This window comes from Novosphingobium piscinae (genome assembly GCF_014230355.1).
GTDB lineage: Bacteria > Pseudomonadota > Alphaproteobacteria > Sphingomonadales > Sphingomonadaceae > Novosphingobium > Novosphingobium piscinae.
The window spans coordinates 114,037-212,449 of the sequence record NZ_JACLAX010000006.1 but is presented as its reverse complement, the minus strand read 5'-3'; the positions used below and the strand labels follow the sequence as shown (position 1 = coordinate 212,449).

The following is a 98,413-nucleotide window of genomic DNA, read 5'->3' as shown; positions in this document are numbered from 1 at the left end:
GGCCCGGGCGAGGCGCCGCGCCGTGGCCCCAGCCTCGAGGACCTGTTCCGCGGCCGGTCCGGCGCGCCGGGTGGCGGCGGCGGACGCGGCTTCGGCGGCGGCATGCCGCGCCTGCCGCAGCGCCCCGACGGGCGCAGCTGGCTCCCGGCGATCGCCGGCGGCGTCGCGCTGATCTGGCTGGGCCTGACCACGGCCCACATGCTCGGCCCCAAGGAGCAGGGCATCGTCGTGACGCTGGGCAAGTACTCGCGCACCATCGGCCCGGGCGTCTCGCTGACCCTGCCCTGGCCGATCGAGAGCGTGACCGTCCGTGACGTGACCTCGATCCAGCGCAACACGATCCCCGAGGGCGAGGCCGAGAAGCTGATGCTGACCAGCGACCAGAACCTGGTCGACATCAGCTATCTGGTCCGCTGGAACATCAACGACCTCAAGCTCTACACCTTCCAGCTCGCCGATCCCGAGGCGACCGTGAAGGAGGTGGCCGAGGCGGCGATGCGCGCCTCGATCGCCGAGGTCCCCCTGACCGACGCGATGGGCGGCGCCGGCCGCGCGCTGATCGAGCAGAACGTGCGCGCCCGCATGCAGGCCGTGCTCGACACCTACCGCGCCGGCGTGCTGATCCAGGGCGTGGAGATCAAGAAGGCCGATCCGCCGCAGAAGGTGATCGATGCGTTCCAGAAGGTCACCGCCGCGCAGCAGGACGCCCAGCGCGAGATGTCCAACGCCCAAGCCTGGGCCCAGCAGATCACTGCGCGCGCCCAGGGTGATGCCGCCGCCTTCGACAAGGTCTACGAGCAGTACAAGCTGGCCCCCGAGGTGACCCGCCGGCGCATGTACTACGAGACGATGGAACGCGTATTGTCGAACAACGACAAGGTGATCATGGCCGCGCCGGGGGTGAACTCCTACCTGCCGCTGCCGGAGCTGCGCAAGAAGGCCCAGGCGGCCCCCGGTGCGGCCCCGGCCGAGGGAGGGAACTGACCATGGCCTTCGCTGACTTCTGGCGTGACAACAAGCCCGCCGCGATTGGCGCCCTGGTCGTGGCGATCGGCGCGCTGTCGTGCTTCACCATCGTGCCCGAGACCGAACAGGCGGTAGTGGTGCGGCTTGGCGATCCCGATCGCGTGATCAACCGCTTCCGCCCCAATGCCGATTTCGGCCAGACCGGCGCCGGCGTGATCTTCCGCGTGCCGTTCATGGAGCGGCTGGTGCGGATCGACAAGCGGGTGATGTCGGTGGACATGGAGCGCCAGCAGGTGCTCTCGACCGACCAGCAGCGGATCGAGGTGGACGCCTATGCGCGCTACCGCATCATCGATCCGGTGCGGATGGTCCGCTCTGCCGGCACCACCGAACGGGTCGGCGAGCAGCTCCAGCCGATCCTCTCCTCGGTGCTGCGGCAGGAGCTGGGCAAGCGCACCTTCCAGTCGCTGCTCACCGCCGAGCGCGGCCAGGCGATGAAGAACATCCGTGACGGGCTGGATCGCCAGGCACGCGAATACGGCGCCCAGGTGATCGACGTGCGGATCAAGCGCGCCGACCTGCCCGACGGCACCCCGCTCGAATCCGCCTTCGCGCGCATGGCCGCGGCGCGCGAGCAGGAGGCGACCACGATCGTCGCCCAGGGCCAGCGCAACGCCCAGATCATCCGGGCCACGGCCGAGGCCAACGCGGCGAAGATCTATGCCGATGCCTTCAACAAGGACCCGGCATTCTACGACTTCTACCGCGCCATGCAGAGCTACGACACGACCTTCTCCAACACCAAGAACGCCGGGCAGAGCACGATCCTGCTGTCGCCCGACAGCAGCTATCTGCGCCAGTTCAAGGGTGGGGCCCAATAGGGCAGCTCCGGCGTGGGCCGCGGCGGGCCCGGGCCGGACCGCCCCATTCAATCTGCGTTAAGGCCGCGCACGGTGAAACGGGATTGAGCCCTTCGGCCCCCATCGTGCCAGAGCAAAGGAACACAAAGGACGTGAAGCCCGTGCGATACGCTTATGGAGTGACTTCCGCGCTGTTGCTTGGCGGCGCGGCGCTATCGCTGGTCACCGGCCTCCCCGCCGGAGCCCAGGTCGCGCAGAACGATGCGCAGCAGATGCAGCAGGTGGTCCCGCGGGCCGGCGCCCCGACCAGCTTCGCCGACCTGACGGCGCAGTTGCAGCCGGCCGTGGTCAACATCTCGACCCGGCAGCGCGTGCGCGTCCAGCAGCAGGACGGCAACCCCTTTGCCGGCACCCCCTTCGCCGACCTGTTCGGCGGCGGCCAGGGCGGCGCACCGCAGACCCGCGAGGCGCAGTCGCTCGGCTCGGGCTTCCTGATCTCGGCCGACGGCTACGTGGTGACCAACAATCACGTGATCGCTGCCGACGGCCAGAGCGAGGTGGAATCGATCACGGTCAAGCTGACCGACGGCACCGAGTTCCCGGCCAAGCTGGTCGGCCGCGATGCCGCCTCAGACCTGGCCGTGCTGAAGATCACCGGGACCAAGCCCTTCCCCTTCGTGAAGTTCGGCGACAGCCGCAACGTTCGCGTCGGTGACTGGGTGATCGCGATCGGCCAGCCGTTCGGGCTGGGCGGCACGGTCACCGCCGGGATCATCTCGGCGGTCTACCGCGCCACCGGCTCGGGCTCGGCCTATGACCGCTACCTGCAGACCGACGCGGCGATCAACCGGGGCAACTCGGGCGGGCCGATGTTCGACATGCGCGGCAACGTCATCGGCATCAACAACGCGATCTTCTCGCCCACCGGCGGCAGCGTCGGCATCGGCTTCGCCATTCCGGCGGAGACCGCGGCGCCGATCGTCGAGAAGCTCAAGGCCGGCAAGGCGATCGAGCGCGGATACCTGGGCGTGCGCATCCAACCGCTCGGCGAGGATCTGGCGGATTCGGTCGGGATCCCGCACAACCGCGGCGAATTCATCCAGGCGGTCGAGCCCGGTGGGGCAGCGGCCAAGGCCGGGATCCAGGGCGGCGACGTGGTGGTCAAGGTCGATGGCAAGGAGGTCACCCCCGACCAGACCCTGTCCTTCATCGTCGCCAACACCCCCCCGGGCAAGCGCATCCCGATCGAGCTGATCCGCAACGGTCAGCGCCTCACCGTGCAGGCCGACGTCGCCCGCCGCCCGAGCGAGGACGAGCTGGCCCAGGCCCAGAGCTTCGACCAGCAGCCCGGGCAGGACGGCGACCAGTTCAACCGGCCGCCCAAGAAGCAGGGCGAAGGGCTGGTCGAGCAGGCGCTCGGCTTCTCGGCCATCCCGCTCAACCCCTCGATCATCCGCCAGCTCGGCGCGGCCGAGGGCACCCAGGGCGTGGTGATCACCGCGGTCGACAGCTCGTCGGATGCCGGCCAGAAGGGCCTGCAGCGCGGCGACATCGTGCTGACCGCCAACTACACTCCGGTGACCACGGTGGCCCAGCTCGAGACGATCGTCCGCGCCGCCAAGGCGCAGAACCGCAATGCCGTGCTGCTGCGCGTGCAGCGCCGCGGCCAGCCGGCGATCTACATGCCGGTGCGCCTGCGCTGATCCGGCGCCGGCAAGCGAACCCAGCGACAGCAGCGGCCCCGCCTCCAGCCAGGAGGCGGGGCCGTTCGCTGGTACGGCCCGGCGATGGTCCGGGGCGGTGGCATCAAGGGTCCGGGAACGGCCCCCAGGACAACCTGTTCAGGACAGGCCCTGGCGCAACGCCCGACGACGCTGGATGAGCAGCACCAGCGCGCCCAGCACGTTCCACGCCAGGCAGGCCAGCAGCGTCTTGGTCGGCAGGCTGACGAACAGGTAGAGGCAGCCGGCGACCGCGCCGCAGCCGACCGCGATGCCGCCCGGCACGCGGAACGGCCGCACGGCATCGGGCTCGCGCCGGCGCAGGGTGACCAGGCAGACCCCGACCGCCGCGAAGGCGATCAGCGTGCCAGCATTGGCCAGCGCGGCGATGTCCGAGATCGGCAGGACCCCGGCCAGCACGGCGACGATCACTGCGGTCATCCAGGTGACCCGCAGCGGCGTGCCGCGCGGGCTGAGCCGGGCCAGCCCGGCCGGCAGGAAGCCGTCGCGGGCCATGGCGAGGAAGATGCGGCTTTGCCCGTAGAGAAATCCGAGGAGCACGGTCGGCAGCGCGATCACCGCCGCCACCGCGACCACCCGCGCCACTGCGCCCTGGCCCATCTGGCGCAGGATCAGCGCGAGCGGCTCCGGACTGTCGGCAAAATCGGCGAAGGGCCGCGCCCCGATCGCGGCCGCGGCGACGAGCACATAGACCAGCGTGCAGATCGCCAGCGAGCCGAGGATGCCGATCACCAGGTCCCGTCCCGGTTCGCGGGTCTCCTCGGCCGCGGTCGAGATCGCGTCGAAGCCATAGAACGCGAAGAAGATGATCGCCGCGGCCGCCATCACGCCGCGCTCGACCCCGTCGGGGCCCATGTGCTTGCCGAAGCCGAACGGCATGAACGGGGAGAGGTGCGTGGCATCGAACGCCGGCAGCGCGACGATCACGAACAGGCTCAGGGTGAGGATCTTGACCACCACCAGCACGGTGTTGATCCGCGCGCTCTCATGGGTGCCGAAGGCCAGCAGTGCGGCGACCACGGCGATGATGAACACCGCCGGCAGGTTGGCGATCCCGCCCAGCTCGGGTCCGCGCGTCAGCGCCGCGGGCAGCCCGGCCGCTTCCAGCAACGGCGCGGCATAGCCCGACCATCCCACCGCGACGGTCGAGACCACCAGCGAGTACTCGAGGATCAGGCTCCATCCCACGATCCAGCCCAGCGTGGGACCGAGCACGCGATGGCTGTAGCTGTAGGCGCTGCCCGCCGCGGGCATCATCGCCGCCAGCTCGGCATAGGCCAGCGCCGCCAGCGCACAGATCCCACCGGCAATCGCGAAGGACAGCAGGACCGCCGGACCAGCGCGGTCGGCCCCCACCCCGATCAGCGTGAGAATCCCGGTGCCGACGATCGATCCGACCCCGAGCGCGACCAGATGCGGCCACGACAACGTGCGCGACAGGGTGGCGGGCGCGGTATGGCTCGGCGGGGTGGCAGTCATCGGCTGGTCCTCTTTCGACCCGGGGCATCCTTGCCGCTGATCGCCGGTGATGCAACCGCGTCGGCCGCCGAGCCGGGGTCCGGTGGCTACTGTCCGCGCCGCCCTTGTCGCCCGGTCGCCTGGTCAAGGAAATCGTCATTGGCGGCGGCGGGTGGGCCGCCGTCGTCAGGCGGCGGCTGGCCGTTGTCCTCGATCCGTCCGCGTGGACCATCGCCCGGCGCGCCGCCCTGCGAGCGCGCGGGGTCGATCAGGTTGCCCTGCTCGTCGACATAGTAATAGTCCTCGGGGCTGCCGGTCATCGCCTCGTCGTCAGGCTCGAGCTGCCATTCGGGCAGGACCAGCTCGGTGTCGAACTTCTCGAGCGGGCGGCGCGCGGTCGCGACCCGCATGTACTGCGCGAAGGCCCGCGCCGGGGCAGTGCCGCCCATCAGGCCGGGGATCGGCCGGGCATCGTCGCGGCCCATCCACACCCCGGTGGTGATCCCGCTGGAGAAGCCGATGAACCAGCCGTCCTTGTTCGAACTGGTGGTACCGGTCTTGCCCGCCACCGGCCGCCCGATCTGCGCGGCGCGCCCGGTGCCGATGTTGACCGCGGTCTGCAGCAGGTCGGTCATCGCCGCCGCCACGAAGGGCTGGAGCAGCTGTTGCCCGGCCACGGAGCGATGCTCGTAGAGCACGCGTCCGTCGGTCGTGGCGACCTTCGTGATCCCGTAGGGTTCGACCGCGGTGCCCTTGGCCGAGACCGCGCCAAAGGCCCGGGTGATGTCGATCAGCCGCACGTCGGAGGTGCCCAGCACCATCGAGGGCATGGTGTTGATCGGGGTGGTGATCCCAAGCCGCCGCGCCATGCCGGCGACCGTGCCGAAGCCGACCTCGTTGCCGAGCTGCGCGGCGACCGTGTTCTTCGAATAGGCAAAGGCGGTGCGCACGTCGATCCGGCCGGCGAAGGTGCGGCCGTCGTTGTGCGGGCTCCAGCCGGCGATCGTCACCGGCTCGTCGACCACGGCATCGTCGGGCTTGTAGCCCGCCTCGATCGCCGCGAGATAGACGAACAGCTTCCACGCCGAGCCCGGCTGGCGCACCGCGTTGGTCGCCCGGTTGTAGTTCGAGGTGACGTAGTCGGTCCCGCCGACCATCGCCAGCACTGCGCCGTCGCGGTCGAGCGAGACCAGCGCGCCCTGGGCGCCCTTGGGCGCATGGCGCGCGACCGCGTCGGTGGCGGCGCGCTGCATCGCCGGATCGAGCGTGGTCCAGACCTCGATCGGCTCGCTGTTTTCGGGCACCAGCAGGTCGAGCTGCGGCAAGGCCCAGTCGGTGAAGTAGCGCACCGAGTTCTGGCCCTGCTCGGCGGCGAAGCGGACCGTGTCGAAATCGACCCCCTCGGCCTCGCCGGCCGAGATCGCGCCGGCATCGAGCATGGTCTCGACCACCACCCGTGCGCGCTTGACCGCGGCCTCGGCATCGGCGGTGGGCGAATAGCGCGACGGTGCCTTGACCAGTCCGGCGATGATCGCCGCTTCGGGCAGGGTCAGTTCGGTGCCGGGATGGCCGAAGAACTTGCGCGCGGCGGAATCGATGCCGTAGGCGCCGCCCCCGAAATAGACCTTGTTGAGGTAGAGCTCGAGGATCTCGTCCTTGCTGAACTTGCTCTCGAGCGCGATCGCCAGGATCGCCTCGCGCGCCTTGCGGGCGAAGGTGCGGTTGTTGTTGAGGAACACGTTGCGGGCGAGCTGCTGGGTGATGGTCGAGCCGCCCTGCCGCCAGCGCCCGCTCTGCGCGCGGACGAACACCGAGCGGGCGATGCCCACCGGGTCGACCCCGAAGTGGTCATAGTAGCGGCGATCCTCGACCGAAATCATCGCCTGCTTCATTGTCCGCGGGATCTGCCCGACCGGGATCCACTTGCCATAGCTTGGCCCCAGCGAGACCAGCTCCGAACCGTCGCGCGCGCGCACGATGATCATCTGGCCTTCCTGCTGCGACTTGAGCGCGCCGAAGCTGGGCAGCGACGAGGCCGCGACGGCGACCGCCACGCCGAGGGCCAGCACCGCGGCCACGCCCGCGGCGACGGTCCAGGCCAGCACGCGTTTCACGAAACGGCCGAAGCCGCCGCCGCCACCCTTGCCGCCACTTCCGCCATTGCCGCCGCCGGCCGCGGTACGGGGCGGTCTGGGCGGCGTGCCGGAAGGATTACGCCGGACATCGGTTCGGGCCATGCGGTCTTTCTGATCCTCTGCAGCCCACACCCCTGGGCCCACCTCACTGCGCTCCCTGCATAGGCGAAGGCGAACACAGCGTTAACAAAAAAGCGCGGCGCCGGAACGCGCCGGCGCGGGCCGGGTGCCTCAGTCCTTCGGGGTGAACGCCAGCGAGGCGCTGTTGATGCAGTAGCGCAGCCCCTCGGGCCCGGGGCCGTCGGGGAAGACGTGGCCTAGGTGGCCCTCGCAGGTGGCGCAGCGGACCTCGGTGCGGACCATGCCGTGCGACTGGTCGACCAGCTCGTCGACCGCGTCGGCCGCGACCGGGGCGGTGTAGCTGGGCCAGCCCGATCCGGAATTGTACTTCGTCTCTGACGAGAACAGCGGCGTGCCGCAGCCGGCGCAGGCATAGAGACCGGGCGCCTTGTTGCCTTCGTACTTGCCGGTGAAGGCCCGCTCGGTGCCCCCGCGGCGCAGGATCTGGTACTGCTCCGGGGTCAGCCGCTCGCGCCACTCGGCATCGCTGAGGGTCAGTTTCTCGGTCATCAGGGTCTCCTAGCTGCGCGCCAAGATGGGAATCGGGCGGCGCGCCTGCAAGGAGGTTCGCCGCCCCGCCCAACCGGTTACAGCTTGGCGAGGAGCGCCAGCAGGCGCGCCCAGGCCCGTTCGGCCTCGGCCTTGTCGTAGACTGGCGAATCCGGGACGGTCCAGCCGTGGTCGGCGGCATAGACCTCGACCTCGGCGGCGCGACCCGCCGCGGTGGCGGCGACCTTGAACGTGTCCTTGTCGGCCGGGGCGCGGCCATCATCGTTGCGGGCCACGGCGATCAGGTAGGCGGCGCGGGTGCGCGGCAGGAGCAGGTGCGGGCTGTCCGGCTTGTCGGTGACAAGGCCGCCACCGTGGAACGATCCCACGGCGCCGACCCGGGCCGGCGCGGCGAAGGCGGTGCGCACCGCGAAGGGGCCGCCCATGCAGTAGCCAGTGGTGCCGATGCCGCGCCTGGTATCGACCGCGGCCTGCTTGTCGAGCCAGGCGACGAAGGCGCCGCCGTCGCGGATGATCCCTTCGGGGTTGATCTGCGCGATCATCGGCCGCAACCGCTCCTGCCCGGCCGGAGTGCGCCACGAGGCGAAGTCGGCCAGGACCGGAGCCTTGGCGCTGCGATAGTACTGGTTGACCAGCAGCACGGCAAAGCCGGCCTCGGCCAGCCGCCGGGCCATGGCCTTGTTGGCATCACGGATCCCGGCGATGTCGGGCCACATGACCACCGCGGGATGCCTGCCCTTGGCCGGATGGACGAACACGGCATCGGCGGTGCCATCGGGGGTTGGCACAGCCACCACCGTCTCGCGCAGCGCCGGCGCCTTGCCCGCCGCCGCCGCAGGGGTCCAGGCGGCCATCGCCGCGGCGGTCCCAGCCACACCGAAGGTGCGCCGCGACACGCCGGCCGTGACGGCTTGCTGCTCAGCTTCGAAGGTGAAATCGTCGCACATCGCCTGTCACTCCAAACTCCATCCGGAGTGCAGCCTAGCGCAACGGAAGCCCCGCGCAACTGCCCCGAGTCTTGCCCTGCCGGCTCGCCCGTGGCCTAAGCAGCGGGATGGACGATCCACAGGACATTCCCGCCTGGCAGCGGCTCGACGCGGCGATCACCACCTCGGGTGCCCTCACCGCCGACCATGTCGCGCGGCTCGCCGCGCTGGGGGTGCGCAGCGTGATCAACCTGGCCCTGGCCGAGCACCCGCAGGCCCTCGCGGATGAAGCCGCGCTGCTGGCCGCGCAGGGCATCGCCTATACCCATATTCCGGTCCCCTTCGATGCCCCGGACGAGGCCCATTTCGCCGCCTTCCGCGCCGCGCTCGACGCGGGTCCGCGGCCGGTCCACGTCCACTGCATCCTCAACTGGCGGGTTTCGGCGTTCTTCTACCGCTATCACCGCGCGGTGCTGGGGATGCCCGAGCCGGCGGCGCGCGCGCTGATGGCGCGGCAGTGGGACCCGCTGACCCACGATCACCCGGCGGCGCCGATCTGGGCCCGGTTCATCACCCCGGAGGCCTGACCCTGTCCCACCCGGATGGTCCTTTGCCCAGCCACCTGCCCGACCGTCTCGCGGGACGGCTGGCCGGCTACCGCACCGAACCTGTGGAGGCGGGCGAATCCGGCGCGGTGGTGATCCGGCTGACGCCCACCGGCACGGGTTCGCCGCTCTATCTCAAGAGCGCTGCGGGCGCCGCCGCAGCGGCCGAACTCGCCGCAGAGACGATGCGGCTGCGCTGGCTGGCCTCGCGGGTCCCGGCCCCGACCGTGGTCGACTGGGTGACCGAGCCCGACCGCGCCTGGCTGCTGATGACGGCACTCCCCGGCGCCACCGCCGCCGCGCAGCTCGAGCGCGCCGCCCCGGCCGAGCAGGGGGCGATCGTTGCCGCTCTCGCCGCGCTGCTCAACCGCCTGCAGGCCTTACCGATTGCCTCCTGTCCCTTTGACGCCAGCGACAGCAGGCGGCTCGACCAGGCCCGCGCGCGGATCGACGCCGGACAGGTCGACCCTGCCGATTTCGATGCGGAGCGGGCCGGCTGGACACCGGAGCAAGTCTGGGCAGCCCTGAGGAACGCCCGCCCCACCCGGACCGAGCCGGTGGTGAGCCACGGAGACTTCACCCTCGAGAACGTGGTGATCGCACCGGACGGGCGTGCCGGCTGCATCGATGTCGGCCGACTCGGCGTGGCCGACCGCTATCAGGACATCGCGCTGGCCTGGCGCGGCCTGGCCGATCATGGCGCGGCCTTGCAACGCCGCTTCCTGCAGGCGGTGGCCGCTGATCCGGTCGACGCCGAGCGCCTCCGCTTCCACCTGCTCCTCGACGAGCTGTTCTAGGCGCCGTCGGCCGGGTCGGAACCGGACCGGGTCAGCGGCTCAGCGCGGCCTCGCATTCGGTCACCAGCTCGGCGATGATCGCCGCGGCGGGCTCCTCGCGGGTGACCATGCCGACGGACTGGCCCGCCATCAGCGAGCCATTCTCGACATCGCCATCAATCACCGCGCGGCGCAGCGCGCCGGCCCAGAAGTGCTCGATCTGGAGCTGGGCCTCGCCCATCTCGATCGTCCCCGCATCCAGCAGTTGCGCCACCTCGCGCTGCTTGGCGGTGAATTCCTCGGTGCCCTTGTTCTTCAGCGCGCGCACCGGAATCACCGGCAGGCGCGGATCGACCTGCACGCTGGCCACGGCGTCACGGGCATTGGCGCGGAAGAAGGCCTGCTTGAAGGCGGGGTGGGCGATCGACTCGGCCGCGCACGCGAAGCGGGTGCCGAGCTGGACGCCGGCGGCGCCCATCTCGAGATAGGAGGCGATCATCTCGCCCCGGCCGATCCCCCCGGCAACGAACACGATATGCTCCTCGGCCAGGGCCGGCAGGAACTCCTGCGCCAAGACCGAAGTGGCGACCGGGCCGATGTGACCGCCCGCTTCCGAGCCTTCGATCACCAGGGCGTCGGCGCCAGAGCGGAGCAGCTTCTTCGCCAGCGCCAGGGTCGGCGCGAAGACCAGCACCTTGCCGCCGAACGCCTTGATCGCCTCGACCGAGCCCTTGGGCGGAATGCCGCCGGCCAGCACCACGTGGCCCACCGCGTGCTTGGCGCAGACCGCGATCAGCTCGAACAGCTGCGGATGCATGGTGATCAGGTTGACGCCAAAAGGCCGGTGGGCCAGCGCCTTGGTGGCGGCGATCTCGGCATCGAGCAGCGCCGGGGTCATGGCCCCGCAGGCGATCACGCCGAACCCGCCGGCATTGCTGATCGCGGCGACCAGATTGCGCTCGGACACCCAGCTCATCGCGCCGCACAGGATCGCATAGTCGCTGCCGAGAAACTCGGCCCCGCGGGCCATCAGCGCCCTGGTCTTGTCCGTCACGTCGCTCTCCGTCCTGGTCCGCAAACCGCCGCCCTATAGGACCTGCACCGCCTGGCGCAAAGCCATGCTGCAGGGCTTGCGCACAGGCGATTACGGTCATCGCAACAATCGATTTAACTCTACCGATTTAGATGATATTGGCGCGCCCTTCGATTCGCATTTGCAGGTCTGGGCGCGCGAAACCCCTCGGTTCCGCGCGCCAGAGCCCGTCGGCAGGCAAGCCCCTGTGTCTGTCGGAAGGGTCGCAGGCCAGGCCACGGCGCAAAACGTGGCCTGGTCCCAGTCTCCGGTTCGGACGCTTGCCCGGACCGGAGACTGATGGGGTTCAGAACAACCGGGTCAGCGCATAGAACAGCGCACCGACCAGCGCCGATGCGGGAATCGTGATCACCCAGGCGGTGACCACGCTCTGCGCCACACCCCAGCGCACTGCCGAGGCCCGCCGCGCGGTGCCGGCACCGATGATCGCGCCGGTGATCGTGTGCGTGGTCGACACCGGGATGCCCAGGGTCGAGGCGCTGAACACCACGATCGAGCCGGCCAGCGAAGCACTGAACCCCTGGTGCTGCGACAGCTTGGTGATCCGCGAGCCCATCGTCTCGATGATCTTCCACCCGCCCGACAGCGTGCCCAGTCCCATCGCGATGTAGCATGAGATCGCCACCCAGTGCGGCACCTCGAAGTCGCCGTGGAGATAGCCGGTCGAATAGAGCAGCACGGTGATGATGCCCATGGTCTTCTGCGCATCGTTGAGCCCGTGGCTGAGCGAATAGGCCGCCGAAGAAACCAGGTGCAGCACCCGCAGGCTGCGCTCGGCGCGGTTGGCGGTGACCTTGTGGAGGGCCCAGCTGCTGAGCAGCATGACCAGCAGCGCCAGCATCATGCCGATCAGCGGCGAGGCGACGATCGCCACCAGGGTCTTCGACAGTCCGCCCCACTTGACCCCGGTGAACCCGGCATGGGCCACGCCGGAGCCAATGATCCCGCCGACGAGGGCATGGCTCGACGATGACGGGATGCCCTTGAGCCAGGTCACCACGTTCCAGAACATCGCGCCGATCAGGGCCCCGAAGACCACCTGCGGGGTGACCAGATCCTTGTCGATCAGGCCCTTGCCGATCGTATCGGCCACGGCGTGGAGGCTGGGATAGGCCAGTGTCAGGAAATAGGCGGAAAAGTTGAAGAAGGCGGCAAAGGCCACGGCCCGCACCGGCGAGAGCAGCCGCGTGGCGACCACGGTGGCGATGGCGTTCGCGGCATCGTGCAGGCCGTTCAGGAAATCGAACGACAGCGCGATCAGGACCAGCCCGACGAGCAGCGGCAGGGCGAGTTCGTGCACCGGCCGGGCCTCAGGCGTGGTCGATCACGAGGCCGTCGATCTCATCGGCCACGTCCTCGAAGGCATCAACGATCCGCTCGAGATGCTTGTAGATCTCGCGTTCGGTGACGAAGCGCAACGTGTCGGCGGCTCCATGCGCGTGCAGCGACTGCTTGAGCCCATCGGCATGGACTGAATCAGCATGGCCTTCCATCCGGACCAGACGCTCGGTCAGCTCGTGCAGGCGCTTGCCATTGCGCGCCACGTCGCGCAGCAGCGGCATGGCCTCGGCGGTGACCCGCGCCGCATCGAGCGCGATCGCGGCCATGTCGCGCATCTGCGGGGCGAAGTCGGCCACCTCGTAAAGCGCGATCGCCTGGACCGCCGCCTGCATCTCGTCGACCGTGTCGTCGAGCGCCCCGACCAGCGCGGTGATCGCACCGCGGTCGAACGGGGTCAGGAAGGTGCGGCGCACTTCGTGCAGCACCTCGCGGGTGATCTCGTCGGCATCATGCTCACGCTCGATCACCTCGCGGATATGTTCGTGCGCGGCCGGGCCGCCCTCGAGCACCCTGACAACGGCCTCAGCCGCGGCCAACACTGTGGCCGCATGGGCCTCGAACAGCCCGAAGAAATCTCCGGTCTTGGGGAGAAGCCGTTGAAACCATGCAAACATCGAGAACACCCCTGATGAAGTCCGGGCCACCGCACCGCGCCACCCCGTGCGCGCGGCAGCCGATCTGAAATCCGCCGGCGCGAACGACCGGAACAGGTCCGCAAGGTCGGGCTCGACCACCGCCTCGGCGGCCTCGTGCAACGTGAACCAGCGCCGCTCGCGCTCGTGCTGTTCGTCCCACGAAGCGAGCTCGCGCGTGGCAGCGAGCGGGAACACATCCACGTCGGCCATCAACGAGGCGCCGCTGCGCACCCGCTTGCGGAAGCGGTAGGAACCCAGCGGCACCGGGCAGACCGCCCCGAGCACCCCGGCCTCCTCCTCGGCCTCCTTGGCCGCGGCGACGTGCGGCGGATTGCGCGAGCCGACATTGCCCTTGGGCAGCACCCAGCGCCCGGTCCCGCGCGAGGTGACGAGCAGCACCTTGATCGAAGCGTCAGGACCGGAACCCTCGGTCCGGTATGGCAAGGCGGCTACCTGGCGAATGGTCCAATCCCCGAACGGTCACGAGCGGCGAACGACGTACGAACAAATGGCCAGCGCGGCCCGTCGCCCCGCCGCGCGCCTGCCCCATCAGATCGCCGCTTGCGCCGATAAAGGCCAGCCCCGCGACCTGTCTGCCCACAGCTTCGCGTGGAGCTGGCGGCGCTCGGGCTCAGGCGCCGTCGAGTTCGTAGGCGGTGTGCAGCACGCGCACCGCCAGTTCGACCTCGTCGGCATCGATCAACACCGAAACCTTGATCTCGCTGGTCGAGATCGCCTGGATGTTGATCCCGCGATCGGCCAGCGCCTTGAACATGGTCGAGGCAACGCCGGCATGGCTGCGCATGCCCACGCCGACCACCGAGATCTTGGCGACCTTGGCGTCGGTGGTCATCTTCTCGAAGCCGATCGTCGCCTGCTGCGCGTCGAGCAACGCCTTGGTGCGATCAAGATCCGACGCCGGGACGGTGAAGGTCACGTCAGTGTCGGTATGCTCGCGGCCGACATTCTGGATGATCATGTCGACGTTGATGTTCGCCTCGGCGAGCGGGCTGAAGATCGTCGCCACGGCGCCGGGCCGATCGGGTACGCGGGTGAGGATGACCTTCGCCTCGTTCTTGTCGGCGGCGATCCCGGTGATCAGCTGGCGTTCCATATCCAGTCCTTCAAGTTCTTCGTCCGACACGATCATCGTGCCGGGCAGGCTGTCGGCAGGCGGGGCGGACTCGTCGATGAACGAGGAGAGCACCTGGACCCGCACGTTTTCCTTCATCGCGAGGCTGACCGAGCGGGTCTGCAGCACCTTCGAGCCGACCGAGGCCAGTTCGAGCATCTCCTCGTAGGTCACGCTCTTGAGCTTGCGCGCCTTGGCGACGATGCGCGGATCGGTGGTGTAGACGCCATCGACGTCGGTGTAGATGTCGCAGCGGTCGGCCTTGACCGCGGCCGCCACGGCGACGGCCGAGGTGTCCGAACCGCCGCGGCCCAGCGTGGTCACCCGGTTGTCCGCGGTCAGCCCCTGGAAGCCCGGGATCACGGCGATCTCGCCCGCCGCCATGCTGGCCAGCAGGGCCGCCGAATCGATCTCTTCGATGCGGGCCTTGGCATGGGCCTCATCGGTGCGGATCGGCAGTTGCCAGCCGAGCCAGGAGCGCGCCTTGCAGCCGAGCGCCTGGAGATGCAGCGCGAGCAGCCCCGAGGTCACCTGCTCACCGCTGGCGACGACCACGTCGTACTCGGCCGGATCGTAGAGCGGGTTCGCTTCGCGACAGAACGTGACCAGCCGGTCAGTCTCGCCCGACATGGCCGAGACGACCACGGCAACCTCGTGCCCGGCTTCCTGCTGCCGCTTGACGATCCCCGCGACGCGGCGGATGCGCTCGGTCCCGGCCATCGAGGTGCCGCCGAATTTCATCACGATGCGCCCCACGCGAAGGCTCCCTTCCAATCCGCAACACAGTGGCCCTCCGGTCCCATGGACCGCGGGGCGGGGGCGCTTTAGAAAGGGGGCATGGCTATTGCAACACCGATGACTCCGCCCCCGCCCGCCGCCGGCCCCGGCGCGACGATCCGCCCCGAGGAAGCGGCCCATTTCGGCCGTCTTGCGGCCGAATGGTGGGACCCCAAGGGCTCATCGGCCATGCTGCACCAGCTCAACCCGGTGCGGCTCGCCTTCGTGCGCGCCGCGATTGACGGACACTGGCAGGCCGATTCGCGAAGCCTGCGGCCGCTGGCAGGCAAGCGCGCGCTCGATGTCGGGTGCGGCGCGGGGCTGCTGGCCGAACCACTCGCCCGGCTTGGGGCCGAGACCACCGGGGTCGATGCTGCCGCCGAGAACATCGCCGCCGCGCGGGCCCACGCCGCGGGTGCGGGGCTGACGATCGATTACCACGCCGGCGACATCGCCACGCTGGACCTCGGCCAGTTCGATCTCGTCACTTCGATGGAAGTCATCGAGCATGTCGCCGACAAGCCGGCCTTCATCGCCGCGCTGGCGGCACGGCTGGCGCCCGGCGGGCTGATGATCCTGTCCACCCCCAACCGCACGCTGCGCGCCCGCCTGGTGCTGGTCGAGGCGGCCGAGCGGTTCGGCCGGATCCCGCGCGGGACGCATCACTGGGACGATTTCATCACCCCGGACGAGCTGCACGACCTGCTCGCTGGCGCGGGCCTGGCCATGGGCGAACCGCGCGGCATCGCCTGGTCGCCGCTACAGGGGCTGCACCTGTCGGACGACCTGGCGCTCAACTACATCGTGACTGTTTCAAAACAGGAAACAGAATAGGTTCGACCTCGTACAATAAACTTGTCTTGGGGCACAGCACTGCCCAAAGCATTGGGCACGAATCGTTCCGGGAAAAACTGGCCAGGGGGCTACCGGGGTTCGCACGGGGGGTATTCGGGTTTGAGCGCAGGCCGTTTCAGTCGTGAACCGGGGACCGCGGGCCCGCGCGGGTGCGGTGCCCGGCGGCGGGTGTGGTTCGCCCATGGACTGGCCCTTGCCGCTGTCGCGCTGGCCAGCCCGGCGGCAGCGCAGAGTGGCGGGACCGGAGTGGGCAGCCAGTTCGAGCTGGTGTTCTGGCAATCGGTGGCGACCAGCGAGGATGTCGGTCAGTACGAGGCCTACCTCAGCCGCTATCCGGAAGGCACCTTCGCCCCGCTCGCCCGCGCCAAGATCGAACGGCTGCGGCCGCAGTCCGTTGCGCGGGCCAGCCAGCCCGCGCAGAGCCAGCCCGCCCCGCCCCAGCCTGTTCCGACCCAGCCGGTTCCGACCCAGGCTGCGGCGCCGTCACCGGCTAGCCCGTCACCGGCCAGCCCGCCGCCGGCCGCTGCCCCGGCCGTTGCCACCCCGATCATGCCGGCCCCGCCGGCCGTGAGCGTCGCCGCGGCACCGCCGGCGCCTGCCCCGGCGCCCGCGATCGCGGTCGCGCCGGTGGCCCCTGCCCCAACGGTTGCTATGGCCCCGCCATCGGCCCCGGTCGCGGCTGCCACGCCGGCCGCCCTGCCCGCCGCGGCGCCTGCCCCGGCTACAACGCCTCCCCCCGTTCCCGCGCCAGCGACGACCCCAGGCCCCGCCCCCTCACCTGCGCCGGCCGCGCCGCTCACGCTTGCCGCCCAGCTGGCCGCGTTGGCGCAATCACAGGGCCGAACCGAGCCGGCGGCAGGCGCCAGCGGCCCCACCCGGTCCCTGCCGACCGCACCGGTGCTGCGCAGCGCCGAGCCGGTCGCGCTGCCGGCGCGGTTCTGCAGCGCGGTCGAGCGCAACGCCTTCTACGACGAGCGCTTCACCCCGGCCAAGGACGCCGCCGACGAGAACAACCGCAAGGCGATCGCCCACCTCCAGGCCCTGCAGCGGCTCTACGACGACTATGGCCGCCAGGGCGATCCCGACGGGCAGAACGCGGTGGCGGCCGAATCCAAGGCCTACCAAGGCATTGCCGCGACCGCCTATCAGGCTTCGGCCGCCTATGAGCAGCTGTTCCAGGCGATGATGGCCGTCCCGATCGCCGACTGCGCGCCGCCAGCCCCGGCCAAGGGCGACCGCCCCTCATGAGACGTCCGGCCATCCGCCTCGCCGCCGCGCTGGCGCTGCTCGGCCTGGCCGGACCGGCGCTGGCCAGCCCCTGCTGGGCCCCCGCAACGATGGGCGCAGCGCGGATCAGCGAGCTCAACACCCTGCTGATGGCGTCGAACCTGCGCTGCAAGCGCGTGGGGGTGAACTTCGCCGACAGCTACGAGAAGGTGCTGGTCGCCCACGGCGCCGCCTTCCGGGCGGCCGAGGCGCGGCTGCGCGCGCACTTCGGGGTCGACCATTCGGACAGCGCCGACGATTACGACAGCTACGTCGTGTCGATCGCCAACCACTATGGCGGGGGGCGGGCCGATCCGGGAACCTGCGCCCAGCTTGGCACGATCGCCGCCGCGCTCGCCGCGGCGCCCGGGAATGCCGATCTGCTGGCGACCATCGCCATCCAGATGATCCGCGATCCGCACACCGGCCAGCGCTGCTCGCTGGGCGACAAGGCCCGGCCCGCTGCCGGCCGCTAGCCGGCCCGCCGTAGCGGACGCCGCAGCTAGCACGGGTGCGCCAGCGCCCGCTCCACCGCCGCCACCACCTGCCCCTCGCGCGCGGCCCAGTCGCCACTGACCGGGGCCCAGCGCACCCCGGTCTCGACCAGCAGGTCCTGCGCGGTGGCAGCGAAACGGGCGCGGGCGGCAGCCGTGCCGAACAGGCGCGTGCCATCCTCGACCCAGGGCCGGTCGGCCGCGAACAGCAGGTAGAGATCGGCCTTGGGATAGCCCAGCAGGACCTCGGGCACCGTGCCGAACAGCATCCGCGCCCAGGCGGCGGTCATCAGCGGGTCGGTATCGAGCAGCAGCACCGGGGGCTGCGCGCGCAGCGCGGCGGCGCGGGCGTCGTCCTGGCCGCGGGCCATGGCGAGCAGGTCGTCGATGGTGAAGGCGGTCCCGTGCGTCTCGGCATAGCTGCGCCCATACTCGGGCACCCAGGGCCAGCCGCGCGCGGCGGACAGGCGCGCGGCGAGCACCGACTTGCCGGTGCTCTCGGCCCCATGGAAGCAGACCGTGAGGGTCATCGCGCGACCCGCGCCGCGGCGATCCACTCGCGCAGGCCCACGACCGACAGCGCGAGGAACAGGACATAGAGCCCGGCCGTGGGATAGAGCCCCTTGGCGAGGTAGACCGCGATCGAGCCGAGATCGATGGCGATCCACAGCACCCAGTTCTCCACCCGGCGCAGGCCCAGCAGGATCTGCGCAGCGATGCTGGCCCCGGTGATCGCCGAATCCGCATAGGGCAGCGCGGCATCGGTGAAGCGGTGCATCACCCAGCCGAGGTTGAGGCTCAGCGCGGCCGTGGCCACCAGCCACACCGCCCGGCTGAGCGGGGTGAGCCAGCGCACCGGCACCTGGCTTTCGGCCCCGCCGGCGCGCACCCACAGCCACCAGCCCCAGCCCTGCGCGGCGAAGAAGAACACCTGCAGCGCCGCCTCGCCATAGAGCCGCGCCTCGCGGAACACGAAGGCGTAGAGGCCGACCATCGCCATGCCGAAGGCGAAGTTCCACACCGACCGCCGCACCAGCAGCGCGATGTTGACCACGCCCAGCGCGGCGGCGATCCATTCCAGCGTGTTCACCCGGCGCGGCTCAACCCAGCGCGGCGGCCCACTCCGCCTCCTTGAAGCCGACCAGCAGCCCGCCGGGATGCTCGACGATCGGCCGCTTGATCACCGAGGGGTTGGCCGCCAGCACGACCGGCGCCTCGGCCCCGGCCAGCGCGGCCTGGTCCTCGGGGGACAGCTTGCGGAAGGTGGTGCCTGCCTTGTTGACCACCCGCTCACGCCCGGCCGCAGCGATCCACCCGGCGATCCGCGCGGGATCAGCGCCCTGCTTCTTGTAGTCATGGAAGGTATAGGCCAGGCCCCGGGCCTCGAGCCAGGTCCGGGCCTTCTTGACGGTATCGCAGTTGGGGATGCCAAAAATCGTAATCATAACTACTCTCTCTGCGCTCTGGATGAGCCCGAACCTCACCGCTTGCCCCCCGGAGGGTCAGGCGAAGCGTGACCCCCGGACGACCTCGACCTCGCTGACCAACACGATCAGGTGATGGGTGGCAAGCAGCGGCTCGAGGAGATCGGTCAGATGGTCCGCCCGTTCCGTGGTGGTCACCGCCATGAACATCACCTTGCTGGTCGCGCCCGAGATCTGGTCGTCGCGCCACCGGCCTGAACGGCCCTTGCCCCCCAGCAGGGGCAGCAGGGTGAAATGGTCGATCCCGGCCGTTGCCGCGAGCCGTTCGATCGCCTGCATCAGCGGCTCGTCGGCCAGCACCTCGATGCGCCGCCGTGTGATGGTGTCGGTCATGGCAGGACCACCTTGTGCAGATGCTGGGCGACCCAGGCGTAGTAGGGAATGCCCAGCGTGAGGTTGAAGGGGAAGGTCACGGCCAGGCTCATGCCCAGATAGAGCCCGGGGTTGGCCTCGGGCAGGACCAGCCGCATCACCGCCGGAACCGCGATGTAGCTGGCGCTGCCCGCCAGGATGCCGAGCGCGGCGGCGGAACCCGCGTCAAGCCCGCCGAGGATCCCCAGGGAGACCCCGACCGTCCCGTTGGCGATCGGCAGGGCAATGGCGAGGATGACGGTGCGCAGCGTCAACGCCCGTTTGTCGAGCAGGCGCCGCGCCGCGACCAGTCCCATGTCGAGCAGGAACAGGCACAGCATGCCCTTGAACAGATCATCGAACACCGGGGCAATCGGGGCGAAGCCCTTCTCACCGGCGATCATGCCGATGACGAAACTGCCGACCAGCAGCACGACCGAACCGTTGAAGAAGGTTTCGTGCAGCAGCCCCCCGCGTGCCGCCAGAGCATCGCTCCGGCCGCCCTTGGCGAGCAGCAGACCGGTCAGGATCGCCGGTGTCTCCATCAGCGCAAGGACCGCCACCATGAAGCCGGCGGGCGCCATGCCGATGCTGCGCAGCACTTCCGACCCCGCCGCGAAGGTCACCACGCTGACCGAGCCGTAATGCGCCGCGACGGCGGCCGCATTGGTCCTGTCCAGCCTGCCCAGTGCCTGCAGCAGCCAGAAGGCCGGCAGCGGCAGGAGGAACGACAGCAGCAGCCCGCAGCCGGCGGCGATCAGCATCGCCCCGGTCAGCCCGCTGTCAGCGACTTCTCCCCCGCCGCGCAGGCCGATCGACATCATCAGGTACAGGGCGATCGTCTTGGCCACCGCCTCGGGCACGGCCAGGTCGGAGCGCACGAAGGCCGCCAGCAAGCCGAGCAGGAAGAACAGCACCACCGGCTGCAAAAGGGCATCAAGGGCCATTCCGGCATTCCCCTCGATCTGGACGGATCATCCTGGACCTGCTGCGTGTAGTTGACCCTGCAGGCCTGTCCTGCCGGGTCAACTACACGAACTTCGCAAACCTCGCACACAGCGCGCAGGCAAGACTTTTCTGGCGCGCGCCCCGGCCATGAAGGCCGAAACCGCGGCGCACCGAGTGTGACAGGCCGGAGCGATGTAGGACAGCGGCCAGATGCGGGACAGGCGAGAGACGCGCCGGTCGCCGGCCGGAAACGGAACAGGGCGCGGCGTCCGGCGCCGCGCCCTGTCTGTTGGCAGATCGTCTGCTGGCAGATCGATCAGGCCGGTCAGGCGTAGCGGAGCTGCACCTGCTGGCGGCGGCGCAGCGCCGCGCCCACCGCGCCGAAACCGACCAGCATCATCGCCCAGGTCGACGGTTCCGGAACGGCGCCGTTGGTCTGGGTCGCCTGGACCGTGAAGGCGACGTTGTCGATGCCGACGTTGAAGGCATCGGGACCCCACTGGATCTTCAACCCGTTGGTGCTGGTGAGGTTGAGCGAACCCGAGTTGTAGGTCGTGCCGAACGAGAGTGCGCCCGGTCCAGCCAGCAGGGTGTTAGATCCGTCACGGATGACCAGGCTCGTGTTCCGATTGGCTGAGAGCCAGCTGTGCAAACTCAGGCTGTTGAGCGTTACCGAGAAGCCGGAAAGCGGAGACAGGAAAATCTCGCCAGCAACGTTCTGACCAGCATAGGCCACGTCGGTCGTGCCGTTGTAGCCGGAACCCCAGCGGAACAGGCCGCTGTAAATCACATCAAGCTGTCCGGCGATGTCACCATAGCCCTGGTTGAGCACGGACCCGTTGCCACAAGACTCGAAGGTCGCGCTGACACCGCAGATGTCACCGCTGAAATCCAGCACCGCAGCCTGCGCCGGAGCGGTCGCAAGCCAGGCTGCCGCCGTTGCCATGCCGCATTTCAAGACTGTCGAAAATCGCATAGAGCCCCCAATAACTAACTGAACGCACAAAAATTTGTGAGAACAGAAAAAGGTCAGAACGGTGCGACTCGGCTGTTTTGCGCAAGGCTATGGGGCGGCTGCGCCCGAGTCAAACATGGTTAACTTGCCGTTCAGCCAGAGCGTCCCGTTATGGGGCAACGGCCACAGGCGAGCGATCGTCCCGGTTGTCCCGCCACCTGCCGCGCTCGCCCCGCCAGTGGACATTTCGCCCGAACCGCGCAAAAGCGCTGGCCCATGTCGTACAACACCTTCGGCCGCCTGCTGCGTTTCACCACCTGGGGCGAAAGCCATGGGCCCGCGCTGGGCGCCGTGGTGGACGGATGCCCGCCGGGGCTGCGCCTGAGCGAGGCCGAGATCCAGCCCTTCCTTGACAAGCGCAAGCCCGGGCAGAGCAAGTTCACCACCCAGCGGCAGGAACCGGATCAGGTCCGCATCCTGTCCGGCGTGTTCGAGGGCCCGGACGGCGCCCAGCGCACCACGGGCACCCCGATCAGCCTCATGATCGAGAACACCGACCAGCGCTCGAAGGACTACAGCGAAGTGGCGCTGGCCTATCGCCCCGGCCATGCCGACTATGCCTATGACGCCAAGTACGGCCTGCGCGATTATCGCGGCGGCGGGCGCTCCTCGGCGCGCGAGACCGCGGCGCGGGTGGCGGCGGGCGCAGTGGCGCGGCTGGTCATTCCCGAGGTGACGATCCGTGCCTGGGTGAGCGAGATCGGCGGCGATGCGATCGACCTGGCGAACTTCGATCCCGCCGAAATCGATCGCAATCCCTTTTTCTGTCCCGATGCGGCCGCGGCCCGGCGCTGGGAAAAGATCGTCGATGATGCGCGCCTTGCCGGCAGCTCGGTCGGCGCGGTGGTGGCCTGCGAGGCCACCGGGGTTCCCGCCGGCTGGGGCGCGCCGCTCTATGGCAAGCTCGATGCCGATCTGGCCGCGGCGATGATGGGGATCAACGCGGTCAAGGGCGTGGAAATCGGCGACGGCTTCGCCGCGGCGCGCCTGACCGGCGAGCAGAACGCCGATCCGATGCGCCCGGCCGAGGGTGGCCCGGCGTTCCTGGCCAACCATGCCGGCGGGATTGCCGGCGGCATCTCCACCGGCCAGCCGGTCACCGTGCGCGTGGCCTTCAAGCCGACCAGCTCGATCCTGACCCCGGTGGAAACGATCACCCGCGACGGCACCGCCGGCGAGATCCGCACCAAGGGCCGCCACGATCCCTGCGTCGGCATCCGCGGCGTGCCCGTGGTCGAGGCGATGATGGCGCTGGTCCTGGCCGACCACAAGCTGCTGCACCGCGGGCAGTGCGGCTGACGCGTCAGGCTCTGTTGCGAGACAGACCATACCCCTCGTCATCCCGGGCTTGACCCGGGACAAGGGTGCCTTGGTCGCAAGAGAACAGCCTGATCCCGGGTCAAGCCCGGGATGACGAGGACATGGAGGTTTGCCTAAGCCCATCCAGACCCCCGCAGGTCGATAGCATCACTTGCGACGCATTCACATTTGATCGACAAAACCGATCAATTCATCGGTAATCGACCAGGCAAATCGAATTAATCGGGAATCCGCATTTCCCGACTCGGCCCGCCGCGCCTATCTCCGGCTGCGTTGAAGCTTCACTCTCAACCGGAGACACAATCGATGGGTATCATTGGCAGCCAGCTGCAGCCGTTCGCGGCCACCTCGTACAAGGACGGCCAGTTCGTCGACATCACCGAGCAGGACGTGCTCGGCAAGTGGGCGGTGTTCTTCTTCTATCCGGCCGACTTCACCTTCGTCTGCCCGACCGAGCTGGAAGACCTGGCCGACAAGTACGCCGAACTGCAGGCGATGGGCGTGGAAGTGTTCGGCGTTTCGACCGACACGCACTTCAGCCACAAGGCCTGGGCCGACACCTCGCCGGCGATCGGCAAGATCAAGTATCACCTGGTCGGTGACCAGAACCACACGCTGAGCAAGGCGTTCAACAACCTGCGCGAAGGCGTTGGCCTGGCGGATCGCGGCACCTTCGTGACCGACCCGAACGGCGTGCTCCAGCTCGTCGAAGTGACCCCCGAGGGCGTCGGCCGCAACGCCGCCGAGCTCGTCCGCAAGATCAAGGCCGCCAAGTACTGGCAGGAGCACCCCGGCCAGGTCTGCCCGGCCAAGTGGGAAGAAGGCGCCGAAACGCTCGCTCCCTCGATCGACCTCGTCGGCAAGATCTGATCCGCTGACCACACGCGGATCGGGCCGACGGGTCTGAACGGAAGCCCGGGGCTTGTCCCCTAACTGCCCCGGGCTTCCACCCTCCCCCGTTTCACACCAAGGACCAAGACCATGCTCGATGCCGCCACCACCCAGCAGCTCACCCAGTATCTCGGCATGCTGCGCCGCCCGATCGCGCTGGTCGCGACGCTGGGCGATGACGCCAAGTCCACCGAGACGCGCAACCTCCTGACCCAGATCGCCGGGCTGAGCGACAAGGTCTCGGTCGCCTTCGACGGCACCGATGCCCGCGTCCCCAGCTTCACCATCGCCAGCGCCCTTCAGCCCGAAGCCCATGTCCGCTTCGCCGGCGTTCCGCTGGGCCACGAATTCACCTCGCTGGTGCTGGCCCTGCTGTGGGCCGGTGGCCATCCGCCCAAGGTTTCGGACGAGACCCTGGCCCAGATCCGCGCCCTGCCCGGCACGCACAGCTTCGAGATGTACTTCTCGCTGTCGTGCCACAACTGCCCCGACGTGGTGCAGGCCCTGACCCTGATCGCGCTGACCAATCCCAACGTATCGGCCACCCTGATCGAAGGCGGTGCCTTCCAGGGCGAGGTCGAGGCGCGCGGCGTGATGGCCGTGCCCGCCACCTTCCTCGATGGCGCAATGTGGGGCTCGGGCAAGATGACGCTCGAGGAGATCCTCGCCAAGCTCGACACCGGCGCGGCCGATCGCGCCGCCGCCGAGATCGCGGCCAAGGCGCCCTACGAGGTTCTGATCGTGGGTGGCGGCCCGGCCGGCGCGGCCGCGGCGATCTACACCGCGCGCAAGGGCATCCGCACCGGCGTGGCGGCAGAGCGCTTCGGCGGCCAGGTGATGGACACGATGGGCATCGAGAACTTCATCTCGGTGTCGCAGACCGACGGCCCCAAGCTGGCCGCCGCGCTGGAAAGCCACGTGCGCGACTATGACGTCGACGTGATGAACCTGCAGCGCGCCGAGCAGCTGATCCCGGCGACGCGTCCCGGCGGCCTGCACGAGATCGTGCTGGCCAACGGCGCCAGCCTCAAGGCCCGTTCGGTGATCCTCTCGACCGGGGCGCGCTGGCGCAAAATGAACGTGCCGGGCGAGAAGGAATACGCCAACAAGGGCGTGGCCTATTGCCCGCACTGCGACGGCCCGCTGTTCAAGGGCAAGCGCGTGGCGGTGATCGGCGGCGGCAACTCGGGCGTCGAGGCGGCGATCGACCTCGCGGGCATCGTCGCCCACGTCACCCTGATCGAGTTCGACAGCCAGCTGCGCGCCGATGCGGTGCTGCAGGCCAAGCTCCGCTCGCTGCCCAACGTGGCGGTCATCACCTCGGCACTGACCACCGAGGTGCTGGGCGATGGCAGCAAGGTGACCGGGCTGGTCTACCAGGACCGCCCCACCGAGACGCTGCACACGGTCGAGCTGGAGGGGATCTTCGTCCAGATCGGGCTGGTGCCGAACACCGAATGGCTCAAGGGCACCGTCGCCCTCACCCCGCGCGGCGAGATCGAGATCGACGCGCGCGGCGAGACCTCGGTGCCCGGGATCTTCGCGGCGGGCGATGCCACCACGGTGCCCTACAAGCAGATCATCATCGCCACCGGCGCGGGAGCCACCGCGGCGCTCTCGGCCTTCGACTACCTGATCCGTCTGCCCGCGGAAGAGCGGGTGGCCGAGGCGGCCTGAGCCCTTAGCCCAGCCGGATCGGCGAGGGATCACCCCGCTCGGCGATCACCTGGCGGCGCGCCTCGGCCATGCAGGCCGGCAGGTGCGCCGCCACGGCGTCGCGATCGAGACCGCTCAGCTCGGCCAGCCGCTCGACCACCAGGGCATCGGGGAGCACCGCCAGCTCGGCGGCAAGCGCGATGACCGTTGCGCCCGGGTCCGGCTGGCCCGGGGCGGCCGGCTCGGGGGCGGCCGGTTCGGTCCCGCCCAGCCCCAGCGCGCCGATCAGCAAGCGCAGCGCCCGCGCCCGCTGACGGAACGCGAAATCGATGAGCCGCGCCGACTCGAACTCCTCCTTGCGGCGCATCGCCTTGCCGAGATCCCAGACCATCATCGCCTTATGCGCGGCCGGGCGGCGCCGCTCAAGCCGCCGGAACCGGGCGAGCAACCGGGCCACGCCGGCTGGACAGTGGCCGCCAAAGCTGGAAGACAGGGGTCATGCTGCCCCTGCTGCTGAGCCTTGCCGCCCCGCTGGCCGCGACCGCCGCGCCTGCCCCGACCACCACCCCCGCACCCGCAGCCGCGGCCTGTCCCGCGGTCCCCGCCCCCCTGCCCGCCGACCTGGCCGCATGGCGCGCGGCCCCCACCCGCGCAGGATCGCTACGGCTGGGCCAGCCCGCCACCATGGCCTTGACCGCCATGGCCGAGCCCGAGGCGGGCTATGGCGGCAACCGCCCGCTGATCGTGCCGCAGACCGGGACCTACCGGGTCCTCCTGTCGGATGCGGCCTGGATCGACGTGCTGGCCGCCGGCGTCACCCTACAGAGCAGCGGCCATACGCATGGCCCCGCCTGCTCGGGCATCCGCAAGATCGTCAGCTTCCAGCTGCCCGCTGGGCGCTACACCGTGCGGCTGCGCAAGAGCCCGGTGGCGCAGGTGCGGATCCTCGTCGCGCCCGAGTGAGCGGTCAGCGCCCCGGGCGCTTGAGTACGATGTAGAGCGCGCCGGCCCCGCCATGGCGGGGATGGGCCTGGCGCACGGCGGCGATGCGCTGGGCGTAAGGACCGGCGGCCAGCCAGTCGAGCACCTTGGCGCGGATCGCGCCGCGCCGCTCGCCGCGGCCGGCATGATCGTCGGATGGCCGCGGCCGGCCGGTCACCAGCAGCAGCACCCGCGCGCCCTGGGCCAGGGCCTGGGCCAGCCCGTGCTCGAGCCGGCCGTGCGCGGCCTCGAGCGAGTGGCCATGCAGGTCGAGCGTGAAATCGGGCGTCACCGCCGCCTTGGCGAGCTTGCGCTCCCAGCTGGCATCGAGCCCGTGCCGGTCGAGCGGACGCGGCGGGGCCATCGGAGCGGGCGCGACCGGAGGCAGCGGGGGGGGTACCCGGCCGCGCAGGCGGGGCGCCGCCGCAGCGGGGATGCCAGATGCGGGGGGCGCGGGGACAGTTGCCGGACTGGGCGGAGCCGGCCGGGCGCGCGGACGCAGCGGCTTCACCGTGGCCGCAACCTTGGCCCATAGCTCGGCCTCCTCGGGCGTCAGCCCGCGCGGGGGACGGCTCATCGGCGGCGCTGCTGCGGGGCGGTGGCAGGCAGGGCGGAAAGACGGGCGAGCGTGCCCTTGGGCAGGAGGATCAGCGCCGCGCCGCGCGCCGCCATGCCCCCGGCGATCACCCGGGCGGTCGGCCCGGCACCCCAGAACGAATCGAACCGGTTGGCACCCTTGATCGCCCCGCCCGTATCCTGCGCCACCCACAGCCCGTTGATCTCGGGCCGGTCGGCCTCGGCCAGCAGCACCGGGGCGCCAAGCGGAACCATCAGCGGATCGGCGGCCAGGCTGGCCTGGCCGCGGATCGGCACGTTGAGCGCGCCGACCGGACCATCGCCGGTCACCTCGCGGAAGAAGACGTAGCTGCGGTTGAGCCGCATCAGCGCCCGGCCTTCTTCGGGGTGCTCACGAATGTAGGCAAGGATCCCTTGCATCGATCCCGGATACTGGCCGGGGCCGGTTCCGATCAGCCCGCGATCGCGCAGGACCGCGCCGATCCCGGTGTAGGGATGGCCGTTCTGCCCCGCGAAGCCAATGCGGATCACCGTACCATCCGGCCCGATCAGCCGGCCCGAACCCTGCACCTGCAGGAAGAACAGCTCTGCCGGATCGGCCGCCCACCCGATCTCCAGCCCTTTGCCGGCCAGGGCCCCGTCCTCGATCTGGGCGCGGTCGTAATAGGGCACGAAGCGCCCGTCGGCATCGAAGCGACCGAGGGGCGGCTGGCCGACCCGCTGTTCGAACGGCGTTTCGAACGGCCAGGCGCGCACCAGATCGGGTGGCACCCGGTAGACCGGCACGGCGAAGCCCGGCTGGGCGGTGCGCGTCCCGGCGATTTCGGGCTCGTAGTAGCCGGTCACATAGCTGCGTCCATCGCTGACGCGGGCGGTTTCAAACCAGCTGGCGAAGAAACCCGCGGCATCGGTGGCAGGCCAGGTCGGCGCGGCGGTGCAGGCCGGGCGCCAGTCGGCCGGGCGGGTCAGGCCGGACTGGTCGGTTCGCACCAGCAGGGCACGGCAGCTTTCGATGAAGGCGCGCAGCGCGGCGCCCGGGCGCGCGGTGGCCAGCGGCAGCCCGGTCAAGGCTGGTCCCGGCGCCACCCCGAGGGCGACGGCGTTGACCGGAGGGCTGGTCTGGGGCGCAGGCGACGGCACGGCGCCGGGAGCAGGCCGGGCGGGCACCGGGCGCGGCCCGGTCGCGGGAGGAATGACAGTACAGGCGGCCAGGAACAGGGGCGCGGCCAGGCCTGCCCAGCGCTTGACCCTGCCCCCCGGCATGCGGGTTTCAGGCCTCGTCGGTCTCGTCGAGCAGCCAGTCGGGGCCGGCGGCGGTCACGTCGCGGCTGAACGTCCACAGGTCGCGCGCCTCGATCGCGTCATCGAGCGAACCGGCAACCATGGTCCCGGCGGCATCGCGGGTGACGGCGGCGATGTCGGCGGTAAAGCGGACCGTGACGCGGGCCATCGTGCCGTCGAGGCTGGCGTCGACGATCGTCGCGTCCTCGATCCGCACCAGGCGGTTGTCCAGCGTTTCGCCGGCGGCCTCACGCGCGGCGATGGCAGCGGTGAAGCCTTCGTAGACATCGCGGTCGCACAGCTGCGAGAGCTGCTCGCGGTCGCCGCGCCAGAACGCTTCGAGCGTCATGCGATAGGCGCCGCGGGCGCCCTGCAGGAAGGTCAGCGCGTCAAACCGGCGATCGGCCGCCGCGATCTCGCGCAGGCCGCGCTCGGCCACCGGCAGCACGCCGGGCAGTTCGCGCGGGCGCTGCTGGGCGGTGGGCGGAACCGACCGTTCGGGCAGGCGGGCCGGGGCGGCGCGCGGCGCGGCCGGGGCTCCGGCCTCGGGATCGAAGCGGCCCTGGATCGTCTCTTCCTCGTGCTCGGCGCGACGGCCCAGGACGGCATAGAGGCGCAGGCCCAGGAAGGCTGCGATCATGGCGAGGATCACGACTTCAACCGTCACGTCACACAACTTTCGTTCGGCCGCGTCACCGGGCGCGGCGCGGCAAGGACTGATAGTGCCCGAGATAGGTACACTTGACAAATGAACAACGCATGAGGAAGCCGAGACGGTAATTTTCCCGTCACGCCGCGGCCAGATGGCCACGCGGCCATGACCCGATAAGACAGGTGGCGCCACCTTTGCGAGGGCAGGCCGGCGCTGCGCGGGAGATTGCCGCCCGCCACGCGGGATGCTAGGCGCCCCGGCATTCCGTTCCTACCCAGAGAAAGCTGATCCCATGGCCGACGAAGGCAACATCATCTCCGATCTCAACCTCGACGGCCCCGTTCCCAACGGCGAGGACACCGGTCCGGCCGCGGGAATCATCTCGCAGTACGTCAAGGATCTCTCGGTCGAGAACCCCAATGCGCCGCAGTCGTACCAGTGGCAGGACGCCCCGCAGCTCGACGTTCAGTTCAACATCCAGTCGACCCCGCTCGATGCCGAGGTCCACGAGGTCGAGCTCAAGATCAACATGAGCGCCAAGAGCCAGGGCGGCACCGCCTATATCGTCGAGCTGAGCTATGCCGGCCTGATCGGCATGCGCGGGCTGCCGCCCGAGCAGATGCACGCCTTCACCTATGCCGAAGCGCCGCGCATCCTGTTCCCCTTCGCCCGCCGCATCGTCGCGGACGCCGTGCGCGATGCCGGCTATCCGCCGGTCATGCTCGAGCCGATCGACTTCAACGGGCTCTACCTGCAGCAGCTGGCCCAGGCGCAGCAGACCGCCGAGGCCGAACCGGCCGGCAACGCCTGATCCCCGACTGATTGACCAGGGTCTTGCACCCTCACCCGCTCAGCCTGAGCTTGTCGAAGGCCACGCGCCCAGCCCCTGCCGTTGGGCGCGTGCTGCGACAGGCTCAGCACGAGCGGGGTCGGGACAAGGGCTGATCGGGGCCGGACCATGACACGGCTCAACCCATGAACCTGCTCAAGGCCACCGGCACGATCGGCGGACTGACCCTGCTCAGCCGCGTGCTCGGCCTGCTGCGCGACAGCCTGTTCGCGCGCTATGTCGGCGCGGGCTTCGCCTCGGACGCCTTTCTCGTCGCCTTCCGGCTGCCCAACATGTTCCGCGCGCTGTTCGCCGAAGGCGCCTTCGCCTCGGCCTTCGTCCCGCTGTTCAACCAGAAGGTGGCCGATCCCGCAGGCCGGGGGCTGCCCGAGGGCCTGACCTTCGCCGAACAGGCGCTGGCCGTGCTGCTGCCGGTGCTGCTGGCGATGACCGTGCTGCTCGAGGTCTTCGCCTGGCCGGTCACCCTGGTCCTGTCGGGCCGCTTCAACGGGGTGAGCGAGGCGCAGTTCGCATTCGCGGTCGAGCTGTCGCGCTACACGATCCCCTACCTGATGTTGATCAGCGTGGTCTCGCTGTTCGGCGGCATCCTCAATTCGCTGCACAAGTTCTGGGTCAATGCCGCCGCGCCGATCCTGCTCAACCTGACGCTGATCGCGGCACTGCTGCTGTTCCACACGGCCGATCCGCTGCAGACCGCGCGGATCCAGGCGATCGCGGTCTCGGTGTCCGGCCTGCTCCAGCTGCTGTGGCTGGCCTGGGCCTGCCGCCGCAACGGGGTGCGCATCCGGCTGCGGCGACCGCGCCTGACCCCCGAGGTGAGGCGCCTGCTCGCGCTGATCTGGCCGGCGGCGGCCGGGGCCGGCGCGGTGCAGATCAACCTGCTGATCTCGACCGCGCTGGCCGCCTCGCTGCTGGCCCACGGCTCGGTCACCTATATCTACATGGCCGACCGGCTGAACCAGCTACCGCTCGGGCTGATCGGGATCGGCCTGGGCACCGTGCTGCTGCCAACGATCTCGCGCCAGCTCGGCGGCGGCGAGGAAGCCGCCGCGCTCGAGACGCAGAACCGCGGCATGGAACTGGCGCTGTTCCTGACCCTGCCCGCGACGGTGGCGCTGGTGGTCTGCGGCGAGCCGATCGCGGCAGCGCTGTTCGGCTATGGCAAGTTCACCCCGCAGGACACCCACTACACCGCCCAGGCGCTGGCCGCCTTCTCGGTCGGCCTGCCCAGCTACGTGCTGGTCAAGGTGCTGACCCCGGGGTTCTATGCCCGCCAGGACACGAAAACCCCGGTGCGCTACGCCACGCTTTCGATGCTGGTGAACCTGGTGGGCAACCTCGTGCTGATCCTGCCGCTGCAGCACATGGGCCCGCCGCTGGCCACGGCCATCGCCTCGACCGTCAATGTCGGGCTGCTCTACCGCATGCTGGCGCGGCGCGGGCACTTCGCCGCCGATGCCCGCCTGCGCCGCCGCGCGCCCCGCCTGCTGCTGGCGGCGCTGGCGATGGGCGCGGTGCTGTGGGCCACCCAGGGCCTGCTCATGCCCTATGTCCACGGCACCTGGCCGGTCCGCTTTGCCGCGCTGACCGTGCTGGTCTCGGCCGGGATGCTGGTCTATGGGCTCGCCACGGTCGTCTCGGGAGCCTTCTCGCGCGACGACCTCTCGCTTCTCCTGCGGCGGCGCCGCCCCTCGTCCTGAGAGTATCCATGCGCATCGTTTCCGGCATCCAGCCCACCGGCAATCTCCACCTCGGCAATTATCTGGGGGCGATCCGCAACTGGGTGCGGATGCAGGACGAGTTCACCGCGCAGGGCCATGAATGCCTCTATTTCCTGGCCGATCTCCACGCGATCTCGATGCCGCACGTGCCGGCCGACCTGGCCGCCAACACGCGCGAGATGGTCGCCGCGCTGGTCGCCTGCGGGATCGATCCCGAACGCTCGATCCTGTTCAACCAGGCGCAGGTGCCGCAGCACGCCGAGCTGCAGTGGCTGCTCAACGGCACCGCGCGGATGGGCTGGCTCAACCGCATGACGCAGTGGAAGGACAAGGCCGGCAAGAACCGCGAGGGCGCCAGCGTCGCCCTGTTCACCTATCCGGTGCTGCAGGCCGCCGACGTGCTGCTCTACCAGGCCACCCACGTCCCCGTGGGCGAGGACCAGAAGCAGCATCTCGAGCTGGCGCGCGACATCGCGCAGAAGTTCAACAACGATTTCGCAACCGAGGCGGCACCGGTCTTCACCCAGCCTGATCCGATCATCCCGCCCGAGGCGGCGCGGATCATGAGCCTGCGCGACGGGTCCGCCAAGATGAGCAAGTCCGATCCATCGGACATGAGCCGGATCAACCTGACCGACGATGCCGACACGATCATGGCCAAGATCCGCAAGGCCAAGACCGATCCCGAACCGCTCCCCGCCGCCAAGGCCGGGTTGGAAGGCCGGCCCGAGGCGGCCAATCTGGTGGGCATCTATGCGGCCATGGCGGGGACCTCGGTCGATGCGGTGCTCGGCCAGTTCGGCGGCGAAGGTTTCGGCAAGTTCAAGCCCGCGCTGGGCGAATTGCTGGTTGACCGGCTGGCGCCGATCAACGCCCGCTTCATCGCGCTGCGCGAGGACCGCGCCGCGCTCGACGCGATCCTCGCCCGGGGCGCCTCGCGGGCCCGGGCGCTCGCCGTGCCGACGCTCGAGCGCGCCTATGCCGCGCTCGGCCTCGTGCGCGGCTGAGCCGGTCAGCAACGGTACAGCCGCCCCGCGGCAGGTGACCCGCGCCATGCCGCCCACCATGCCGCCCACCCTGCCCCTGCGGCTCCCCATGCGCGCTGCGTCCTACGGACCGAGTCGCGGCGAACGGGCGGTGTCGGCCGTGCTCTCGTTGGCGATCTGCCTGTTGTTCGGGCTGGTGCTGGTGCGGATGGGCGCGCTGGACGGAAGCAAACCCGGCAATGGCACCCGGCTGGTCGCCGTCGACGTCACCAGCCGCGACACGGACCAGCCGCGTCAGCGGCGTCAGGCGGCACCGCAGAAGGTCCAGGCGGCCACGGCCACCACCCCGGTGCCGACCCCGCCCCAGCCCCAGCCGACCGAATCGCCGCTCCCCGCGCTCAACCTGATTCCGCTCACCCGCGACCAGATGGCCGCTGCCGACATCAGCCGCATGGCCCGCCGCGGTCCGGCCGCCGGACCGGCGGGCCCGGCCGAGGGCGGCGCCGAGGCGGCCGGTGGTGGCGATGGTCCGGGCGGCGCGCGCCTCTACGCCGCCGAATGGGTGCGCGAGCCTACCCGCGCCGAGATGGCCCCCTACATCCCGCGCGGCGCGAACATGCCGGGCAGCTGGGCGATGATCGCCTGCCGCACGATCGACCGCTTCCACGTCGAGGACTGCCAGGAGATGGGCGAGTATCCGCCCGGCTCGGGACTGGCCCGAGGCATCCGCCAGGCCGCGTGGCAGTTCCTCGTGCGGCCGCCGCGCTCGAGCGGCAAGGCCCTGGTCGGCACCTGGGTGCGGATCCGCTTCGACTTCTCCAAGCCGCCTGAGAGCGAAGCCGCGCGCCCCGATTGAGCCAACGGTCCGGCGCCGCCGGGCCTCGCTTCGAACCTGCCCATTCAAGCGCTGTTCAGCGCCCGCAGGATAGGGCACAGAGTTGCACGCGCTGCATGGAACAGGGTGGGGCTGCCCGGCAGTGCGCGTCCATTCGGAGTATCAAGGGATGTCTCGCAAGAATATCGAGTTCTCCGCACTTCGCCGCAGCCTCAGGCTGGCCGCGATCCCGCTGGTTCTGGCCAGCCTTGCAGCCTGCACCCCCAGCCTGACCGCCAACGTGAAGCGCTTCCAGTCGCAGTTGCCCGCCCCCGCCGGGCAGACCTTCGCCGTGGTCGCCGATGACCCCGCGCTTGCCGGCGGTCTCGAATTTGCCCAGTACGCCCGCCTGGTCGAAGCCCAGATGAGCAGGCTCGGCTACACCCCGGCCAGTGCTGAAACCGCGAACCTGCTGGTCCGCTTCGATTACGGCGTGGACCGCGGCCGCGAACGCATCCGCACCACCGGCGTCGGATTCCGCGATCCCTTCTGGGGTGGCTGGGGCGGCTGGGGTGGCTGGGGCGGCTGGGGCGGCTGGGGTGGCTGGGGCCATCCGCGCTTCGGACCCTGGGGTGGCTGGGGCTTCGGCTGGAACGATCCGTGGCTGGGCGGCGGGATCGACAGCTACACCGTGTTCACCAGCGGCATCGAGATGAAGATCGAGCGCCGCGCGGACAATGCCCGCCTGTTCGAGGGCCGGGCCGAAGCGGTGTCGACCTCGAATCGCCTGCCCTATCTGGTGCCGAGCCTGGTCGAGGCGATGTTCACCAACTTCCCGGGCCGCTCGGGCGAGACGGTGCGCATCACGGTCGCTCCGGAAAAGAAGAAGGGCTGATCTTCGCGCGATCCCGGGCTCCGGCCCGGGATCGGCCCGCCCCAGCACAGGCCCGGGCCGCTGTCACGCCGGTGACACCCTCTCCGGCGCCGCGCAGTCAGCTGCCCAGCGAAGAGACCCCGCCGGTTGAGCCGAAGCCGTCGGCGCCGCGCGCGGTTTCGCCCAGATCGTCCGCCTCGATCCATTCGCCCTGCACCACCGGCGCCACCACCAGCTGGGCCACGCGATCGCCGCGCACGATCTTGAAGGGCTCGTGCCCGTGGTTGATCAGGATCACCTTGAGCTCGCCGCGGTAGTCCGAATCGATCGTCCCCGGCGTGTTCGGCACGGTAATGCCGTGCTTGAGCGCGAGGCCCGAGCGGGGCCGCACCTGGATCTCGTAGCCGTGGGGAATCGCCATGGCGAGCCCGGTGGCCACGGCATGCCGCGCGCCCGGGGCGATCGTCACGTCCTCGGCCGAGACCACGTCCATCCCGGCGGCTCCCGCCGTGGCATAGGCCGGCAGGGCCAGCCCCTCCCCATGCGGCAGGCGCTTCACCCGGACGGGCACGGTCTCAACGGAGTGCATCGGCGATCCTTTCTACGATGGCCGTGGCCACCTGGTCCTTGGGCATGGTCGGCAGGTGCTCCACCCCGTCGGCGGTGACGATGTGCACGGTATTGTCCGCCCCGCCCATCACGCTGCCGCCAGCCTCGTCGGCCGAAACGTCGTTGGCGATGATCCAGTCGGCACCCTTGCGCCGGCGCTTGTCCGCAGCATAGCGCAGCACATCGTCGGTCTCAGCGGCGAAGCCGATCAGCAGCGGCGGCCGCAGGTGCGGATCGGCACCAAGTCCGGCGAGGATGTCCGGGTTCTCGGTCAGGACGAGCACCGGTGGGGCCGAGCCGCGCTTCTTGAGCTTGGTTCCGGCCACATCCTTGGCGCGCCAGTCGGCCACGGCGGCCACCATCACCGCCACGTCGGCGGGCAATGCGGCGCGGACCGCGGCGTTCATGTCGCGCGCGGATTCGACATCGATCCGCGCCACGCCCGGCGGAGTCGGCAGGGTGACCGGACCGGCCACCAGCGTCACCCGCGCGCCCAGCCGCGCGGCCGCCGCGGCGATGGCGAAGCCCTGCCGCCCGGACGAGCGGTTGGCGATATAGCGCACCGGGTCGATCGGCTCGTGCGTCGGTCCGGCGGTGACCAGCACGTGGCGACCGGCCAGCGGACCATCCTCGGGCGGAACAAAGGCCTCGGCGGCGAAGTCCGGCTGGTCGGCAAGCAGGTCCTGCGAGCCGAGCGCACCGGGATCGGTCGAGGGCGCGCCGCGCGCCCCGCCCTTGCGGACCAGCAGGCCCATCGCACCCGCCGCCGCGGGAACCGGATCGGCCGGCAAGGGCGCGGCGCCGGACGGATCGCGCCGGATCAGCCCGGCGGAGAGCCCGCCCAGTCCGCTGTCCTCAGCGGTCTCGAGCGGCGCGAAGCCGGAGAGGTCGGACACCTCCGGGACGCTCGGCGCGGGGGGCAGCCAGCCCGCGCCATCCTGCATCGGCAGAGCCTCGGGACCGCTGAACCAGTCCGCCACCTGGGCCCAGATCGCCTCGGGTTCGGGCAGCCGGCCGGGGCCGAACTCGCCGCAGGCCATGGCACCATTGTCCGGGTCCATCACGAAGACCCCGGCGTCGCGCAGCACGGCCACGTTGCGCTGGGTCGCCTCGTGCTGCCACATCCGCACGTTCATCGCCGGGACTGCCATCACCGGCTTGTCGGTGGCGAGCAGCAGCGTCGTGGCGAGATCGTCGGCAATGCCGTGCGCCATCTTGGCCAGCATGTTCGCCGTGGCCGGACAGACCACCACCAGATCGGCCTGGCGCGAGAGCTGGATGTGGCCCATCTCGACTTCGTTCTTGAGATCCCACAGCGTGGTATGGACCGGGTTCTCGGACAGGGCGGCCAGGGCCATCGGGGTGACGAACCGGGCCCCGCCCTCGGTCAGCACGCAGGTGACCGATCCGCCACCACGGCGGATCAGGCGCACCAGCTCGCAGGCCTTGTAGGCCGCGATGCCGCCGCCGACGATCAGGAGAATGCGAGGTCCGGCCATCGCCGTCTCACTGCACCGCCACGTCCCCGGACACAATCGTCTTTGTGCCGCCCGCCGCCCGCCACAGCCCGGCCAGGCCCTGCGGCACGAAGGCCAGACCCATCGGCAGGACCGCGCCGACCATCATGCCCCAGTAGAAGTTGTCGCCGCGCCCGGCGATCATGAACAGCACGGCATAGCCGGCCAGCAGCAGACTGCCGAACACTCCGGCGGCGCTGCGCCAGGCCGACCAGCCGAACAGGGCGAGCACCACCAGCGGTCCGGCCAGCTCGTGCGGCAGCCAGCGCAGGTTGCCCGACAGGATGATCATCGACAGCCAGCCGGTCAGGCCGCGCACCGTGATCCACGAGGCCGAGGCCGGATCGTCCGGACGCAGCAGCGCCGCGACAGTGTGGAGATGCCAGGCCAGCGCGGCGCAGAACAGCGCGGCGAGCAGGGCCCAGGCGGCCGCCTCGCGCCAGCGGCGATGCCAGGCGGCATAGGCGCCCATCAGCAGGACGAAGGGCAGCGCGTGCTCGCGGATCGCCAGCGCCGCCGCGGCCGCGCACCACGCGCCCAGCCACCGCCCGGGCTCGCCGCGCCGCTGTCCCGGCCGGTGCAGCGCGAAGGACAGGGCGAGCAACTGCCCGGCCCACAGTTCGTGCAGGACGAAAAAGTATCGGATCGTGCCGATCGAGGCGCCGAAGAACAGGGCGGCGAGCGCCAGGGTGCGCAGCGGAAGCGCCTCCGGCTCGGTCGCCAGCCGGCGCCACCAGGCGAGCAGGACGGCCCCGAGCAGCAGGACCGAGAGCGGGATCAGCGCCCCCGGCGGCAGCAGCGCCTCGGCCTTGGCCAGGGTGGGGAGCCGCACGGCGAAGCCCGGGCGCAGCGGGTAGTGGTGCCGGCGGTGCTCCTGCGCCACCACGGCGTAGTAGCCCTCGCCGTGGCGCAGCCGGGCGATGACATGATCGTAGAGCAGCAGATCGGCATCGCGCTCGCGCGCCGGACCGGCGCTGGTCAGGCTGGGCGGAACCGCATCGCCCTCGCCGGCGCGGATCGGGACGAGTGCGGCGGCAACCAGCAGGACCAGCAGCCCGGCCAGCAGCGCGCGGGCCGCGCCGCGCGGCCAAGCGGCATAGCGGCCGGGGGCGGCGGCCTCAGGCATGGACGATCCGCGAGCGGGCCGTGCCCAGCGCAGCCGCGCGCCACAGCGAGGGCAGCGCAAAAGGCAGGAAGGCGGCCCCCATGAACAGGAGCGGGGTGATCAGCAGCCCCCAGTAGAAATTGTTGTCGCGGCCAACGATCATGAAGCCGAGGGCGTAGCCGAGCGTCAGGAGGAAGCCGCAAAGCCCCGGCGCGGTGCGCCAGCCGGCCCAGCCGAACAGGCAGAGCACGACGAAGGGCCCCGACAGCCACAGCGGGAACGGGGCGAGGAACGTGGAATTGTTCACCTTGTAGAGCAGGCCGGCGAGCCCCTTGAGCGCCAGCCACGAGGGCGAGGCCGGATCGCCGGGACGCACCTCAGCGGCGGCCAGCGTCAGATGGAGCGCCAGCAGGGCCAGGAAACCCAGCGCCAGCGCGGCCCAGGCCAGCGCCTCGCGACGGCGGCGGTGCCACAGCGCCCACAGCGCCATCACCCCGACATAGGGCAGGACCAGCTCGCGCACGGCCAGGGCCAGCGCGGCCGCCAGCCAGGCCCCGCACCAGTGCCCGCGCGCCGGGCGGTGCAGCACGAATGACAGCGCCATGAGCTGCGCCGCCCAGACCTCGTGCAGAACATCATAGCGCGCGCCCAGCCCGCTGGCGACGCCGGCCACCAGCAGCGCCAGCGCCATCGGCCGCCGCGCGGTGCCGCCCGGCTCCTCGCCCAGCCGGCGGAAGGCGGCACATAGCAACAGTGCGAACAGGCCGAGCCGCAGCACGGTGAGCCCCCGGGCGCCGAGCGCCGCGCCCATCAGTGCCAGGGTCGGCAGGCGCACGGTGAAGCCGGGGGTGACCGGATAGTCGTTGCGGCGCTGCTCTTCGACGGCCGCGCGGTAGTAGGGATCGCCCTGTTGCACCCGGGCGATGATCTTGCGGTAGAGCCGGAGATCCTGATCGTCGGCCTGGCGCACTGCGGCCGTTCCCGGCGGTCCGGCCACCATGGTCTGTGGCGGCGGCGGCGGCGGCGGGCCGCAGCCCGGCGCCACGGCGGCCAGCACCAGCAGGCAGGCGAGGACGAACAGGGCGGCCCGGGCCGGGCCTTGCGGCCAGCGCGCGAACCGGTCGTAACGCGGCGCCGCTAGCCCACCCAGCCCTGCGCGATGATCAGCCACGTCACCAGTCCCCCGAAACCTCCGGCAAGGAGGTATCCGGACCAGCTAGCGCGCGCATGGTTACCAGCAGGTTGACGCCGCTCCCAGACCAAGGGAATATCCGGAAGGGGTGGCGGCTCGGGCGCGCCGCCCTTGGCCGGGTAGGCCTGCTCGACCCGGCGGACCAGATCGGGCAGCCCGAGCAGGGTCCGCACCCCCTCGCGCAGCTTGTCCGCCACGGCCGCCTCGGGCCCAAGCTCGTCGCGGATCCAGCCGCGCACGAACGGGGCAGACACGTCCCACATGTTGATCTCGGGATCGAGCGCGGTTGCCAGCCCCTCGACCATCACCATGGTCTTCTGCAGCAGCAGCAGGTGCGGCTGGGTCTGCATGTCGAAATCGCGGGTGATCGCGAAGAGCCCGTCGAGCATCTGGCCGACCGACAGCTCGCTGACCGGCTTGCCGCGCATCGGCTCGCCCACGGCGCGCAGCGCGGTGGCGAACTCGTCGACCGAGTGGAAGCTCGGGACGTACTGCGCCTCGAAGTGGATCTCGGCGACCCGGCGATAGTTGCCGGTGGTCAGGCCATAGAGGATCTCAGCCAGCCAGACCCGCGCCTGCCGGTCGATCCGCCCCATGATGCCGAAGTCGATCGCCACGATGGTCCCGTCCGGGCGGACGAACAGGTTGCCCTGGTGCATGTCGGCATGGAAGAACCCGGCGCTGATCGCCTGGGTGAGGAAGGCGATGACCAGCCGCCTGGCCATGCCCGGCAGATCGTGCCCCGCCGCCTTGAGCGCGGCGATATCGCTCATCTTGATGCCGTCGACCCACTCGATCGTCATCACCCGGCCATTGGTCCGGTCCCAGTCGATCGCGGGGACGTGGTAGCCGGCGAAGCTGCTCATCGCCTCGGCCAGCTCCGAGGCGCTCGCCGCCTCGCGGCGCAGGTCCAGCTCGCGCGCGGTCCAGCGCTTGAGGTTGGCGATGACCAGCCGCGGGCGCAGCCGCTTCGCCTCGCCGCCCAGCGCCTCGAGATGGGCCGCGGCCCATTCGTAGGTCGCGATGTCGCGGCTGAACTTCTCGCGGATGCCGGGCCGCAGCACCTTGACCGCCACGGTGCGGCCTTCAGTGGTGACGGCCTTGTGGACCTGGGCGATCGAGGCGGCACCCACCGGATCGGGATCGATGCTGGCGAACAGCGCCGCCAGCGGCTGCTGGAAGCTTGCCTCGATCTCGGCCTGGATCGCCGCGAAAGGCACGGGCGGCAGGCTGTCCTGCAGCGTCAGCAGGTTGGCCACGGCCTCCTCGCCGACCAGGTCCGGCCGGGTGGCGAGCGTCTGGCCAAGCTTGATCGCCGCGGGACCGATCGCCTGGAAGGCCCCGGAATAGTCAGGCTCGCGCGGCTGCAGCGTGCCGAACCGCGCCAGCCGGCACAGCCGCCGCACCGGGGCGGGCGTGTTGGCGCCCTCCTCGATGATCCGCAGCGCTCCGTGACGGGCGAGCGTGCGGCCCCAGCGCAGCAGGCGCAGGACATGGGTGGTGGCAGAGGTCAAGTTGTCAGACCTTCCACCCCGAGTGGATCGCCACGGCCCCGCCCAGGATCGGCTCGACCCGGGTGCGCACGAAGCCCGCCTCGCGGATCATCGCCTCGAAGGCGGGCATGGTCGGGAAGCGCCGGATCGATTCGATCAGATAGCGGTAGCTGTCAGCGTCCCCGGCGATCGCCTGGCCGAGCCGCGGCACCAGCCGGTGCGAATAGACGTCGTACAGCTCCTTGAAGCCCGGCCATTCGGTGGTCGAGAACTCGAGGCAATAGAACCGTCCACCGTGCTTGAGCACCCGATAGGCCTCGGCCAGGGCCCGATCGATCCGGGTGACATTGCGGATCCCGAAGGCGATCGTGTAGCCGTCGAAAAAACGGTCGCCGAAGCTCAGCGACTCGGCGTTCTGGCAGGACCAGACCAGCCCATCGATCCCGCGCTGCAGCGCCCGCTCGATCCCGACGTCGAGCATGTCCTGGTTGATGTCCGAAACGGTCACGCTGGCGCCCAGCGCCGCCATGCGGAAGGCGATGTCGCCGGTGCCGCCCGCCATGTCGAGGATCTGCTCGCCCGGGCGCGGCTTGACCCGGCGCACGAACCGATCCTTCCACAGCCGGTGCATGCCGACGCTCATCGCGTCGTTCATGATGTCGTACTTGCGGGCCACGTTGGAGAACACCGCGCCGACCCGGCGGGTCTTCTCCTCGGGCGTGACCTCCTCATAACCGAAGGAGACCGGATCGGTGTCTGCCGCGGGGGGCTGTGCCTGTTCGCTCATCCCCGTGCCCTTAGGAGAGTTTGCGCGGAGCGGAAAGGCTGATAGCGCTGGGACATGCCCGAATTGCCCGAAGTCGAGACGACCGTGCGCGGCCTCGCCCGCTTCCTCGAGGGAGCGACGCTGAGCCGCGTCACCACGCACCGCGCCGACCTGCGCCGGCCCTTCCCGCCGGGCCTGGTCCAGGTGCTGACCGGCGCGCGGGTGACCGGGCTCGACCGCCGCGCCAAATACGGGCTGGTCCATACCGACCGGGCCCAGACCATGGTGTTCCACCTCGGCATGTCGGGGCGCTGGCGGATCGAGCCCGAGACAATCGGCAAGCACGACCACCTGGTGCTCGAGACCAGCGCCGGGCACCGTCTGTCGCTGTGCGATCCGCGGCGCTTCGGCTCGGTCGACCTGGTGGACACCGGCGGGCTCGCGCTCTGGCCGCCCTTCGCGGCGATGGGTCCGGAACCGCTGTCGGACGGGCTGACCGCGGCGCACCTGGCCAAGGCGCTGGCCGGGCGGATCGCCGCGATCAAGCTGATGCTGCTGGATCAGCGCGTGGTTGCCGGGCTGGGCAACATCTATGTCTGCGAGGCGCTCTACCGCGCGCGCATCCATCCCGAGAAAGCGGCCGGCCGCGTCTCGCGTGCGGCGCTGGAGCGGCTGGTCCCGGCGATCCGGGCGGTGCTGACCGAGGCAATCGCCGCGGGTGGCAGCACGCTGCGCGACTATGCCCAGCCCGACGGGCAGCTCGGCTACTTCGCCAAGGCCTTCGACGTCTACGACCGCGAGGGCCAGCCCTGCCGGTCCTGCAGCGCGCCGTTGCGGCGCATCGCGCAGGGCGGTCGCAGCACTTGGTTCTGCGCGCGCTGCCAGCGCTAGCGGCCACCAGCGCCGCCGCAAACAGCCGTTGACGATTCGCCGGGGCGAGGGTAAGGGCCGCGCTTCCCGCGGGGCGGCTTCGGTCGACTCCCGCGCTTTTGCACGCAATTCAGGACAAGGCCGCCAGGGCCGAACGAAGGACAGACATGGCCAATACGCCGCAAGCCCGCAAGCGCATCCGCCGCAACGAACGGCGCGCCGAAATCAACGGTGCCCGTCTGAGCCGCATCCGCACCTTCGTGAAGAAGGTCGAATCGGCGATCGCCGGTGGCGACAAGTCGGCAGCGGCCGAGGCCCTCAAGGCGGCCCAGCCCGAACTGGCCCGCGGCGTCGCCCGCGGCGTGCTCCACAAGAACACCGCCTCGCGCAAGCTCTCGCGCCTGACCAAGGCCGTCTCGGGCCTCTGACTGGCCGCCGGTCGCCGCGGTGATTCGCCGCGGCCCCGGTCGGGAAACCTGCGCCAGCAGCACGAAAACAGAACAAGGCCGGGGGTAGTACCCCCGGCCTTTTTCGTGGTTAACGGCGCAGGCGCCGCGGCGGCCGAAGGCTTTGCCCCGTAAACCAAAGGTTTAGCGCGATTCGGTTCCTACCGGAACAGAAAATTGATACTTTTCAGTAGCTTGTCTCGATCGCTCGGAATTCCGGCGGTCCGCCCGAGTCAATGCCATTTATTTCATTTTTTTTGCAGGGAAGCGCTTGCTCTCGCCTCAAACCGGCCCATAAATCGATCCCGCGCCGGGGGTGTCTTTGGCGTATCACGGGTCAGATTCGGCAATTCTGTTCGGGAAGCCAGCGCTTTCCGGCAGGGGGGTTGTCTGTGTCCGGAACGGGCCGGGATCGGGGGCGATCGCGGTCAGCGTGGGATGGACGGGTTCCGGCTGGGCGCCGGGGGAAAGGGGGGTGTGCAGGTGAAGGTCAGGTCGACGAAACAATCTACAACATCGGTCCTTTGCTGGCGCGCACATGTCCGGGAGGCTCGGCATGTCGCATAAGGGCAAGGCAAACGAAGTACGCATGATGGAAGATCAGGAAGCCCTCGACCTTGCCGCAGACTGGTCCGACATCAGCCAGGGGCTGCGCAAGGATCTGGGCCAGCAGCTGCACAGCCAGTGGATCAAGCCGATCCAGCTGGGCAGCTTCTGCAAGGAAACCGGCACGCTCGATCTTTTCCTTCCCACCGAATTCTCGGCCAACTGGGTGGCCGACCGCTTTGCTGACCGGCTCAGCCTGGCATGGAAGATTGCGCGCTCCGAAGTGCGTCACGTGCGCATCTCGGTGCATCCCTCGCGCCGCCAATCGGCCGATCTGCGGCTTGCCGGAGCCAGCCGCCGCCCGGCCAACGACGGGGCGCCGAGCGGACCGATTCCGCAGCCCGCCCCGCTTAACCTCGGGGGCAACGAGCTGTCCTCGGGCGAGTTCAGCGTGCTGGGCCAGCCCGCGGTCGGGCTCGACCCGTCGCTGACCTTCGCGAGCTTTGTCACGGGTTCGGCCAATGTCCTGGCCTGCAACGCCGCACAGCGCATGGCGGCCGCGGAAAAGCCGCAGTTCTCGCCGCTCTATCTCAAGGCCGCCACCGGCCAGGGCAAGACTCACCTGCTCCACGCGATCGGCCATGCCTTCCTGCAGGCCCATCCGCGCGGGCGGATCTTCTACTGCTCGGCTGAGCGCTTCATGGTCGAATTTGTCCAGGCGCTGCGCCAGAACCAGATGATCGAGTTCAAGTCGCGGCTGCGCGGCTTCGACCTGCTGATGGTCGACGACATCCAGTTCATCATCGGCAAGGCCAGCGCCCAGGAGGAGCTGCTCTACACGATCGACGCGCTGCTCAACGAGGGCAAGCGGCTGGTCTTCGCGGCTGATCGCGCGCCCCAGGCGCTCGACGGGGTCGAGCAGCGGTTGCTGTCGCGGCTGTCGATGGGCTTGGTGGCCGATATCCAGCCCGCCGACATCGAGCTGCGCCGCAAGATCCTGGAGCACCGGCTGGCCCGCTTCGCGCCCACCGCCGTGCCGGACGACGTGATCGAGTTCCTCGCCCGCACGATCAACCGCAACGTGCGCGAGCTGGTGGGTGGGCTGAACAAGCTGATCGCCTATGCCCAGCTGACCGGGCAGAGCGTCAGCCTGCAGCTGGCCGAAGAGCAGCTGACCGACATCCTCTCGGCCAACCGCCGGCGCATCACGATCGACGAGATCCAGCGCACTGTCTGCCAGTTCTACCGGGTCGACCGCACCGAGATGGCCAGCAAGCGCCGCGCCCGCGCGGTGGTGCGCCCGCGGCAGGTGGCAATGTATCTCGCCAAGGTGCTCACTCCGCGCAGTTATCCGGAGATCGGGCGCAAGTTCGGCGGGCGCGATCACTCGACGGTGATCCACGCGGTCCGGCTGATCGAGGATCTGCGTACGCGCGACGCCGACATGGACGGCGACGTGCGCACCCTGCTGCGCCAGCTCGAGGACTGAGCCGCGGGACCCCCGGCCACAGCGCCGGGGCCCCGCGGCCCGTCGCGTCAGGCGGCAGCCGCCAGCCGCAGCGGAGCGGCGCTCTGATCGCGCTTGAAGTGCGCGATCGCGGCCATCAGGGCGTTGGCCTCGTTGGCGAGCGAGCGCAGCGCGGCGTTGCTCTCCTCGACCATCGCGGCGTTCTGCTGGGTCGTCCGGTCAATCCCGCGGAACGCGTCGTTGACCCCGTCGAGCTCGCCGGCGTTCTGCTTCACCCGCTCGGTGATCTCGCCGACCACCGTGGTGATGCGCGACACCTCCTCGAGCATGGTCTCGAGCACTCCGCCGGTGCGGGTGACCAGCTGGACCCCTTCCGAGACATGGGCGTTCGAGGCCTCGATCAGGCGCTTGATGTCCTGCGCGGCATCGGCGCTGCGCTGGGCCAGCGCGCGCACCTCGTTGGCCACCACGGCGAAACCCTTCCCGCTCTCGCCGGCCCGCGCCGCCTCGACCCCGGCGTTGAGCGCCAGCAGGTTGGTCTGGAAGGCGATCCCGTCGATCAGGCTGACGATCTGGCCGATCTCGCCGGCGGACTGTTCGATCAGCCCCATGGTCGAGACCGCACGCACCACCACCTCGTGTCCTTCGGTCGCGCGCTGCTGCGATTCGCCCAGGCTCTGCCGGGCAGCGTCGGCGCGCGCCGCGGTGTCGCGCACCGAGGCCACCAGTGCGGCGATGGTCTGGGTGGTGCGGTCGACCGACGCCGCCTGCGCCTCGGTCCGGGTGGCCAGATCGTCGGCGGCCGAGCGGATCTCGGTGGCGCCGTTCTGGATCTGGGTGGACGCCTCGACCGCGCTGCCAACCAGCGCGTTGAGCCCCTGCATCGCGGCGTTGAAGTCAACCCGCAGCGCCTCGAAGGCCGGCGGGAAGCGGTGGCGGATCTGCGCGCGCAGATCGCCGGCGGCCAGCGCCTTGAGCCCCGCGGCGATCGCTTCGACCACCTGGTCCTGCTCGTGGTCGCGCTCGATGCGGTGGCGCTCGGCCTCGCGCTCGATCGCCGCCTTGGCCTCGGCCGCGGCAGCCTGATCCTGCACCATCCGCTCAAGCCGGACAGCCAGGACGACCAGCGCGGCGGTTTCGGCGACGACGATCACCGCATGCAGCACCACCCGGCCCAGGTCGCTGGTGCCGAACACCAGCTCCGGCGCGACGAAGTTGAGCAGCAGGTGGTGGACCGCCGTGGTGCCCGCGGCGACGATGATCGGCCGCCAGTCGGCCAGGATCGCGAGGACCGCGATCATCGCGTAAAAGGTCATGTGCAGGTCGACCTGCCAGCTCGCGCCTTCCCACTGGTAGAGCAGCAGACCGCTGTAGAGCGGGAGCGTCGCGCCCAGCGCCATGCGGGTGGCGCCATCGGCCTCGCCGCGCGCAGCGGCCAGCGAGGGATAGATCGCCAGCGCCGCAGCAAGCAGCGGCGGGAGATAGCCGCTCTCGGCAAACAGGCTGCCGCCAAAGACAATGGCCGTGACCAGCCAACAGACATAAGCGGCAACGCGTACCCCGTTGCGACGCAGGGTAATCAGTTCATCCATGGAAACCTCGGGGAGAAAGGGGTCGGGCGGGCGCGCGACGGGCCGGCGCGGGCGCAGTGCATAGGGCTTGGGGAACGGCGAGCGGGAGGATCCCGGCCGCCAGCAGACGGGTCAGGCCCGGTTCGCCCGCGGTGCGCGCCAGGAAGGTGCCCTGCCAGGGCCCCGGTCCGAGCAGCGCCAGACCGCCCAGATCATCGAGCCGCGCCAGCGTTCCGGTCGGGGCCTGGCCGAGCGGCACCAGCAGCAGCCCGCCATCGCGGCGCGGCATGAGCAGACAGACCAGCAGGGTCGCCAGCACCAGCACCGCGTGCGCCGCCACAGCGCGCTGGCGCCGGCGGGGCACGCCAGGCGCAGCCGCAAGGGTGGGCAAGGCAGGGGCATCATCTCGCATTACGCCATATTGCCACGGCGATATGCCGATGCCGTAAGCACCCGCTTACGTGTTTGCGCGAGCCGGCACCGCCCCATGTCCAGGCCAAGTGCTTGAAGGATCTGGCAGACTGCTCGGCATGCCGTAGCGGCCGATGACCCTGTCCCTTGGGGCAGGTCCGGTCGCTGCGGACGGCGTCGCCACCCTTCCCTCCTGCGCGCGGCTCGCCTAGAGCCGGGCCATGCCGCTTTCGCCCGCCCGCCTCGACCGGTTCGCCCGCCACATCGTCCTGCCCGAGGTCGGCGGGAGCGGCCAGGTGGCGCTGGCCGCCGCCCATGTGGTGCTGATCGGCTGCGGCGGGATCGGCTCGCCCGCACTGCAATACCTGGCCGCGGCGGGGATCGGCCGCCTCACCCTGATCGATGACGACGTGGTCGAGGCGAGCAACCTGCAGCGCCAGACCCTGTTCCGCGAAGCCGACATCGGTCGCGGCAAGGCTGTGGCCGCGGCCGACTGGGTGGCGCAGTTCGACCATGCCCTGATCGTCGAGGCCCGCTCCGAGCGGCTCGGGCAGGGCAATGCCGCCGCGCTGATCGCCGGAGCTGACGCAGTGCTCGACGGCTGCGACAACTTCGCCACCCGCCTCGCCGTGTCCGATGCCTGCGTGGCCGCAGGGGTGCCGCTGACCAGCGCGGCGCTGGGCCGCTTTCAGGGGCAGGTCGGCAACTTCGCCGGCCACCTGCCCGACCAGCCGTGCTACCGCTGCTGGGTGGGCGACGCCTTCGACGCCGAGGATTGCGACACCTGCGCCGCCGACGGCGTGTTGGGAGCGATGGCCGGGATTGTCGGCGCGCTGGGGGCGATGCAGGCGATCAGGGTCCTGCTCGAAGGCCACGCCGCACTGGGCGAACCGCAGTGGGGCCGGCTCCAGCTTTTCGAGGGGCTGGTGCCCAGCCTGCGGACGATCCGGGTGCCCAAGGATCCGGACTGTCCGGCCTGCACCCCCCGATGACCACGCCGCGTCCGTCCACGCCGCCGCCAAGCCTCGGCGAGTTCGACTATGTCATCGCCGGGGCGGGCTCGGCCGGCTGCGTGCTGGCCAACCGCCTGTCGGCCGATCCGCGCAACCGGGTGCTACTGCTCGAGGCCGGCGCGCGCGACAACTACGTGTGGATCAAGGTTCCGGTCGGCTATCTCTATTGCATCGGCAACCCCCGCACCGACTGGTGCTGGCAGACCGAGCCCGAACCCGGGCTGCAGGGCCGGCGCCTGCGCTACCCGCGCGGTCGGGTGCTGGGCGGCAGCTCGTCGATCAACGGCATGATCTACATGCGCGGCCAGGCCGCGGACTACGATGGCTGGGCGCAGTCGGGTGCGCGCGGCTGGAGCTGGGACGAGGTGCTGCCCTACTTCATCCGCGCCGAAGATCATCACGCCGGTCCCAGCCCCTTTCACGGCGCAGGCGGCGAGATCCGGGTCGAACAGCAGCGCCTGCGCTGGGACATCCTCGACGCCTTCCAGCGCGCCGCGGCTGAGTTCGGCGTGGCCCCCACGGCGGATTTCAACCGCGGCACCAATGCCGGCTCGGGCCTGTTCGAGGTCACCCAGCGCCGGGGCTGGCGCTGGAGCGCGGCCGATGCCTTCCTGAAGCCGGTGCGCGAGCGGCCGAACCTGCGGATCGAGACCGGCGTCACGGTCGACCGGGTGCTGGTCGAGCAGGGCCGCGCCACCGGGCTGGTGCTGCGCCGTGGCGGCGGACAATGGACTGTCCGCGCCCGCGGCGAGGTGTTGCTGGCGGCCGGGGCGATCGGCTCGCCGGCGATCCTCGAGCGCAGCGGGATCGGGGCGGCGGCGCACCTCGCAGAGCTGGGCATCGCCCCGGTGGTCGATCTGCCCGCGGTGGGCGCGAACCTGCAGGACCACCTGCAGCTGCGCTGCGCCTACCGCGTCGAGAACGTCGCCACGCTCAACCAGAGGGCCGCCTCACTGCTGGGCAAGGGTCTGATCGGGCTGGAATACCTGCTACGGCGGACCGGGCCGATGGCGATGGCGCCGAGCCAGCTCGGACTGTTCGTGCGGAGCGATCCGGCGCTGGCTACGCCCGACCTGCAATACCATGTCCAGCCGCTCTCGCTCGAGGCCTTCGGCGGCGCGCTCGATCCCTTCCCCGCCTTTACCGCCAGCGTCTGCCAGCTGCGCCCGGACAGCCGCGGGACCACCCGGATCACCAGTGCCGACCCGGCTGCGCCGCCCGCGATCCAGCCCAACTACCTCTCCGCCGAGAGCGACCTGCGCCGCGCCGCCGAGGCCATCCGCATCACCCGCGCGATCGCCGTCCAGCCGGCGCTGGCACCCTACCGGCCGGAGGAGATCCGCCCCGGCCCCGCCTTCGCCAGCGAGGACGAGCTGCGTGCCGCGGCCGGGCAGATCGGCACCACGATCTTCCACCCGGTCGGCACGGCCGCCATGGGCCGCGTGGTCGACGAGCGGTTGCGGGTGAAGGACATCGCCGGCCTGCGCGTGGTGGACGCCTCGGTGATGCCGACGATCACCTCGGGCAACACCGCTGCGCCGGTGATGATGATCGCCGAAAAGGGCGCCGAGATGGTGCTCGCCGATGCGCGCGAGAGTTTGTGCTGAGCAAGCTGAACCGGACCAGGGTCCGTTCGTGTCGAGCGAAGGTGAGACACGCCGGGCGCTGCCTCTCGACTGCGCTCGAGGCGAACGGAGATGAGGGGATCCAACCTTTTCGGGACAAGCGCTAGACGCTGGCGAGCATCTGATCCACCCAGGCCGGCACGACCTCGGTTGCCGGGCCGAGCCGGGTCTCGTCGAACCAGGCCGAGCCCTTGCTGTGCTCGAGGTTGAGTTCGAGCGTGGGGATGCCGAGATCGCGCGCGCCGCGCACGAAGCCCGCCGCAGGATAGACCGCGCCCGAGGTGCCGATCGAGACGAACAGGTCGGCTTGGCGCAGCGCGGCATGGATCTCGTCCATGCGGTAGGGCATCTCGCCGAACCAGACGATGTCCGGCCGGAGCGCGGAGGTGCCGCAGGCCGGGCACGGCGGGCGATGGAGCAGCGGCGCGGTCCAGGGCGAGCGCGCGTCGCAGGCGGTGCACCAGGCGTTGAGATGCTCGCCGTGCATGTGCAGCACCCGCCGTGCCCCGCCGCGCTCGTGCAGGTCATCGACGTTCTGGGTGACGATGAGCAGATCGCCCGGCCAGGCCGCATCGAGCCGCGCCAGCGCCCGGTGCGCGGCATTGGGCTGCTTGGTCTGGATCGCGGCGCGGCGCATGTCGTAGAAGCGCAGTACCAGGTCGGGATCGCGCGCGAAGGCCTCGGGGGTGGCGACGTCCTCCACCCGGTGCCGCTCCCACAGCCCGCCCTCGCTGCGGAAGGTGTCGATCCCGCTTTCGGCGCTGATCCCGGCGCCGGTGAGGATCACGATGTTGCGGATGGTGGGCAAGACTTGCTCCCGCTGTCGTCACCCTGAACTTGTGTCAGGGTCCAATGTGCCCCAAGGACGAAGCCGAGTGTGGGGCACGATGGATGCTGAAACAAGTTCGGCATGACGCCTCAGGCAGGAGTTTGGCAGTGGCACGGATCGGGATCATCGGCAGCGCGGGGCGCATGGGCAAGGCGCTGGTCGAGGCGATTGCCGCAGCCGACGAGGATCTGGCCGGCGGGATCGACAAGGGCGGCGATGCGCTCGCCCTCGCCCGGAGCAGCGACGTGCTGATCGACTTTTCCAGTCCGCACGCGCTGGAGGCCAACCTTGATGCGGCGGTGGGCGCGGGTGTGCCGATCCTGGTCGGCACCACCGGACTCGAGGAGCGCCACCATTTCCTCTGCGACGAGGCCGCCGAGCAGATCGCGGTGCTGCAGACCGGCAATACCTCGCTGGGGGTCAACATGCTGGCCCATCTGGTGCGCGAGGCGGCGAGCCGGCTGGGCGAGGACTGGGACATCGAGATCGTCGAGACCCATCACCGGATGAAGGTCGACGCCCCCTCGGGCACGGCCCTGCTGCTGGGCGAGGCCGCGGCCGAGGGGCGGATGATCGACCTGGCCCGCCACAGCGAGCGCGGCCGGGATGGCATCACCGGCGCGCGCGGGCACGGGACGATCGGCTTCGCCTCGCTGCGCGGTGGCAGCGTGGCGGGGGACCACACGGTGCACTTCCTGGCCGACAATGAACGCATCGCGCTCTCGCACCTGGCCGAAAACCGCGCGATCTTCGCCCGCGGCGCGGTGCGCGCGGCACAGTGGCTGATCGGCCGGGCGGCGGGGCGCTACCGCATGCCCGAAGTGCTGGGGTTGTGAACAGCGGTTGCCACACCCGGCGCTAGCTGTATTGTTTGATCAATACAGTCAGGGAGAGCAGCATGACGATCGATCCGGCGGCCGAGACAGCCCGGCTGGTGGATGCACTGGGGGCTGAACGCCTTGCCACGGCGGCCAGCTACACCCGCGGCAACGAGCTGCTGCTGCTGGCGGGCCTGCCGGTCACGCTGATCCTGCTGTGGCTGATCGTCCGCAGCCGCCTGCTCGACCGGCTGGCGGCACGCCTGGCAAACTGGCGCTGGGCGACCAGGACGCTGGCAGTGTGCTTCGCGTTCCTGATCGCCGACACCGTGATCAGCCTGCCCTGGACGATCTGGACCGACTGGGCGCGCGAGCGGTCGTACGGGATGACCCGTCAGCCGCTGGGCGACTATCTGGGCCAGACGGCCCTGTCCGCGCTGATCAGTGCGGCACTGGGCGCGCTGTTCCTGCTGGGGGTCTATGCCCTGGTGCGGCGGACCGGGCGACGCTGGTGGCTGTGGGGCGGGCTGCTCGCGACCACGGCCACGGCGGTGATGCTGCTGGCCGGACCGGCAGTGATCGAACCGCTGTTCAACCAGTACGAGCCGGTCCCGCCCGGTCCGGTGCGGGTGGCGCTGGAGCGGATCGCCGACGATGTCGGCATCCCGCATGATCGGATCTTCCTGTACGACGGCTCGCGCCAGTCGGACCGTTTCACCGCCAATGTCTCGGGCATCGGTCCGACCGCGCGCATCGCCATTTCCGACGTGGCGCTGAAGCAGGCCTCGCTGGCCGAGGTCCGCGCCGTGACCGGGCATGAGGCCGGGCACTACCAGCTGGGCCACGTCTGGCGGCAAATGGGCATCATCGCCGCCCTGGCGATCCTGGCGCTGTTCGGGATCGACCGCCTGTTCGTCCGGGCCGCGGCCCTGCTCGGCAGCCGGGCGACACTCGGCGATCCGGTCGGGCTGCCGGTGATGGCCGCGCTCGGTGCGGTCATCGGCCTGCTGTTCACCCCGGTGCTCAACGCGATGATCCGCAGCGGTGAGACCGCGGCCGACCTCTATTCGCTGCAGCACGTGAACGAGCCCGATGCGCTGGCCACGGCGCTGGTGAAGACGGCCGAGTATCGCTATCCCCGGCCGCACCCGGTGGAGGAGATGCTGTTCTACACCCATCCCTCGGTCGAGAAGCGGGTGCTCCGGGCGATGGAATGGAAAGTCACCCATCCGGCCACTCCGCCCGCTCCTCACCAGCCATGACCCGCGACCAGATCTTCGAATTCTTCCGCCGCCTGGCCGAGGCGAACCCTGCGCCCGAGACCGAGCTGGAATACGGCAACGTCTACCAGCTGCTGGTCGCGGTGGTCCTCTCCGCCCAGGCCACCGACGTGGGGGTCAACAAGGCGACCCGCGCGCTGTTCCGCGACGTGAAGACCCCGCAGCAGATGCTCGACCTGGGCGAGGACGGGCTCAAGGCGCACATCAAGACGATCGGGCTGTTCAACGCGAAGGCGAAGAACACCATCCTCCTTTCCGAGATCCTGGTGCGCGAGCATGGCGGCGAGGTGCCGGCCGACCGCGACGCGCTGACCGCCTTGCCCGGGGTCGGCCGCAAGACCGCCAACGTGGTGATGAACTGCGCCTTCGGAGCCGAGACCTTCGCCGTCGACACGCACATCTTCCGCGTCGGCAACCGCACCGGGCTCGCCAGAGGCAAGACCCCGCTGGCGGTCGAGAAGCAACTCGAAAAGAAGGTGCCCCGGCCGTTCCGGGTCGGCGCGCACCACTGGTTGATCCTGCATGGCCGCTACGTCTGCAAGGCGCGCAAGCCCGAGTGCTGGCGCTGTCCCGTGGCCGACCTGTGCGGCTACAGGTCCAAGGAACCCGATCCGGCCGTGGTCGCGGCGGCGCGCAAGGAACGCCGCCCGGGCCCGGCCGTTGCCCGCAGACCGGGACCGCGCCGCACCGCCGCCTAACCCGGCCCAGACCCAGGAGGATAGGATGTCGCTTCGTCTTGCTCGCCGCTTGCTCCTTCCCCTCGCCGTGCCGCTGCTGCTGGCCGGCTGCAGCGATCCGGCCGCCGGGCCGACGCGCCGCGGGGCCGACCGTGTGCCGGCGGCGCGCGTGGTCGGCCCGGCCGCGACCTGCATCCCGCTCACCGCGTTCCGCGAAACCCAGGTGCGCGACGGGCAGACGATCGATTTCCTCGCCGGCCGCCGCGGCTGGCGCACCACGCTGCCGGCGCGCTGCCCGGGGCTGACCATCGATCGCTCGTTCACCTACGCCACCTCGATTACCCAGCTGTGCAGCATGGACATCATCCGCGTGCTGCAGCGGCTCGGCCCCGACCTGGTGCCGGGGGCCGCCTGCGGGCTCGGGCCGTTCGTCCCGATCGAGCTGCCCGAGCGGAGCTAGCGCGCGGTCCCGCGCCCGGCGTTACTGATCGGGCGCGAGGTTGAGCCCGTGGCGGCCATGCTCGGGCGTGTCGTGCGGCGGTTCCGGCGGGCCGGCATCGGGATCGCGCGGCGGCTGGAACATGCCTTCCCACTTGGTCACGACCGAGGTGGCCACGGCATTGCCCACGACGTTGGTGGCCGAACGGCCCATGTCGAGGAAGTGATCCACGCCCAGCACCAGCGCGATGCCCTCGACCGGCAGGCCGAACTGGTTGAGCGCGGCCGCGATCACCACCAGGCTGGCGCGCGGCACCCCGGCGATGCCCTTCGAGGTTACCATCAGCGTCAGCAGCATCACGATCTGGCTCGAGGCGCTGAGGTGGATGCCATAGGCCTGGGCGATGAACACCGCGGCGAAGCTGGTGTAGATCATCGAGCCGTCGAGGTTGAAGCTGTAGCCCAGCGGGAGGACGAAGCCCGAGACCCGGCGCGGCACGCCGAAGCGGTCGAGCTGCTCGAACAGCTTCGGCAGCGCCGCCTCGGAGGTGGCGGTGGAATAGGCCAGCAGCAGCGGCTCGCGGATGTAGCGGATCAGGGTGAAGATGCGCCGCCCGAGGAACAGCGAGCCGGCCGAGAGGATCACCACCCACAGCACCAGCATGGCCAGATAGAACGAGCCGACCAGCTTGCCGTAGGTGATCAGGATCGACAGCCCGCGCACCGCGACGACCGAACCGATCGCGCCGAACACCGCAAAGGGCGCGAACTTCATCACATAGCCGGTGATCGTCAGCATGGCCTGGGCGAGCGCCTCGGCCCCGCGCACCAGCGGCGCACCGCGCTCGCCGATGGCGGACAGCGCGATGCCGAGGAACAGCGCGAAGACCAGCACCTGGAGGATGTCGTTCTTGGCCATCGCTTCGATCGGGCTGGCCGGGAAGACCGAGAGCACGAAGTGGCGGAAGGTGAAATCGCCGGTAGCCAGTTCGCCCAGCTCACCGGTGGGCTCCAGCGCCAGGCCGACTCCGGGCTGGAGCAGGTTGACCATGACCAGCCCGAGCGCGATCGAGATGAAGCTGAAGGTGATGAACCAGGCCAGCGCCCGCCCGCCGATCCGGCCCAGCGCGCTGCTGTCGCCCATCGAGGCGATGCCGGTAACGATCGTGGCCAGCACCAGCGGCGCAACGATCATCTTGATCAGGCGCAGGAACACCTCGGGCAGCAGCTTGAGGAGATCGGCCAGCTTGGCCTGCATCGGATCGCCGGCCGGATAGGACAGGTTCAGCGCGGCGCCGGCCGCCAGCCCCAGCAGCATGCCGACGAGGATGTAGATCGTAAGCCGCTGCGCCATGCCGGTCCTTGCTGTGTGTCTGGCCGCCCCGACGCCCCTGCGCCGGACCCTGAACCCCTCCCTAGCCGTTCGTGTCGCGCGAAGTCGAGACATGCCGCGCGATCGCGTCTCGACTTCGCTCGACAGGAACGGGGTCAGGCGTGCTGTGTGGCATAGTGCCCATCCCCTCGGTAGGAAAATACGTCAGGTTGCGTGCGCGTCCACCACCAGCGCCGCCTTGGCGACCCGGGCATAGATCCGCGCCAGGGTGTCGAGGTCGGCCAGGGCCACGGCCTCGTCGCGCTTGTGCATCGTGGCGTTGCACAGGCCGAATTCGATCACCGGGCAGACCGCCTTGAGGAAGCGCGCGTCCGAGGTGCCGCCGGTGGTCGAGAGCTCGGGCGTCACGCCGGTCTCGGCCTCGACCGCGGCGACCAGCAGGGCGGAGAAATCGCCCGGTTCGGTGAGGAAGGCCTCGCCCGAGATCACCGGGCGGGTGGTTCCGCCGTGGCGCTGCGCCACCGCGTCGACCAGCGCCGCGAGGCTCGCCCCGGTGTGCCGGTCATTGAAGCGGATCGACAGGCGCGCGCTGGCCTTGGGCGGGATCACGTTGGTGGCCGGATTGCCGACCACCAGCTCGGTGATCTCGAGGTTCGACGGCTGGAACCAGTCGGTTCCCTCGTCCAGCACCAGCGCATCCAGTTCGGCCAGCAGCGCGACCAGCCGGGGCACCGGATTGTCGGCCAGGTGCGGATAGGCGACGTGGCCCTCGCGGCCCGCCACCTCGATCCAGATGTTGACCGAGCCGCGCCGGCCGATCTTGGCCATGTCGCCCAGCCGGTTCACCGAGGTCGGCTCGCCCACCAGGCACAGGTCGGGCTGCTCGCCCGCGGCGCGCAGGTGTTCGATCAGCGCAACCGTGCCGTGGGTGGCCACGCCCTCCTCGTCGCCGGTGATCAGGAAGCTCAGCGTGCCGGCCGCCGTCGGGACCTGAGCCGCCGCGGCGACCATGGCGGCGATGGCGCCCTTCATGTCGACCGCGCCGCGCCCGTAAAGCAGATCGCCGCGCCGCTCGGGGAGAAACGGCGCGCTGGTCCAGCCCTCGCCCGGCGGCACCACGTCCAGATGGCCGGCGAAGGCGAAGTGGCGCGATCCGGGCGGGCCGCGGCGCACCGCGAACAGGTTCTCGACCGGGCCATCGGGCGCGGCGCCGTCCAGCGTGCGGTGCACGGTGAAGCCCAGCGGGGCGAGCTGCGCCTCGAGGCAGTCGAACACCAGCCCGGTGGCGGGGGTGACGCTGGGGCAGGCGATCAGCGCTTCGGCGAGGTCGACAGCGGAGAGCGGGGTGGTGGGCTGGGTCATGGCAGCCTCAGCGCATATGGGCTAGCAGGGGCCGAGACAAGCAGGAGTGCGCGATGCCGCGGATCGACCTCGAGACCATCCCCCAGACCAACCGCACCGGCTATCCCGCGCCGTTCGACGCGGCCGTACGGGGCCGCTGGTACCGCCGGCTCGGACCGCCCGGCGGGCTGACCCAGCTCACGGCCAGCCATGTCGTGCTCGAACCCGGCGCATGGTCGTCGCAGCGGCACTGGCATGCCGCCGAGGACGAGCTGCTGGTGATGATCAGCGGCGAGGCCGTGCTGGTCGAGGATGCCGGCCGGACCCTGCTCCGCCCCGGCGACATCTGCGCCTGGCCGGCGGGTGCGCCCGACGGGCACCACCTGATCAACGAGAGCGACGCCCCCTGCGTGTTCGTGGCGGTGGGGACCCCGGCGGGAGGCGCCGGCACCTATCCCGATATCGACATGATCTGGGATGAGCAGGGCCGCTATCTCCACCGCGACGGCACACCCTACCCGGCCGAACGGCCGCTCTGAGCCGGCCGCCCCAGCGCCTCGTCGAGCACCCGCGCCAGCCGCAGCCCGCCCTGGACGATGCGGCGGCGCGCATCGGGCAGGCTCTGCTCGATCGCCGCAGGGGTCCATACCGTGCTGCGCGGCAACGGGCCGCCGCTGCACGGATCCTCGCGGCCGAAGGCGCGGGCATAGATGGTGCGGGCCAGCTGCCACGATTCGCGGCCCCAGTCGGCCACTGTGCCGCCCGACAGCCCGGTCCGCTCGGCCTTGCTGTAGCGCCGCACCAGCGGCGGGCTGGCCGACGAGATCGCGCGTTCAGCCTCGAGCCCGTCCCAGATCGCGTGGAGGTTGCTGCCGGGAGCCTGGCCATAGGCCGCCTTGACCCCGTTGGCCCCGCCATCCTCGTTGTCGCCCGAGTGCAACGGCATGTGGATGTCCCCGACGAAATGGGCAAGGAAGGCCAGCGCCTCGAGCCGGTCGGCCTTGGACAGCCTGCGATCGGCCAGGATCCGGCGGTTCCGCTCGATCTGCGCAGACACGCAGTTGCCGTTGGCGCAGTTGGCCTTGGGATCGAACGGCTTGCAGATCGGCATGGTCTGGTAGTGCCAGGGGAAGGTATAGGCCCAGCGCCAGGCCTGCTTGCGCAGGCAATCGGGCCAGTAGGCCGCATCCTCCAGGGTGCCGGCCGGGCATTCCGGGGTGCCCAGCGCCGGCGCGGCGCGCAGCAGCCGGTGCAGCTCGGTGCGGGTCGCCGGCCGGACATTGGCCATGGCGACCGCGGCGATGGTCTGGTGACCGTACTCCCACCAGGCCTGGGCCGGGGCGGCCCAGAGGGCGATGACGGCGAGCACGGCGGCGACCCGGCTGCGCATGATCAGTCCTTTCGTTCGAAGGCCGCGATGATCCACGGTTCGGCCGCCGCGGCGGCGGCCCACTGCTGCAGCCAGGGGTGCTCCCAGACGGCATCCATGTAGGCCTGGGCGAAGCCGGGCACGGTGATCCCGTAAGTGATGAACCGGCTGACCACCGGGGCATAGAAGATGTCGGCCGCGCTGAAGCTGCCGAACAGGAACGGTCCCCCCGCCCCGAAGCGCGCCCGCGCCTCGGCCCACAGCGTGAGGATCCGCACCACATCGGCCCTGACCGCCGCGTCCGGCTGGAAATCGGCATAGCGGCGCCGCATGTTCATCGGGCACTGCTGGCGCAGCGCCGCGAAGCCGGCGTGCATTTCCGCCACCATGGCGCGGGCCAGCGCGCGCGCGGCAGGCGGACGCGGCCAGAAGCGATCGGCGCCGACCCGGTCGGCCAGGCTATCGAGGATCGCAAGGCTGTCCCAGACCACCGTCTCGCCGTCCCACAGCAGCGGTACGCGCCCGTGCGACGGGGCCAGCAGCCCCTGCGCCCGACGCTCCTCCCAGCCCTCGCCGTAGAGCGGCACGACCTCCTCCACGAAGGGCAGTCCGGATTGCTTGCAGGCCAGCCAGCCGCGCAGCGACCAGCTCGAGTAGACCCTGTTCCCGATGATCAGCTTCATGCTGCACTGCGATAGATATTCAGCCTGACACTGTCGAGGCTGAACAGGTTGACACGGTTGACAGGGTCCATGGAGCAAGGCCGGAGACCCCTGCCGCGCCAGGGCCGCAAGCGTGCGGGCAAGGACGGCAGCGGCCTGTTCGCGGGTCATCATGGGCGGAAGGATAAGGCGCGGCCGGGGGTGTAGGACAGCCGATCGGTCGGGCACGGCGCGTGGGCTTCGACAGGCTCAGCCCGAGCGGGTTGGGTATGGGTTTGGGTGTTGGTTGGCATGGCCAGAGCAGCACGGAAGGCCACCGCACGGCCCGCACCTGCTCCGCTTGCCGAACATCCAGGACCCGCTCAGCCTGAGCCTGTGCAAGGCCCCGTGCCGCCCCTGCCGCTCAGACCCCGGCATCCTCCAGCACCGCGGCGCGCAGCGCCTCGATCCCGAGCTTGACCTCGGACGAGGTGACCAAGACCTCGGGGTGGGCGGCGATGTGCTTGCGGGCCTCGGCGCGGGTGCGCTCGATCACGGCCTCGAGCTCGGTGGCCTTGAGCTTGTCGGCCTTGGTCAGCACCACGCGGTAGCCCACGGCCGCCTCGTCGAGCATTGTCATCATCTCGGCATCGACCGGCTTCACCCCGTGGCGGGCATCGACCAGCAGCAGGGTGCGCTTGAGCACCACCCGGCCGCGGAGGAAATCGCGCACCAGCCGGCGCCACTTCTCGACCACCGCGGGCGGGGCCTTGGCGAAGCCGTAGCCAGGCATGTCGACCAGCCGGAACAGGCACGGCGCGGTCTCGGTCGGCTCGCCCACCTCGAAAAAGTTGAGCTCCTGCGTGCGCCCCGGGGTGACCGAGGTGCGGGCGATCGCGCGGCGGCCCGTCAGCGCGTTGAGCAGCGACGACTTGCCCACGTTGGAGCGACCGCAGAAGGCGATCTCGGGCACCTCGGGTTCGGGCAGGAACTTCAGCGCCGGGGCCGAGAGCTTGAACTCGACCCGGCCGGAGAAGAGCCTGCCCGCCCGCTGCGCCAGCTCGGCGCGGGCGGCGTCCTCGTCGCTCACTTGCGCTTCGCCGCCGCGGCCACGTCGGCGCGTTCCTTCTCGACCATCGCCTTCATCTGCGGGTGGCGCGAATAGAGGAACTTCTGCTGGGCGATGGTCAGGATGTTGCTGGTGATCCAGTAGATCAGCAGGCCCGCGGCGAAGGGGGCCATCACGAACATCATCATCCACGGCATGATCGCGAAGACCTGCTGCTGGACCGGATCGGGCGCCGCAGGGTTGAGCTTGAACTGCAGCCACATGGTGAAGCCGAGCAGCAGCGCCAGCAGGCCGATGCCCAGGAAGGCCGGCGGAGTGAACGGCAGCAGCCCGAACAGGTTGAGGATGTGCAGCGGATCGGGCGCCGACAGATCGTGGATCCACAGCGCGAAGGGCTGGTGGCGCATCTCCACTGCCAGGGTCAGCACCTTGTAGAGCGCGAAGAACACCGGAATCTGCAGGAAGATCGGCAGGCAGCCCGCGAGCGGGTTGACCCCCTCCTCCTTGTAGAGCCGCATGGTCTCTTCCTGGAGCTTGGGCTTGTCGTCCTTGTAGCGCTCCTGCAGCGCCTTCAGCTTGGGCTGGATCGCGCGCATCGAGGCCATCGAGGCGAACTGGCGCTGCGCGATCGGGAACATGATGCCGCGCACGATCAGGGTGAGCAGGATGATCGCCACACCGAAGTTGCCGACGGTCTTGAACAGGGCCTTGAGCAGCCAGAAGATCGGCTTTTCGAACCAGAAGAACCAGCCCCAGTCGATCGCCTTGCCGAAGTTGGTCACGCCCGCGCTCTCGTAGCGGTCGAGCACGTCGCTTTCCTTGGCCCCGGCGAACAGGCGGGTGGTGTGGGTGAGCTGCTTGCCCGGGGCGATCGCCGCCTCGGCATAGAGCAGGTCGGCGCGGTAGACCCCGCCGCCGAGCGCGCGGAAGTCGGAGCGCTGCGCACCCGCGTCGGGGATCACCGCGCTCATCCAGTAGATGTCGGTGAAGCCCAGCCAGTTGGGCTTGCCGGCGTTGCCGACTTCGCCGGTCTTGAGCACGTCGGCGTAGTTGGGACCGAAGCTGACCGAGCCGTCGAAGGCGCCGAACGGGCCCGAATGGAGCGTCCAGGTATCGACGCTGGCGGTCTTGTCGGTGCGGTTGATCAGCGCGAAGGGCTGCACCCGCAGCGGGGTCGGGGCGGCATTGGCCACCACCTGCTTGGCGGTGATCAGGTAGTCGGCATCGATGCTGAAAGTGATCGCGAAGGTCTGCCCCTGGCCGTTGGCCCAGGTCAGCGTCACCGGGGTGCTCGGGGTCAGCCGGGCGCCGGCGGGAGCGGTCCACACGGTCTGCGCGGTCGGCAGGGCAGCGCCCCCCGCGGCCGCATTGGCCCCGACCCAGCCGAACTGCGCGAAGTGCTGCGCCGGGGTCCCGGCAGGCGAGAAGATGCGGGCCGGGCCGCTCGCCTTGTCGGCCGTGGCGGTATGGCGGTTGGTGACCAGATCGTCGACCAGCGCGCCGGTCAGGTTGAGCGAGCCCGACAGCCCCGGGGCGACGATCGGGACGCGCCCGGCCGGGTTGAGCGCGGCGCGCAGGTCGCGCACCTCGAGCGCCACGTCGGCCGGGTTGCTCAGCCCGCCCTCGCGGGTCGGCTTAGCGGTGCTGGCCGGATCAGCCGCCGGCGCCGGGGTGCTCGCCACCGGGCGGGGCCGGCTGGCCTCGGGATACAGGTAGCGCATGCCGGCTTCCCAGCCGAAGATGAGCACGATCGTCAGCAGGACGGCCAGGATCAGGTTGCGCTGGTTTTCCACGAAAGTTCCCGAGTATGTCTATGTCTTGTGGCTGTTCAGGGCACCGGATCGTAGCCGTGCCCGCCCCACGGGTGGCAGCGCAATAGACGCTTCATCGCCAGCCAGCCACCCTTAATCGCACCGTGTTTCTCAAGCGCCTCGATCGCGTATTGCGAGCACGACGGGGCATAGCGGCAGCTTGGCGGCAGGACCCGCGAGGGGCCGCGCTGCCAGCCCCGCGCGATCAGGATCAGCAGCCGCTTCACCGGGGTTTCGGCCCGCGCCCGCCGGGTTTGCGCGGGGGATCGCCCTTGCCCGCCGCGGCGCGGCTCAGGGCGGCGCGAAGTTCCTCGCGCAACAGGCTGAAATCGCGCTCGATCCCACCTTCCCGGCCGATCAGGACATGATCGGTGCCGGCCAGGCCCGCAAGGGGCAGCAATTCGCGCAGCAGCGCGCGGAAGCGGCGCTTCATGCGGTTGCGCACCACGGCGTTGCCGATCTTCTTGGTGACGGTGATCCCGAAACGCATTTGCCCGCCCCCATTGGGACGGGCAAGCAGGACGAAACCGGGCCGGGCCACGCGCAGACCGCGGTTGGCCGCGAGGAAGTCGGCGCGCCGGGTCAGGACCGCGGGCGCCAGCCCCGATCCCGATTCGGTCACGCCCTGCGCCGGGTCGCTCAGGCCGAGAGCGACTTGCGGCCGCGGGCGCGGCGGGCGCGCAGGACCTTGCGGCCACCGACGGTGGCGGTGCGGGCGCGGAAACCGTGGCGGCGGGCGCGGACAAGCCGGCTGGGCTGGAAAGTGCGCTTCATCTCGGAACCTCGATCAATCAAACAGGATGGGCCGCCCGCACGAGCGGCCGGAAACAGAGGCGGCCCGATAAGCGAGGCGGCAGGCCGAGTCAAGGCGCTGCCGCGGCCGGGCGGCCGGCCGGCATGGCGCGGCGCGGCTCATTCCGGGCGGACCCAGCGCGCCATCTGCGCGGCGTCAAGCCATAGCGCACCGGCATTGGGCACCGAATTGGTCATCGCATAGAAGGCGCGGGCTTCGGCGGCGGACAGGCCCATGGCGCGGTAGTAGTCAAGATAGGCGCGGTTCTGCGGCGCATCGGCGGGAAAGTCGCGCGGCTCGCGGCCGTCCTCATCGGCCCAGGCGTGAACCGCGAACTCGGCCCCCGGATCGGCGCTGCGGCGCACCCCGGCAAGATAGAGCTCGACCGCGCCGGAGCGGACCGAGCCGCCCGCCGGGACGTGGGTGGCCAGCCCGCGGGCGCGGATCATCCGGCCGAGGCGCAGGTTGGCCCGGTCCTCCTCGGTGCCGGGGCATTCGATCAGCTCGAGCACGCGGATCCCCGGATGGCGCGCGAGCATGGCCTGGAAGGCGGCGGGACTCCGCTCGTCGGTGACGCCGACCAGCGCGGCGCGGGTGCCATCCAGCACGCGGAACGGACCGAAGGCGGCGATCCCGCGCGGCAGCGCCGGCGCGGCGGGAGGGGAGGCGACGAATCGGCCCGACCCGGCCGCCGCATCGTCGCCTCCCACCCGGGCGGGACCATCCCGGAGGGTCTCTCGCACCGCGCCCGCCGCCAATACGGGCTCGGCCACGAGGACCGGCTGCGCCGCCACCGGCCCGGCAAAACCCAGCACCACGAGGGCGGAGAGGACAGGGCGGAGGAGGCGCAGCATGATGGCCGGACCTTGCACCGCCAGCCCTTGCCGCCGCCCTGCGGAACTAGGTTAAACCCGCCCTGCCGGGGAACCCCGGAGCTCTCCCGGGAGGCCGGCTTGCCGCCGGGGGTGCGCCCCTGCCCGATCGCCCCGGGCTCCTGCCGAAAAGGGTAGACCACCCGCCTCGACAGCGCGGGAAACCCCGCGGCACAGTCGGATGCTCACGCGGCGGGAGGAGGCCGGCTTGGTCACCCGGATGGAGACGGTTGCCTATCTCGGGCTCGAGGCGCGCACGGTCGAGGTGCAGTGCCAGATCGCCCCGGGGCTGCCGGGATTCCATCTGGTCGGCCTGCCCGACAAGGCCGTGAACGAGAGCCGCCAGCGCGTTCAGGCCACGCTCGCCTCGCTCGGGCTGGCGCTGCCGCCCAAGCGGATCACGATCAACCTCTCGCCGGCCGATCTGCCCAAGGAAGGCTCGCACTACGACCTGCCGATCGCCCTGGCGCTGCTCGCCGCAATGGGGGTGACCGATGCTGAGCAACTGGGCGAGCATATCGCGGTGGGCGAGCTGGCGCTCGACGGCCGGATCGTCGCCTCGCCGGGGGTCCTGCTCGCGGCGATGCACGCCGTCGGGCTCGGCCGCGGGCTGATCTGCCCCGGCGCGCAGGGGGCCGAGGCCGGCTGGGCGGGTGAACTGGCGGTGATCGCCGCGCCCGACCTGATCGCCCTGCTCAACCACCTCAAGGGCTACCAGGTCCTCCCCCGCCCGCCGCGCGGGCTGGTCGAGGCGGCCCCCGCGGGCCCCGACCTGGCTCAGGTCAAGGGCCAGGAAACCGCCCGCCGCGCGCTCGAGATCGCCGCCGCCGGGGGGCACAACCTGCTGCTGTGCGGTCCGCCCGGGGCCGGCAAGTCGCTGCTCGCCGCCTGCCTGCCCGGCATACTCCCCCCGCTCGAACCGGCCGAGGCGCTCGAGGTCTCGCTGGTCGCCTCGGTCGCCGGAACGCTCGAGGGCGGTCGGATCAGCCGCGCCCGGCCGTTCCGCAGCCCGCACCATTCGGCCTCGATGGCGGCGCTGACCGGCGGGGGGCTCAAGGTGCGCCCGGGCGAGGTCAGCCTCGCGCACCTCGGCGTGCTGTTCCTCGACGAGCTGCCCGAATTCCAGCGCGGCGCGCTTGATGCGCTGCGCCAGCCGCTTGAGGCCGGGACCGTCACCGTGGCGCGAGCCAATGCCCATGTCACCTTCCCCGCGCGCTTCCAGCTGGTCGCGGCGATGAACCCCTGCCGTTGCGGTCATCTCGGCGATCCGGCGCTGGGCTGCAGCCGCGCCCCGCGCTGCGCGGCCGACTATCAGGCCAGGCTGTCAGGCCCGCTGCTCGACCGCATCGACCTGCACATCGAGGTCGAAGCGGTGAGCGCGGCCGACCTGGCCCTCCCGCCGCCAGCCGAGGATACGGCCACGGTGGCCGCGCGGGTCGCCCGCGCCCGCGCGGTGCAGACTGCGCGCCAGGCCGATAGCGGGGCGCGGACCAATGCCGAGCTCGACGGCGCCGCGCTCGACCGCCACGCCGCGCCCGACGAGCCCGGACGCCGGCTGCTGCTGCAGGCCGCCGAGGCGCTGCGCCTGTCCGCCCGCGGCTACACCCGCGTGCTGCGGGTGGCGCGGACCGTGGCCGACCTGTCCGGAGCCGACCAGATCGGCCGGGTTCACGTGGCCGAGGCGCTGTCCTACCGGCGGCGGGCGGTGACGGGGTGAGCAGAGCGGGCCGTGCGGACACACGACGCTGGGCAAGCGGCCGAGTTGGGGTCCTAGCCCGCCCGCCGCACGGTCAGCACCTTGACCGGCGGGTCGAGCAGTTGGCCCTTCATCACCCCTTCGCCCTTGGTCGGCGAGAGCGGGGCGTCCCAGATCCGGCGGACCACGTCCATCCCCGCGACGACGCGGCCGAACACGGCATAGCCGGCCTGGACATCGGGGTTGTCCGACTTGGGATCGGCGTCGAGCCCGGTCAAATCCGAGAGCATGATCGAGAAGTCGGCCGTGGCCGTGCCGGGGGCGAGGCGGGCCATCGAAAGCGCGCCGGCCTTGTGCGACAGCCCGGTCAGCGTGGTCGGCTCATGCGCAACCGGCTTGAACAGCTTGCGCGGATCGCCCTGCAGACCGGTCTGGACGAGGCCATTGGGCTGATCCCCCCAGGCGAGGCGCATCGCCCGATAGAAGGTCATCCCGTCGAAGCGGCGCGCATCGACATAGCGCACGAAGTTCTCGACCGTGAGCGGGGCATGCGCATGATCCAGCTCGAGCTCGATCGGGCCGAGTTCGGTGACCATGGTGACCCGGACCAGATCGCCCAGCGGCGCGGCGGCGGGCGCGGGCGGCGGCGCCTTGCGGGGCAGCGGCTTCTTCGCGGCGCCGGTCAGCGCGAGCAGGATCAGCGGGGCGGCGGCGAGGACGAATCGGCGGTTCATCGCGCGATCATGGCGCAGCCGAGGGCCTGCTGTCAGCAGCAGGTGTTGGTCGGGCCGGTGTCGGGGGCCTCGCCAGCCGCGGGAGGGTCGAGTTCGGCCCCGTCGACCCACAGCAGATCGGCATAGTCGAGCACGCGCCCGTCCTGGGCGTGGACCGCGATCGGGGCGATCGGGCGGCGGTCCCGCCGATCGACCAGCACCGGGTTCGACGGCACCCCCAGGCCGTAGCGCTCGCCCCACTGGCGCAGCGCGAGCATGGCCGGCAGCAGCGCCACGCCCTTGGCGGTCAGGCGGTAGCTGACCTTGCGGCGATCGTCGGCCTGCGGCTCGCGCACCAGGATGCCGTGTTCGACCAGCTTGGCCAGCCGGCTGGCCAGGATGTTGCGCGCGATCCCGATGCCGAGGAACTCCTCGAAGTGGGTCAGCCCGTTGAACGCCGCGCGCAACAGCAGGAACGACCAGCGCTCACCCATCACCTCGAGCGCCAGCGGCAGGCCGCAGGTGTGCACATCGAGGGGTTCGCGCAGCTGGTCCATGGCTGGCCAAGTCTAGGCGAATCGCCGCCGGAGTCGAGCGTTGGCGCGCGGACGCGAGAACGGGTTGCATTTCACAACCGGTAATGTAGGTAGCGAATCACAACTAACACGTATGTAAGCTATGGAGTCCTCCCATGCGTCCCTCGTCGCTCACCGCCGCCCTCGCCCTGGTCGTCGCCGCGCTGCTTCCGGCCGCTGCCGCGCCGGCCGCCGCCGCCCCGGCGGGGTGGAGCGCAACGCTGCGCGAACCGCTGGCGGCGCCGCGCCAGGGCATCGTCAACAGCGTGGTCTGGCATTGCGGCGGCACCCAGTGCACGGCGCCCGCGCAGGGCTCGCGCCCGCTGTTCGTCTGCCGCAAGGTGGTCGCCAAGTTCGGCCCGGTCACGCGCTTCACCTCGGCCGAGGGCGAGCTGGGCGCCGAGGACCTCGCCCGCTGCAACGGTTGAGCGGCGGGGTCTTCCAGCCGCCGGAGCGCGAGGGGTCCCGGCCAGGCTGCGGCCTTGCCGGCACAGCGCCTAGAGCAGCCCTCGTCCGGCCAGATCCTGCGCCAGCAGCGCGGGAGCCGTGAACAGGTGGCCGTGCCAACCGGCCGCCTGCGCGGCGGCGATGTTGGCGGCATTGTCGTCAATGAACAGCAGCGCCGGACCGGAGTGGCCGAAGCGCCTTTCGGCCAGTGCGTAGATCGCAGGATCAGGCTTGGCCACGCGCTCCACGCCGGAGACGACGATGTCGCGGAAGCGTGCCAGCACCGGTAGCGTCGGGCGGAAGCCCTGCCAGAGGTCGGCACCGAAATTGGTGATCGCGAACAGGGGCACGCCGCGCGCGTGAAGCGCCTCGACCAGCGCCACGGTGCCCTCGATCGGCCCGGGAATGGTCTCGTTGAAGCGCGTGGCATAGGCGTCGATCAGTGCGGCGCAGGCGGGGAACTGCGCCTTGCGCTCGGCCACCATCTCGGCCAGCGGCCGGCCTGCGTCGTGCTGGTAGTGCCACTGCTCGGTGACCACCGTAGAACAGAACCAGTCAAGCTCGGCCGGATCGGCGATCAGCTGGCGGAACAACGCGCGCATGTCCCAGTGGACCAGCACGCGGCCGATATCGAACACCACTGCCTCGATGCCACCGGTCTGGCTCATCGGTTGTTCTCCCTGGCGCAGGCCCTGCGCGACCGTCCCAAAACGCCAGCGGCCCGCACTCCGGTCGGAGGCGGGCCGGGCTGGTCAAGCGCGGCCGGGACAAGCTGCCCGGCCGGCCAGGGCAATCAGCCCTGGCGCGCCTTGAAGCGACGGTTGGTCTTGTTGATCACATAGGTCCGGCCACGGCGGCGGATCACGCGGTTGTCCCGGTGACGGTCCTTGAGCGACTTCAGGCTGTTGCGAATCTTCATGACTGACCTCGTGCGGGCTAGCCCCGCGGAAAACTGGAAGGCGCCCGTTACGGGCCGGGCCGGGCTGAGTCAACCGCCAAGGCGGAGTGGCGCGGGCAATTTCCGGGGTGCGTTTGGGGTGCCCCCTCGCGACCGGCCCCTCACCCCTCGCCGCGGATTTCGCCGAGCCGCCGCTCCCACGCCAGCGCGTGCTGGACGATGGTATCGAGATCGGCAAAGCGCGGCTGCCACGGCAGCGTCGCCATGATCCGGCGGTTGTCCGAAACCAGCGCGGCGGCATCGCCGGCGCGGCGACCCTCGAAGCGCCGCTCGATCTTGCGGTTGGTCACCCGGTCGACCGCATCGAGCACCTCGAGCACCGAGAAGCCGCGGCCATAGCCGCAGTTGAGGGTGAGCGAGGTGGCCGGATCGGCCATCAGCGCCTCGAGCGCGAGCACATGGGCCGCGGCCAGATCGGCGACGTGGATGTAGTCCCGCACCCCGGTGCCGTCGGCGGTGTCGAAATCGGTGCCGAACACGCCGACGTGGCTGCGCTTGCCCAGCGCCGCCTCGACCGCAACCTTGATGAGATGGGTCGCCCCGGCGGTCGACTGGCCGGTGCGCGCCTGCGGATCGGCCCCGGCGACGTTGAAGTAGCGCAGCGCGCCGTAGTTGAACGGGTGAGCCCGGGCCGTGTCGGCCAGCATGTACTCGGTCATCAGCTTGGACATGCCGTAGGGGTTGATCGGCCGCTGGGGGGTATCCTCGCGCACCGGCGATTCGTCGGGCTCGCCATAGGTCGCCGCGGTCGAGCTGAAGATGAAGTGCGGCACCCCGGCCGCCACCGCCGCGGCGATCAGCGCGCGCGTCTTGGCCGTGTTGTTGTGGTAGTACTTCAGCGGGTTCTCGACCGATTCCGGGACCACGATCGAACCGGCGAAATGCATGATCGCGCGCGTGCTCTGTTCGGCGAAGATCCGGGCGAGCAGGGCGGCATCCTCGATGTCGCCCTCGTACAGCGGAACTCCCTCGGGCAGGGCGAAACGGAACCCGGTGGTCAGGTTGTCGATCACCGCCACCGGCCAGCCGGCATCCTTGAGCGCGAGCACGGCATGGCTGCCGATGTAGCCGGCACCCCCGGTGACGAGCACGGGGACGCGGGGAGACACTGCTTCAGCCATCGACGATTCGCTCCGACAAGTTCTGGTCCGGTGCCGCTAGCACGAGGAATGTGGCCGCGGGGTTAAACCGACGCGCCGAGCCATGTCAGCCGCCTGTTCATCCCGGGGCAAGCTCGCGCCCCATAACCCGGTGCGCAGGGGCGACGAAAGGAAAACCATGCAGACCCATTGGCGCGCCCCGACGCAACCTGCTGCCCGGCTGGCCCGACCGCTGGTCCTGGCCCTCGCCACGGGGGCGCTGGTCCTGAGCCTCCCCGGGGTGGCCAAGGCCCGGCCGGGCGGTGGCGGCTGGGGTGGCCGCGGCTGGGGTGGTGGTGGTGGCTGGAACGGCGACCTGCTGCGCGGCAGCGCCGCCGGGCCAACCCGCGCCGGCCCGCCCGAGGACCGCGTGACCGTGGCCAGCTTCGTCACCGAGGATCCCGCCGATGCGGCGACGCTGCGCCGCGGCGCGATCGCCGTCACCGGCGCTCCGACCGGTTCGGGCGTCGAGAGCGGCGAACTGGCGGTCTATTCCGCCGCCGTGGTCGATCAGCTGGCCCAGCTCGGCTACCGGACCGACGTGCCTGATCCCAGCGCGGAGCAGGTCACCGAGCTGCACATCGCCCATGCCACGCTCCAGCCGGAGGAGGTCAAGCGCCCGGTTAGCGGGACCATGGCGGTGGGAGTGTCCAATTTCGGGACAGCCTACGGCCTGGCCGTGAACATCGACCTGACAAAGCCCAAAACGGCCCTGATTTCGACCACGCTCGAGGCCCGCATCCGCGACAGGGCTTCCGGCCGGGTGCTATGGGAAGGGCGTGCCGACATCGCGACACGCGCCGGGGACGACAGGTGGCCCGCCGGGGCGATCGCGAGCAAACTCGCCGCGGCGCTGTTCGATCACTTCCCGGTGCCGAGCAGCCCGCCCAGCTGAAGGACCGCCCTGCCCGATGCCCGCCCCGATCCAGGCACAGACGGGGCAAGCGGCAGCCTGGCGAGCAGCGGGGCCGTCTTACCCCGTTGGCTTAGATCATCCGATCAAGGGACTAGTTAACGCGCACGCGCGCCGAGTGCCGCGCGGGCGCAGACAGGGTCACATCCCCTTCAGCGCCGGGCTGCTTGCCCGGATCGCCGGGGAGTGGACCGGGATGGGCAGGCGGATCGCACGGGGCAGGACGACGAGGCCAGGGCGCAAGGCGCTCGGCCGGTGGCTGGGCCTGCTGGGGTCAGCCTGGCTGGGCGCTGTCTGCCTGGGCGCCCCGCCGCTGGCCGCGGCGCCGCGGCCCCCTGCGGCCGACCTGCCCCCTGCCGCCGACCTGCCGGGCCTGACCCCCGCCGCGCTGCGGGTCGAGACGATCGCGCGGCGCCTGCTGCTGGACAATGCCCCGCACTGCACCGCGCTGGCGCATGACTACGGTTTCAAGGCAGCGCCGTCGGGGCCGGCCTCGTGGGGCGCGGCGATCGTCATGGTCTGGCCCGACGGCCCGGCCGCCGCCGCCGGGCTGCGCCCGGGCGATCTCGTCCGCGCCGCCAATGCCGTGCCGTGGTCGGCCGACACGGCCGAGCGCGCGCGGTTCGACGCCGCGCTGGCCGCCGCCGCCGCGGACGCGCACCTGGTGCTGGAGGTCGAGCGCGACGGCCGGCGCCACATGGTGGCCCTGCCCGGCCAGCCGCGCTGCGCGGCGACCGTGCGCCTGTCCGCCCGGCCCATGGTCAACGCCGCGGCCGTGGCGAGCACGATCGAGATCGGCGCCGGGCTTGAACGGCTGCTCGCCGACGATGCCGAGCTGGCCTTCACCCTCGCGCACGAGGTGGCCCACGTGCTGCTGGGCCATACCGTCCCGTCGCGCCGGGCCGCGCTGGCCACGCGCGAGGCGCGCGGCGCGGCCGAGCAGGAGGCCGATGCCTTCGCGCTGCGGCTGATGGCTGCGGCCGGCTACGATCCGGGCGCGGCTGCGGGGGCCTGGCTCAAGGTCGCCGATGCCGCGCGCCCGCCTCTGCACCGCCTGCTCGACCTGCACGGCCCCTACCTTGCCACGGCCGAGCGCGCCGCCTTCCTGACCCGCGAGGCGGCACGGCTGACCGTCCCCATCCCGCCGCTGCTGCTCGCGGCCCGCCGCACCCGCTGAGCCTCGCCCGAAGCCGGAGGCGCGCCGGGTTGCAATTGGCGCGAGGCGGGCACAGGGTGGCGGGGACAGGTGCGAAAGGACCAAGCATGGCGTTCCGACTGCTGCCCCCCCGCATGGCCATCCTGGCGCCGCTGCTCGCCGCGGCCGGGTGCGTCGCGCCGACCGGCCCGGTCGAGGTGACGCGCTTCCACCTGCCCGATACCACGATGCTCGGCCGTGGGCCGGTAGCGATCGTGCCCGCCTCGGGAATGGACCCCGCTTCGCTTGAACTGCGCGCCTTTGCCGGCGCGGTCGGGCGTGAGCTGCAGCGGCTGGGCTACCGCGAGGTCGGCGCGGCCGAGGCGGCGCAGGTCGCCGAGGTACGGTTCGAGCGGCATACCGCACAGCCGGAACGCCAGACCGGCCCGGTCAGCGTGGGGGTCGGCGGCAGCACCGGCTCGTTCGGCTCCGGGGTCGGCGTGGGGCTGGGCTTCAACCTGTCGGGCCGGCCCAAGCCCCAGACCGAGACGCGGCTGGGGGTGATGATCCGCGAAAAGGGCTCGGGCCGGGTGGTCTGGGAAGGACGCGCCAGCTTCAGCGTGCGCGCGGATTCGCCGTTGGCCACCACCGAGCTGGGCGCCGCCCAGCTGGCCGCGGGGCTGTTCCGCGATTTCCCCGGGCGCTCGGGCGAGACGGTACTGGTCAAGCCGACGCCCTGACCGCATGAAGCGGCGCATGAGCGACATCACGATCCATGCGCAATTCGATTCGGGCAATATCGAGGTCCTGGCGATCACCGGCACCGAGGCCCGGCTGACGATCCGCCGCGACCACCGGTCCGAATTCTTCCAGTGGTTCCATTTCCGCGTCAGTGGTGCCGCCGGGCGCGAGGTGACGCTGCGGCTGACCGGGCTGAACGCCAGCGCCTATCCCGGCGGCTGGCCGGGCTATCGCGCCGCCGTGTCCGAGGACCGCGAACACTGGGGCCGTGCCGCGACCGCGTGGGACAAGGAGGCCGATGGCGGCACCCTGACGATCCGCTACCAGCCCGCGGGCGACCTGGCCTGGTTCGCCTATTTCGCGCCCTATTCGCTCGAGCGCCACGACGACCTGATCGCCACCATGGCCCAGGCCGAAGGGGTCACCTCCCGCTGCCTCGGCACCACGCTGGACGGGCGCGCGATCGACTGCCTCGAGCTGGGCGAAGGCGAGACCCAGGTCTGGCTCTATGCCCGCCAGCATCCCGGCGAGACGATGGCCGAATGGTGGATGGAGGGCGCGCTCGACCGGCTGACCGACCCGGCCGATCCCTGGGCGCGGCTGCTGCGCCAGCGCTGCCGGTTCCACGTGGTTCCCAACATGAACCCCGATGGTTCGTTCAGGGGTCACCTGCGAACCAATGCGGTAGGCGTGAACCTCAACCGCGAATGGCACGCTCCCACCCCCGAGCGCTCGCCCGAGGTCCTGGCCGTGCTGCGCGCGATGGACCAGAGCGGGGTCCATGTCGCCATGGACGTCCACGGCGACGAGGCGATTCCGGCCGCCTTCATCGCCGGCTTCCACGGCATCCCCGCCTGGACCGAGGCGCAGGGCACCGGCTATGACCGCTACCGCGCGATCCTCGAGCGGCGCTCGCCCGACTTCCAGACCCGCCTCGGCTATCCCACCGCCCGCCCTGGCAGCGCCAATCTGACGATGAGCACCAACCAGCTCGCCCAGCGCTTCGGCCCCAGCCACGGCTGCGTCGCCTTCACGCTGGAAATGCCGTTCAAGGACAACGACGATCTGCCCGATACCGCCCAGGGCTGGAGCCCGGAACGCTCGATCCAGCTCGGCCGCGACTGCATCGCCGCGCTCGGGGAATGGCTGGCCGAGCGGGGGTGAGCGGCGACGGCGTGGGCAGCGAGCCGGCACCTTTGTCCTTAGCCGTACGCGTCATTGCCCGTAACGGGTCTGGCCGGGCACCGCGCGGTCGGCAGCTGGCCTGTCACGACACCACCGCTGCCGGCGGCCCGGCTCCCACCCTTCACAGCCGGCGCTGACGCAAACGGCATCCGCGGGTGTTCCTTCGCCGCCGGCGCTGGACGCCTGGAACTGGCATCAACGGCCCTGTCGACACCGATGGCTGCCCTGCGCTCGATCAACCCCGCCAGCCCAGCGAGACGAAGACGTTGCGCGGCAGGCCAGGATCGAAGCCGCCCCCGCCACCCGGACGAACCCTGCCAGCATAAGTTTCGTCGAGCAGGTTGTTGATTCCCGCGCCGATCGAGAAGCCGCCGGCAATTGGCCATTCGACGGATGCATCAAGCACTTGATAGCCCGGCAAGGCAAAATCGGCGACGTTATTGTCGGATCCCTGCTGATCACCCACCGAGGTGAAGGTCAGGGCCGCACGGGCACCGTTGCGGCCGAGGTAAGCCAGCGTCGAACGCAAGAGATGGTTTGGCGCATACTGCGGCGTTGCACCATGCACGACGCCGTTGGTGAAGGTGGCATCCAGCAGCTGCAGGTTGGTCGACAGGCGCAGCGTGTCGCCGCCCCCGGCGAGCCCGTCCGGTCCCAGCAGGTCGAACCGCACCGCAAGATCGATGCCCTGATTGCGCATGGTGCCGACATTTTGTCGCCGCGCACCGCCAGCCCCAACCGCATTGAACAGCGGCGTCGTCGGAAGCGGGCCGGCGAGGAAGCCGATCTGGTCTTCGAAGGTGATGCGGAACAGGCTTGCATCGATCCGCAGGGGCGGGGCTGGCCTGAACTGCACCCCGGTCTCGAGGCTGAACGCGAAAGACGCCTCGAACGTGCCCGCCACATCCACCCCGGTCTGAAACGTCACGCCATCGTTATACAGCAGCGGTTTGAACCCGCGGCTGGCATTGGCCACGAAGCGCAGCGATTCTCCGGCGTCCCACGTCACCCCGATTCCGAACAGCGGCACGGTATCGACGTTCTCGCGATGACCGAGCGCCCCGTTGGGCGCGCCGGGCGTGCCGCTGGTGACACTGCCGAGCAGCAGATCCAGCGTTTCCACAACGCGCTGGCGCAGGCGTTCCACCCTGAAGCCTGGAACGATCTGCACATCGCCAAAACCAAACTTGATCTCGCCGAAAATCGCGGTGGCATGACCGCTGCGTGAAACGCGAGACACCGCTCCACCGAGCCCGGCAAGGTCAGCGCTGCTTAGGCCCTTGTCGACGAGCACAGGCGCGTCCGAGGTATGGCCGAAAGCGCCCAAGGTCAGGGCATGCTGGCCCTGTCCGCCGAATTCGCGCCGCACACGCAGGTCGATCCCGGCGGTGTCGAAAGCCTGCAACTGGCGGACCAGGACATTCGCAGTTGGCGTAACCTGGCCAAAGCTGCCCCCGGCCTGCCGCCAGCTTTCGCGCTCGAAGCGGCTGTAGAACGCGCGTGCCGTCAACTCCGTCTGGTCGTCCACCTCCCAGTCCAGCGCGAGCGTGGGTGCGAAACGCTCGATCCTCAGTCGGTCGAACGCAGTGGACACGGCCCGTCGGTCGGCGGCGAGGCGAGCGCGAGATAGTCCGCCGGGTTCGCCAAACCGGCCCTGATAGTAATCGAGCGCCAAGGTCAGGGTCATGGCATCGCTGACATAGTGGCCACGCAGCCGGCCGGTGAACTGTTCCTGATCACTGTTGGTGCGGCGCGGGCCATTGCCTGCGGCATATTGCACAAAGCCATCGGCCGCGAAGCGCCCGTCGGACACCGCGAGATTGGCGAGCGCCTGCCGGGCATCCCAGCTGCCGAGCGTGACACGCGCCTGGCCTTCGGCCCCGGCTGGCTTGCGAGGCCCGCGCATCACATAGTTGATCGCCCCGCCCGGCTGCGGTCCATAAAGCAGGCCCGACGCACCCCGAATGAACTCGACCCGCTCGACCAGTTCGAACGGTGGGATGAAGTAGGCCGCGGGATAGGAATACATGTCGGGTACGGCCGGGATCGCGTCCTGCAAGGTCAGCAGGTTCCAGCTTTCGTGGGGCTCCCCCAGTCCGCGATAGGACAGCGAAGCCCACGAGCCATTGGACACCTCCGAGACCAGAAGGCCCGGAATGTCAGCCAGCGCCAGACGCAGGTTCCGCCCCGCCACCGGCGGCACGTCGGACAGGACCGCAATGTCGCCGAGCTTGCCTGCGAAGATCATCGTGCCGGCTTCATCGGGCAACCGGTCGGTTTCACGACGCGCGGTCACGATGATCGACGTTGCCTGATTGGCATGCGCAGCGGCGTGCTTGTCAGGCTCCTCAGGGAGCGCGGGCATGAGGGAACCCTCGGCTGCCCAGCCGGGAGTCGCCGCAGAAATCAGCAGGCCAGCAAGCAAAATGCGCGCAGCAAGGAAAGAGGACGGCATGGCAGCTCCACAGCCCGGCAAACTCGCGACGCGTTTTCTGCTATTGCAAATCAATGTCAACAATTGCCGCCCACGGACATGAAATGTCAGGGTCAGGCAAGGTTCGGCCAAAATCTCCCGGGTTGGATCAATCACAGGACTGGCCGCAGGGCGAGCGGACTTCCCTCGGCCCCGCGCCGAACGGTGGAGGCGCCGCGACCACCTTCAACGGTGGAATGGAGCATGCCAATCGGGGAAAAGCGGCACCCGCTAGTCAAACCTGTCCAGGCGCTCTGGGCTGCGCGCAGCCGCTGGGTGAATGGCTGGCCGAGCAAGGGTGAGCGGCGGGCCGCCCTGCGGGACGACCACCTGAGCCTATCCGCTATCCCCGCGCAAGATGGCGCCCTGGGCTGCGGCTGGCCATGCCTGCCAGCCGGTATTACGAATCCCGATGTCGATACGCATGGCAGACTTCACCACCCGTTAGCGGAACGGAATTAGAGCCCCACCCGAGGAACGGTGGTGGGCCGATCTTTTTGAAATTTCGGACGTTCGCGCATGTTCAAACGGAAGGCCGCTGAGCTATCGAAATTCGATGATGCACTCCTGCAGCTGGTGAAGAACACACAGGCGATCATCCAGTTTCTGCCGGATGGAACGGTTCTGGAGGCCAATGAGGCCTTTTGCAGCGTGGTGGAATACAACCTTGCCGAGATCCGGGGTCGGCATCATAGCCTGTTCTGCACGCCTGAGCTTGCCAAGAGTGCCGAGTACGCGCAGTTCTGGTCCGATCTCCGGGCCGGCAAGAGCTTTACCGCGCGCTATCCCCGCATCACCAAGTCCGGCGAGGAGATCTGGATCCAGGCGACCTATGGCCCGACCCTGGACGCCCGGGGCAAGGTCGAACGGATCGTCAAGATCGCCACCGATGTCACCCCTTTCCGCAGGGCCAGGAATACCGTCCTGGCGGCCATGCAGGCGCTTGAGGACGGCCGGCTCGACCAGAAGGTTCCCCACACCGACGTCGAGGAATTCGACGCGATCGGCGCGGCCTTCAATGCCGCGGTCGGCAAGCTCGCCGCGATGATCGCCGAAGTGTGCACGACGGTGGTAGGGGTTCAGGACGGTTCCGACGAAATCCGCGCTGCATCAGAGGATCTGGCCCGGCGCAACGAGCAGCAGGCCGCCAGCCTCGAGGAAACCGCCGCCTCGATCGGACAGACCGTCGGTCTCACCCGCCATGCCGCCGAAAGCGCCGGCGTTGCCCGAGCGGCGATCGTGCAGACTCATGCGCGGGCCACGGAAGGCGGCGCCGTGGTCGGTCGGGCGGTGGCGGCGATGAGCGCGATCGAACAATCGGCGAAGGAGATCACCCAGATCATCAATGTCATCGACGGGATCGCGTTCCAGACCAACCTCCTCGCCCTCAATGCGGGCGTTGAGGCTGCGCGCGCGGGCGACGCGGGCAAGGGCTTCGCCGTGGTCGCCAACGAGGTCCGGGCGCTCGCCCAGCGCTCGGCCGATGCGGCGCGAGACATCAAGGCGCTGATCGAGAAGTCGACCGCGCACGTGGGCGATGGGGTCGGCCTGGTGGGCGAGACCGGAACCCTGCTCACCGAGATCGTCGACCAGGTCGGTGCGGTGACCAAGCAGGTCAACGATATCGCGGAGACGACTGCGGCGCAGAGTGCCAATCTGGAGCAGGTCAATTCGGCGGTCACCTCGATCGACAGGATGACGCAGCAGAACGCCGCGATGGTCGAGCAGTCGACCGCCGCGACCCGCGTCCTGTCAAACCAGGCGCAGCGGCTCGGCGAACTGGTCGCGCAGTTCCGGGTGAGCGGGGCAAGGAGCGCGCCGGGTCTTGCCGCGTCGGCCCCGGCCCGTCCCGCGCTGGCCCGTCCCGCCCTGGCCCATTCCGCAGCCCACAGGCCAGCCGCGCGAGTGCCGGCTTCCCGCGCCCCGGTTGCGGCGCGTCCCCTGCCCGTCAGCGGCAACCTGGCCCGTTCAGCCCCCAGCGACCCGGACGACTGGAGCGCCTTCTAAGGCCGCCACCGATCCGAGTGCATCGGCCCGGCTGCGCGCGGTACAGGCGTTGGTGTGGTTCGACCCGAGCAGGACCGACTCTAGCCCAGGTTCGCAGGCCCAAAGGCGTGCGGCAGCAAAGCGGACAGGCGCAGCTCGAGCACGCTGCGCTCCCCCACGCACCAGATCACCGGGTCGGTCCCGCCCAGTTGGGCCAGTTCGTTGAGCACCTGGCGGCAGCGACCACAGGGGGTGACCGGAGCCGCGCCGGGCGTCGCCGCGCCGTCCTCGCCGGGCGTGCCTCCGATCACCGCGACAGCCAGCAACCCGCCGCGCACCCCGGCATTCATCACCTGCGCCACCGCGCTGGTCTCGGCACAGAGGGCAAGGCCGTAGCTGGCGTTCTCGACGTTGGCGCCAGTCGCCACCGAGCCATCGGCGAAGGCCAGAGCGGCGCCGACGTGGAAGCCCGAATAGGGGGCATAGGCCCGCGTCGAGGCTTCGCGGGCGGCGGCGATCAGGGCGGCCTGGTCGATGGTCATCGGGTCCTCACTTCTCCACCACCACCCAGCGCAGCGGCTCCTCCGCGGCATCGGTGACGAAGTAGGTGTTAGCCGTCCACAGCGTCCACGGCCGGGCGGTGTATTCGGGCTCGAAACGTTCGCCGCTGACCCACAGGTTGCGGTCGATCGCCATGGCGACGTGGTAACGCGCCTCGAACCGGCGCGAGACCTTGAGCATCACCGCCTTGCCGGTGTGGGTCTCGATCTGGTTGAGGAAGGTCATCAGCTCGCTTTCGACCTTGGCATCGCTGACCTTGACCGGGCAATCGTCGGCGAGCCGGTCGAGATCGACCGCCGGAGGCAGCATCCTGGCGTCGCGCGGGATCACGGTGACGAAGTTGGCCGCCTGGCGCTCGGCCGGCTGGCAGGGATCGTACAGATGCACCGCGCCGACCTGCAGCCCGGCGGCGCGCGCGTCCTCGAGGTTCTTCACGAAGGCCGGATCGCGTGCGAAAGCGCTGGCGCTGGCATCGAGATAGGCGAAATCGGCGCCGACCGCCTTGATCGCGGGCCAGTCGACCGCCCCCTCGATCGTGCCCACCTCGACCCCCTGGACCGGATAGGCCCCGCGATCGGGCGTCCAATGGCGCAGGTGCCACCAGCCCCACACTCCGCCAAGCAGACCCGCCAGCAGCAGGATCGCGGCAAACCGCAGGCGCCATTGGGTGCCGCCGGCGGCGTAGCCTCTCCTCCTCGCCATGATGCGGTCGCGATCCTGTCCTGTGTCCGGTGTGCGGTCTGCTGCGCGGCGCTCCGGCGCGGCCCGCCGGCTCCTGATCTTCAACCCCTGATATGCAGCACGCAAATCAGGGTAAAGAGCCGGCGCGCCGTGGCAAAGTCAGTTTCCACTTTACCTTCGAGCCGTTCGAGCAGCAGTTCGGCCGCCTCGTTGTGGATGCCGCGCCGGGCCATGTCGATAGTCTCGATCTCGGCCGCAGTGGCCTTGCGCACGGCCTGGTAGTAGCTGTCGCAGATCGCGAAGTAGTCCCGGATGTGGCGCCGGAACCGCCCCATGCCCAGGACCAGCGTCTCCAGCTCCTGTCCGGCATCGTCGGCGATCTCCAGCTGCAGCCGCCCGTCGTGCACGGCCAGCCGCACCCGGTAGGGCCCCTGGTGCCCGGCGGCGAAGGCGCGGGCCGGCTTGAAGCTGTTGTCCTCGATCAGGTCGAACATGGCGACCCGGCGCTCCTGCTCGATATCGGCATTGCGCGCGAGGATCGTGTCCTCGTCGAGTTCGATATGCGAGATGCGTGGGTCCGCCATGAGGCCGGCAGCTTTTGCAAATGCTGCGACGCACCGCAAGGCGCTTTGAAATCCACATGCTGTGGAATAATTCCCGGCCGGTCCCACCTTGCGACGCCCGGCCGGACAGCGCATCACGCAGCACTTGATGGCCGACAACCTCCTGATCACCCCGCTCGACGCGCCGCACGCCCCTCCGCCGGGCGCCAGCGGCCGCACCCTGCCCGCCAACGTCGAGGCCGAAGCCGCCTTCCTCGGCGCCGTGCTGATCGACAACCGGGTGATCGAGGAACTCAACACCCCGCTCAAGGCCGACCATTTCTTCGAGCCGGTCCATGCCCGCATCTACGAGCGGGTCGTCCAGCTGCTCGACCGCAAGGCGGTGGTCACCCCGGTCACGCTGAAGCCCTATTTCGAGGCCGACGAATCGCTGCGCGCGCTGGGCGGGGTAACCTATCTCGCGCGGCTCACCGCCGACGGTCAGGGCCTGCTCGCCCCGCGCGAGCTGGCCGCGCAGATCTATGACCTCGCGCTGCTGCGCGAGCTGGTCTCGGTCGGGCGCAATCTCGTCGAGGCCGCGCTCGACACGTCGGAGAGCGTCGAGCCGCTGCAGCAGATCGAGCTGGCCGAGGCGGCGCTTTACAAGGTGGCCGAAGGCGCCTCGACCGGGAACGAAACCAAGGAGTTCGCCACCGCGACCAAGACCGCGCTGGGCATGATCGAGCAGGCGCTGCTGTCGGGCGGGCATGTCTCGGGCAAGACCACCGGGCTCACCTCGGTGAACGAGAAGGTCGGCGGGCTGCACGATTCGGACCTGATCATCCTGGCCGGACGACCGGGCATGGGGAAAACCTCGCTCGCCACCAACATCGCCTTCAACGCCGCCGACCGGCTGCGCCGCGACCGGCTGGACGGCATCGCCGACGACAAGTCGGTGGGCGCGGCCACCGCCTTCTTCAGCCTGGAAATGAGCGCCGACCAGCTGGCCACGCGCATCCTGGCCGAACAGTCGGGGATCAGCTCGGAAGCGCTGCGCATGGGCAAGATCAGCCGCGAGGACTTCCAGTCGCTGTCCTTCGCCAGCCAGCGCCTGGCCGAACTGCCGCTGTACATCGACGATACCCCGGCGCTGACCATCGCCGCGCTGCGCGCCCGTGCCCGGCGGCTGAAGCGGCGCCATGGCCTGGGGCTGATCGTGGTCGACTATCTCCAGCTGCTGCAGGGTACGGGCCGCGCCAACGACAACCGTGTCAACGAGATCTCGGAGATCTCGCGCGGCCTGAAGACGCTGGCCAAGGAGCTGTCGGTCCCGGTGATCGCGCTGTCGCAGCTCAGCCGCGCGGTGGAACAGCGCGAGGACAAGCGCCCGCAGCTCTCGGACCTGCGCGAATCGGGCTCGATCGAGCAGGACGCCGACATGGTCTGGTTCGTCTACCGCGAGGACTACTATGTCGCCGCCAAGGAGCCCAAGCGCCCGGTGGAAGGCGACGATGCCAAGACCCACGAGGCCCACGGCGCCTGGGCGGCCGAGATGGAGCGCGTCTATGGTCTGGCCGAGCTGATCATCGCCAAGCAGCGCCACGGCGCCACCGGCAAGGTGCGCCTGCGCTTCGAGCCGCGCATCACCCGCTTCAGCGACCTGGCCGACGATGCGCTGGGCGGCCACAGCTACGACGATTGAGCGAGGGGACCGGCGCGCCCGGTCACCACAGTCGGTTCACGGCGAATCCATCGAACAAGGTCTCGTTTGAGACCAGGATCAGATCCTCAGCTTGAGCCTGGGCGATCAGCAAGCGGTCGAACGGGTCCTTGTGTGCGATGGCCATGGCGCCCGCCAGGGCGGCGTGGCGGACAGTGATCGACAGTTCGGCAAAACCCTGGCTCGCCAGGATCGCTTCGAAATCCCGGGCGAGCAGCTCGGCCGAGGGCAGCACGCCAAGACGAACCTTGGTGGCGACTTCCATGGCCGAGGCCGCGCTGACCAGCACGGCGTTGCCCTCGTCGGCAATAGCCTCCCGCGCCTTGCGCCCGAGCGCCTGATCCCCGGCAAGCCACCAGATCAGGGCATAGGTATCGAGCAGCAACCTCAACCGAGGGTCCAGCCCGCGAGTTCCTCCTCCGGCAGGGGATCGGCAAATCCGGGATCGAGCGCGATCTGCCCCTTCAGCGCCCCGAAGCGCCGGCGACCGACCGGCTCGACCGGGACGAGCCGAACCGCCGGGACCTTGCCCCGCGCGATCACCACCTCGCCGCCCGCCAGAGCATCCGCGATCAGCTTGGACAGGTTGGTCTTGGCCTCATGAACTGAAAACTGAGCCATCGCGCGTCTCCTTAGCTATGAAGGTAGCTAACTTGCAACCAGCCGGCCAGGTCGCAGCCCGATTTCCTTGACTTTCCCCCCTGCCCGGCCTAGGCGCCGGGGTTTCCAGCAGTGTCTGCCTTATCGGAGTGCCCCATGGCGCGCGTTACCGTTGAAGATTGCGTCGACAAGGTCCCCAACCGCTTCGACCTCGTCCTGCTTGCGGCCCAGCGGGCCCGCGAGATTTCGGGCGGCGCCGAGCTGACGATCGACCGTGACCGCGACAAGAACCCGGTGGTCGCGCTGCGCGAGATCGCAGAGGAGACCGTGCGGCCGACCGTGCTGAAGGAAAGCGTGATCTCCTCGCTCCAGCGCGTCCTCCCCGAGGACGACGACGAGGTCGACGAGATCGGCTCGCTCAGCCAGCAGGCCGAAGCACTGCGGATCACCGCGGCGGCGCCGGTGCGCAACACCTCGCTGGGCGGCGACTACGACGGCTGAGCCGGTCGCAGGACCACGCCAAAAGGCCCCGGTGCGCATCGCACCGGGGCCTTTTGCTTTGCCGGAGCCGCGCGTAGGATGGCGCTGCAACAGGGGGCATCATGGCGGACTGGCAGCAGGCGGTGGGGGATCTCGGACAGGCGGGGCTGACCGCCGCCGCGATCGAGCGTGAGGCGCACGGTGGCGGTGGCCCGGCGGCCGGCGGCGATGGCCACACCCACGAAAACGCCTGCCTGAACTGCGGCACCGCCCTGGTCGGACCGCATTGCCACCAGTGCGGGCAGCATGCCCATGTCCACCGCACGCTGGGCGCCTTCTTCCACGATCTGCTGCACGGCGTGTTCCACTTCGAGGGACGCATCTGGCGCACCCTGCCGCTGCTGGTGTTCCGCCCGGGGCAGCTGACCCGCCGCTATATCGACGGGCAGCGCGCGCGGTTCATCTCGCCGCTGGCGCTGTTCCTGTTCTGCGTCTTCGTGATGTTCACCAGCTTCCACATGGTGGCGGGCGAGATGGAGGTCGATCCGCGCCAGCTGGTCCAGAGCAGCTCGCCCGCTGACCGCGCCAGGGCGCTGCGCGAGGCGGAGACCAAGCTGGCCCAGCTGGAGACCCGCCGCGCCGTGCTGGTTGCGCAGGGCAAGCCGACCGACGCGGTCGACCGCGAACTCAACGGCGCGCGGATGGCCGTCGGGATCATCCGCGACATGCAGGACACCCCGCCCCGGGCTGGGCAGGCGCCAGCCACGCCGCGAGGCGAAACGGCGCGGGAGCAAGGCGCAGGCGGCCTCCTGTTCGGCGACAAGGGCGCGGGGATCACCAGCGACGTTCCGCAGATCCAGCACGCGATCGACGCGTTCAAGACCAACCCGACGCTGGTGCTCTACAAGCTGCAGAGCAACGCCTACAAGTTCAGCTGGGCGCTGATCCCGCTGTCAGTCCCGTTCCTGTGGCTGCTGTTCCCGTTCAGCCGGCGCTTCCACCTTTATGACCACACGGTGTTCGTCACCTATTCGCTGTGCATGATGACGCTGCTGTCGGTGGTCATCCTGCTGGTCAGCCAGGTCCAGTCCGAACCCTGGGTGCCGCTGCTGCTGCTAGTGCCCCCGGTCCACATGTATGCCCAGCTCAAGGGCACCTATGGCGGATCATGGCCGATGACTCTGCTGCGCACCTTCGCGCTGTCGATCGTCTCGATCTTCAGCCTGACCCTGTTCGGGATGCTGATCCTGGCCCAGACCGGCGCGGGCTGAGCGCAGCCGCCCACCCGGGCCAGCGGAAGCGTCAGCGGCAGGGCCAGGTCCGGACGAACAGGTCGGCCACGGCCATCGACAGGGTGGTGCGTTCGCGCGCGGGGGCCGGATAGCTCTCGAGATGGGCGAGGAACTGGTCGCTGCCGATCTTGACCTTGGCCGGCGGGCACGAGCTGGGCCGCCCGGCGGCCCGTTCCTGCGCCAGCCGCGCGCGGTATTCGGCGCCGGCGGCTGCGCCCAGGTCACGCAGCGCCTTGAGTTCGGGCGAGAACAGCGCAGCAAAGCCCTTGGCCTTCAGCGCCGAGGTGCGGGCGAGGAAAGCCGCGACGGTAACCGGAGCCTGGCCCACCGCCGGAACCGCCGTCCCGGCCGCAGCCAGGGCACCGGCGATCCATGCGGCCCGCCAGGGACCCAGCAGCACCGGCCGGACCACCCGGTCAGGCGCCCTGTGGCGCCGCGCCGGGGGTGAAGCGACGGCCCGCCTTGGGAATGGCTGAGCCCTGTACCGAGGCCGGACGCGACGGACCGCTCGGCCGGTCTGGCCGGTCGATCTTGCCATCCCTGAGCAGCTGCTCGATCTCCTCGCCGGTCAGCGTCTCGTATTCGAGCAGGGCCTGGGCAAGCAGGTGGAGCTTGTCCTCGTTGGCCTTGAGGATCTCGGTCGCGCGGGCGTGCGCGCCATCGACCAGCTGGCGGATCTCGCTGTCGATCAGCTTGTTGGTCTCGTCCGAGGCGAACAGGCGGGCCGATCCGCCCATGCCGAGATAGCCCTCCTGCTGGTCCTCGTACTGGAGCGGACCGAGCTTGTCCGACATGCCCCACTTGGTCACCATGTTGCGGGCAAGACCGGTGGCATACTGGATGTCCGACGAGGCGCCTGAGCTGACCTTGTCATAACCGAAGATCAGCTCCTCGGCGACGCGGCCGCCCATCGAGACCGACAGGTTCGCGTGCATCTTGTCACGATGGTAGGAGTAGCTGTCGCGCTCGGGCAGGCGCATGACCATGCCGAGGGCGCGGCCGCGCGGGATGATCGTGGCCTTGTGGATCGGGTCCGAGGCGGCCTCCTTGACCGAGACGATGGCGTGGCCCGCCTCATGATAGGCGGTCATCTTCTTCTCGTCGTCGGTCATCACCATCGAGCGGCGCTCGGCGCCCATCATGACCTTGTCCTTGGCGTCCTCGAACTCCTGCATGGCGACCAGGCGCTTGTTGCGCCGGGCGGCGAGCAGCGCGGCCTCGTTCACCAGATTGGCCAGGTCGGCGCCGGAGAAGCCCGGCGTGCCCCGCGCAATCGTGCGCGGGTTCACGTCGGGTGCCAGCGGCACCTTCTTCATGTGGACCGAGAGGATCTTCTCGCGGCCCTCGATGTCGGGGATCGGCACGACCACCTGGCGGTCGAACCGGCCCGGGCGCAGCAGCGCCGGATCGAGCACGTCGGGCCGGTTGGTGGCGGCGATGATGATGATGCCTTCGTTGGCCTCGAAGCCGTCCATCTCGACCAGCAGCTGGTTGAGCGTCTGCTCGCGCTCGTCGTTGGAGTTGCCGAGGCCGTGGCCACGGTGGCGGCCGACCGCGTCGATTTCATCGATGAAGACGATGCACGGCGCGTTCTTCTTGGCCTGTTCGAACATGTCGCGCACGCGGCTGGCGCCGACGCCGACGAACATCTCGACGAAGTCGGAGCCTGAGATGGTGAAGAACGGCACGCCCGCCTCGCCGGCGATCGCGCGGGCCAGCAGGGTCTTGCCGGTGCCGGGCGAGCCGACCAGCAACGCGCCCTTGGGGATCTGCCCGCCGAGCTTGGCGAAGCGGCTGGGGTCGCGGAGGAACTCGACGATCTCTTCCAGCTCCTCGCGCGCCTCGTCGATGCCGGCGACGTCATCGAAGGTGACGCGGCCCTGCCGTTCGGTCAGGAGCTTGGCCTTGGACTTGCCGAACCCCATCGCGCCCGATCCGCCGCCCTTCTGCACCTGGCGCAGCGCGAAGAAGGCCACGCCCAGGATCAGCATGAACGGCAGGGCCTGGATCAGGATGTAGAGCAGCAGGTTGGGCTCGTCCGCGGTCTTGCCGGCATAGCGCACCCCGTTCTGCTGGAGGAGCTCCGGCAGGGTGGTGTCGTTGGGGATCGGCACGGTGCTGAAGGCATCGCCGTTCTTGTAGCGCCCGGTGATGCGCTCGGTCCCGACCGCGACGTCGGCTACGCTGCCATCGGCAACCTTGGCGCGGAAATCACTGTAGGGGATCGGCGTGCCGGTGCTCTCGGCACGGCTGCCGAACATCGAGACGACCAGGATCAGGGCAACGAAGATGCCCCCCCAGACCAGCAGGCTCTTGAGCCACGGATTCCCGTTGGGCTGTTCTTCATTCATCGCGGGCGGAGTCCTTTCACCTCGCAATGTAGGACACAAGGTCTGAATCGCAAGCTAACCGCCGGGGCAGGTCGGCAATAAATGCCCTTCGGGGCGGATCGCGGCTAGAGCGTCGCCAGCCAGGGCTCGACCGTGGCGAAGTGCGAAGGCCAGTCCGGCCCGCGGTAGTCGCGCAGCTGGCGCAACTGGCGCATCCGTTCGGGGCAGTCCTCGAGGAAGGCGAGGATGGTGCTTTCCCAGCCCTGCCCGTCGAGCGGATCGAGATAGGTCGGGATGTCGCCGACGATCTCGCGGAAGGCCGGCAGGTCGCTGCAGATCACCGGGGTGCCGAGCTGGAGCGCCTCGACCACCGGCAGGCCGAAGCCTTCGGCGAAGGAGGGCATCAGCAGCGCGCGGGCGCCGGCGATCAGCCGCGCCACCTCGGCGTCGCTGGCGCTGCCCAGCTCGCGTACGTGGCCGCGCAGCGCCGGGCTGCGATCGAGCATGGCCAGGGCATGTTCGGCCTCCCACCCGCGCTGGCCGATCACCACCAGCCGGGGCGCGCGCGGCCCCATCCGCTCGGCCAGGCGGCGCCAGAGCTGGAACAGCAAGACATGGTTCTTGCGCCCCTCGATCGTGCCGACCACGACGAAGTGCGGCCGGTCCATCGCCGCCTGGGGCGCGCTTTCAGGGATCTCGTGTCCCGAAATCCACGCCGGCACGAACGGCGGCACGGGTAGCTGTTCCAGCTCGGCGAACGACTGGAGCTCGTCCAGCGTGGTCTGCGAGTTGCCGATGATCCCCGCCGCGCAGTCCAGCACGTTGCGCATCCGCGCGCGGTGCTTGGTCGCCTCGCCGCTGCGGCAGAACTCCGGGTGGGTGATCGGGATGAGATCGTGGACCAGGAACACGGCCCGCAAGTTATTGCGCCGGACCCAGCCGGGCAGCGACGGTTCGTCCAACCCGGTGTGCCCGATGTTGAGATAGATCGGCCGCTGCGCTGTGACCGTGCGCGGCATGCGCTTGCCCGACCCGAAGGCGAGCGGAAGCAGGCGCAGCAGCTGCGATCGGAACGAGCTCCCCCCCATGCGGATCGCCTCGAACAGCCGGTCGGAGGCGGCTGGCGAGAGCACCCGCTGCAGCCCTCCGCGCTGGACGACGCCCTGGGCGCGTTCGCCAAAATGATCGAGATAGGCGAGGCACACCCGGTCGATCCCGGTCGGCATACGCCCGGACCAACCGCGCCAGACCAGACGCGTGACATCGATCAGGAATTCGCGCTCGATCAAGCTGCCCGGCTCCCCGCCCGCGGCGGGTGGACCGTGCCCATGGCGGGCGGCGGCTCGACCGGGCCTGGAAGGGCACCGGCTGTCATTATCAGCCGATGCCTATAGGAAGGGGCAAGGCATCGCCAAGACAATTCGGCACGTCCCTGATTTTACGAGAGGGTTAGGTCTTTCGCATGGGGCTGCCCGCTGCACGGGAGGTCACGTCGGACGTTGCGGCATCGCGGCTAGCGGGACGATGCGGGCCTTGCCCCCAGCTCCTGGCGACCGGCGCGCAAGGCCAGTGCCGGGGCGGCATCATCCGCCAGCAGGCGTTCGACGCTGTTGGCGATGAGCGTGTGGATGGCCGATTCGCTGGCTAGCCCGCCGCGCACCAGGCAGCGCGCATGAAGCACCTTCTTGAACGCCTGGTAGAGCTGGCGGTCGGGCAGCTCGGGCGCCGCCCAGAAGGCGTCGAGCGAGCCCTGGTGGGTCACCCCGGGGACATCGTAGACCGCATCGCCCAGCACGATCACCGGCGAGCCCACCTCGAGCCCGAGCGTTCCCGAGGTGCTGTTGACGCAGACCATCCCGGCCGAGCGGGCGCTGAGCACGCCGAGGTTGCCGCCGTCGATGTGCAGGACCCGGCCCGAGACGCCCAGCTGCCGGGCACGCCGGGCAATGTACTTGCGCCAGTCGAGGAAACCACAGTCGAGCGGATGCTCCTTGATCAGCAGCACCACGTCCGCCGGGGCATGGCGTGCGAAACTGCGCATCACATAGTCCACCGCCATGGTCATCGATTCGAACGGCGAATGGGCGCGGATCTGGTAATCGCCGGTGAGCTGCAGCGGGAACAGGAAATAGCGCCGGTCGCCCAGGCGGGCCATCGCGGCCTCGTGCTGACGGGCCCGCCGCCCGGTGCGGGCGAAGCGCAGCAGCCAGCCCAGCCCTTCGCCGACCAGCGTCGCGCGCCGGTGAGTGCGATAGAACGGATAGCGCCAGCGCCCGGTGAAGACGTTGAAATAGTGCCAGAAGGCATCGCGGGCGCGACGCCGGAAAGTGGCCGTGATCGGCGGCAGCTGCGGCACCTCGGGCAGCCAGCGCGAGGCGGCGAACAGCACCTCGGGATCGCGGTCGAAAGTGGAATGGCCGTTTACCCCGTCGCGCTCGAGCGTCATCCAGTCGGGCCGGATATAGCCCTCCTCGAACACGTGGATGTGGACGCCGCGCAGCTGGGCCAGGCGCACCGCGCTGCGGTGCACCGGCCGGCAATCGCCGAACAGCACCACGTCGGTGATCGCGTGATCCTGCACGAAGGCATCGAAGAACAGCGGCCAGTGCTTCGACCGACCGCGGTAGTCGATGCTGCCCTCAGGCCAGTCATAACGGTCGCCGCCGCTCAGGTTGATGCGGTGCACCCCGCAGCCGCGCTGCGCCAGCTCGGCGCCGAGCAGCCGGAAGAACGGCCCCGGTGGCCCCTGCAGAAACAGGAAATTGCGTGCTGGTCTTCGTCCGGTATTCACCCTTGACCCCCGAACCTCCGCACCCACGTACTGGCGCGGCCCTGCAATGAGCGCAAGATAACAAGCGGTGAACTGACCTTGGCGCGGTCTGATGCGAGCCTTTCGACCAAAATCTCCGGCGAGCAGGGTAGCCGGCTAACCGGATCGAGGTAGCGCGGATAGAGAATCAGCGCTGCAGCGACGAGCTCGTCGAGAGTGCGGCTGCGGCCGCGCCGCGCCGGCACCGGGGCGAGATCGCGGGTCAGCCCCCAGCCGGCATAGAACGGCACGCCGTGGGTGGTCACCGCCTTGCCGCGCATCAGCGCCTCGAACCCGGCCAGCGAGGTCAGCGTGTGGAGCGCGTCCACGCTGTCGATCAGCGCGGCGATCGGGCTGGCGCGGTCGATCTCGTCAGCCAGGGCGCGCACCGTCGCCTCGGGAATGTGCCCGGCACGGTGCCCGGCCTCGACATCGGGATGCGGCCGGTAGATGATCCAGGCGTCGGGCTCGAGCGCGCGGGCGCGCTGCAGCAGGGTCAGGTTGTCGGCCCCGGCCCCACCGCTCAGCACCGAGCGATCATCGGCCACCTGCCCCGGCACCAGCACGCGCCGCCGCCCCGGCGCTGCCACCGTCACCGCCGTGACCGCGCGGCCGTACTTGCCGATGCCCGCGGCCACCAGCCGGGCGCGCAGCGCAGCGGCGCGGCGTTGGAGCTCCGGCCCGATCTCGGCCTCGGCCAGGATGATCTCAAGATCGCTGGGTCCTGACGGATCAAAGTAGATCCCCGCATGGTCGACAATGATCGAGAGCGGCGGCACGCAATTGGCGCCAAGTCCGGTTGAGCGGATGAAACCATCCTCGATTTCGCTCACCGCGATCCCGCGGTGCGCCAGCTGATCGGGCAGATCCAGCGCCGTGCGCGATTTCCAAGCCCCGACCCGGCTGCCGCGCGGCAGGGTGGCTGTCGCATCGGAGCGCGCAGCCAGGTGCCTTGGCCCGTCATACCCGTCCCACAGCAGGGCATCGGCCGTGACCCGCTTCCACCGGGCAACCCCGTAGACGGCAGCGGTCGCGCGATTCGAATCGATCAGGCTGCGCCATTCGGCAAGCTGCTGGACGATCTTTGAAAAATCACACGCAGCACCCGTAAACGGGTCGCGCCACTGCCAGCCATGAACCACGAGCTTGGCGGCCTTCGCCGGTTCGGTGACGCCGGCCCATGGCCCGTCCCCGACAATTCTGAGCTCTGCGCGCGCGAATGCCGCCACGCCGGCGATCTCACTGGTCGCGCCCGCCACGATCCGTTGCGCCTGAGCAACCAGATGCCAAGGATCGCACACTTGGCTGATCCCGGGAATACCATGTCGCCGGGCATAGGGTCCAATCAGACAGCAGCGGTCCGCTTCACCGGCCGATAACGCCCAGTCCTGAAGGAGCCTTGCCTCTCCGGCGTGACCAGGTGCCAGCAAAATCGTGCGATCGCTCGGCAGTGCCGGCTGCAGGCCCCAAAAGGTTCCGCCGACGCGTGCCTCTGCGAGTTCTGCAGCCGTACGGGCCAGATCAGCTGGCGGGCTTTGCGGAGCGAGCGCTAGCGTGGCAAGCGCGGCCCCCCGCTGCCTCGGAAAGGGTGGCACCCGGAAGAACGGCACTGGTGTGCGAACGGACACCGTTCAACCCCGGCCGCTGCCACTGGGGCGGGCGGAGCGGGCCGGCGTGGTCATAAAGCCGCTGCGACAGCCGGTGCCACCGAGTCCCAAAGGACGGGGTCGGTGGCGATCAGAAGGCCCGCGCGTGGCTGATCGACGCGGTAGGTGGCCCCGTCTGGATGAGCCGCGCGTCCGCCGCATTCGTTGATGAACAAAACTCCGGCAGCATGATCCCAACTGATCGTGCGATCGAAATAGGTCAGATCATGGATACCCAGCGCTACCCGCGGGTACTGGTCGGCTGCACAACGCGGGCTGTCCGTGACGTCGCAGGCGGCGAGCGCCGCGACTACCCGGTCCCGCCGGCTGGCATCCGTAAACAGTCGTGATATGGCCGCGATCGGCGTTTCACGGTGGCGGCCGGGGGCATTGAACAGTTTGCCATCAATCCGGGCGCCATGCCCAAGTTCTGCCCCACACAAACGCCCGCTGGTTGGATCCAGGATCCAGCCTCCCAGGATTTCACCAGCCTGTGCCAAGGCAACCATGATCCCGTAGGGAGCCTTTCCAGCCGCATAGTTGGCCGTCCCGTCAAGCGGATCGACAATCCAACAGAGCTCGGTGCCAAGCAATTCGAGCAGACGGGGATCATCTTCTACGGCTTCCTCACCCACAACGATGGCCTCGGGATGGATTGCCGACAGACGTTCCGAAAGGAGCGCCTCGCAGGCGCGGTCAACGATGGTGACGACCTCACCAGGGGCCTTGAGCCTGATCGCATCGTCCTGCAATTGCCCCAGCCCAGGACGGATGATCCGCTCTGCAGCCTCGTGCATGGCCCCAGCGACCCCAACACGCAACCGCGAGGCAAGAGCCGGTGACAACATCGCCCCTAGCGAACCTGGTTCGCGATGCCGATGATCGAGAATGCCGTCTGCGACACAATGCCGATAAACTTCTGAATGTCGATCAGCGGTGCGTTCGACACGTATACGACGTCCTTGTCCCGCAGCGCGAATCCTTGCGCAACGAAGAATGATCCTGGATCGGACATGTTGAGACGGTAGATGACCGGTACCCGGCCATCCGGCGTCAGACGCGCGCCGCTCACCAGATCGGGTCCCAGGATAGCAGGATCCTCGAGTCGAAAAACGAAGACGCCACGCACATTGGCGCGATTGTCGTCGAGGCCGCCGATCCGACCCAGGCCCTGCGCCAGCGACAGGCCCGTGCCTTCGAACGGAACTTCGGCGCTGTTACGCACAGCGCCCAATGCCGTGAAGCTGTAGGGCTGATAGAGCGCGGTGATCACATCACCAGCCTGTAGCGTGATGTTTTGTCGGGGATCGAGCAGCACTTGCTCCAGCGGCTGGGCAACAACCTGCGTCCCGCGGGTGATGCGCACCGTGACCTTGCCGATCGGCTGCTTGACTCCGCCCGCCCCAGCCAGGGCATCGAGCAACCGTTCACCTTTGGCGGTCAGTGGAATGCGGGTGCTGGTCGAAACGTCGCCGACAACAGTAACCAGCGAAGTCACCGGCTGAGTTACCCGGACGATGACCTGAGGCTCGTGAGCCTTCCCGGCGAGCCGGGCCTCGACATCACGCGCCACCTGCTGAGGGGTCCGTCCGGCCACCACCAGTGACCCAACGAAGGGAATGTTGATCTTGCCGTCCTCGCCCACCATCTGTTCGAGCAAGCTCGTCGCCTTGGGCGCCAGGCTGGGCCCCTTGCTCAATCCGACGTCTCCGCCGAGGGTGCCGAATAGAGCGGCGGGTGGGGATTCCCAGATCGCTACATCCAGCACGTCGCCGCGCCCGATGCGGGTACCCGCCGGCGCCACTTCACCCAATGCTGCGGCAAAGGTCTGGGAGTGGCCGGCATCAATCATGCGACGGGCCAGCTTATCTGTGAGATCGATCACGCGGATATCCGCCGTGACGCTGGCACTCTGCCCTCGGCGCAGCTCCGAACCGCTCGGGCCGCTTGCGCCAAGCGAGCTGCAGGCGGCGAGCCCCATCAGCAGTGCCAAGGGAGCGAACTGCGCCAAAAGCCTGCGCAAGCCCTGCTGCCGACGGGCAACCGGGCAGCGGAACGTTGTGTCAATTGCCATGGCTTGCCCCCTAGTGCGCAATGCGTGCGAACTCAACGGCACCCCACCGCAAAAGCGAGGCAAACTGAAGCATCCTGGGGTCAATGATCGCGGCGCCGCAGGGTCTCCCCACGTCCGTGGCGGACGTCACGCGGCAGCGGCCGACACTGCTGCAGCCGCAAGATATCGATCGCGCTCGGCTATCCACAGATCCCCGAAATCGACATCCTGCCAGTTCTCGAACCATGGCCCTCCGTTGGTATAGTGCACGGCCGGGGGCGGCGAATCGGGTAGCGGGTATTCACCCTCAAGAAAGTTCCAACCGATCGGCAATGCCCCGATTCCTATCGGATCCTTGATCCACTCGAAGCGGTGGAGATAGGCCGGAGAGGCCGAGTTGACGATATCCGGTGTCAGCGCCTTCACGTCGGGATGAGCGCAATTGAACAGCATGAAGGAAGACCAGTTCTTGCGCGGATAGACTGTTTGCTGCTTGCCATCCATCTTGATCTGGTTGGCCGGTGTGTAATCGTGCTGCACGCAGTACAGAGCCTTGGCGGGATCGAGCTCATCGAACACGCGGTTCACATCCTGGGTGAAGAGAAAGTCGCAGTCGCAGAACATCACCCAGTCATCGCGGGCAGCCAGAAAGGGGGTCAGAAAACGCGTCAGCGAAAACTCAGTCGACGACATCGGATCGAAGGGACGTGTGTAGAGCCCGAGTTCACGCAGAACGTTCTGGCGCAGCGGGATGATTTCAAGATCGCTGGTGGCGTGACGTTGCAGTGAGAAGCGCGCCACTTGCCAAGCGATGTCCTCCCGACTGTCGTAGCCCACGAAGACCTTGCGCCGTGCTTGCGATTTCATTTGAACATTCCTTGGTAACTGCGTTCTGCTCGCCAAGCCGCCATCCGGTCATCGGCGGAGGCAGGTCGATCAATCGTGCCGCGAAGTCGCGCGCTTGGCCCAGCGCTCCAAACGGCGCCATGAAAAAGTCGCACCCCGATCTCGCACTTCAACTGGCGCACCGGACTCGAGCTTTTCCCGAAGCTCGATGATGCGCTGCTCGCGCCGCACAATAATGGCCGACTGCTCCTTACGCTGCGCCGTCGCTTCAGCAAGTTCGGCGATGAGACGCTGCACATCGCCATCGTCGCGCGTGCATTGCTGTAAGTGACGCTGCATCGCCATCTGCAGCAAGGCCAGCTTTCCGGCACACTCCTCGGCTTCGCTGCGCCAGCGGGCAACTTCCAGCCGGAGCAGGTCAATTTCGCGGTCACGGTCGCGAAGGCTTCGGTCAAACGCGGAGATTGCGTGCGCGAGTTGCGCCTGATTGCCCACTTCAGGTTCGGATACCTGCATTTCAAAATCCAACCACCGACGGACTAGCAACCTGCGTTCGACCGCAATTCGGGTGCGATTGCAAGCCCCAAGTCCATAGCAAACGAATTCCCCGCCTTGGGCTGTTGACCTGATTCCCTAACCAATCTGACGAGGTAAAACATGATTCGCATCAAAAAACGTAGAGCTTGTAACAGCGCCGCCGCCATTCGGGGGAATCTCCAAGATGAAATTGCCCAAATTAGGCAGTTTATACTCTCCACCATGGAATGCTTTTTGGTCGGCTATCCCCGTGGGCGCAACGAATTGATACCGCGTGAATGCGAACGTTCGCACAAAGGCACCCCAGACATCGATCAGCGAATGATCGGGTGCAATGTGGCGGCCCGTCAGTCTGGAGAGGACCCCTGCGTACAGTCAGACATGCGCGCGCTTGCCTCGGCGAACATCGCAAGCACCTGATCGGTCAGCCGGGCCATGGTATAGTCGTTCCTGAGCTTGTCCTGCGCTTTGGCCGCCATGCGATAGCGCTCATCGGGATCATCGACCAAGCGCTGCAACGCCTCCGACCACTCATGCGGTCCGCTGGCGAGGATGCCGCAACCGTCGGCACAGCAGGCGTCATAAGCCGTGCCTGCTGAGGCCACTACCGCCACGCCGATAGACGTGTAGTCGACCCACTTGGTATCGGCCTTGACGACATTGAACGGCGTCGAGCGCAGTGGAGCGAGGCCGATGTGCCAGTCCAGGGCCCGAAAGCTCGTCACGAACGCATCATAATCATTGACCCGCGGGTACGCCCGCACCTGCAATCCGAACCGTTGCAGTTCCGCTGGCATCGCCATCGACCCGAACAACTCGAACCGGACCTGGGGGTTGCGTTCGAGCAGGCCGGCAATAACCGGGACCAGATCATCCAGTTCAGGCGCCTTGTCGTTACCCATAAAGCCGATGGTCGTAGCCGCCACCGGCGCAGCTGGACGATGCACACCGCTCGTGCAGTAGATTGCCCCGGCCAAGACACGATCCAAAAATCCAAGGTCGGCCAAACGGTCCTTGAGACGGGGAGTCGATGCGTAAACCAGGTCGGCATGGTCGAGCAGGTGACGCACCGTGGACGTCCGCTCGATCCGGTTGTGCTCGACGTGCTTGGCACCGATTTCGGGCGGCACATTCAGCAGATCGTCATCGATATGGAAGATAACCGGAACCCGATGCGCCCGGAGGTGCGCAAGCATAGCCGGGCCGACCGGACCGCTGTAGCGACAAAATACCGCCAGGTCCGGCTTGGCCCGATCAATCTGCGCGCAGGCGAATTGGAGGCCTTCGGGGTCTGCGGGGTCGGCGCGGGCAGCAGCCAAGATCTCGCCTTCGGTCAAAAGCGTCAGATCCACCATGCCCGCCCCGGTTAGTTCCTCGAGCGGCTTGACGAAACTGATCTGTAACGTCGGGTTGTTACCATTCGCCACTAACAGCAGTCGTTTGGGCCGGTCGAGCGGGCGCCCAGCGGTGACGGGAAGCAACAGACCATCGACCAAGTCGAGAAGACGATCCCGGATCGTCTCAGCAGAAGCATCGATCCCGTTGTTGCGCAGGAAATCACGCTGGCCAACCAGGATCGCTTCGGGATCGGACACAGCGGTTCTGGCAAAGTCGATCCAGTCCGCCACTGTGGATACGTGGAACAGACCGGCATAGCCCGACGTGTCGATCACGTGATCGCCGTCCGTCCACACGGCCGTGGGCAGCCCCGCCATGACGAGATCGATGAGCACCGATGACGGTGCGGATATGCCGTATGCGAAACGACGAAGATCCGTCTTGTACATCGCGGAATTGGCGAGTTCGACATTGTCGGGAAGCGCCACGCCGGTCTTGACCACAAATTGGCCTCCGGGGTGCGGGCGCAAGGCCAGACGGCGACCGTCGCGCGCTTCCGCGGCGGCGAATTCCTGTATGGTCTGGAGATAGATCGCCTGGAAATCGCCGGTGGTCCGCATGCGAACCGAATGGAGATTTTCGCAGACCAGTCCCATGGCTTCGCCGCTGTGCGGCCGCGAGCGGTCGTACAGCCGGTCTAGTACCATAGTGGGCCCGAGTTCGAAATACTTCGCGCGTTCGGACACCGCCAGATGGGTCATCCCCGTAATCGGTCCCCAGCCGCAGACCACATCCGCCGCAAACCGTATCGCTTCGCCATGCGCGATGGTCTGTTCGCGATTTTGCCGAAAACCCACGCACTCGAAGCCATGCTGGACGGTCACACGGACATAGCCAGAAGGTGCGGCGCGGAACACCTCGTGGTTGGTCTCGTGCGCGGGAAGGTCGGTCTCGCTTGCAGAGAAGATAAGGCCTCTCTGGCCTTGGAGATGCTGGATCGCGGACAGGGGTGAATCGAAAACCGCGACGCGCGCGCCCGTGGCGCTGGCGAGTTCGACAAGTTCGGCGAACCAGACGCCAGAGCGATCCCGCCGCTTCAACTTGTGCGAGCACAGCAGCAGCAGGGCACAGCGACGTTCGGCCGCCATCACCCGGACGATCGGTCTGAGCACGCTGATGTCCTGGATGAGATCGAACAGGAATGCGATCTGGGGAGGCATTGCAGCCCGTGCGCTTGTGGTCATCCCGCAGACTCCGGGGCGACGGCCGCCGTCGCCAGATAGGGTTCAAGTTCGGACCAGATCACCGTGGTATCGCCGAAAGCGTCCTTGAAGACGGCTTCTGTCGCCGCCATGATCGATCGATAGTGCATCGCACGAAGCGGGCCTGGCGAGAGCATTGCGGCGTTCACGTTGGCCAAGATCTGGCCTGCTGGAGAATCCGGCAGCGGCACACGATGGGTGAAACCCGACACTCCGCCGGCGCTTAGCGGGACGGCCAAGCGGCGCCAGCTTGATGCCAGCCGCGCCACCGCATCACGCGAAAGGATAATTGCAGGCTCGGCCCCATCCTCAAGGAGGGTCACGGCCGCATCGAACGGCTTGACCAAACCGCTGAACGGCGAGGCCCACGATAGCCAGCCCAGTGCGCGGCACAGGCTTCCCGTGGCCGGCACCGTCTCTGCGCCGTGAAGGATCGCACGCTGGCACCTCTGCCGCACCGGGCGACGCAAAGGTCCGAGGGGCAAGCCATTGAGGAAGGTCAGCAAGGACAGGGCTTCAACAGCCGGGTCTGCGATGCCGGCGAAAGCTTGCAGCAGCGAATCTGCAGTTGCGTGATTGAGCCTTAGCTCCCTGAACTCCAGGTCCTGCAGCAGATCGTCCGGGTGCGCATAAACGAATGGGTCCAGCGGCGCATACAGCGAAAACCCCGGGGACAGGACCTGGGCTCCGTGCGACAGCGCCGTCACGGCGCGGTTCAGCGATTTTGCAACGCTGAAAGGCTGATAGTTGACCGGAATGTACGCAAGAAGTGCAGTGTCCAGCGCGGTACTTTCCTGTTGCAGCGACCATTCCTGGATTTCGACCGGGAGGGGCAACCGACGCAGCCCAGCCAGGGTCTCGACGTCAAGTGCGCCCCCGTTGGTCAGGACGCGCAGACGCGCATCCCACCCTGCCCGGCCAAGGCGACCGAGGTCTTGGCCAAAGCTGACCAGATCGCTGATCCCCACCGGAAACAGCGGATTTGCGGCCTGACCGAACCACACGATCTCAAGACACCGCGTGGACCGTGCGCGCTGGACTTTGTCCTGCAGCGTTTGAACCAAGCTGCCCAGGGAAAAAGGGGCAAACGGGTCATTGAGCACGTGGACGGGTGTGTCGCGATCATAGGCACGCACAGCGTCCACCATCTGTGGCGTAGAACACAGCAGGAAATCCGCTCGCCCCCGCAACGACCTTTGAAACTCGCGCTGTGACAGGGTCAGGCTGCATTCGTTGCTAATGTAGTCGTCGAACAAATCGAACCCGACCAACGCCCCGGCCTCTCGGAGCATATCCGCCATCATGAGCGCGCCCGCGTCGTGGCATTTGCTGAACAGGTACACATCGGCACCCAGCTTGAGCCCCTCGCGCACACGGCTGATCGGGTCGATCGAACAGACGCAGCCCAGCTGCGCCAGCTCTGCCCGCATCCGGTGATAGCGGATGCGAGTTCCGGCTGTTTCCAGCCAGGTAGCCGACCGAACGAAGATCTGCAGCTTCATCGACCGAAACTCCTGATGGTCAAGGGGCTGTCCGATAGCCCCTCGCCGGGCTGCACGGATGCCAGTGCCGCACCGTCGGACAGGGGTGCCAGCGCAGTGGCACGCACCAGGGTCAGACACACATGCATGCCCTCCACCCTATTCCCCAGTGCCCCCCACGCGCCGAATGAAGCGGGTTTGCCGGAGCTGGTCCACAGCCGTTCGAGCGTCTCGCGGCTGTACAGGACGAGGTCCGGGCCATTGTCGCCAACCGGGATCGCTGACGCGGGAAACAAGGAAAGCAGTTGAGCAGCCTCCTCGCTGGTGACCCCGCCGAAGGCTTCGGGCGCGTAAGGGGCATACCCTGCCAGTCCCTCCGCCTCCATGCGGTGGCCGTCGCCGCGGATCATCACGACGCAGGACACGGATGCGACACCAGTCCCGCCGGCAGCAGCAGCCAGCGCGCCGAGGCTGCGCGGATCGTGGAGGCAAACGCGCTCCGACAGCACTAGCACGAGCCCGGGCCGGACAGCTGCCGCTGGATCACCGTCGTCCCAGCCCAGCTCTGCCAACGATCCGATAAGCTGCGCGCGTTCACCGACGATGTCGCGCAGCAGGCTATCGTTTGCGCCGCCGATCACCACAATCTCGATCGCGGAGGCATAGGTCTGCCGGGTCAGCGCGAGCAGGCACGTGGCGAGGCTATGGTGATCGCCATCATGCCGGACGATGATCTGAATGTCGGGCAAGGTGTCACCGAGGACGAGCCCATGAGCCACATCGGGCGACAGCGGGAACAGCGGATCGACCTGCCAGATCCGGGGGTCACGAAAGCGGATCGTTGCCGGGCGCGCGCGCTTCTGGTCGCCCAGCGCGGACATTATCGCCGGGCGGGGCAGCGAGATCGGCAAGGCTGGATGATCAAGCCCGGTCAACGCGGCAGGCAATGTTGCCATGGTCACAAGCGACTGGGGTTCACCGCTGAGCGAAGCCGCGAGGCAAAACCGACCGGTGCTGACTCCATGGCCTTCCCGCGGCGCAACAAGGAGCGCAAGCGTGGGAAAGGAATCGGCTGGTACCGACACGCATTGACCACCGCTCCGGCGGAGAGACCAGCCTTTGGCGCGCGCCCTGCCCGTCAGTTTGCCGGTGCATTGCGAGATAGGCCTCCCAGGTGTTCCAGCCCCGGCCGTTACCGCGACGCCGAACACGGCGGCCAGGTCATCGACCAGGGCGGGCTGAAACAGCCGTTCCGAGCCCACCGCTCCTGCCAAATCGACCTCGATCCGGTCGGTCAGCAGCGGACCGTCTGCGACAACTGTGCCCAGCAGCTCCAGCATGTAGGCTTCCAGGTCGGCGTGGCCGTCCGCCATCTGCGCAGCCCGCCATTCCGCATGGTGCAGTCCGCCGCGAAGCAGCGAGGGGAACACGATGACCGCGCTATCCCGGAGTACCCCGCCCTCACCCTCACAGGTCACCAGCACAGGCGCGAACGGCCGATACACACGCAACGCAAGGCACGCCGGAAGACCGGTTCTCACCGCTGCCTCTCCGCAGATTTGGAGACTCCCATCATCCGCGGCCTGATAGGCCCTGACGAATGAAGACCGGACCCCTGCCGGAGGAAAGCGCAGGATCAGGGTTGCCGCGTCAGCGAACCAGGCATCCGCCAGCAACGCAAGCCCCAGCCGGGTTTCCTGCAACGTACCGAGCTTGCTGAGGCCTTCGCCGTATGCTTCGCCGTAGGCGTTGCGAAAGACCTCGGCGCGGACAAAGTGTGGGGCGGCTTGGTCACCGTCCGACGCAGCCCGCCATGACATTACAGGGTGCCCTTCGGACAACCCCTCAACCGTCCGCCGTGTCTGATCAGCTTCAGACACCATGCGGCGCCAATTCACAGGCGCGGCGCACCACACGGATTCGTAGTCAGTCGCATAGGGAGGAACCGTCGCGCGCGTGTCATCGCGGTCGGGAGCAGACTTGACGGGCTGGCCCTTATTCACCGCGTCGAGTGCGGCGGCGGCTCCGACGGCCCGAATGGACCGTCCTTCGTGCATCCCGTTCTCGAGGTAGTGGAGCAGCGGATTCATGCCGGATCGCGCAACGTCGGCATGCTTCTGGCAGTACCACCTGGCATCGAACGCTGGACCCGGATGCCGGCCCTCTGCTGCACCTGCGGCGATGAAGTGATCCAGCGGATCCTGGCCGGCAGCCGCAACGTCCGGATACTGCTCCAAATACCAGGCCGCATCGAACAGATCGCTCTGACCGATGATGGCG

At 69.4% G+C, this 98,413-nt stretch carries 97 protein-coding genes (1 of these 97 cut by a window edge); 37 read left to right on the top strand and 60 right to left on the bottom strand.

The window, feature by feature from the left end; genetic code table 11:
* From hflK to H7F53_RS08420, 3 genes are all read left to right on the top strand, one after another.
* Positions 1-984, top strand: a 984-nt coding sequence (hflK, locus tag H7F53_RS08430) for a protease modulator HflK (RefSeq protein ID WP_185679047.1), incomplete at its 5' end; no start/stop codon positions are given.
* A 2-nt stretch (positions 985-986) separates the two neighbouring features.
* Positions 987-1,847, top strand: coding sequence for a protease modulator HflC (hflC, locus tag H7F53_RS08425; protein WP_185679046.1), 861 nt, complete (start codon positions 987-989; stop codon positions 1,845-1,847).
* Positions 1,848-1,987: 140 nt separating this feature from the next.
* Positions 1,988-3,529, top strand: a complete 1,542-nt coding sequence (locus H7F53_RS08420) for a Do family serine endopeptidase (protein WP_185679045.1) — start codon at positions 1,988-1,990, stop codon at positions 3,527-3,529.
* A 138-nt stretch (positions 3,530-3,667) separates the two neighbouring features.
* On the opposite strand, the gene H7F53_RS08415 is transcribed toward H7F53_RS08420, so the two are convergent.
* From H7F53_RS08415 to H7F53_RS08400, 4 genes are all read right to left on the bottom strand, one after another.
* Entirely contained in the window at positions 3,668-5,047 is a 1,380-nt protein-coding gene (locus H7F53_RS08415; protein ID WP_185679044.1) for an amino acid permease, read from the bottom strand.
* An 86-nt stretch (positions 5,048-5,133) separates the two neighbouring features.
* Complete coding sequence (locus H7F53_RS08410) at positions 5,134-7,263, bottom strand: transglycosylase domain-containing protein (RefSeq protein ID WP_185679043.1); 2,130 nt, start codon at positions 7,261-7,263, stop codon at positions 5,134-5,136.
* A gap of 129 nt (positions 7,264-7,392) precedes the next feature.
* Positions 7,393-7,791: a peptide-methionine (R)-S-oxide reductase MsrB gene (gene msrB / locus H7F53_RS08405; RefSeq protein ID WP_185679042.1), complete on the bottom strand. Its 399-nt coding sequence runs from the start codon at positions 7,789-7,791 to the stop codon at positions 7,393-7,395.
* Between the two features lie 77 nt (positions 7,792-7,868).
* Complete coding sequence (locus tag H7F53_RS08400; protein WP_185679041.1) at positions 7,869-8,738, bottom strand: dienelactone hydrolase family protein; 870 nt, start codon at positions 8,736-8,738, stop codon at positions 7,869-7,871.
* 107 nt (positions 8,739-8,845) lie between these two features.
* Here H7F53_RS08400 and H7F53_RS08395 point away from each other — a divergent pair, with 107 nt between their 5' ends.
* Positions 8,846-9,304, top strand: coding sequence for a beta-lactamase hydrolase domain-containing protein (locus H7F53_RS08395; RefSeq protein WP_185679040.1), 459 nt, complete (start codon positions 8,846-8,848; stop codon positions 9,302-9,304).
* A 23-nt stretch (positions 9,305-9,327) separates the two neighbouring features.
* Positions 9,328-10,119: an APH(3') family aminoglycoside O-phosphotransferase gene (locus tag H7F53_RS08390; RefSeq protein ID WP_185679039.1), complete on the top strand. Its 792-nt coding sequence runs from the start codon at positions 9,328-9,330 to the stop codon at positions 10,117-10,119.
* 31 nt (positions 10,120-10,150) lie between these two features.
* Here the strand turns inward: H7F53_RS08390 and H7F53_RS08385 are convergent, their stop codons facing one another.
* The 4 genes from H7F53_RS08385 to H7F53_RS08370 form a co-directional block, all read right to left on the bottom strand.
* Positions 10,151-11,128, bottom strand: a complete 978-nt coding sequence (locus H7F53_RS08385) for an NAD(P)H-dependent flavin oxidoreductase (RefSeq protein WP_185679063.1) — start codon at positions 11,126-11,128, stop codon at positions 10,151-10,153.
* A 349-nt stretch (positions 11,129-11,477) separates the two neighbouring features.
* The gene (locus tag H7F53_RS08380) at positions 11,478-12,491 is read right to left on the bottom strand and encodes an inorganic phosphate transporter (RefSeq protein ID WP_185679038.1); all 1,014 of its coding nucleotides are present in this window, start codon (positions 12,489-12,491) and stop codon (positions 11,478-11,480) included.
* Positions 12,492-12,501: 10 nt separating this feature from the next.
* Positions 12,502-13,611 (bottom strand): DUF47 family protein, encoded by a 1,110-nt coding sequence (locus H7F53_RS08375; protein WP_221773641.1) that lies wholly within the window; start codon positions 13,609-13,611, stop codon positions 12,502-12,504.
* Between the two features lie 187 nt (positions 13,612-13,798).
* Entirely contained in the window at positions 13,799-15,055 is a 1,257-nt protein-coding gene (locus H7F53_RS08370; protein WP_425498158.1) for an aspartate kinase, read from the bottom strand.
* An 81-nt stretch (positions 15,056-15,136) separates the two neighbouring features.
* Between H7F53_RS08370 and ubiG the strand changes: the two genes are divergently transcribed.
* From ubiG to H7F53_RS08355, 3 genes are all read left to right on the top strand, one after another.
* Positions 15,137-15,910, top strand: a complete 774-nt coding sequence (gene ubiG / locus H7F53_RS08365) for a bifunctional 2-polyprenyl-6-hydroxyphenol methylase/3-demethylubiquinol 3-O-methyltransferase UbiG (protein ID WP_185679037.1) — start codon at positions 15,137-15,139, stop codon at positions 15,908-15,910.
* Between the two features lie 189 nt (positions 15,911-16,099).
* Positions 16,100-17,179 carry a hypothetical protein gene (locus H7F53_RS08360; RefSeq protein ID WP_185679036.1) on the top strand — a complete coding sequence of 360 codons (1,080 nt, stop codon included), beginning with the start codon at positions 16,100-16,102 and terminating at the stop codon, positions 17,177-17,179.
* The gene (locus H7F53_RS08355; RefSeq protein WP_185679035.1) at positions 17,176-17,673 is read left to right on the top strand and encodes a hypothetical protein; all 498 of its coding nucleotides are present in this window, start codon (positions 17,176-17,178) and stop codon (positions 17,671-17,673) included. Before H7F53_RS08360 ends, H7F53_RS08355 begins: the two co-directional genes overlap by 4 nt.
* Before the next feature lie 26 nt (positions 17,674-17,699).
* Here the strand turns inward: H7F53_RS08355 and H7F53_RS08350 are convergent, their stop codons facing one another.
* The 6 genes from H7F53_RS08350 to H7F53_RS17645 all read right to left on the bottom strand — a co-directional run bounded on the left by H7F53_RS08350 (position 17,700) and on the right by H7F53_RS17645 (position 21,420).
* Complete coding sequence (locus H7F53_RS08350; protein ID WP_185679034.1) at positions 17,700-18,221, bottom strand: AAA family ATPase; 522 nt, start codon at positions 18,219-18,221, stop codon at positions 17,700-17,702.
* Positions 18,218-18,781 carry a nicotinamide riboside transporter PnuC gene (pnuC, locus tag H7F53_RS08345; RefSeq protein ID WP_185679033.1) on the bottom strand — a complete coding sequence of 188 codons (564 nt, stop codon included), beginning with the start codon at positions 18,779-18,781 and terminating at the stop codon, positions 18,218-18,220. The genes H7F53_RS08350 and pnuC overlap by 4 nt, the downstream gene beginning before the upstream one ends.
* Positions 18,782-18,791: 10 nt before the next feature.
* Positions 18,792-19,136: an arsenate reductase gene (locus H7F53_RS08340; RefSeq protein ID WP_185679032.1), complete on the bottom strand. Its 345-nt coding sequence runs from the start codon at positions 19,134-19,136 to the stop codon at positions 18,792-18,794.
* A gap of 57 nt (positions 19,137-19,193) precedes the next feature.
* Complete coding sequence (locus H7F53_RS08335) at positions 19,194-19,508, bottom strand: P-II family nitrogen regulator (RefSeq protein WP_185679031.1); 315 nt, start codon at positions 19,506-19,508, stop codon at positions 19,194-19,196.
* A complete protein-coding gene (locus tag H7F53_RS08330; RefSeq protein WP_185679030.1) occupies positions 19,505-20,473 on the bottom strand; it encodes a sodium-dependent bicarbonate transport family permease in 969 nt (322 codons plus the stop codon). The genes H7F53_RS08335 and H7F53_RS08330 overlap by 4 nt, the downstream gene beginning before the upstream one ends.
* Before the next feature lie 326 nt (positions 20,474-20,799).
* Positions 20,800-21,420 (bottom strand): PEPxxWA-CTERM sorting domain-containing protein, encoded by a 621-nt coding sequence (locus tag H7F53_RS17645; RefSeq protein ID WP_185679029.1) that lies wholly within the window; start codon positions 21,418-21,420, stop codon positions 20,800-20,802.
* 285 nt (positions 21,421-21,705) lie between these two features.
* Between H7F53_RS17645 and aroC the strand changes: the two genes are divergently transcribed.
* The 3 genes from aroC to ahpF all read left to right on the top strand — a co-directional run bounded on the left by aroC (position 21,706) and on the right by ahpF (position 25,377).
* Positions 21,706-22,788, top strand: a complete 1,083-nt coding sequence (gene aroC / locus H7F53_RS08320) for a chorismate synthase (RefSeq protein ID WP_185679028.1) — start codon at positions 21,706-21,708, stop codon at positions 22,786-22,788.
* Between the two features lie 327 nt (positions 22,789-23,115).
* Positions 23,116-23,679 carry an alkyl hydroperoxide reductase subunit C gene (gene ahpC / locus H7F53_RS08315; RefSeq protein WP_185679027.1) on the top strand — a complete coding sequence of 188 codons (564 nt, stop codon included), beginning with the start codon at positions 23,116-23,118 and terminating at the stop codon, positions 23,677-23,679.
* Between the two features lie 111 nt (positions 23,680-23,790).
* Entirely contained in the window at positions 23,791-25,377 is a 1,587-nt protein-coding gene (gene ahpF, locus H7F53_RS08310; RefSeq protein ID WP_185679026.1) for an alkyl hydroperoxide reductase subunit F, read from the top strand.
* Positions 25,378-25,381: 4 nt separating this feature from the next.
* On the opposite strand, the gene H7F53_RS08305 is transcribed toward ahpF, so the two are convergent.
* Complete coding sequence (locus tag H7F53_RS08305; protein WP_185679025.1) at positions 25,382-25,813, bottom strand: hypothetical protein; 432 nt, start codon at positions 25,811-25,813, stop codon at positions 25,382-25,384.
* A gap of 41 nt (positions 25,814-25,854) precedes the next feature.
* On the opposite strand from H7F53_RS08305, the gene H7F53_RS08300 reads away from it, so the two are divergent.
* The gene (locus H7F53_RS08300) at positions 25,855-26,319 is read left to right on the top strand and encodes a hypothetical protein (protein ID WP_185679024.1); all 465 of its coding nucleotides are present in this window, start codon (positions 25,855-25,857) and stop codon (positions 26,317-26,319) included.
* A 4-nt stretch (positions 26,320-26,323) separates the two neighbouring features.
* On the opposite strand, the gene H7F53_RS08295 is transcribed toward H7F53_RS08300, so the two are convergent.
* Genes H7F53_RS08295 through H7F53_RS08285 form a run of 3 tightly spaced genes read right to left on the bottom strand, consistent with a single transcriptional unit; the run spans position 26,324 to position 28,861 of the window.
* Positions 26,324-26,914 (bottom strand): Smr/MutS family protein, encoded by a 591-nt coding sequence (locus H7F53_RS08295; RefSeq protein WP_185679023.1) that lies wholly within the window; start codon positions 26,912-26,914, stop codon positions 26,324-26,326.
* Entirely contained in the window at positions 26,911-28,176 is a 1,266-nt protein-coding gene (mltA, locus tag H7F53_RS08290; protein WP_185679022.1) for a murein transglycosylase A, read from the bottom strand. The genes H7F53_RS08295 and mltA overlap by 4 nt, the downstream gene beginning before the upstream one ends.
* A gap of 7 nt (positions 28,177-28,183) precedes the next feature.
* Positions 28,184-28,861 carry a Tim44/TimA family putative adaptor protein gene (locus H7F53_RS08285; protein WP_185679021.1) on the bottom strand — a complete coding sequence of 226 codons (678 nt, stop codon included), beginning with the start codon at positions 28,859-28,861 and terminating at the stop codon, positions 28,184-28,186.
* A 277-nt stretch (positions 28,862-29,138) separates the two neighbouring features.
* On the opposite strand from H7F53_RS08285, the gene secB reads away from it, so the two are divergent.
* From secB to H7F53_RS08260, 5 genes are all read left to right on the top strand, one after another.
* Positions 29,139-29,657 (top strand): protein-export chaperone SecB, encoded by a 519-nt coding sequence (gene secB / locus H7F53_RS08280; protein WP_185679020.1) that lies wholly within the window; start codon positions 29,139-29,141, stop codon positions 29,655-29,657.
* Between the two features lie 164 nt (positions 29,658-29,821).
* On the top strand, positions 29,822-31,396 hold the full coding sequence (gene murJ / locus H7F53_RS08275; protein ID WP_185679019.1) for a murein biosynthesis integral membrane protein MurJ: 1,575 nt from the start codon (positions 29,822-29,824) through the stop codon (positions 31,394-31,396).
* Between the two features lie 8 nt (positions 31,397-31,404).
* On the top strand, positions 31,405-32,424 hold the full coding sequence (trpS, locus tag H7F53_RS08270) for a tryptophan--tRNA ligase (protein WP_185679018.1): 1,020 nt from the start codon (positions 31,405-31,407) through the stop codon (positions 32,422-32,424).
* Positions 32,425-32,470: 46 nt separating this feature from the next.
* Positions 32,471-33,259 (top strand): hypothetical protein, encoded by a 789-nt coding sequence (locus H7F53_RS08265; RefSeq protein WP_185679017.1) that lies wholly within the window; start codon positions 32,471-32,473, stop codon positions 33,257-33,259.
* A gap of 148 nt (positions 33,260-33,407) precedes the next feature.
* Positions 33,408-34,112, top strand: coding sequence for a DUF4136 domain-containing protein (locus tag H7F53_RS08260; RefSeq protein ID WP_185679016.1), 705 nt, complete (start codon positions 33,408-33,410; stop codon positions 34,110-34,112).
* 97 nt (positions 34,113-34,209) lie between these two features.
* On the opposite strand, the gene dut is transcribed toward H7F53_RS08260, so the two are convergent.
* The 6 genes from dut to H7F53_RS08230 are packed head-to-tail and all read right to left on the bottom strand — an operon-like array spanning position 34,210 to position 40,794.
* Complete coding sequence (gene dut, locus H7F53_RS08255; RefSeq protein WP_185679015.1) at positions 34,210-34,680, bottom strand: dUTP diphosphatase; 471 nt, start codon at positions 34,678-34,680, stop codon at positions 34,210-34,212.
* Positions 34,667-36,199 (bottom strand): bifunctional phosphopantothenoylcysteine decarboxylase/phosphopantothenate synthase, encoded by a 1,533-nt coding sequence (locus H7F53_RS08250; RefSeq protein ID WP_185679014.1) that lies wholly within the window; start codon positions 36,197-36,199, stop codon positions 34,667-34,669. Before H7F53_RS08250 ends, dut begins: the two co-directional genes overlap by 14 nt.
* Positions 36,200-36,206: 7 nt before the next feature.
* Positions 36,207-37,343, bottom strand: coding sequence for a hypothetical protein (locus tag H7F53_RS08245; RefSeq protein WP_185679013.1), 1,137 nt, complete (start codon positions 37,341-37,343; stop codon positions 36,207-36,209).
* Entirely contained in the window at positions 37,336-38,493 is a 1,158-nt protein-coding gene (locus H7F53_RS17810) for a hypothetical protein (RefSeq protein ID WP_185679012.1), read from the bottom strand. The genes H7F53_RS08245 and H7F53_RS17810 overlap by 8 nt, the downstream gene beginning before the upstream one ends.
* Complete coding sequence (gene ubiB / locus H7F53_RS08235; RefSeq protein WP_185679011.1) at positions 38,460-40,028, bottom strand: 2-polyprenylphenol 6-hydroxylase; 1,569 nt, start codon at positions 40,026-40,028, stop codon at positions 38,460-38,462. The genes H7F53_RS17810 and ubiB overlap by 34 nt, the downstream gene beginning before the upstream one ends.
* A gap of 4 nt (positions 40,029-40,032) precedes the next feature.
* The gene (locus H7F53_RS08230) at positions 40,033-40,794 is read right to left on the bottom strand and encodes a class I SAM-dependent methyltransferase (protein ID WP_185679010.1); all 762 of its coding nucleotides are present in this window, start codon (positions 40,792-40,794) and stop codon (positions 40,033-40,035) included.
* A gap of 54 nt (positions 40,795-40,848) precedes the next feature.
* Here H7F53_RS08230 and mutM point away from each other — a divergent pair, with 54 nt between their 5' ends.
* The 3 genes from mutM (at position 40,849) to dnaA (ending at position 44,124) form a co-directional block, all read left to right on the top strand.
* A complete protein-coding gene (gene mutM / locus H7F53_RS08225; protein WP_185679009.1) occupies positions 40,849-41,664 on the top strand; it encodes a bifunctional DNA-formamidopyrimidine glycosylase/DNA-(apurinic or apyrimidinic site) lyase in 816 nt (271 codons plus the stop codon).
* Positions 41,665-41,810: 146 nt separating this feature from the next.
* On the top strand, positions 41,811-42,071 hold the full coding sequence (gene rpsT, locus H7F53_RS08220; RefSeq protein ID WP_185679008.1) for a 30S ribosomal protein S20: 261 nt from the start codon (positions 41,811-41,813) through the stop codon (positions 42,069-42,071).
* A gap of 607 nt (positions 42,072-42,678) precedes the next feature.
* Positions 42,679-44,124, top strand: coding sequence for a chromosomal replication initiator protein DnaA (gene dnaA, locus H7F53_RS08215; RefSeq protein WP_185679007.1), 1,446 nt, complete (start codon positions 42,679-42,681; stop codon positions 44,122-44,124).
* Positions 44,125-44,171: 47 nt separating this feature from the next.
* Here dnaA and H7F53_RS08210 read toward each other — a convergent pair whose 3' ends face one another.
* Both H7F53_RS08210 and H7F53_RS08205 read right to left on the bottom strand, forming a co-directional pair.
* Positions 44,172-45,695 (bottom strand): methyl-accepting chemotaxis protein, encoded by a 1,524-nt coding sequence (locus H7F53_RS08210; protein WP_185679006.1) that lies wholly within the window; start codon positions 45,693-45,695, stop codon positions 44,172-44,174.
* Positions 45,688-46,038: a hypothetical protein gene (locus tag H7F53_RS08205; RefSeq protein WP_185679005.1), complete on the bottom strand. Its 351-nt coding sequence runs from the start codon at positions 46,036-46,038 to the stop codon at positions 45,688-45,690. Before H7F53_RS08205 ends, H7F53_RS08210 begins: the two co-directional genes overlap by 8 nt.
* Positions 46,039-46,306: 268 nt before the next feature.
* On the opposite strand from H7F53_RS08205, the gene H7F53_RS08200 reads away from it, so the two are divergent.
* Entirely contained in the window at positions 46,307-47,077 is a 771-nt protein-coding gene (locus H7F53_RS08200; protein WP_185679004.1) for a HesA/MoeB/ThiF family protein, read from the top strand.
* The gene (locus H7F53_RS08195) at positions 47,074-48,705 is read left to right on the top strand and encodes a GMC family oxidoreductase (RefSeq protein ID WP_185679003.1); all 1,632 of its coding nucleotides are present in this window, start codon (positions 47,074-47,076) and stop codon (positions 48,703-48,705) included. Before H7F53_RS08200 ends, H7F53_RS08195 begins: the two co-directional genes overlap by 4 nt.
* 121 nt (positions 48,706-48,826) lie before the next feature.
* Here H7F53_RS08195 and H7F53_RS08190 read toward each other — a convergent pair whose 3' ends face one another.
* Entirely contained in the window at positions 48,827-49,531 is a 705-nt protein-coding gene (locus H7F53_RS08190) for an NAD-dependent deacylase (protein WP_185679002.1), read from the bottom strand.
* 128 nt (positions 49,532-49,659) lie between these two features.
* Between H7F53_RS08190 and dapB the strand changes: the two genes are divergently transcribed.
* The 4 genes from dapB to H7F53_RS08170 all read left to right on the top strand — a co-directional run bounded on the left by dapB (position 49,660) and on the right by H7F53_RS08170 (position 52,787).
* Positions 49,660-50,388: a 4-hydroxy-tetrahydrodipicolinate reductase gene (gene dapB / locus H7F53_RS08185; protein ID WP_185679001.1), complete on the top strand. Its 729-nt coding sequence runs from the start codon at positions 49,660-49,662 to the stop codon at positions 50,386-50,388.
* Between the two features lie 62 nt (positions 50,389-50,450).
* Positions 50,451-51,632 (top strand): M48 family metallopeptidase, encoded by a 1,182-nt coding sequence (locus H7F53_RS08180; RefSeq protein ID WP_185679000.1) that lies wholly within the window; start codon positions 50,451-50,453, stop codon positions 51,630-51,632.
* On the top strand, positions 51,629-52,348 hold the full coding sequence (gene nth / locus H7F53_RS08175; RefSeq protein ID WP_185678999.1) for an endonuclease III: 720 nt from the start codon (positions 51,629-51,631) through the stop codon (positions 52,346-52,348). Before H7F53_RS08180 ends, nth begins: the two co-directional genes overlap by 4 nt.
* 25 nt (positions 52,349-52,373) lie before the next feature.
* Positions 52,374-52,787 (top strand): hypothetical protein, encoded by a 414-nt coding sequence (locus H7F53_RS08170; protein ID WP_246438764.1) that lies wholly within the window; start codon positions 52,374-52,376, stop codon positions 52,785-52,787.
* A 21-nt stretch (positions 52,788-52,808) separates the two neighbouring features.
* Here H7F53_RS08170 and H7F53_RS08165 read toward each other — a convergent pair whose 3' ends face one another.
* The gene (locus H7F53_RS08165; RefSeq protein WP_185678998.1) at positions 52,809-54,119 is read right to left on the bottom strand and encodes a dicarboxylate/amino acid:cation symporter; all 1,311 of its coding nucleotides are present in this window, start codon (positions 54,117-54,119) and stop codon (positions 52,809-52,811) included.
* A 183-nt stretch (positions 54,120-54,302) separates the two neighbouring features.
* Positions 54,303-55,460: a succinyl-diaminopimelate desuccinylase gene (gene dapE / locus H7F53_RS08160; protein WP_185678997.1), complete on the bottom strand. Its 1,158-nt coding sequence runs from the start codon at positions 55,458-55,460 to the stop codon at positions 54,303-54,305.
* Between the two features lie 53 nt (positions 55,461-55,513).
* Here dapE and H7F53_RS08155 point away from each other — a divergent pair, with 53 nt between their 5' ends.
* On the top strand, positions 55,514-55,978 hold the full coding sequence (locus tag H7F53_RS08155; protein ID WP_185678996.1) for a cupin domain-containing protein: 465 nt from the start codon (positions 55,514-55,516) through the stop codon (positions 55,976-55,978).
* Here the strand turns inward: H7F53_RS08155 and H7F53_RS08150 are convergent.
* From H7F53_RS08150 to H7F53_RS08115, 8 genes are all read right to left on the bottom strand, one after another.
* Positions 55,954-56,829 (bottom strand): S1/P1 nuclease, encoded by an 876-nt coding sequence (locus H7F53_RS08150; protein WP_185678995.1) that lies wholly within the window; start codon positions 56,827-56,829, stop codon positions 55,954-55,956. The genes H7F53_RS08155 and H7F53_RS08150 overlap by 25 nt on opposite strands.
* A 2-nt stretch (positions 56,830-56,831) precedes the next feature.
* Entirely contained in the window at positions 56,832-57,491 is a 660-nt protein-coding gene (locus tag H7F53_RS08145; protein ID WP_185678994.1) for a glutathione S-transferase family protein, read from the bottom strand.
* Between the two features lie 382 nt (positions 57,492-57,873).
* Positions 57,874-58,539, bottom strand: coding sequence for a ribosome biogenesis GTP-binding protein YihA/YsxC (gene yihA / locus H7F53_RS08140; protein WP_185678993.1), 666 nt, complete (start codon positions 58,537-58,539; stop codon positions 57,874-57,876).
* Positions 58,536-60,311 (bottom strand): membrane protein insertase YidC, encoded by a 1,776-nt coding sequence (gene yidC / locus H7F53_RS08135; protein ID WP_185678992.1) that lies wholly within the window; start codon positions 60,309-60,311, stop codon positions 58,536-58,538. The genes yihA and yidC overlap by 4 nt, the downstream gene beginning before the upstream one ends.
* A gap of 35 nt (positions 60,312-60,346) precedes the next feature.
* Positions 60,347-60,556 (bottom strand): membrane protein insertion efficiency factor YidD, encoded by a 210-nt coding sequence (gene yidD, locus H7F53_RS08130; RefSeq protein WP_185678991.1) that lies wholly within the window; start codon positions 60,554-60,556, stop codon positions 60,347-60,349.
* Positions 60,553-60,951 (bottom strand): ribonuclease P protein component, encoded by a 399-nt coding sequence (gene rnpA / locus H7F53_RS08125; RefSeq protein ID WP_343061987.1) that lies wholly within the window; start codon positions 60,949-60,951, stop codon positions 60,553-60,555. The genes yidD and rnpA overlap by 4 nt, the downstream gene beginning before the upstream one ends.
* A 17-nt stretch (positions 60,952-60,968) precedes the next feature.
* A complete protein-coding gene (gene rpmH, locus H7F53_RS08120) occupies positions 60,969-61,103 on the bottom strand; it encodes a 50S ribosomal protein L34 (protein WP_185678990.1) in 135 nt (44 codons plus the stop codon).
* Between the two features lie 138 nt (positions 61,104-61,241).
* Positions 61,242-61,976: an alpha/beta hydrolase gene (locus tag H7F53_RS08115; RefSeq protein WP_246438762.1), complete on the bottom strand. Its 735-nt coding sequence runs from the start codon at positions 61,974-61,976 to the stop codon at positions 61,242-61,244.
* Positions 61,977-62,214: 238 nt separating this feature from the next.
* On the opposite strand from H7F53_RS08115, the gene H7F53_RS08110 reads away from it, so the two are divergent.
* Complete coding sequence (locus H7F53_RS08110; protein ID WP_379542814.1) at positions 62,215-63,711, top strand: YifB family Mg chelatase-like AAA ATPase; 1,497 nt, start codon at positions 62,215-62,217, stop codon at positions 63,709-63,711.
* Positions 63,712-63,764: 53 nt separating this feature from the next.
* Here the strand turns inward: H7F53_RS08110 and H7F53_RS08105 are convergent, their stop codons facing one another.
* Entirely contained in the window at positions 63,765-64,424 is a 660-nt protein-coding gene (locus tag H7F53_RS08105) for a peptidylprolyl isomerase (protein ID WP_185678988.1), read from the bottom strand.
* A 32-nt stretch (positions 64,425-64,456) separates the two neighbouring features.
* Positions 64,457-64,960, bottom strand: coding sequence for a winged helix-turn-helix transcriptional regulator (locus tag H7F53_RS08100; protein ID WP_185678987.1), 504 nt, complete (start codon positions 64,958-64,960; stop codon positions 64,457-64,459).
* A 134-nt stretch (positions 64,961-65,094) separates the two neighbouring features.
* Here H7F53_RS08100 and H7F53_RS08095 point away from each other — a divergent pair, with 134 nt between their 5' ends.
* Entirely contained in the window at positions 65,095-65,406 is a 312-nt protein-coding gene (locus H7F53_RS08095) for a DUF8200 family protein (RefSeq protein ID WP_185678986.1), read from the top strand.
* Between the two features lie 69 nt (positions 65,407-65,475).
* Here the strand turns inward: H7F53_RS08095 and H7F53_RS08090 are convergent, their stop codons facing one another.
* The 3 genes from H7F53_RS08090 to galE form a co-directional block, all read right to left on the bottom strand.
* Positions 65,476-66,093 (bottom strand): HAD family hydrolase, encoded by a 618-nt coding sequence (locus H7F53_RS08090; protein WP_185678985.1) that lies wholly within the window; start codon positions 66,091-66,093, stop codon positions 65,476-65,478.
* A gap of 125 nt (positions 66,094-66,218) precedes the next feature.
* A complete protein-coding gene (ykgO, locus tag H7F53_RS08085) occupies positions 66,219-66,344 on the bottom strand; it encodes a type B 50S ribosomal protein L36 (protein WP_003046794.1) in 126 nt (41 codons plus the stop codon).
* Between the two features lie 140 nt (positions 66,345-66,484).
* Complete coding sequence (galE, locus tag H7F53_RS08080) at positions 66,485-67,504, bottom strand: UDP-glucose 4-epimerase GalE (protein ID WP_221773639.1); 1,020 nt, start codon at positions 67,502-67,504, stop codon at positions 66,485-66,487.
* 157 nt (positions 67,505-67,661) lie between these two features.
* On the opposite strand from galE, the gene H7F53_RS08075 reads away from it, so the two are divergent.
* From H7F53_RS08075 to H7F53_RS08060, 4 genes are all read left to right on the top strand, one after another.
* Positions 67,662-68,417: a hypothetical protein gene (locus tag H7F53_RS08075; RefSeq protein ID WP_185678984.1), complete on the top strand. Its 756-nt coding sequence runs from the start codon at positions 67,662-67,664 to the stop codon at positions 68,415-68,417.
* 214 nt (positions 68,418-68,631) lie between these two features.
* Entirely contained in the window at positions 68,632-69,612 is a 981-nt protein-coding gene (locus H7F53_RS08070; protein ID WP_185678983.1) for a M48 family metalloprotease, read from the top strand.
* Between the two features lie 86 nt (positions 69,613-69,698).
* Complete coding sequence (locus tag H7F53_RS08065) at positions 69,699-70,310, top strand: DUF4136 domain-containing protein (RefSeq protein WP_185678982.1); 612 nt, start codon at positions 69,699-69,701, stop codon at positions 70,308-70,310.
* 16 nt (positions 70,311-70,326) lie between these two features.
* The gene (locus H7F53_RS08060; RefSeq protein WP_185678981.1) at positions 70,327-71,475 is read left to right on the top strand and encodes a M14 family metallopeptidase; all 1,149 of its coding nucleotides are present in this window, start codon (positions 70,327-70,329) and stop codon (positions 71,473-71,475) included.
* A gap of 256 nt (positions 71,476-71,731) precedes the next feature.
* Here H7F53_RS08060 and H7F53_RS08055 read toward each other — a convergent pair whose 3' ends face one another.
* Positions 71,732-73,951, bottom strand: a complete 2,220-nt coding sequence (locus H7F53_RS08055; protein ID WP_185678980.1) for a TonB-dependent receptor family protein — start codon at positions 73,949-73,951, stop codon at positions 71,732-71,734.
* 594 nt (positions 73,952-74,545) lie between these two features.
* On the opposite strand from H7F53_RS08055, the gene H7F53_RS08050 reads away from it, so the two are divergent.
* Complete coding sequence (locus H7F53_RS08050) at positions 74,546-75,976, top strand: methyl-accepting chemotaxis protein (RefSeq protein WP_185678979.1); 1,431 nt, start codon at positions 74,546-74,548, stop codon at positions 75,974-75,976.
* A gap of 80 nt (positions 75,977-76,056) precedes the next feature.
* Here the strand turns inward: H7F53_RS08050 and H7F53_RS08045 are convergent, their stop codons facing one another.
* The 3 genes from H7F53_RS08045 to H7F53_RS08035 all read right to left on the bottom strand — a co-directional run bounded on the left by H7F53_RS08045 (position 76,057) and on the right by H7F53_RS08035 (position 77,781).
* Complete coding sequence (locus tag H7F53_RS08045) at positions 76,057-76,497, bottom strand: cytidine deaminase (RefSeq protein WP_185678978.1); 441 nt, start codon at positions 76,495-76,497, stop codon at positions 76,057-76,059.
* 7 nt (positions 76,498-76,504) lie between these two features.
* Positions 76,505-77,218 carry a glycoside hydrolase family 25 protein gene (locus tag H7F53_RS08040; protein WP_185678977.1) on the bottom strand — a complete coding sequence of 238 codons (714 nt, stop codon included), beginning with the start codon at positions 77,216-77,218 and terminating at the stop codon, positions 76,505-76,507.
* 80 nt (positions 77,219-77,298) lie between these two features.
* Positions 77,299-77,781 (bottom strand): UPF0262 family protein, encoded by a 483-nt coding sequence (locus H7F53_RS08035; RefSeq protein WP_185678976.1) that lies wholly within the window; start codon positions 77,779-77,781, stop codon positions 77,299-77,301.
* A 127-nt stretch (positions 77,782-77,908) separates the two neighbouring features.
* Between H7F53_RS08035 and H7F53_RS08030 the strand changes: the two genes are divergently transcribed.
* On the top strand, positions 77,909-79,441 hold the full coding sequence (locus H7F53_RS08030) for a replicative DNA helicase (protein WP_185678975.1): 1,533 nt from the start codon (positions 77,909-77,911) through the stop codon (positions 79,439-79,441).
* Positions 79,442-79,463: 22 nt separating this feature from the next.
* Here H7F53_RS08030 and H7F53_RS08025 read toward each other — a convergent pair whose 3' ends face one another.
* Complete coding sequence (locus H7F53_RS08025) at positions 79,464-79,844, bottom strand: type II toxin-antitoxin system VapC family toxin (protein WP_246438757.1); 381 nt, start codon at positions 79,842-79,844, stop codon at positions 79,464-79,466.
* A 2-nt stretch (positions 79,845-79,846) separates the two neighbouring features.
* Positions 79,847-80,080 (bottom strand): type II toxin-antitoxin system Phd/YefM family antitoxin, encoded by a 234-nt coding sequence (locus tag H7F53_RS08020; protein WP_185678973.1) that lies wholly within the window; start codon positions 80,078-80,080, stop codon positions 79,847-79,849.
* Between the two features lie 135 nt (positions 80,081-80,215).
* Here H7F53_RS08020 and rpoZ point away from each other — a divergent pair, with 135 nt between their 5' ends.
* Positions 80,216-80,560, top strand: a complete 345-nt coding sequence (gene rpoZ / locus H7F53_RS08015; RefSeq protein WP_185678972.1) for a DNA-directed RNA polymerase subunit omega — start codon at positions 80,216-80,218, stop codon at positions 80,558-80,560.
* A gap of 101 nt (positions 80,561-80,661) precedes the next feature.
* Positions 80,662-81,810 carry a DUF3667 domain-containing protein gene (locus H7F53_RS08010; protein WP_185678971.1) on the top strand — a complete coding sequence of 383 codons (1,149 nt, stop codon included), beginning with the start codon at positions 80,662-80,664 and terminating at the stop codon, positions 81,808-81,810.
* A gap of 31 nt (positions 81,811-81,841) precedes the next feature.
* On the opposite strand, the gene H7F53_RS08005 is transcribed toward H7F53_RS08010, so the two are convergent.
* The 12 genes from H7F53_RS08005 to H7F53_RS07950 all read right to left on the bottom strand — a co-directional run.
* Positions 81,842-82,231, bottom strand: a complete 390-nt coding sequence (locus H7F53_RS08005) for a hypothetical protein (protein WP_343061983.1) — start codon at positions 82,229-82,231, stop codon at positions 81,842-81,844.
* A gap of 16 nt (positions 82,232-82,247) precedes the next feature.
* Positions 82,248-84,182 carry an ATP-dependent zinc metalloprotease FtsH gene (gene ftsH / locus H7F53_RS08000; protein WP_185678970.1) on the bottom strand — a complete coding sequence of 645 codons (1,935 nt, stop codon included), beginning with the start codon at positions 84,180-84,182 and terminating at the stop codon, positions 82,248-82,250.
* 104 nt (positions 84,183-84,286) lie between these two features.
* On the bottom strand, positions 84,287-85,450 hold the full coding sequence (locus H7F53_RS07995) for a glycosyltransferase family 4 protein (protein WP_246438754.1): 1,164 nt from the start codon (positions 85,448-85,450) through the stop codon (positions 84,287-84,289).
* Positions 85,451-85,674: 224 nt separating this feature from the next.
* Positions 85,675-86,952: a capsular polysaccharide export protein, LipB/KpsS family gene (locus tag H7F53_RS07990; RefSeq protein WP_185678969.1), complete on the bottom strand. Its 1,278-nt coding sequence runs from the start codon at positions 86,950-86,952 to the stop codon at positions 85,675-85,677.
* Positions 86,949-88,271: a capsular polysaccharide export protein, LipB/KpsS family gene (locus tag H7F53_RS07985; protein WP_185678968.1), complete on the bottom strand. Its 1,323-nt coding sequence runs from the start codon at positions 88,269-88,271 to the stop codon at positions 86,949-86,951. Before H7F53_RS07985 ends, H7F53_RS07990 begins: the two co-directional genes overlap by 4 nt.
* 377 nt (positions 88,272-88,648) lie before the next feature.
* Positions 88,649-89,413 carry an inositol monophosphatase family protein gene (locus H7F53_RS07980; RefSeq protein ID WP_185678967.1) on the bottom strand — a complete coding sequence of 255 codons (765 nt, stop codon included), beginning with the start codon at positions 89,411-89,413 and terminating at the stop codon, positions 88,649-88,651.
* 56 nt (positions 89,414-89,469) lie between these two features.
* Positions 89,470-90,690, bottom strand: a complete 1,221-nt coding sequence (locus H7F53_RS07975; protein ID WP_185678966.1) for a polysaccharide biosynthesis/export family protein — start codon at positions 90,688-90,690, stop codon at positions 89,470-89,472.
* Positions 90,691-90,816: 126 nt separating this feature from the next.
* A complete protein-coding gene (locus tag H7F53_RS07970; RefSeq protein ID WP_185678965.1) occupies positions 90,817-91,536 on the bottom strand; it encodes a glycosyltransferase in 720 nt (239 codons plus the stop codon).
* Positions 91,537-91,605: 69 nt separating this feature from the next.
* Positions 91,606-92,043 (bottom strand): hypothetical protein, encoded by a 438-nt coding sequence (locus H7F53_RS07965; protein ID WP_185678964.1) that lies wholly within the window; start codon positions 92,041-92,043, stop codon positions 91,606-91,608.
* A gap of 356 nt (positions 92,044-92,399) precedes the next feature.
* Positions 92,400-94,634, bottom strand: coding sequence for a glycosyltransferase family protein (locus H7F53_RS07960; protein ID WP_185678963.1), 2,235 nt, complete (start codon positions 94,632-94,634; stop codon positions 92,400-92,402).
* The gene (locus H7F53_RS07955) at positions 94,631-96,154 is read right to left on the bottom strand and encodes a hypothetical protein (RefSeq protein WP_185678962.1); all 1,524 of its coding nucleotides are present in this window, start codon (positions 96,152-96,154) and stop codon (positions 94,631-94,633) included. Before H7F53_RS07955 ends, H7F53_RS07960 begins: the two co-directional genes overlap by 4 nt.
* Positions 96,151-98,413 carry the 3' portion of a hypothetical protein gene (locus H7F53_RS07950; protein ID WP_185678961.1) on the bottom strand. Its footprint extends 77 nt past the window's final position, so only the last 2,263 of its 2,340 coding nucleotides appear in the window; the start codon falls outside the window, past its right edge — the gene reads right to left on this strand; it ends in the stop codon at positions 96,151-96,153. The genes H7F53_RS07955 and H7F53_RS07950 overlap by 4 nt, the downstream gene beginning before the upstream one ends.

Excerpts from the sequence above, each read along its gene's own strand:
- mltA (WP_185679022.1), bottom strand. The coding sequence starts at position 28,176 with ATGCCGGGGGGCAGGGTCAAGCGCTGGGCAGGCCTGGCCGCGCCCCTG.
- H7F53_RS17645 (WP_185679029.1), bottom strand. The coding sequence starts at position 21,420 with ATGGCAACGGCGGCAGCCTGGCTTGCGACCGCTCCGGCGCAGGCTGCG.
- rpmH (WP_185678990.1), bottom strand. The coding sequence starts at position 61,103 with ATGAAGCGCACTTTCCAGCCCAGCCGGCTTGTCCGCGCCCGCCGCCAC.
- H7F53_RS07955 (WP_185678962.1), bottom strand. The coding sequence starts at position 96,154 with ATGAAGCTGCAGATCTTCGTTCGGTCGGCTACCTGGCTGGAAACAGCC.
- H7F53_RS08020 (WP_185678973.1), bottom strand. The coding sequence starts at position 80,080 with ATGGCTCAGTTTTCAGTTCATGAGGCCAAGACCAACCTGTCCAAGCTG.
- H7F53_RS08110 (WP_379542814.1), top strand. The coding sequence starts at position 62,215 with ATGGAGACGGTTGCCTATCTCGGGCTCGAGGCGCGCACGGTCGAGGTG.
- H7F53_RS08200 (WP_185679004.1), top strand. The coding sequence starts at position 46,307 with ATGCCGCTTTCGCCCGCCCGCCTCGACCGGTTCGCCCGCCACATCGTC.
- ykgO (WP_003046794.1), bottom strand. The coding sequence starts at position 66,344 with ATGAAGATTCGCAACAGCCTGAAGTCGCTCAAGGACCGTCACCGGGAC.
- trpS (WP_185679018.1), top strand. The coding sequence starts at position 31,405 with ATGCGCATCGTTTCCGGCATCCAGCCCACCGGCAATCTCCACCTCGGC.
- murJ (WP_185679019.1), top strand. The coding sequence starts at position 29,822 with ATGAACCTGCTCAAGGCCACCGGCACGATCGGCGGACTGACCCTGCTC.
- H7F53_RS08335 (WP_185679031.1), bottom strand. The coding sequence starts at position 19,508 with ATGACCGACACCATCACACGGCGGCGCATCGAGGTGCTGGCCGACGAG.
- H7F53_RS08210 (WP_185679006.1), bottom strand. The coding sequence starts at position 45,695 with ATGGATGAACTGATTACCCTGCGTCGCAACGGGGTACGCGTTGCCGCT.
- H7F53_RS08265 (WP_185679017.1), top strand. The coding sequence starts at position 32,471 with ATGCCGCCCACCATGCCGCCCACCCTGCCCCTGCGGCTCCCCATGCGC.
- H7F53_RS08350 (WP_185679034.1), bottom strand. The coding sequence starts at position 18,221 with ATGACCCTCACGGTCTGCTTCCATGGGGCCGAGAGCACCGGCAAGTCG.
- H7F53_RS08040 (WP_185678977.1), bottom strand. The coding sequence starts at position 77,218 with ATGGCGAGGAGGAGAGGCTACGCCGCCGGCGGCACCCAATGGCGCCTG.
- H7F53_RS08045 (WP_185678978.1), bottom strand. The coding sequence starts at position 76,497 with ATGACCATCGACCAGGCCGCCCTGATCGCCGCCGCCCGCGAAGCCTCG.
- H7F53_RS08070 (WP_185678983.1), top strand. The coding sequence starts at position 68,632 with ATGGGCAGGCGGATCGCACGGGGCAGGACGACGAGGCCAGGGCGCAAG.
- H7F53_RS08105 (WP_185678988.1), bottom strand. The coding sequence starts at position 64,424 with ATGAACCGCCGATTCGTCCTCGCCGCCGCCCCGCTGATCCTGCTCGCG.
- H7F53_RS08400 (WP_185679041.1), bottom strand. The coding sequence starts at position 8,738 with ATGTGCGACGATTTCACCTTCGAAGCTGAGCAGCAAGCCGTCACGGCC.
- H7F53_RS08250 (WP_185679014.1), bottom strand. The coding sequence starts at position 36,199 with ATGGCCGGACCTCGCATTCTCCTGATCGTCGGCGGCGGCATCGCGGCC.
- H7F53_RS08155 (WP_185678996.1), top strand. The coding sequence starts at position 55,514 with ATGCCGCGGATCGACCTCGAGACCATCCCCCAGACCAACCGCACCGGC.
- ahpC (WP_185679027.1), top strand. The coding sequence starts at position 23,116 with ATGGGTATCATTGGCAGCCAGCTGCAGCCGTTCGCGGCCACCTCGTAC.
- H7F53_RS07980 (WP_185678967.1), bottom strand. The coding sequence starts at position 89,413 with ATGCACGAGGCTGCAGAGCGGATCATCCGTCCTGGGCTGGGGCAATTG.
- galE (WP_221773639.1), bottom strand. The coding sequence starts at position 67,504 with ATGGCTGAAGCAGTGTCTCCCCGCGTCCCCGTGCTCGTCACCGGGGGT.
- H7F53_RS08245 (WP_185679013.1), bottom strand. The coding sequence starts at position 37,343 with ATGCCTGAGGCCGCCGCCCCCGGCCGCTATGCCGCTTGGCCGCGCGGC.
- H7F53_RS08060 (WP_185678981.1), top strand. The coding sequence starts at position 70,327 with ATGAGCGACATCACGATCCATGCGCAATTCGATTCGGGCAATATCGAG.
- H7F53_RS08195 (WP_185679003.1), top strand. The coding sequence starts at position 47,074 with ATGACCACGCCGCGTCCGTCCACGCCGCCGCCAAGCCTCGGCGAGTTC.
- ahpF (WP_185679026.1), top strand. The coding sequence starts at position 23,791 with ATGCTCGATGCCGCCACCACCCAGCAGCTCACCCAGTATCTCGGCATG.
- H7F53_RS08065 (WP_185678982.1), top strand. The coding sequence starts at position 69,699 with ATGGCGTTCCGACTGCTGCCCCCCCGCATGGCCATCCTGGCGCCGCTG.
- rpoZ (WP_185678972.1), top strand. The coding sequence starts at position 80,216 with ATGGCGCGCGTTACCGTTGAAGATTGCGTCGACAAGGTCCCCAACCGC.
- H7F53_RS08150 (WP_185678995.1), bottom strand. The coding sequence starts at position 56,829 with ATGCGCAGCCGGGTCGCCGCCGTGCTCGCCGTCATCGCCCTCTGGGCC.
- H7F53_RS08180 (WP_185679000.1), top strand. The coding sequence starts at position 50,451 with ATGACGATCGATCCGGCGGCCGAGACAGCCCGGCTGGTGGATGCACTG.
- ftsH (WP_185678970.1), bottom strand. The coding sequence starts at position 84,182 with ATGAATGAAGAACAGCCCAACGGGAATCCGTGGCTCAAGAGCCTGCTG.
- H7F53_RS08010 (WP_185678971.1), top strand. The coding sequence starts at position 80,662 with ATGGCGGACTGGCAGCAGGCGGTGGGGGATCTCGGACAGGCGGGGCTG.
- H7F53_RS08030 (WP_185678975.1), top strand. The coding sequence starts at position 77,909 with ATGGCCGACAACCTCCTGATCACCCCGCTCGACGCGCCGCACGCCCCT.
- ubiG (WP_185679037.1), top strand. The coding sequence starts at position 15,137 with ATGGCTATTGCAACACCGATGACTCCGCCCCCGCCCGCCGCCGGCCCC.
- dut (WP_185679015.1), bottom strand. The coding sequence starts at position 34,680 with ATGCACTCCGTTGAGACCGTGCCCGTCCGGGTGAAGCGCCTGCCGCAT.
- dapE (WP_185678997.1), bottom strand. The coding sequence starts at position 55,460 with ATGACCCAGCCCACCACCCCGCTCTCCGCTGTCGACCTCGCCGAAGCG.
- aroC (WP_185679028.1), top strand. The coding sequence starts at position 21,706 with ATGTCGTACAACACCTTCGGCCGCCTGCTGCGTTTCACCACCTGGGGC.
- mutM (WP_185679009.1), top strand. The coding sequence starts at position 40,849 with ATGCCCGAATTGCCCGAAGTCGAGACGACCGTGCGCGGCCTCGCCCGC.
- H7F53_RS08295 (WP_185679023.1), bottom strand. The coding sequence starts at position 26,914 with ATGAGCCGTCCCCCGCGCGGGCTGACGCCCGAGGAGGCCGAGCTATGG.
- H7F53_RS08145 (WP_185678994.1), bottom strand. The coding sequence starts at position 57,491 with ATGAAGCTGATCATCGGGAACAGGGTCTACTCGAGCTGGTCGCTGCGC.
- msrB (WP_185679042.1), bottom strand. The coding sequence starts at position 7,791 with ATGACCGAGAAACTGACCCTCAGCGATGCCGAGTGGCGCGAGCGGCTG.
- secB (WP_185679020.1), top strand. The coding sequence starts at position 29,139 with ATGGCCGACGAAGGCAACATCATCTCCGATCTCAACCTCGACGGCCCC.
- nth (WP_185678999.1), top strand. The coding sequence starts at position 51,629 with ATGACCCGCGACCAGATCTTCGAATTCTTCCGCCGCCTGGCCGAGGCG.
- H7F53_RS08055 (WP_185678980.1), bottom strand. The coding sequence starts at position 73,951 with ATGCCGTCCTCTTTCCTTGCTGCGCGCATTTTGCTTGCTGGCCTGCTG.
- H7F53_RS08165 (WP_185678998.1), bottom strand. The coding sequence starts at position 54,119 with ATGGCGCAGCGGCTTACGATCTACATCCTCGTCGGCATGCTGCTGGGG.
- H7F53_RS08355 (WP_185679035.1), top strand. The coding sequence starts at position 17,176 with ATGAGACGTCCGGCCATCCGCCTCGCCGCCGCGCTGGCGCTGCTCGGC.
- H7F53_RS08330 (WP_185679030.1), bottom strand. The coding sequence starts at position 20,473 with ATGGCCCTTGATGCCCTTTTGCAGCCGGTGGTGCTGTTCTTCCTGCTC.
- H7F53_RS08090 (WP_185678985.1), bottom strand. The coding sequence starts at position 66,093 with ATGAGCCAGACCGGTGGCATCGAGGCAGTGGTGTTCGATATCGGCCGC.
- H7F53_RS08395 (WP_185679040.1), top strand. The coding sequence starts at position 8,846 with ATGGACGATCCACAGGACATTCCCGCCTGGCAGCGGCTCGACGCGGCG.
- H7F53_RS08410 (WP_185679043.1), bottom strand. The coding sequence starts at position 7,263 with ATGGCCCGAACCGATGTCCGGCGTAATCCTTCCGGCACGCCGCCCAGA.
- H7F53_RS08075 (WP_185678984.1), top strand. The coding sequence starts at position 67,662 with ATGCAGACCCATTGGCGCGCCCCGACGCAACCTGCTGCCCGGCTGGCC.
- H7F53_RS08230 (WP_185679010.1), bottom strand. The coding sequence starts at position 40,794 with ATGAGCGAACAGGCACAGCCCCCCGCGGCAGACACCGATCCGGTCTCC.
- H7F53_RS08300 (WP_185679024.1), top strand. The coding sequence starts at position 25,855 with ATGCTGCCCCTGCTGCTGAGCCTTGCCGCCCCGCTGGCCGCGACCGCC.
- H7F53_RS07975 (WP_185678966.1), bottom strand. The coding sequence starts at position 90,690 with ATGGCAATTGACACAACGTTCCGCTGCCCGGTTGCCCGTCGGCAGCAG.
- H7F53_RS08170 (WP_246438764.1), top strand. The coding sequence starts at position 52,374 with ATGTCGCTTCGTCTTGCTCGCCGCTTGCTCCTTCCCCTCGCCGTGCCG.
- hflC (WP_185679046.1), top strand. The coding sequence starts at position 987 with ATGGCCTTCGCTGACTTCTGGCGTGACAACAAGCCCGCCGCGATTGGC.
- H7F53_RS08095 (WP_185678986.1), top strand. The coding sequence starts at position 65,095 with ATGCGTCCCTCGTCGCTCACCGCCGCCCTCGCCCTGGTCGTCGCCGCG.
- H7F53_RS08100 (WP_185678987.1), bottom strand. The coding sequence starts at position 64,960 with ATGGACCAGCTGCGCGAACCCCTCGATGTGCACACCTGCGGCCTGCCG.
- dnaA (WP_185679007.1), top strand. The coding sequence starts at position 42,679 with ATGATGGAAGATCAGGAAGCCCTCGACCTTGCCGCAGACTGGTCCGAC.
- H7F53_RS08385 (WP_185679063.1), bottom strand. The coding sequence starts at position 11,128 with ATGGCCCGCGGGGCCGAGTTTCTCGGCAGCGACTATGCGATCCTGTGC.
- H7F53_RS08340 (WP_185679032.1), bottom strand. The coding sequence starts at position 19,136 with ATGATTACGATTTTTGGCATCCCCAACTGCGATACCGTCAAGAAGGCC.
- H7F53_RS08260 (WP_185679016.1), top strand. The coding sequence starts at position 33,408 with ATGTCTCGCAAGAATATCGAGTTCTCCGCACTTCGCCGCAGCCTCAGG.
- H7F53_RS08035 (WP_185678976.1), bottom strand. The coding sequence starts at position 77,781 with ATGGCGGACCCACGCATCTCGCATATCGAACTCGACGAGGACACGATC.
- H7F53_RS07970 (WP_185678965.1), bottom strand. The coding sequence starts at position 91,536 with ATGAAATCGCAAGCACGGCGCAAGGTCTTCGTGGGCTACGACAGTCGG.
- H7F53_RS08115 (WP_246438762.1), bottom strand. The coding sequence starts at position 61,976 with ATGCTGCGCCTCCTCCGCCCTGTCCTCTCCGCCCTCGTGGTGCTGGGT.
- rpsT (WP_185679008.1), top strand. The coding sequence starts at position 41,811 with ATGGCCAATACGCCGCAAGCCCGCAAGCGCATCCGCCGCAACGAACGG.
- H7F53_RS08415 (WP_185679044.1), bottom strand. The coding sequence starts at position 5,047 with ATGACTGCCACCCCGCCGAGCCATACCGCGCCCGCCACCCTGTCGCGC.
- H7F53_RS07960 (WP_185678963.1), bottom strand. The coding sequence starts at position 94,634 with ATGACCACAAGCGCACGGGCTGCAATGCCTCCCCAGATCGCATTCCTG.